The 111,912-nt window shown below is 70.4% G+C and carries 104 protein-coding genes and 15 pseudogenes (2 of these 119 only partly in view); 63 read left to right on the top strand and 56 right to left on the bottom strand.

Features of this window, described 5'->3' with window-relative positions:
- A protein-coding gene (locus N5875_RS37500; RefSeq protein ID WP_338498859.1) for an SDR family NAD(P)-dependent oxidoreductase crosses the window boundary here: on the bottom strand, positions 1-414 show its 5' portion. It extends 351 nt beyond the left edge of the window; only the first 414 of its 765 coding nucleotides appear in the window; its start codon is at positions 412-414; its stop codon lies off the left edge, out of view.
- 239 nt (positions 415-653) lie between these two features.
- Between N5875_RS37500 and N5875_RS37495 the strand changes: the two genes are divergently transcribed.
- On the top strand, positions 654-1,544 hold the full coding sequence (locus N5875_RS37495) for a helix-turn-helix transcriptional regulator (RefSeq protein WP_318212217.1): 891 nt from the start codon (positions 654-656) through the stop codon (positions 1,542-1,544).
- A gap of 822 nt (positions 1,545-2,366) precedes the next feature.
- Here N5875_RS37495 and N5875_RS37490 read toward each other — a convergent pair.
- Positions 2,367-2,582: a DUF6243 family protein gene (locus tag N5875_RS37490; protein ID WP_338498858.1), complete on the bottom strand. Its 216-nt coding sequence runs from the start codon at positions 2,580-2,582 to the stop codon at positions 2,367-2,369.
- A gap of 430 nt (positions 2,583-3,012) precedes the next feature.
- Here N5875_RS37490 and N5875_RS37485 point away from each other — a divergent pair.
- The 3 genes and pseudogenes from N5875_RS37485 to N5875_RS37475 all read left to right on the top strand — a co-directional run.
- Positions 3,013-3,126 (top strand): annotated as a pseudogene (locus N5875_RS37485) (IS5/IS1182 family transposase); the annotation flags it as partial.
- A gap of 394 nt (positions 3,127-3,520) precedes the next feature.
- The gene (locus tag N5875_RS37480) at positions 3,521-4,357 is read left to right on the top strand and encodes a hypothetical protein (protein WP_338498856.1); all 837 of its coding nucleotides are present in this window, start codon (positions 3,521-3,523) and stop codon (positions 4,355-4,357) included.
- A 23-nt stretch (positions 4,358-4,380) separates the two neighbouring features.
- A complete protein-coding gene (locus N5875_RS37475; protein WP_338498854.1) occupies positions 4,381-6,609 on the top strand; it encodes a M48 family metalloprotease in 2,229 nt (742 codons plus the stop codon).
- Between the two features lie 56 nt (positions 6,610-6,665).
- On the opposite strand, the gene N5875_RS37470 is transcribed toward N5875_RS37475, so the two are convergent.
- Complete coding sequence (locus N5875_RS37470; protein WP_338498851.1) at positions 6,666-7,586, bottom strand: LysR family transcriptional regulator; 921 nt, start codon at positions 7,584-7,586, stop codon at positions 6,666-6,668.
- Between the two features lie 106 nt (positions 7,587-7,692).
- Here N5875_RS37470 and N5875_RS37465 point away from each other — a divergent pair, with 106 nt between their 5' ends.
- Positions 7,693-8,049 (top strand): DoxX family protein, encoded by a 357-nt coding sequence (locus N5875_RS37465; protein ID WP_338498850.1) that lies wholly within the window; start codon positions 7,693-7,695, stop codon positions 8,047-8,049.
- A gap of 188 nt (positions 8,050-8,237) precedes the next feature.
- On the opposite strand, the gene N5875_RS37460 is transcribed toward N5875_RS37465, so the two are convergent.
- Positions 8,238-9,362 (bottom strand): RNB domain-containing ribonuclease, encoded by a 1,125-nt coding sequence (locus N5875_RS37460; protein WP_338498848.1) that lies wholly within the window; start codon positions 9,360-9,362, stop codon positions 8,238-8,240.
- 84 nt (positions 9,363-9,446) lie between these two features.
- Positions 9,447-10,004 carry a hypothetical protein gene (locus N5875_RS37455; RefSeq protein ID WP_338498846.1) on the bottom strand — a complete coding sequence of 186 codons (558 nt, stop codon included), beginning with the start codon at positions 10,002-10,004 and terminating at the stop codon, positions 9,447-9,449.
- A gap of 219 nt (positions 10,005-10,223) precedes the next feature.
- On the opposite strand from N5875_RS37455, the gene istA reads away from it, so the two are divergent.
- Positions 10,224-11,828, top strand: a complete 1,605-nt coding sequence (istA, locus tag N5875_RS37450; protein ID WP_338498845.1) for an IS21 family transposase — start codon at positions 10,224-10,226, stop codon at positions 11,826-11,828.
- A complete protein-coding gene (gene istB, locus N5875_RS37445) occupies positions 11,825-12,589 on the top strand; it encodes an IS21-like element helper ATPase IstB (RefSeq protein WP_338498843.1) in 765 nt (254 codons plus the stop codon). Before istA ends, istB begins: the two co-directional genes overlap by 4 nt.
- Positions 12,590-12,657: 68 nt before the next feature.
- On the opposite strand, the pseudogene N5875_RS37440 reads toward istB, so the two are convergent.
- Positions 12,658-12,993: pseudogene (locus N5875_RS37440) on the bottom strand (RNB domain-containing ribonuclease); the annotation flags it as partial.
- A 436-nt stretch (positions 12,994-13,429) separates the two neighbouring features.
- Positions 13,430-14,767, bottom strand: a complete 1,338-nt coding sequence (locus tag N5875_RS37435; RefSeq protein ID WP_338498841.1) for a PLP-dependent aminotransferase family protein — start codon at positions 14,765-14,767, stop codon at positions 13,430-13,432.
- Positions 14,768-14,855: 88 nt separating this feature from the next.
- Here N5875_RS37435 and N5875_RS37430 point away from each other — a divergent pair, with 88 nt between their 5' ends.
- Positions 14,856-15,479 (top strand): DJ-1/PfpI family protein, encoded by a 624-nt coding sequence (locus tag N5875_RS37430; RefSeq protein WP_338498840.1) that lies wholly within the window; start codon positions 14,856-14,858, stop codon positions 15,477-15,479.
- 523 nt (positions 15,480-16,002) lie between these two features.
- Here the strand turns inward: N5875_RS37430 and N5875_RS37425 are convergent.
- On the bottom strand, positions 16,003-16,638 hold the full coding sequence (locus N5875_RS37425) for an RICIN domain-containing protein (protein ID WP_338498838.1): 636 nt from the start codon (positions 16,636-16,638) through the stop codon (positions 16,003-16,005).
- Between the two features lie 371 nt (positions 16,639-17,009).
- Positions 17,010-17,480: an RICIN domain-containing protein gene (locus N5875_RS37420; RefSeq protein ID WP_318212207.1), complete on the bottom strand. Its 471-nt coding sequence runs from the start codon at positions 17,478-17,480 to the stop codon at positions 17,010-17,012.
- A gap of 570 nt (positions 17,481-18,050) precedes the next feature.
- Between N5875_RS37420 and N5875_RS37415 the strand changes: the two genes are divergently transcribed.
- From N5875_RS37415 to N5875_RS37405, 3 genes and pseudogenes are all read left to right on the top strand, one after another.
- On the top strand, positions 18,051-19,781 hold the full coding sequence (locus N5875_RS37415) for an RICIN domain-containing protein (protein WP_338498835.1): 1,731 nt from the start codon (positions 18,051-18,053) through the stop codon (positions 19,779-19,781).
- A gap of 115 nt (positions 19,782-19,896) precedes the next feature.
- Positions 19,897-20,691 (top strand): hypothetical protein, encoded by a 795-nt coding sequence (locus N5875_RS37410; RefSeq protein ID WP_338498834.1) that lies wholly within the window; start codon positions 19,897-19,899, stop codon positions 20,689-20,691.
- 48 nt (positions 20,692-20,739) lie between these two features.
- A pseudogene (locus N5875_RS37405) lies at positions 20,740-21,316 on the top strand (transposase); the annotation flags it as partial.
- A 42-nt stretch (positions 21,317-21,358) separates the two neighbouring features.
- Here N5875_RS37405 and N5875_RS37400 read toward each other — a convergent pair.
- From N5875_RS37400 to N5875_RS37390, 3 genes are all read right to left on the bottom strand, one after another.
- Positions 21,359-21,856, bottom strand: coding sequence for a hypothetical protein (locus tag N5875_RS37400; protein WP_338499399.1), 498 nt, complete (start codon positions 21,854-21,856; stop codon positions 21,359-21,361).
- 561 nt (positions 21,857-22,417) lie between these two features.
- A complete protein-coding gene (locus tag N5875_RS37395) occupies positions 22,418-22,981 on the bottom strand; it encodes an AAA family ATPase (protein ID WP_318212203.1) in 564 nt (187 codons plus the stop codon).
- On the bottom strand, positions 22,978-23,793 hold the full coding sequence (locus N5875_RS37390; RefSeq protein ID WP_338498832.1) for a DUF6042 family protein: 816 nt from the start codon (positions 23,791-23,793) through the stop codon (positions 22,978-22,980). The genes N5875_RS37395 and N5875_RS37390 overlap by 4 nt, the downstream gene beginning before the upstream one ends.
- 859 nt (positions 23,794-24,652) lie before the next feature.
- On the opposite strand from N5875_RS37390, the gene N5875_RS37385 reads away from it, so the two are divergent.
- Positions 24,653-24,964 (top strand): hypothetical protein, encoded by a 312-nt coding sequence (locus tag N5875_RS37385; RefSeq protein ID WP_338498830.1) that lies wholly within the window; start codon positions 24,653-24,655, stop codon positions 24,962-24,964.
- Here N5875_RS37385 and N5875_RS37380 read toward each other — a convergent pair.
- Positions 24,894-25,166, bottom strand: a pseudogene (locus tag N5875_RS37380) (transposase); the annotation flags it as partial. The gene N5875_RS37385 and the pseudogene N5875_RS37380 overlap by 71 nt on opposite strands.
- Before the next feature lie 305 nt (positions 25,167-25,471).
- Here N5875_RS37380 and N5875_RS37375 point away from each other — a divergent pair.
- Positions 25,472-26,362: an SMI1/KNR4 family protein gene (locus N5875_RS37375; RefSeq protein ID WP_338498828.1), complete on the top strand. Its 891-nt coding sequence runs from the start codon at positions 25,472-25,474 to the stop codon at positions 26,360-26,362.
- Between the two features lie 449 nt (positions 26,363-26,811).
- Positions 26,812-26,931: pseudogene (locus N5875_RS37370) on the top strand (IS5/IS1182 family transposase); the annotation flags it as partial.
- A gap of 62 nt (positions 26,932-26,993) precedes the next feature.
- Here N5875_RS37370 and N5875_RS37365 read toward each other — a convergent pair.
- Positions 26,994-27,587: a TetR/AcrR family transcriptional regulator gene (locus N5875_RS37365; RefSeq protein WP_338498827.1), complete on the bottom strand. Its 594-nt coding sequence runs from the start codon at positions 27,585-27,587 to the stop codon at positions 26,994-26,996.
- Positions 27,588-27,685: 98 nt separating this feature from the next.
- Here N5875_RS37365 and N5875_RS37360 point away from each other — a divergent pair, with 98 nt between their 5' ends.
- On the top strand, positions 27,686-28,294 hold the full coding sequence (locus tag N5875_RS37360) for a DUF2867 domain-containing protein (protein ID WP_338498825.1): 609 nt from the start codon (positions 27,686-27,688) through the stop codon (positions 28,292-28,294).
- A 250-nt stretch (positions 28,295-28,544) separates the two neighbouring features.
- On the opposite strand, the gene N5875_RS37355 is transcribed toward N5875_RS37360, so the two are convergent.
- Together N5875_RS37355 and N5875_RS37350 are read right to left on the bottom strand one after the other, a co-directional pair.
- Positions 28,545-28,991 carry a hypothetical protein gene (locus N5875_RS37355; protein ID WP_318212198.1) on the bottom strand — a complete coding sequence of 149 codons (447 nt, stop codon included), beginning with the start codon at positions 28,989-28,991 and terminating at the stop codon, positions 28,545-28,547.
- Between the two features lie 274 nt (positions 28,992-29,265).
- Positions 29,266-30,837 carry a TerD family protein gene (locus N5875_RS37350; protein ID WP_338498822.1) on the bottom strand — a complete coding sequence of 524 codons (1,572 nt, stop codon included), beginning with the start codon at positions 30,835-30,837 and terminating at the stop codon, positions 29,266-29,268.
- A gap of 313 nt (positions 30,838-31,150) precedes the next feature.
- Here N5875_RS37350 and N5875_RS37345 point away from each other — a divergent pair, with 313 nt between their 5' ends.
- Together N5875_RS37345 and N5875_RS37340 are read left to right on the top strand one after the other, a co-directional pair.
- Positions 31,151-31,546, top strand: coding sequence for a hypothetical protein (locus N5875_RS37345; RefSeq protein ID WP_338498818.1), 396 nt, complete (start codon positions 31,151-31,153; stop codon positions 31,544-31,546).
- A 160-nt stretch (positions 31,547-31,706) separates the two neighbouring features.
- Positions 31,707-32,015, top strand: coding sequence for a hypothetical protein (locus N5875_RS37340; protein WP_318212195.1), 309 nt, complete (start codon positions 31,707-31,709; stop codon positions 32,013-32,015).
- A gap of 347 nt (positions 32,016-32,362) precedes the next feature.
- On the opposite strand, the gene N5875_RS37335 is transcribed toward N5875_RS37340, so the two are convergent.
- Both N5875_RS37335 and N5875_RS37330 read right to left on the bottom strand, forming a co-directional pair.
- Positions 32,363-32,866, bottom strand: a complete 504-nt coding sequence (locus N5875_RS37335) for a hypothetical protein (RefSeq protein ID WP_318212194.1) — start codon at positions 32,864-32,866, stop codon at positions 32,363-32,365.
- A gap of 292 nt (positions 32,867-33,158) precedes the next feature.
- Positions 33,159-33,785 carry a hypothetical protein gene (locus N5875_RS37330; RefSeq protein WP_318212193.1) on the bottom strand — a complete coding sequence of 209 codons (627 nt, stop codon included), beginning with the start codon at positions 33,783-33,785 and terminating at the stop codon, positions 33,159-33,161.
- A gap of 127 nt (positions 33,786-33,912) precedes the next feature.
- Between N5875_RS37330 and N5875_RS37325 the strand changes: the two are divergent.
- The 8 genes and pseudogenes from N5875_RS37325 to N5875_RS37290 form a co-directional block, all read left to right on the top strand.
- A pseudogene (locus tag N5875_RS37325) lies at positions 33,913-34,221 on the top strand (IS5/IS1182 family transposase); the annotation flags it as partial.
- Between the two features lie 266 nt (positions 34,222-34,487).
- Positions 34,488-35,060, top strand: a complete 573-nt coding sequence (locus tag N5875_RS37320) for a GNAT family N-acetyltransferase (protein WP_338498815.1) — start codon at positions 34,488-34,490, stop codon at positions 35,058-35,060.
- 614 nt (positions 35,061-35,674) lie between these two features.
- Positions 35,675-36,211 carry a helix-turn-helix domain-containing protein gene (locus N5875_RS37315; RefSeq protein WP_318212192.1) on the top strand — a complete coding sequence of 179 codons (537 nt, stop codon included), beginning with the start codon at positions 35,675-35,677 and terminating at the stop codon, positions 36,209-36,211.
- Entirely contained in the window at positions 36,208-37,539 is a 1,332-nt protein-coding gene (locus N5875_RS37310; protein WP_338498813.1) for an MFS transporter, read from the top strand. The genes N5875_RS37315 and N5875_RS37310 overlap by 4 nt, the downstream gene beginning before the upstream one ends.
- Before the next feature lie 423 nt (positions 37,540-37,962).
- Positions 37,963-38,502 (top strand): hypothetical protein, encoded by a 540-nt coding sequence (locus N5875_RS37305; RefSeq protein ID WP_338498811.1) that lies wholly within the window; start codon positions 37,963-37,965, stop codon positions 38,500-38,502.
- Between the two features lie 716 nt (positions 38,503-39,218).
- Positions 39,219-39,506: pseudogene (locus tag N5875_RS37300) on the top strand (transposase); the annotation flags it as partial.
- Between the two features lie 319 nt (positions 39,507-39,825).
- Complete coding sequence (locus N5875_RS37295; protein ID WP_043224315.1) at positions 39,826-40,671, top strand: hypothetical protein; 846 nt, start codon at positions 39,826-39,828, stop codon at positions 40,669-40,671.
- A gap of 392 nt (positions 40,672-41,063) precedes the next feature.
- A complete protein-coding gene (locus N5875_RS37290; RefSeq protein ID WP_338499382.1) occupies positions 41,064-41,858 on the top strand; it encodes an IS5 family transposase in 795 nt (264 codons plus the stop codon).
- Positions 41,859-42,315: 457 nt separating this feature from the next.
- Here N5875_RS37290 and N5875_RS37285 read toward each other — a convergent pair whose 3' ends face one another.
- Positions 42,316-42,861 carry a GrpB family protein gene (locus N5875_RS37285; protein WP_338498808.1) on the bottom strand — a complete coding sequence of 182 codons (546 nt, stop codon included), beginning with the start codon at positions 42,859-42,861 and terminating at the stop codon, positions 42,316-42,318.
- Between the two features lie 39 nt (positions 42,862-42,900).
- Between N5875_RS37285 and N5875_RS37280 the strand changes: the two are divergent.
- Together N5875_RS37280 and N5875_RS37275 are read left to right on the top strand one after the other, a co-directional pair.
- Positions 42,901-43,005 (top strand): annotated as a pseudogene (locus N5875_RS37280) (IS5/IS1182 family transposase); the annotation flags it as partial.
- A gap of 84 nt (positions 43,006-43,089) precedes the next feature.
- Positions 43,090-43,434, top strand: a complete 345-nt coding sequence (locus N5875_RS37275) for a hypothetical protein (protein WP_338498807.1) — start codon at positions 43,090-43,092, stop codon at positions 43,432-43,434.
- Positions 43,435-43,747: 313 nt separating this feature from the next.
- On the opposite strand, the gene N5875_RS37270 is transcribed toward N5875_RS37275, so the two are convergent.
- Positions 43,748-44,902: an oxygenase MpaB family protein gene (locus N5875_RS37270; RefSeq protein ID WP_338498805.1), complete on the bottom strand. Its 1,155-nt coding sequence runs from the start codon at positions 44,900-44,902 to the stop codon at positions 43,748-43,750.
- Between the two features lie 317 nt (positions 44,903-45,219).
- Here N5875_RS37270 and N5875_RS37265 point away from each other — a divergent pair, with 317 nt between their 5' ends.
- Both N5875_RS37265 and N5875_RS37260 read left to right on the top strand, forming a co-directional pair.
- Positions 45,220-45,456 carry a hypothetical protein gene (locus tag N5875_RS37265; protein ID WP_318212187.1) on the top strand — a complete coding sequence of 79 codons (237 nt, stop codon included), beginning with the start codon at positions 45,220-45,222 and terminating at the stop codon, positions 45,454-45,456.
- Between the two features lie 95 nt (positions 45,457-45,551).
- Positions 45,552-45,714 (top strand): annotated as a pseudogene (locus N5875_RS37260) (cytochrome P450); the annotation flags it as partial.
- Here the strand turns inward: N5875_RS37260 and N5875_RS37255 are convergent.
- Together N5875_RS37255 and N5875_RS37250 are read right to left on the bottom strand one after the other, a co-directional pair.
- Positions 45,672-47,087, bottom strand: coding sequence for a hypothetical protein (locus N5875_RS37255; protein WP_338498803.1), 1,416 nt, complete (start codon positions 47,085-47,087; stop codon positions 45,672-45,674). The pseudogene N5875_RS37260 and the gene N5875_RS37255 overlap by 43 nt on opposite strands.
- Positions 47,088-47,225: 138 nt before the next feature.
- On the bottom strand, positions 47,226-47,990 hold the full coding sequence (locus tag N5875_RS37250; protein ID WP_338498802.1) for a class I SAM-dependent methyltransferase: 765 nt from the start codon (positions 47,988-47,990) through the stop codon (positions 47,226-47,228).
- 254 nt (positions 47,991-48,244) lie between these two features.
- Here N5875_RS37250 and N5875_RS37245 point away from each other — a divergent pair, with 254 nt between their 5' ends.
- From N5875_RS37245 to N5875_RS37220, 6 genes are read left to right on the top strand one after another with little or no spacing between them, the layout of a single operon-like run.
- A complete protein-coding gene (locus N5875_RS37245; RefSeq protein ID WP_338498801.1) occupies positions 48,245-49,957 on the top strand; it encodes an ATP-binding protein in 1,713 nt (570 codons plus the stop codon).
- Positions 49,957-50,358 (top strand): roadblock/LC7 domain-containing protein, encoded by a 402-nt coding sequence (locus N5875_RS37240; RefSeq protein ID WP_318211854.1) that lies wholly within the window; start codon positions 49,957-49,959, stop codon positions 50,356-50,358. The genes N5875_RS37245 and N5875_RS37240 overlap by 1 nt, the downstream gene beginning before the upstream one ends.
- The gene (locus tag N5875_RS37235) at positions 50,355-50,708 is read left to right on the top strand and encodes a DUF742 domain-containing protein (RefSeq protein WP_318211853.1); all 354 of its coding nucleotides are present in this window, start codon (positions 50,355-50,357) and stop codon (positions 50,706-50,708) included. Before N5875_RS37240 ends, N5875_RS37235 begins: the two co-directional genes overlap by 4 nt.
- A complete protein-coding gene (locus tag N5875_RS37230; protein WP_318211852.1) occupies positions 50,689-51,318 on the top strand; it encodes an ATP/GTP-binding protein in 630 nt (209 codons plus the stop codon). The genes N5875_RS37235 and N5875_RS37230 overlap by 20 nt, the downstream gene beginning before the upstream one ends.
- The gene (locus N5875_RS37225; RefSeq protein WP_318211851.1) at positions 51,315-52,544 is read left to right on the top strand and encodes a cytochrome P450; all 1,230 of its coding nucleotides are present in this window, start codon (positions 51,315-51,317) and stop codon (positions 52,542-52,544) included. Before N5875_RS37230 ends, N5875_RS37225 begins: the two co-directional genes overlap by 4 nt.
- Positions 52,541-53,785, top strand: a complete 1,245-nt coding sequence (locus N5875_RS37220) for a cytochrome P450 (protein ID WP_338498797.1) — start codon at positions 52,541-52,543, stop codon at positions 53,783-53,785. Before N5875_RS37225 ends, N5875_RS37220 begins: the two co-directional genes overlap by 4 nt.
- Positions 53,786-53,917: 132 nt before the next feature.
- Here the strand turns inward: N5875_RS37220 and N5875_RS37215 are convergent, their stop codons facing one another.
- The 4 genes from N5875_RS37215 to N5875_RS37200 form a co-directional block, all read right to left on the bottom strand.
- Positions 53,918-55,417, bottom strand: coding sequence for a DHA2 family efflux MFS transporter permease subunit (locus N5875_RS37215; protein WP_338498795.1), 1,500 nt, complete (start codon positions 55,415-55,417; stop codon positions 53,918-53,920).
- Between the two features lie 389 nt (positions 55,418-55,806).
- On the bottom strand, positions 55,807-56,451 hold the full coding sequence (locus N5875_RS37210) for a dihydrofolate reductase family protein (protein ID WP_338498794.1): 645 nt from the start codon (positions 56,449-56,451) through the stop codon (positions 55,807-55,809).
- Between the two features lie 361 nt (positions 56,452-56,812).
- On the bottom strand, positions 56,813-57,613 hold the full coding sequence (locus N5875_RS37205) for a class I SAM-dependent methyltransferase (RefSeq protein ID WP_338498792.1): 801 nt from the start codon (positions 57,611-57,613) through the stop codon (positions 56,813-56,815).
- A gap of 84 nt (positions 57,614-57,697) precedes the next feature.
- Positions 57,698-58,132, bottom strand: coding sequence for a MarR family transcriptional regulator (locus N5875_RS37200; protein ID WP_318211846.1), 435 nt, complete (start codon positions 58,130-58,132; stop codon positions 57,698-57,700).
- A 118-nt stretch (positions 58,133-58,250) separates the two neighbouring features.
- Here N5875_RS37200 and N5875_RS37195 point away from each other — a divergent pair, with 118 nt between their 5' ends.
- Positions 58,251-59,378 (top strand): NADH:flavin oxidoreductase, encoded by a 1,128-nt coding sequence (locus N5875_RS37195; RefSeq protein WP_338498788.1) that lies wholly within the window; start codon positions 58,251-58,253, stop codon positions 59,376-59,378.
- A 198-nt stretch (positions 59,379-59,576) separates the two neighbouring features.
- Here the strand turns inward: N5875_RS37195 and N5875_RS37190 are convergent, their stop codons facing one another.
- Entirely contained in the window at positions 59,577-60,551 is a 975-nt protein-coding gene (locus N5875_RS37190; RefSeq protein ID WP_318211844.1) for a helix-turn-helix domain-containing protein, read from the bottom strand.
- Between the two features lie 198 nt (positions 60,552-60,749).
- Here N5875_RS37190 and N5875_RS37185 point away from each other — a divergent pair, with 198 nt between their 5' ends.
- Positions 60,750-61,355, top strand: a complete 606-nt coding sequence (locus tag N5875_RS37185; protein ID WP_318211843.1) for a hypothetical protein — start codon at positions 60,750-60,752, stop codon at positions 61,353-61,355.
- A gap of 101 nt (positions 61,356-61,456) precedes the next feature.
- On the opposite strand, the gene N5875_RS37180 is transcribed toward N5875_RS37185, so the two are convergent.
- The 5 genes from N5875_RS37180 to N5875_RS37160 all read right to left on the bottom strand — a co-directional run bounded on the left by N5875_RS37180 (position 61,457) and on the right by N5875_RS37160 (position 64,535).
- Positions 61,457-62,179, bottom strand: a complete 723-nt coding sequence (locus N5875_RS37180; protein WP_338498785.1) for an alpha-ketoglutarate-dependent dioxygenase AlkB — start codon at positions 62,177-62,179, stop codon at positions 61,457-61,459.
- Positions 62,180-62,213: 34 nt separating this feature from the next.
- The gene (locus N5875_RS37175; RefSeq protein WP_338498783.1) at positions 62,214-63,443 is read right to left on the bottom strand and encodes a hypothetical protein; all 1,230 of its coding nucleotides are present in this window, start codon (positions 63,441-63,443) and stop codon (positions 62,214-62,216) included.
- A gap of 84 nt (positions 63,444-63,527) precedes the next feature.
- The gene (locus N5875_RS37170; RefSeq protein ID WP_318211840.1) at positions 63,528-63,854 is read right to left on the bottom strand and encodes a DUF1048 domain-containing protein; all 327 of its coding nucleotides are present in this window, start codon (positions 63,852-63,854) and stop codon (positions 63,528-63,530) included.
- A gap of 1 nt (position 63,855) precedes the next feature.
- On the bottom strand, positions 63,856-64,212 hold the full coding sequence (locus N5875_RS37165) for a DUF1048 domain-containing protein (protein ID WP_318211839.1): 357 nt from the start codon (positions 64,210-64,212) through the stop codon (positions 63,856-63,858).
- Positions 64,209-64,535: a PadR family transcriptional regulator gene (locus N5875_RS37160; protein ID WP_318211838.1), complete on the bottom strand. Its 327-nt coding sequence runs from the start codon at positions 64,533-64,535 to the stop codon at positions 64,209-64,211. The genes N5875_RS37165 and N5875_RS37160 overlap by 4 nt, the downstream gene beginning before the upstream one ends.
- Positions 64,536-64,708: 173 nt before the next feature.
- Between N5875_RS37160 and N5875_RS37155 the strand changes: the two genes are divergently transcribed.
- The 3 genes from N5875_RS37155 to N5875_RS37145 all read left to right on the top strand — a co-directional run bounded on the left by N5875_RS37155 (position 64,709) and on the right by N5875_RS37145 (position 67,072).
- Positions 64,709-65,464 (top strand): ATP-grasp domain-containing protein, encoded by a 756-nt coding sequence (locus N5875_RS37155; protein WP_338499381.1) that lies wholly within the window; start codon positions 64,709-64,711, stop codon positions 65,462-65,464.
- Positions 65,465-65,695: 231 nt separating this feature from the next.
- Positions 65,696-66,259, top strand: coding sequence for a hypothetical protein (locus N5875_RS37150; protein ID WP_338498777.1), 564 nt, complete (start codon positions 65,696-65,698; stop codon positions 66,257-66,259).
- 96 nt (positions 66,260-66,355) lie between these two features.
- On the top strand, positions 66,356-67,072 hold the full coding sequence (locus tag N5875_RS37145) for a PE-PGRS family protein (protein ID WP_338498775.1): 717 nt from the start codon (positions 66,356-66,358) through the stop codon (positions 67,070-67,072).
- Positions 67,073-67,102: 30 nt separating this feature from the next.
- On the opposite strand, the gene N5875_RS37140 is transcribed toward N5875_RS37145, so the two are convergent.
- Positions 67,103-68,131, bottom strand: a complete 1,029-nt coding sequence (locus N5875_RS37140; RefSeq protein ID WP_338498773.1) for an aminoglycoside phosphotransferase family protein — start codon at positions 68,129-68,131, stop codon at positions 67,103-67,105.
- Between the two features lie 208 nt (positions 68,132-68,339).
- Here N5875_RS37140 and lanL point away from each other — a divergent pair, with 208 nt between their 5' ends.
- From lanL to N5875_RS37120, 4 genes are all read left to right on the top strand, one after another.
- Positions 68,340-71,051 (top strand): class IV lanthionine synthetase LanL, encoded by a 2,712-nt coding sequence (gene lanL / locus N5875_RS37135; RefSeq protein WP_338498771.1) that lies wholly within the window; start codon positions 68,340-68,342, stop codon positions 71,049-71,051.
- A 44-nt stretch (positions 71,052-71,095) separates the two neighbouring features.
- Positions 71,096-71,251 carry a VenA family class IV lanthipeptide gene (locus N5875_RS37130; RefSeq protein WP_318211833.1) on the top strand — a complete coding sequence of 52 codons (156 nt, stop codon included), beginning with the start codon at positions 71,096-71,098 and terminating at the stop codon, positions 71,249-71,251.
- Between the two features lie 130 nt (positions 71,252-71,381).
- Positions 71,382-72,389 (top strand): ATP-binding cassette domain-containing protein, encoded by a 1,008-nt coding sequence (locus tag N5875_RS37125; RefSeq protein WP_338498769.1) that lies wholly within the window; start codon positions 71,382-71,384, stop codon positions 72,387-72,389.
- On the top strand, positions 72,386-73,357 hold the full coding sequence (locus N5875_RS37120; RefSeq protein ID WP_338498766.1) for an ABC transporter permease: 972 nt from the start codon (positions 72,386-72,388) through the stop codon (positions 73,355-73,357). Before N5875_RS37125 ends, N5875_RS37120 begins: the two co-directional genes overlap by 4 nt.
- A gap of 7 nt (positions 73,358-73,364) precedes the next feature.
- Here N5875_RS37120 and N5875_RS37115 read toward each other — a convergent pair whose 3' ends face one another.
- The 3 genes from N5875_RS37115 to N5875_RS37105 all read right to left on the bottom strand — a co-directional run bounded on the left by N5875_RS37115 (position 73,365) and on the right by N5875_RS37105 (position 77,599).
- Positions 73,365-74,219: a DMT family transporter gene (locus N5875_RS37115; RefSeq protein WP_338498765.1), complete on the bottom strand. Its 855-nt coding sequence runs from the start codon at positions 74,217-74,219 to the stop codon at positions 73,365-73,367.
- Positions 74,220-74,442: 223 nt separating this feature from the next.
- Positions 74,443-75,180: an alpha/beta hydrolase gene (locus N5875_RS37110; RefSeq protein WP_338499379.1), complete on the bottom strand. Its 738-nt coding sequence runs from the start codon at positions 75,178-75,180 to the stop codon at positions 74,443-74,445.
- 193 nt (positions 75,181-75,373) lie between these two features.
- Positions 75,374-77,599 (bottom strand): LamG-like jellyroll fold domain-containing protein, encoded by a 2,226-nt coding sequence (locus N5875_RS37105; RefSeq protein WP_338498764.1) that lies wholly within the window; start codon positions 77,597-77,599, stop codon positions 75,374-75,376.
- A 199-nt stretch (positions 77,600-77,798) separates the two neighbouring features.
- Here N5875_RS37105 and N5875_RS37100 point away from each other — a divergent pair, with 199 nt between their 5' ends.
- Positions 77,799-78,962 carry an esterase-like activity of phytase family protein gene (locus N5875_RS37100; protein WP_318211826.1) on the top strand — a complete coding sequence of 388 codons (1,164 nt, stop codon included), beginning with the start codon at positions 77,799-77,801 and terminating at the stop codon, positions 78,960-78,962.
- 202 nt (positions 78,963-79,164) lie between these two features.
- On the opposite strand, the gene N5875_RS37095 is transcribed toward N5875_RS37100, so the two are convergent.
- Positions 79,165-80,220, bottom strand: a complete 1,056-nt coding sequence (locus tag N5875_RS37095) for a PP2C family protein-serine/threonine phosphatase (RefSeq protein WP_318211866.1) — start codon at positions 80,218-80,220, stop codon at positions 79,165-79,167.
- Positions 80,221-80,529: 309 nt separating this feature from the next.
- Entirely contained in the window at positions 80,530-80,910 is a 381-nt protein-coding gene (locus tag N5875_RS37090; protein WP_338498762.1) for a hypothetical protein, read from the bottom strand.
- 294 nt (positions 80,911-81,204) lie between these two features.
- Between N5875_RS37090 and N5875_RS37085 the strand changes: the two genes are divergently transcribed.
- Positions 81,205-81,825 (top strand): LysE family translocator, encoded by a 621-nt coding sequence (locus N5875_RS37085; protein WP_338498760.1) that lies wholly within the window; start codon positions 81,205-81,207, stop codon positions 81,823-81,825.
- A 351-nt stretch (positions 81,826-82,176) separates the two neighbouring features.
- Complete coding sequence (locus tag N5875_RS37080) at positions 82,177-82,725, top strand: universal stress protein (RefSeq protein WP_338498758.1); 549 nt, start codon at positions 82,177-82,179, stop codon at positions 82,723-82,725.
- Between the two features lie 190 nt (positions 82,726-82,915).
- On the opposite strand, the gene N5875_RS37075 is transcribed toward N5875_RS37080, so the two are convergent.
- From N5875_RS37075 to N5875_RS37060, 4 genes are all read right to left on the bottom strand, one after another.
- Positions 82,916-83,089, bottom strand: a complete 174-nt coding sequence (locus tag N5875_RS37075) for a CsbD family protein (protein WP_338499377.1) — start codon at positions 83,087-83,089, stop codon at positions 82,916-82,918.
- 150 nt (positions 83,090-83,239) lie between these two features.
- Positions 83,240-83,380 carry a hypothetical protein gene (locus N5875_RS37070; RefSeq protein WP_338498756.1) on the bottom strand — a complete coding sequence of 47 codons (141 nt, stop codon included), beginning with the start codon at positions 83,378-83,380 and terminating at the stop codon, positions 83,240-83,242.
- A gap of 75 nt (positions 83,381-83,455) precedes the next feature.
- Positions 83,456-84,193, bottom strand: coding sequence for a VOC family protein (locus N5875_RS37065; protein WP_318211865.1), 738 nt, complete (start codon positions 84,191-84,193; stop codon positions 83,456-83,458).
- A 192-nt stretch (positions 84,194-84,385) separates the two neighbouring features.
- Positions 84,386-84,943 (bottom strand): isochorismatase family cysteine hydrolase, encoded by a 558-nt coding sequence (locus N5875_RS37060; protein WP_318211821.1) that lies wholly within the window; start codon positions 84,941-84,943, stop codon positions 84,386-84,388.
- A 333-nt stretch (positions 84,944-85,276) separates the two neighbouring features.
- Between N5875_RS37060 and N5875_RS37055 the strand changes: the two are divergent.
- The 4 genes and pseudogenes from N5875_RS37055 to N5875_RS37040 form a co-directional block, all read left to right on the top strand.
- Positions 85,277-85,646 (top strand): annotated as a pseudogene (locus N5875_RS37055) (thiamine pyrophosphate-dependent enzyme); the annotation flags it as partial.
- Between the two features lie 145 nt (positions 85,647-85,791).
- A complete protein-coding gene (locus N5875_RS37050; RefSeq protein ID WP_338498753.1) occupies positions 85,792-86,748 on the top strand; it encodes a TIGR03557 family F420-dependent LLM class oxidoreductase in 957 nt (318 codons plus the stop codon).
- Between the two features lie 137 nt (positions 86,749-86,885).
- A pseudogene (locus N5875_RS37045) lies at positions 86,886-87,011 on the top strand (DUF6480 family protein); the annotation flags it as partial.
- 99 nt (positions 87,012-87,110) lie between these two features.
- On the top strand, positions 87,111-87,668 hold the full coding sequence (locus N5875_RS37040) for a DUF5709 domain-containing protein (RefSeq protein WP_338499376.1): 558 nt from the start codon (positions 87,111-87,113) through the stop codon (positions 87,666-87,668).
- Between the two features lie 80 nt (positions 87,669-87,748).
- On the opposite strand, the gene N5875_RS37035 is transcribed toward N5875_RS37040, so the two are convergent.
- From N5875_RS37035 to N5875_RS37025, 3 genes are read right to left on the bottom strand one after another with little or no spacing between them, the layout of a single operon-like run.
- Entirely contained in the window at positions 87,749-88,771 is a 1,023-nt protein-coding gene (locus N5875_RS37035) for an iron-containing redox enzyme family protein (RefSeq protein ID WP_318211818.1), read from the bottom strand.
- Positions 88,771-89,016 carry a CDGSH iron-sulfur domain-containing protein gene (locus N5875_RS37030; protein ID WP_318211817.1) on the bottom strand — a complete coding sequence of 82 codons (246 nt, stop codon included), beginning with the start codon at positions 89,014-89,016 and terminating at the stop codon, positions 88,771-88,773. Before N5875_RS37030 ends, N5875_RS37035 begins: the two co-directional genes overlap by 1 nt.
- Positions 89,000-89,686 (bottom strand): HemK2/MTQ2 family protein methyltransferase, encoded by a 687-nt coding sequence (locus N5875_RS37025; protein ID WP_318211816.1) that lies wholly within the window; start codon positions 89,684-89,686, stop codon positions 89,000-89,002. The genes N5875_RS37030 and N5875_RS37025 overlap by 17 nt, the downstream gene beginning before the upstream one ends.
- 332 nt (positions 89,687-90,018) lie before the next feature.
- Here N5875_RS37025 and N5875_RS37020 point away from each other — a divergent pair, with 332 nt between their 5' ends.
- Both N5875_RS37020 and N5875_RS37015 read left to right on the top strand, forming a co-directional pair.
- On the top strand, positions 90,019-90,342 hold the full coding sequence (locus N5875_RS37020) for a plasmid stabilization protein (RefSeq protein ID WP_318211815.1): 324 nt from the start codon (positions 90,019-90,021) through the stop codon (positions 90,340-90,342).
- Positions 90,343-90,379: 37 nt separating this feature from the next.
- Positions 90,380-92,161, top strand: a complete 1,782-nt coding sequence (locus N5875_RS37015; RefSeq protein WP_338498750.1) for a PP2C family protein-serine/threonine phosphatase — start codon at positions 90,380-90,382, stop codon at positions 92,159-92,161.
- A gap of 40 nt (positions 92,162-92,201) precedes the next feature.
- Here the strand turns inward: N5875_RS37015 and N5875_RS37010 are convergent.
- A pseudogene (locus N5875_RS37010) lies at positions 92,202-92,429 on the bottom strand (NADPH-dependent oxidoreductase); the annotation flags it as partial.
- Positions 92,430-92,566: 137 nt separating this feature from the next.
- Between N5875_RS37010 and N5875_RS37005 the strand changes: the two are divergent.
- Entirely contained in the window at positions 92,567-93,757 is a 1,191-nt protein-coding gene (locus tag N5875_RS37005) for a zinc-dependent alcohol dehydrogenase (RefSeq protein WP_318211812.1), read from the top strand.
- A 54-nt stretch (positions 93,758-93,811) separates the two neighbouring features.
- Here the strand turns inward: N5875_RS37005 and N5875_RS37000 are convergent, their stop codons facing one another.
- Genes N5875_RS37000 through N5875_RS36990 form a run of 3 tightly spaced genes read right to left on the bottom strand, consistent with a single transcriptional unit; the run spans position 93,812 to position 96,077 of the window.
- Positions 93,812-94,378 carry a type 1 glutamine amidotransferase domain-containing protein gene (locus tag N5875_RS37000; RefSeq protein WP_318211811.1) on the bottom strand — a complete coding sequence of 189 codons (567 nt, stop codon included), beginning with the start codon at positions 94,376-94,378 and terminating at the stop codon, positions 93,812-93,814.
- A gap of 29 nt (positions 94,379-94,407) precedes the next feature.
- Positions 94,408-95,400, bottom strand: coding sequence for a Ku protein (locus N5875_RS36995; RefSeq protein ID WP_318211810.1), 993 nt, complete (start codon positions 95,398-95,400; stop codon positions 94,408-94,410).
- 14 nt (positions 95,401-95,414) lie between these two features.
- Positions 95,415-96,077 carry an MFS transporter gene (locus N5875_RS36990; protein WP_338498748.1) on the bottom strand — a complete coding sequence of 221 codons (663 nt, stop codon included), beginning with the start codon at positions 96,075-96,077 and terminating at the stop codon, positions 95,415-95,417.
- A 247-nt stretch (positions 96,078-96,324) separates the two neighbouring features.
- On the opposite strand from N5875_RS36990, the gene N5875_RS36985 reads away from it, so the two are divergent.
- From N5875_RS36985 to N5875_RS36975, 3 genes and pseudogenes are all read left to right on the top strand, one after another.
- Positions 96,325-96,582: a hypothetical protein gene (locus N5875_RS36985; protein ID WP_318211808.1), complete on the top strand. Its 258-nt coding sequence runs from the start codon at positions 96,325-96,327 to the stop codon at positions 96,580-96,582.
- 5 nt (positions 96,583-96,587) lie between these two features.
- A complete protein-coding gene (locus N5875_RS36980) occupies positions 96,588-97,088 on the top strand; it encodes a hypothetical protein (RefSeq protein ID WP_318211807.1) in 501 nt (166 codons plus the stop codon).
- 92 nt (positions 97,089-97,180) lie between these two features.
- Positions 97,181-97,639 (top strand): annotated as a pseudogene (locus N5875_RS36975) (SRPBCC family protein); the annotation flags it as partial.
- A 402-nt stretch (positions 97,640-98,041) separates the two neighbouring features.
- Here N5875_RS36975 and N5875_RS36970 read toward each other — a convergent pair.
- Positions 98,042-98,443: a MerR family transcriptional regulator gene (locus N5875_RS36970; protein WP_318211806.1), complete on the bottom strand. Its 402-nt coding sequence runs from the start codon at positions 98,441-98,443 to the stop codon at positions 98,042-98,044.
- A gap of 64 nt (positions 98,444-98,507) precedes the next feature.
- Between N5875_RS36970 and N5875_RS36965 the strand changes: the two genes are divergently transcribed.
- Both N5875_RS36965 and N5875_RS36960 read left to right on the top strand, forming a co-directional pair.
- Entirely contained in the window at positions 98,508-99,659 is a 1,152-nt protein-coding gene (locus N5875_RS36965; RefSeq protein WP_338498744.1) for an alkene reductase, read from the top strand.
- Between the two features lie 89 nt (positions 99,660-99,748).
- Positions 99,749-100,345: a histidine phosphatase family protein gene (locus N5875_RS36960; RefSeq protein ID WP_338498742.1), complete on the top strand. Its 597-nt coding sequence runs from the start codon at positions 99,749-99,751 to the stop codon at positions 100,343-100,345.
- A gap of 41 nt (positions 100,346-100,386) precedes the next feature.
- Here the strand turns inward: N5875_RS36960 and N5875_RS36955 are convergent, their stop codons facing one another.
- Positions 100,387-101,613: an MFS transporter gene (locus N5875_RS36955; RefSeq protein ID WP_318211803.1), complete on the bottom strand. Its 1,227-nt coding sequence runs from the start codon at positions 101,611-101,613 to the stop codon at positions 100,387-100,389.
- 38 nt (positions 101,614-101,651) lie between these two features.
- Here N5875_RS36955 and N5875_RS36950 point away from each other — a divergent pair, with 38 nt between their 5' ends.
- Positions 101,652-102,248, top strand: a complete 597-nt coding sequence (locus N5875_RS36950) for a CGNR zinc finger domain-containing protein (protein ID WP_318211802.1) — start codon at positions 101,652-101,654, stop codon at positions 102,246-102,248.
- A gap of 34 nt (positions 102,249-102,282) precedes the next feature.
- On the opposite strand, the gene N5875_RS36945 is transcribed toward N5875_RS36950, so the two are convergent.
- Both N5875_RS36945 and N5875_RS36940 read right to left on the bottom strand, forming a co-directional pair.
- Positions 102,283-103,338, bottom strand: a complete 1,056-nt coding sequence (locus N5875_RS36945; RefSeq protein WP_318211801.1) for a polyprenyl synthetase family protein — start codon at positions 103,336-103,338, stop codon at positions 102,283-102,285.
- A 68-nt stretch (positions 103,339-103,406) separates the two neighbouring features.
- Positions 103,407-104,573 carry a tetratricopeptide repeat protein gene (locus tag N5875_RS36940; RefSeq protein WP_338498739.1) on the bottom strand — a complete coding sequence of 389 codons (1,167 nt, stop codon included), beginning with the start codon at positions 104,571-104,573 and terminating at the stop codon, positions 103,407-103,409.
- 529 nt (positions 104,574-105,102) lie between these two features.
- Between N5875_RS36940 and N5875_RS36935 the strand changes: the two genes are divergently transcribed.
- Together N5875_RS36935 and N5875_RS36930 are read left to right on the top strand one after the other, a co-directional pair.
- Positions 105,103-107,133 carry an ABC transporter ATP-binding protein gene (locus N5875_RS36935; protein WP_338498738.1) on the top strand — a complete coding sequence of 677 codons (2,031 nt, stop codon included), beginning with the start codon at positions 105,103-105,105 and terminating at the stop codon, positions 107,131-107,133.
- Between the two features lie 482 nt (positions 107,134-107,615).
- On the top strand, positions 107,616-109,253 hold the full coding sequence (locus N5875_RS36930) for a hypothetical protein (protein ID WP_338498737.1): 1,638 nt from the start codon (positions 107,616-107,618) through the stop codon (positions 109,251-109,253).
- Between the two features lie 615 nt (positions 109,254-109,868).
- Here the strand turns inward: N5875_RS36930 and N5875_RS36925 are convergent.
- Both N5875_RS36925 and N5875_RS36920 read right to left on the bottom strand, forming a co-directional pair.
- A pseudogene (locus N5875_RS36925) lies at positions 109,869-110,312 on the bottom strand (IS5 family transposase); the annotation flags it as partial.
- A 92-nt stretch (positions 110,313-110,404) separates the two neighbouring features.
- Positions 110,405-111,106, bottom strand: a complete 702-nt coding sequence (locus N5875_RS36920; RefSeq protein ID WP_318211796.1) for a hypothetical protein — start codon at positions 111,104-111,106, stop codon at positions 110,405-110,407.
- Positions 111,107-111,228: 122 nt separating this feature from the next.
- Here N5875_RS36920 and N5875_RS36915 point away from each other — a divergent pair.
- A pseudogene (locus tag N5875_RS36915) lies at positions 111,229-111,644 on the top strand (IS5 family transposase); the annotation flags it as partial.
- Between the two features lie 172 nt (positions 111,645-111,816).
- Here the strand turns inward: N5875_RS36915 and N5875_RS36910 are convergent.
- A protein-coding gene (locus N5875_RS36910) for a maleylpyruvate isomerase family mycothiol-dependent enzyme (protein WP_338498734.1) crosses the window boundary here: on the bottom strand, positions 111,817-111,912 show its end. Its footprint extends 588 nt past the window's final position; 96 of the gene's 684 nt are visible here — the last part of the coding sequence; its start codon lies beyond the right edge, outside the window; it ends in the stop codon at positions 111,817-111,819.

The following is a 111,912-nucleotide window of genomic DNA, read 5'->3' as shown; positions in this document are numbered from 1 at the left end:
CGGGTCCTGTTCTGCCGCCTTCAGCAGGTGCGGCAGGGTGGCGCGGGTGGCGTAGAGCAGGCCCTGGACGTTGACGGCGATCATGCGGTCCCACTCATGGGCGTCCGCGCCGACGACGGGGCCCAGGAGCATCAGACCGGCATTGTTGACCAGGGTGTCCAGCCGTCCGTACCGCTCGATGACCTGCTGTACGGCGTCCTCGGCCTGGAGGCGGTCGGTGATGTCCGCTGCCACTACCAGCGCGGTGCCGCCCGCCTGCTCGATCTCGGCGGCAAGGGTCTCCAGGCGGTCCTTGCGGCGGGCCACGAGCGCCACCGAGGCCCCGTCCTCGGCGAGCCGTCGGGCTGTGGCGGCACCGATACCGCTGCTGGCGCCGGTGACGAGCGCGACGGTGCCGGTCAGTTTCGAAGCCATCGAGGTGTCCTCTTCTCCAGACGTACGGCGTAAAACCAGGGACAGCGGCAGCGACGATCTCCTACGTGCCGTTACGGCGCGTACTTCTCGAATGATCAGTGCCGTGCACCGGGCCCGCTGTCCAGGCAACCACCCGTCGACCCCGCCCGGGCCCGCGTACGGGGTACGGCTCTTCCGGGGGTCTGCCAGTACCCCCTTCCAGCACGCTGACCTGCCAGGTACCGCCGTACGGTGGACCCATGGACCGCAGCAGCGAGATCCGCGAGTTCCTGCGCACCCGCCGGGCCCGGATCACCCCCGAACAGGCCGGCCTCACCCCGCACGGCGGGCCCCGCCGCGTGCCGGGGCTGCGCCGCGAGGAAGTCGCCCAGCTCGCCGGAGTCAGCGTCGACTACTACATCCGCCTGGAGCGGGGCCGTACCCAGGGCGTCTCCGAAACCGTCCTGGAGGCCGTCGCCCGCGCCCTGCACCTGGACGACGCCGAACGCGCCCACCTCTTCGACCTCGCCCAGCCCACCGCCACCACCCGGGCCCGCCGCAAGCGCCCCCTCGCTCCCCAACGAGTCCACCCGGTCCTCTACCGGACCCTGGACTCCCTCAGCGTCCCCGCCGTGGTGCAGGGACGGCGCACGGACGTCCTGGCCTCCAACAAGCTCGCCCACGCCCTCTACACCGACTTCGAGGCCCGGCCCCGCCGCGAGCGCAACTTCGCCCGCTTCGTCTTCCTCGACGAGGCCGCCCGCGCGCTGTACGCCGACTGGGACCGGGTCGCCGGCGACTGCCTGGCCATGCTGCGCCTGTACGCCGGACGCCACCCCGACGACCCGCAGCTCACCGAGCTGATCGGAGAGCTGTCCCTGCACAGCGACGCCTTCCGCCGCATGTGGGCCGACCACAACGTCGTCGCCCACACCACCGGCACCAAACGCCTCCACCACCCGCTCGTCGGCGACCTCACCCTCGACTACCTGGTCCTGGCCGTCGAAGGCGACCCCGAACAGACCCTCACCATCTACACCCCCGAACCCGCCTCCCCCTCCGCCGAAGCCCTCGCCCTCCTCGCCAGCTGGACCGGCACCTCCGCTTCCCGACCGCAGGCTCCCGAAGAGACACACAACCCGGCCGGCTGACCCGAGAGCTCCCGCCACGCAACGGCACCGAACCCCAGCGGGACATCGGCCCGGCGAGGTTCCGCATGATCGTTCTCACTGATAACCGCCGCTGGACCGATGTTCCCCGAGGCCGTAGTCAGCGAACTCACCTCGACGCTCTCGCACCAGCAGGAGGATTCGAACAGTCACCAGTCTTCCTGCCTCCCGAAGTAGTGAACATCTGCTGCTCGTTCTCGTGAACGAAGCCAACCATCCCCGCGCAAGCGGGCAAGTAGGACGGGATGGCCTCATGGGTGCGCTTGGCGTAGGGAGCTTGGCGCAGGGAGCTTGGCGCAGGGACCGTCTCCGCAGATATGGGAACGGCGAAGTACTGATGGATGAGCTGGAGGCGGCCGACCGCGCGCCGCCGACGGCCGCCTGGTGCCGGCAGCGGACGCCCCGCCGTGGCTGCGACCGGATGCGGCGACCTGCTCGGACCGCTCGTAGTACCGCACCTGCGGCCGCGGTGGTGCGAGGCACCAGGTGATCCCCGGTTGGCTTGGCTGTGCTCCTGCGTCGTCGCGCTGGAGGCTGGCCGCGTGTCGTGGAGTGCGGTTCTGGACGTGGTGCCGCTGGAGCCCGGCGCCGAGCCGGCACCTGGCGCCTGGCGCCTGGCGCCTGCCAAGCCGAGCAGGCCGTGACGGCCACCTCCACCTGCCGCTATGGCACCGCCGCGCGGAGACGTGTGACCGGTTTCACCCGCGACTAACCCGCCGTGCAGTCTGGTTCGATCAAGACGGGCGCTGCCGGTCCTCGCGGCCACCTTCCGCAGCACTCACACGGTGGCCGGGCGGCAAGGCGTCAGTTCTGTGCGGTGTCGTCGCCCGCCTGCGCGGCGTCCTCAGTTGCGTGCGTCTTCTCGCGCATCTTGCGCACCAGCTCCGCCTTCTTGTCGGCCGCATTCCGGCGGTCGAGGTTTCGGTGCGGACCGTTGTTCTGCCGTTCCGCGCGGGACAGCTTCTTGCGCTGGCCGCCGCCCTGGCCCACGGGGTTGTTGATGTTCTTGCTGTCGGTCACGGGTTCTCCCGGTGATGATGTGAAGTGGTCTGCGGATTCATATGTGAGGGGACAGGCGGCGACGTCGAGGGACGTCAGCAGGAGCCCGTCACGCTCTCACTCGTAAATCGGCGTATGGAAGAACATGACAAGGACATTACCCGGGTCCGAAGCCCCCGCGCGCCAAGGGTTCGCCGCCCCGGCGCCGGCGGCCGGGCTTCGGCCGGCCCCCGGGGCTCAGCCCCCTTCAGGGAATCTCGGCACCTCCCGTACCCGCCGGTGGTCGCCACCCGTCCGGGCCAGGTCCACGTGGCGTTGCAGGGGCACCGCGGGCATGGTCAGGGGTCGCGAGCACATGTGCGGCCCAGTGGGTCAGGGCCAGCGAGCCGGACGACCATGCCCTCTGACGGGCGCCCCGGCAGACCGACCGGCCAGGACCACTCCCTATGTGGTCCTGGCCGGCAAGGCGTACTCGTCCCGCGTGATCCGCACCCGTCTCCCCCGGCGCGGATTCGGAGTGGTGATCCCGCAGCCCGCCGACCAGCCCGCGAACCGCAGACGCCGCAGCAGCCGCGCGCCGCCGCTCAGCGGCGTGTGGCTGTACCGGAGCACCGGCGACTGGCGCAAACCGTTCCAGGACCGCCAGGCCACGGCGGAGCTGACGGCGCCGACGAGCGCCGCGCTGCCCGCCACCTGAGGCGGGGGCGGGCCGGCGGGGACACGGGGGGCGCTCGCACGTCGGCGTGCCCCGCTCATGCGGTGCACGAACCGCTCGTTCAGAGCTCTCAGTTCACCCGCCCACGACCGGACATCAGACCGTTGCAGTACGAGCTGTCAGTCTGAGCCATGGGGGCGGCGGGTTCTGGACGTTTCGCCGGAATTCGGTCGGCTGGCAGCCGGGCGGGAGGTACCCTGCGCGCACCGGAGCGTACTGCGATGCAGCGGGGGCGGCGATCAACATGGCGAGCGGGACGGGGACTTACGACCGGGAACTGGCGACGCGGCTGGCGCGGCGGGCGGTGGCGGAAGCCGCGCCCGACGAGCTTGCGCAGTTCGAGCTGACGGCACGGGCTTTCCACAGCGCCCCGGAACACCGGCGGTTCGGTGGCGGGCCTCGAGCCGGCGAACCGCTCGGCCTGGGGCTGGAGACCGCGGCGGCGATGCTGGGCACGGTTGCGTTGGCGGCGGCCGTGCAGGTCCTCGCCCACTTGGCCCAGCAGGCCGCGGGCCACGTGGTGGACACCGCACGGCACGGACTGCTGCGGCGCCTGCGCCGTCGCGGGGAGCCAGAACAGCAACCTGTCGCCGCCCTGCCGTCTCCGGAGCCCCTGACCTCGGCGCAGCTTGCGGATCTGCGCCGGGTCGCGCGGGAGACGGCCCTGCGGCTGCGAGTGCCGGAGGACGCGGCCCGGGCCATCGCGGACGGCATCGTTGCGGAGCTCGCCATCGTCACCGCCACCCCTACCGCCACCGCCGTCACCGCCACGCCCACCGCCACCACCGCCACCACGGAACCGGGCGCGGGGGCGGACTCCGGTCCGGAACCGGTGGCCATTGCGCAGCCGCTCTCCGACACCGGCCCTGCCGGGCCGCGGGCGTCCGTCGGCCCCGACGCGACCACCATGGCTACCGGCAGACCTGACGCGGACACAGACACCGGCTCCACCCTCGCTGCGGCCGCCGCTGGGCCCACCCCCGGGTCCGGCGCGGCCATCGGATACGGGGGCGCCGCGGTGGACGCCAACGAGCCTGACGGGCCCGGGGCCGCACCCGCTGGAGCGGGTGCCGGAGGGTGAGGGGGGCGAGTACCGGGCCGGGGGTGCCTCGCGCACCTGTGTCGGCCGGGGCGTTCGTCCTGCCCTCGGGGACCACTGTCCAGTTCATCCTGCTCATCGCGGCCGTTGTCACTCTGACGGTCTGGACAGTCGCCGCGTTCGCGGCGGCCGCTGTGAACGCTGTGGACGTGGCCGGCACCCAGTCCTTCCTGGAGTGCCTGAAACGGACCAGCGAGGAGGCCGCCCGCCGCCGGGCGGAGGGCGTGGCCGTCCCGCTCCCCGACGGGTCGCCGGAGGCCTGCCCGGACCCCCGTCCCCTCGCCGGGATACTCATTCCGGGGGCATCCACCGCGGGCTTGGGACTCGCCATGGCCGTCGGCTACGTGGCCCTGCCCCGCTGGCGCGTCGTCCACCGCGGCTACCAGCCGCTGACCGGGATGCCGGAGCTGGCGGCCGCCGTCACCGGGTTGCTGTCCGGCACCGGAGTGCGGGCGCGGGTGACGTTCCTGGCGGATCCGTTGGACCCCACCATCTCCGCCCTGGCCTTCGGTCGGGCGGGACGACGGCAGGTAGTGCTCAGCGGCGGCCTGATCGCTTTGTACGACCGGGATCGTGCGGCCTTCCGGGCGGTGGTGCTTCACGAGCTGGCCCACATCCGCAACCGTGACATCGACATCGGCTTCCTGACCCTGATCGCGTGGAGAACCTTCGGGCCGCCCATGCTCATGGTCACCGCCGTGGCGGTCCTCCTCGCCCCGGCGATGTTCGGGCCGGAACAGATCGCCTCGATCGTCGTCTTCGCCGTCCTGTTGGGCCTGATGGGGCTCCTGGTCACGCTGCTCAGCAGCGCCGTTCTGCGCAGCCGCGAGCTGTACGCCGATGCCCGCGTCTGCGAGTGGGAGGGCTCGACAGAAGGGTTGCGCCACCTGTTCACGACGTACGCCGCCCCGGGCGGATCATTGCGGCCGACCGGTAGGCGGGGCCGCTTGGCGGAGCTGCGCAGGGTGCACCCCACGACGGGGCAGCGGCTCCTGGCCCTTGGGGAGGGGCGGCCACAGCCGCCGCCCGGGTTCTGGGACATGGCCGCCGTCGGCGCGGCCGTGGCCTTCCTCTTCTACCTGTTCGAGCTCGGCCCTGGTGGCGGCGCCTTCCGGAACACCTCGTCGCCGACCGACTGGGGTGAGTTGACGGGACCGGCCTCGGCGGCCCTGATGCTGCTCGTCGCGGTGGGCACGGTCGTGTGGCGGGCCGCCGCCTGGGACGGCATGCCGCAGGCACGGACCGCGGGGCTGGGCCTCGGCCTGGGCGTGTGTGTGTCCAACCTCCTGGCCACGTACGTCGTGTGGCTCGGTTTCGGGATCGGCGGTGCGGGGCTCTCGTACGTCCTGTCCTACACCGCCGTGATGTGTCTGGCAGGCTGGGGGCTGGTGCGCTGGCTTGCGACGGTGGCGGTGTCGTGGCAGCCGGTCCTGGAGGCCGGCGGCCGGCCGCGGCTCATACTGGCCGCTGTCCTGGCGGGGTCGGCGGCCGGGCTGTTCGGCTCGATCGAGTTCCTTCTGAGGCTGCCCGGGCTCTTGATCTACGGCTCGGCATTCGTCGCCCCCGAGATGCCTGGGGCCGTGCTGTTCTTCTGGGGGTCCGGTCAGCTGCTCTCGGACCGGCTGACCACACTGCTGCTCCCGCTCTTGCTGACCGGGGCGCTCGTGCCGGTGACCGGGCACGCGCTGGCCCGCCGGCTGGGCAGGCGAAGGCCATCGGCGGGCTTCGGCCCGGCTCTTCCGACCGCAGGGCACATGGTCCGGCTGGGCATCCCCGCCGGGGCGGTAGCCGCCGTCGCGACCGCCGTCGTGATGCTGGGCCCGGGCCCGGCCGCGTGGTGGGTCGCCCTGGTGGTGTTCGGTCTCGCACAGGTGTGGGCCGCGCTGTGGGCAACCCGCGACCACGCGCCGCTGCGGCTGGCGCGGGGGTTGGTGGCGGTTCTGGGCTGCGGGGCGGTGGCGCCGTTGACGTTGGCCACGGCTGTGCAGGCCCTGTCCTGCTCGGCCGGGAGTGGCCTGTGCTCCCCGTTCCCCGAAATCGCCCATGCGCGCCTCGCCGTGCTGGCCATGGCGCTGACCTCCGGTCCGGCGTGGCTGGCGTTCGCCGCCCTGGTCACCTCGGCGGCCGCCGTGCGACGGCGGCGCGGCCGCGGCGTCCGGCGACCCGGGCCGGCCCTCGGTGTCCCGCCGAAGCCGGCCTCAAGGTCCGCTGCACGACCGCCGCGAACCTGGTGAACGAGCCTGCCGAAGCCGCTGACGAGATCATTCGGGTGTGCGCATCGTCGACCCCGTCATGGCGCGTCGGCCGATCCGTCCTGGTCGGGCGGCCGGTGGTCCAGGCAGCAGCGGACGAAGTCCTGGACGACGGGGTCGGTGTCGGCGGCGGGCGGCCAGGCGACGCCGACGCTGGTCGGGGCGACGCCGGTGACGGGACGGTAGACGATGCCGGGGCGCGGGTAGAAACGGGCGGCGGACGCGGGGGCGAGAGCGATGCCGTAGCCGTTGGCGATGGCGGTGAGCCAGTCGTCCGGGTTCTCGGTGACGGCTCCGATGCGGACGGGCCGGCCCTCTCGGGCGTCGACGGCCAGCCAGTAGTCGCGCCACGGGCCGGTCTCGGGCGGGGCGGCGACGAAGGGTTCGTCCCACAGTTCGGGGAAGGGGATCTCGGCACGGCCGGCCAGGGGGTGGTCGTCGGGCAGGACGGCCCACCGGTCCTCGGTCAGCAGCGTTTCGGTCCGCAGGCCGTCCTGGCCGGGGAAGGGGAGCCGGAGCAGCGCGGCGTCGACGTCCCCGGCGGCGAGTCCGGCGGTGGGGTCCGACCATGGCGCCTGGCGCATGTCCACGCGCCAGCCGGGCCTGCGGGCGGCGAACGCGGCGGTGATCCGCGGGGTGAGTTCGTTGGCGGCGCTGGCGAGGAAGCCGACGCGCAGGACGCGGGCGGCGCGCGAGGCCGCGCCACGGGTCTCGCGGCGCACCCGGTCCCAGTCGGTGAGCAGGCCGGGGACGCCGGCGGCGAGGGCGCGGCCGGGCTCGGTGAGGGTCATGCCGGCCCGGGAGCGGGTGAAGAGCCGGACGTCGAGGAGGGTTTCCAGCTGCCGGATCTGTTTGGTGAGCGCCGGCTGGGAGACGAACAGCCGCTGCGCGGCGCGGGTGAGGTTGCCTTCCTGGGCGACGGCGGCGAAGTAGCGGAGCAAGCGGGTGTCCACATCCATGCCGTCAGGTTATGGATGCAGGTATTGGACCCGCAACGGCGGGCGCGGGGAGGGTGTGAGCAGGGCCGAACGCCCTCTCGTCGGGCTCTTCGCCATGGAGGTTTCCGTGTTCGCCGTGTACGTGCTCCTCGCCGTGCTCACCGCCGCCGTCCTCGCGTACGGGGCGGGCCTGGACTTCGTCCGGCACCCGTCGATCGCCGCGATCGCGGACCGGCTGGGCGTGCCGCGGACGTGGATGGTGCCGTTGGGGGCGTGTCTGGCGGCCGGTTCGGCGGGGCTGCTGGCGGGGATCGCCGTCCCGTGGATCGGGACGGCGGCCGGGGTGGGGCTGGTGCTGTACTTCGTCGGGGCGATCGGTGCGCATCTACGGGTCGGTGACCTCCGAATCGGCGGGGCGCTCGTCTTCCTGGCGCTGTCGGTCGCCGTGCTCGTCCTGGGCATCGCGGTGCACGGGGTGGACTGAGCGCAGACTCCCCCGTACGGACCCGGCTCCTCCGACCTCGCGCCACCTGTCCAGCGGTGCGCGCGAAGCAGAGCCCGCCGTCGGTCGGCGCACACCGGTCGCCGGCCGCCCGGGGCACGTGCAGACGAGCGTCCCTGGGCCACCGCGGGGGCGGGATCCCGCCGCCGCGAAGGCGGGGCGAAGGGCCGCTACACCGTGTTGAAGAGGATCTTGTTCTTGCCGGAGAAGAGGGGGTCGGCCCGCGTGAGTTTGGCCTGGATGCTCTCACCCAGGTGGAGCCTGGCGCCGGACGTGATCCTGCCCATCACGGCGGGTTCCGTCAGGTGCACCATGCCCTCCTTCGGATTGTCGTCCTCCGCGTCGGTGTTGATGACCAAGCCGGCGAAGACCTCGCCCACCCGGTTCTTCAGCACCGCGGCCTCCGCCAGGTCCACCGCTCGCCGGTCCGCCACCTTCCCCTTCCCCCGCGCCATGTCGCACGGCAGGCAGTCCAGGGCCTCGACCACCCAGCTCGGCGGGACCCGGCCGGCGCAGGCGGCCACGCACAGTTCACCGGTGTACCGGTCGATCAGGCGCCGCAAGGGGGCCGTGCAGTAGGTGTACGGGGCCGCGATCGCCGCATGACCCGTGTGATCCGGGATCTGGCGATCGCGGAAGGTGGTGTACTCCGCCTTGAGCAGCATGGCGGTGGCCTCGCTGAGGAACGCCATGTGCTTGTGGTCAGCCGGATCGAGGGAGTTGACCAGCGCGGCGTAGGAGACGCCGGGCTTCCAGTCGATGCCCAGGAACTTTGCGATGCCGTGCACGCGCCGGACCACGCGCTCGTCGGTCTGCTCCTTCTGGGTCCGCAGGATCCCGGTACCGCTGTCCAGCATGATCCGGGCCGCGGCCATTCCGGTCATGAGGGAGATCTGCTCGTTCCAGCCCTCCACGGGCAGCGCCTTCACGTAGCTCAGCCGGAAGGATCCGTCCTTCAGGGTGACCTCCTGGTCCGGCAGGTTCACCGCAACCCCGCCGCGCGCGGCCTCGACGGCCTCCCGCAGCTTGCCGATCTCGCGCAGCAGGGCGACGGGCTCCTCGGCCGTGCCCGCGTCGATGTCCTGCTGAACCCCGTGATAGTCGAGCTTGGCCTGGCTACGGACCTTGGCCCGGCTCACGGTCGAGTCGGTCACGTTGCCGTCGGCGTCGAGGTCGTGCTGCCACAGCAGCGCAGGCACGATCTGGCCCGGAAGCAGACTGGCCGGCCCCTCGGAGATCGAGGGCGGGTGCAGGGGCACCTTGAGGTCGGTGTCGACGGTCAGCGTTTTCCCCATCGGTGACCGCTTTCGCGTCAGGTAATTCCCCACCCGCGCGGTCACGTGTCCCCAAGGGGGCGCTGATCTCGCGGCATCTGAGGGTCAGCTGAGAGTGCGGGGCCCACGTGCGACGAGCGGGCGGGTGTCGTCCTCGGGCAGGACAGCGATGAAGCGCCAGGTGCGGTCCTCGATGCGGGCAAGGCCGATGCTCGTGGTGGTGTTGAAGGCCTCGATGGCGGCCTCGGCCCCCTCGGTCAGCGAGTCGAGGCCTGCGTAGTGTCTGGCCAGCTGAGAGGCGGGACCGCGGAGCCACAGGCCCACTTTCGCCCCTTTGCGCAAGGCGGCGAGGAGGTCGTCACGGATCTGTCCCGGGTCGGCGTCCTGGAGCCTGTCGTGAAGTCGCTCTTGAGCGCACGGCTTTGTCGGAGCCGCTTCGGCTTGCTGGCGGCAGTCCGGACATGCCTGCGGTTCTGCTGGTTCGAAGAGATGCATATAGCGGGTGACCTGGTGCTCCGGAATGCCGCAGAGCGTCCCGCTCTCGGCCATCGCGTGCTCGACGCCGGGAACGCTTGTCAGCTCGCCGGCGCCGAAGGTGGCTGCCTCCCGTGCGGTCGCGAAGGACCATCCACCATCTGGGTCATGAGTCACGCGGGCGAGCATGCCACAGCCATCTGCCCTGGTCAGCCCTGTTTTACGGCGAGGACGTTCCCGCATCGAGTGGTTTGAACACTGATGAGGCCTCCGCCCGAATCGTTCAGGATCCCCTTGGGCATGTCCGTGCCGGGTTGAGGGTCCTGACCATCGCGGAGTCGTCACCGTCCCTCGACCGGAAGGCCGAGAGATCGGCGGACATTCCGGATGGCAAGGAGAACGCTCAAGGTGGTCGACATCGTCGAGATCTACGTCCATTGGTATGCGGGACGGTCGAAGAACCAGCTCGCGGCCTCGCTGGGGGTGGACCGCAAGACGGTCAGGAAGTATCTGGCGCCGGCGGAGGAGGCCGGGATCATCCCGGGCGGGCCGCCGATGAGCGAGGCGGACTGGGCCAAGCTGCTCAAGGTCTGGTTCCCGGAACTGGCGAGCCGCCGGTTGAACCAGGTGACCTGGGCGGAGATCGAGCCGCACCGTGAGTACGTCAAGGGCCTGCTGGAGACCACGACGGTCACCACGATCCACCAGCGCCTGCGGGATGAGGGGAAGTTGACGGTCTCGCTCTCGACGTTCCGCCGGTGGGTGACCGAGAACCTGCCCGATGAGTCGGCCCGGTCCCGGGTGACGGTGCTTCGGGACGACGTGGAGCCAGGCTCGGAGGCCCAGATCGACTACGGCTTCCTTGGCCAATGGATCAACCCGACCACCGGGAAACGGCACCGGATCTGGGCGTTCGTGATGGTGCTGCCCAGCTCACGGCACATGTTCGTGCGGCCGGTCATTCACATGGACCAGCACGCCTGGACCCAGGCCCACATCGAAGCGTTTCGCTTCTTCGGGGGCGTCCCGCGCCGGCTCGTGCCGGACAACCTGCGCACGGCGGTGGACCGGCCGGACCTCTACGACCCGAAGATCAACAAGTCGTACGCCGAGCTCGCGACCTATTACGGCACGCTGGTCGACCCGGCCCGCGCGGCGAAGCCGAAGGACAAGCCCAGGGTCGAACGGCCGATGCCCTACGTTCGAGACTCGTTCTGGAGCGGGCGGCAGTTCACCTCGGTCGAGCAGATGCAGGCCGAGGGCCTGACCTGGGCAGCGGGGACGGCTGGCCGCAGGCAGTGCCGGCCGCTGGGAGGGGCCTCGCCGCTGGCGGTGTTCGAGGCGGTCGAGTCGGTGGCCCTGCTTCCGCTGCCGGACAAGCCGTTCGTGCTGGCCCGCTGGTCGGCGGCGACCGTGGGCCCGGACATCCACATCAAGGTCGGCCGCACCCTCTACTCGGTGCCCTGGAAACTGATCGGCCGCAAGGTCGACGTCCGCTCCACCGCCTCCATGGTCCAGGTCTTCCACGACGGCGAGCTCGTCAAGACCCACGCCGCGATTGACCAGGGGAAACGCACTGACCCAGCCGACTACCCGCCGGAGAAGATCGCGTTCCAGATGAAGACACCGATGTGGTGCCGCTGCCAGGCGTCCGAGATCGGCGACGCCTGCCGCGAAGTGATCGACCAGCTGCTGGAGGTCAACGCTCTCTACCGGCTCCGCGCGGCCCAGGGAATCCTCGGCCTGCGGAAGAAGTACGGCGACCAGCGCCTGGAGGCTGCCTGCACCAAGGCGATCGCGGTCGGCGACCCGTCCTACCGCACTATCAAGGGCATCCTGATCGCCGGCACCGAGACCGATCCCGAGCCGGAGACCGGCGACGCCGGCGCCGCGGCCTTCCTGCACGGCCCCGAAGGCTTGTTCGCCACCAGCATCCCCTCCCAGATCTCGGACGAACTTCACGACGACCCTGGTCACGATGACACCGACGCCACCGAGGAGGCCACTCGATGAGCGTGCTGGACACCGCCCTGCGCGAATCACTCAAAACGCTCCGGCTGTCGGGGATGCTGGAGACCTTGGATGCCCGCCTGGCCCAGGCCCACGGCGGCGAGCTCGGGCACCTGGACTTCCTCCAGGTCCTCTGCCAGGACGAGATCACCCGCCGCGAGACCGTCGCCTTTCAACGACGCCTGGCCAGGGCGAAGTTCGAGCAGCAGGTCACCCTGGAGGAGTTCGATTTCACCGCTTCATCGAAGCTACCCGCTGCCCAGATCCGCGACCTGGCCGCATTGCGTTGGCTCCACGCCGGCGAGTCGGTGATCCTTTTCGGTCCGGTCGGGGTCGGTAAGACACACGTCGCCCAGGCCCTTGGGCACCTCGCCGTCCGCCAGGGCGCCAACGTTCGGTTCGCGAAGACCAGCCGGATCCTGGCCGAGCTCGCCGGCGGCCACGCGGACCGCACCTGGGACAAGCGCATGCGGGAGCTGATCCGCCCCGACGTCCTGATCCTCGACGACTTCGCCATGCGCCAGCTGACCGCGGCTCAGGCCGACGACCTCTACGAGCTCGTCTCCGAACGTCAGGGACGCTCCCTGATCATCACCAGCAACCGGGCCCCCAGCGACTGGTATCCCCTCTTCCCCAACCCCGTCGTCGCAGAGTCGCTCCTGGACCGGCTCATCAACACCAGCCACCAAGTCATCATGAACGGACCCAGCTACCGCCCGAACAAGCGCCCGAGGAACCCCGTCGACAAGCCGACAGCCAACTGATCACGGCACCCAGGGGTTGGGGAATTGCGTGACCACAACCCCTGGGGAATTACGTGACCGTCCACAAGGTCGGGGAAGTACAGCGTCTCGATCCGGTCGTGAGCCTCGGCGTCCAGCGGGCTACCCGCCCTGACGAAAGCGGCCACGTCGGCGATGGCATAGTGCACGCGGTACCCGCCGCCAGACCGCCGCTCCAGAAACATCGCCTGGTCGAGATCCTTCGACGTCGGCGGGTCGATCGTGAACAACGGCAGATGAGTGGCGTCCTTGTCGGGCAGCCGGACCGCGGCCTTGGCAGCCTCCGCCGCTTCAAGTACGTGCACGGGAAAGTCCGTGGAGGCCTTCAGCTCCGCCCGGAGCTGCTGCAATCCCTTGAGCAGAGCATCCAGGGCGTCACGGGACATATGCATCTGACCACGTCGCATGACCCGAGGGTAGAACGGCGACCACGAACAGCTCAGTAGGCAGGTCCGGGCGGGCGAGGGACAGTTCGTGACGATGTACCACGTCACCATGTTCCACCAGACAAGATCATCCAAAGGCGCGGCCTTGCGGACCTTGCGGACCTTGCGACCCTGCGGGCCAGGCCCACGACACCGTGCCCTCCTCGGTCTCGGACTCTTCGCGGCCGGCGTCGTACGCTCCCGCTTCGGCGAGTACGTCTTCGGAGGCTGGTACGACACCGGCGGCACCCCCACCGGGGGGAGATACACGACGCGTCCGTTCGGACACCCGTCGCGCGTCGACCTCAACAAACCCCCACCCGTTCACCGACCCTGAGTTCGCCTCTGTGGTCATCGGCGTGCCCGGATCGGGATGGCGGCACGGGTCGGGAGGGGGTCAGGTGCAGGCGTCCTGCAGGACGACCTGTCGCACCGTGCGCAGCGTCGACCGGAGACGGTCCAGATCGGTCGAGCCCAGAGCGAGGCGGAGCGCCTGTGGTGTGTGCGTCGAGGTGGTGTACGGCTCCGCTGTGGATACCGAGATGTGCTGACGTGCGAGGGCGGCGGTCAGGCGGTCGGCGCGTGCGTCGTCGGGCAGCGGCAGCCATGTGAAGTAGGACGAGGGGTGGCTGACGAGGGGTAGGCCTGCCAGCTCTTGTCCGGCGAGTGCTTGGCGGGCCTTGGCGTCGGCTCGCTTCTGTACTTCCAAGTGCTCCACCGTGCCGTCGTCGAGCCAGCGGCAGGCGATGGCGGTGGTGAGGGCCGGGGTGTTCCAGGTGGTCGCCCGGATCGCGCGTTCGAGCGACGGCAGCCTGGCGGGCGGGGCGACGACGAAGCCGACCCGAAGGCCGGTGGCGATGCTCTTGGAGAGTCCCGAGACGTAGACCGTGATGTCCGGCGCGGTTGCGGCCAGCGGCGGTGGCGGGTCCTCGACCAGGTAGGCGTACGAGGCGTCCTCGATGATCAGGGGACCGTACCGTCGAGCGATCTTGACCAGGCGGGTGCGGTCGGCTGCCGGCATCACCCAGCCCAGAGGGTTGTGCAGGGTGGGCATGGTGTAGATCGCGCGCACGGGGCGGGTCGCGCACAGCTTCTCCAGGGCATCGAGATTCGGCCCGTCGGCGGTTGCGGGTATGGGCTCCAGGTCGAGGTGAAAGGCATGCGCGAGCACCTTGAAACCCGGGTAGGTGAGGGCGTCGACCGCGACGACGTCGCCGGCGTTGAGCGTGGCCATGACGGTGATGGCCAGGCCGTGCTGAGCACCGCCTGCGATGAGGATCTGATCCGCGTCCGTGGTGATTCCTCGACGCCTCAGGTGCCGCGCGATCGATGCTCTGTCCTGGGGACGCCCTCGATGTGGTTGGTAGCGCAGCAGCGAGTCGAGATCGCCGGAGGTGGCCACCTCTCGCAAGGCCTGCCGTAGCAGATCGGCCTGGCCCGGCAGCGATGGATAGTTGAAGCTGAGGTCGACCGCATCCGTGGCGACGACCTGCTGATCGATGCCATGACCAGCGGGAACCGCGATGTCACGCACGAAGGTGCCGCGGCCCTGTTCCCGGCTCACCAGGCCCATCGCTTCCAGCTCCGCGTACACCCGAGTCGCCGTCACCAGGGCGATACCCTCGCGGGCTGCGAGAGCGCGGTGCGTCGGCAATCGCGCACCTGAGGCCAGTCGCCCCGACCGGATGTCGGATGCGAGCGCGTCGACCAGTCGTTTGTAGCGCGGGGCTGCCATGTACCGCATTGTATCCATGACAATTCTTTGACTGTCCTGTTCACGGGTCCTTACCGTCAAGACTCACCCAGCCGGAAGGACATCCGCCGTGCACATCGCCATCCTCACCTTCGAGGGCTACAACGAGCTCGACTCCCTGATCGCGCTCGGTGTGCTCAACCGCATCAAGTCCGACGGCTGGCGCGTCACCATCGCCACCCCGAGCCCCAAGGTGACGTCGATGAACGGGGTCGCCATCGAGCAGATGTCCACGTTGGAGGAGGCGTGCACCGCTGACGCCGTCATCGTCGGCAGTGGCATCGCCACCCGCGAGGTCGTCGAGGACCCGGCGATCATGAGGGTCCTGCGCGGTCTGGACCCCTCGCGCCAACTCATCGCGGCACAGTGCTCCGGCGCGCTCGTGCTCGCCAAGCTCGGCCTGCTCAACGACATCCCCGCCTGCACCGACCTGACCACCAAGCCCTGGGTCGTCGCCGCCGGCGTCGAGGTACTCAACCAGCCGTTCTACGCCAAGGACAACATCGCCACCGCCGGCGGCTGCCTCGCCTCTCAGTACCTCGCGGCTTGGATCATCGCCCGTCTCGAGGGCAACGAAGCCGCCGAGGGCGCGCTGCACTACGTCGCCCCGGTCGGCGAGAAGGAGGAATACGTCGAGCGCGCCTGGCGCAACATCACTCCCTACCTGCCTGCTCCCTCACAAGTGCTCGCCTAGCACAATGACTTCACATGTCGCCAGCAGATGAGTGGGAGTGGGCCTTCGAGAGCGAGGGCGGCTTCGTGGATGTCGCCGAGTATCTCCCAACGGATCCGCAGCGGCGGAACCAGTACAGCAAGGCACGCAGTCCCCGGGCGAATCCCGCGTCGCCTCAGGCGAGATCGGATGACGCGGGCGGAGCAGGCCAGGTCCGCGCACGACCAACGGCCGGGTTCGAGACCTGCCAGGCCCGATGCCTGGGGCGCGGAGGCCGGCCACGACGGCCTCGAAGGCGGTTGCATCGCCGGCACGCGCCGGCCGGCTGTGGACGTACGGAAGCACCGGCGCCGCGCCTGCACCCTTCGCCGCGCGCCGGAACGAGCTGAACGGCGTCGGAAACGTCGACAGGACATCGACTCCTTGGCGGGAGTAGGGCCTTTGGCCGAGGGCCATATGCCCCTCGGTCAAGGGGTATCCCTCGGGCCTCTTCTCTCCCTCGCTGCTCCAAGCCCGCGGTGGTGTACGGGCTGGGCTCGGCCAGTCAGTCGATGGACAGGTGCCAGCGGTGGTCCGGGTGGTCGCCGCCGTCGGTCTTGCACGGCCACTGGATGACCTTGGCCCCAGCGGTGTGACTGTTGCCATCCACCCCCAGGCACTGGTCGCTCTTGAGGTTGCGCAGCTGATAGTCGCCGGCCCCGGTCTGGTCGGTGACCTTCCAGAAGTGGTCGAGCCAGGTGCCGCACTCCCACTGGATGGCCTGCACGCCTGCCTGCATGCTGCCGCCGGGGATTGCGACGCACTGGGACGTGTTATTGACGCTCGGATTCTGACTGACGATGCGGTAGACGCGCTGGCCCTGGTAAGTCCAGGCCTCGAGGGTCCACCAGTGGTCGACCCAAGGCCCGCAGTCGAACTGCACCAGCCCGACGCCCGGCTGCCTGTCGGCGCCGGGAACGGACAGGCAGAACTTCCCCTGGGTCCCGGTGTTGCGCAGATGGACCCAGAGCGCCGCCGCCTGACGGTCGGTCTCCGCGCTGGGTACTTCCTTCAACAACTGGGGTGTGGAGGCCGGAGTGGGCCCGGCGGCGGGGGCTGCCTGGGCCGGAAGGCTGGGAGCCGCAGTCAGGGTGAGGACTGCCGTGCCGAGAACGGCCGAACGTACGCGCATGGGCGTCATGACTCCTCCTGGGTCCGAGTGGCGCCGCCGGCCACGTCCGATGAGGGCCTGGCTCGGCGTCCGCCGTCGATGCCGATTCCGAATTCTTCCCAGAGCGACTCTTCGCCCCAGCTGACTCGCAGAGGGAAACCGCTGAGAAATATGAGGGCGAGAGCGGGCGTGAGCCCAACCTGCCGGCGATCACGTGCGATCTCCGGCCGCCTATCGGCTCCACGTTCCGCCGGTCATTCCGAACAGCCGGGTGATGGTTCCGTCGAGGCGACCGAGAGCGCCCGCGGCAACGGCGAGCAGGTCACCAGCCCCGCCGTCGGACGGCGGCCGGTCCCACGACCAACTGGGGGCCGGCCACCGTTCAGGCACGCGGATCGCGGTCAGTTCGCGTGGACGCCCCACCACTTCTGGAAGTTCATCCCGTTGCAGGGGAACGCCCGCAGCCCTTCCGCCCAGCTGTCGTCGATACACCGGCCGGTTTCCCGGTTCTTGAAGGTCGTCCCGCCGGAACCGTTGGTGACCGACCACTGTTGGAAGTTCATCCCGTTGCAGGGGAACGCCCGCAGCCCCTCCGCCCAGCTGTCGTCGACGCACCTGCCGGTTTCCTTGTTCCGCAGCTCGTGGTAGTACGTGCCGTCGGAGAACCGGAACTGCTGAAAGTCCATCCCGTTACAGGGGAATGCCCGCAGCCCCTCCGCCCAGCTGTCGTCCATGCAGCGGCGAGTCTCGTTGTTCTGCCCGTCGAAGTGGAAGATGTCCGCGCGGGCCTGCGCGGGTGTGGCGACTGTCAGTGCGGCGGTTACGGCGGTCGCGGCGACGACGGCCCAACGCCGTACAGCGGGTATCTGCATGACCCCTCCAGATGGATGAGGAACGACGACCGAGGGATTCGTCCCGGACGACAGGCGCGTGCGGCCCGGTCTCTTCAGGGCACGTGCGCGCTCTACCGGGTGTGAATCTCTGGATGGTGCCGAACCTTCGGAATTTCGTTGGACATGGTTGAACAGCCGGCTGCCGCACTTTCGACGGTGCGTGGCCTCCTTGGAGCCAGTGCCGCTTCAGAGGAGTCCTGGGTCGGTGCGGCCGGCGGGGGAAACCGCCGTGGTGGCCGGAGTGGTACGTGGGGTGCGCGTTTTCGAGACAACCGGGCCCCGCACCATGGACGGGCCCAGGTGCAACGTGTTCTCTAACGCCTGACCCGGCGTGTGATCAGACGTCTACTGTGCGTGCACAATCGGGAAAAGCGGCGTCGAACGCCATCGACGCACTGTGCTCACCGGAAGGTGGTGCACCCGGTGGGGCACGGCCTTCACATTGCCGGGCCGGGACGCCGACCGGGCAGCCCCGGCGATGAAATCGCAGGTCAGTGAGTGGTCAGACAGCGGACAATGCGAATTGTCCGCGGACAATAGGGGGAGACGGTGCCGGCAGGTCGTCCGCAGGGCGCTTGGAAGGGTGGGACGCAGGCAGCCAACGAGCTTGCGCGGTTCCTGCGCGAGATCACCGAGGGCTTGACGGTGCGGGAGCTGGCGGAGCGCTACGGAGGCGGAAAGACAGCTTGGGGCCAGTACCGCTCTGGCGAGCGGATCATTCCGCTCGGCCGTCTCAACAGCATTGTCCGTGACCGAGTACGCGACGGGCGCGGGCGTGAGGCGATGCTGCAGCGGGCCCGCCGATTGCACGACACCGCTCTGACAGCCGAAATACGCAAGGCACCCGCGCCCGGCCTGGACGAGGCTTTGCGGCGGGCTGAGGCGGACCTCGCCGAGTCCGGCCGTCTTGTTCAGAGCCTGCTCGCCATCATCACCATGCTGCAGGAAACGATCTCACGCCCCAAGGCCGCGCCCACCGGGCCGACGATGGGACAGCACGTCGCGCCGGGCCCCGAGCCGGTGGTCGGGCACCTGGACGAGGCAGTCGAACAACTCGGGACGGCCCTGGCACTCCAGACCACGGCTCGCCGGGTCCACTCCGACGCGCGGGCGCAGTCCTTGACAGCCCTGCCCCTCGCCGACCGGAGCGGGCACGCGGCGACGGCCGACGGCGAACTGACCCTCGGCCTGGCCCAGGTCAGCAGCGCGCTGGAGCATCGCCGGCAGGACGTCCGGCGCCTGTGGCAGGAGATTCAGCAGGGGAACGGCGGTGGCCGAGCTGTTGCGGAAGAGGTCGTCCTTGAGCGGACGGACACCTCGTCGGCAGCAGCGGTCACCCTCGCCAGGCCGTCCAGCGTCCCCGCCATTGCGGCCGGCGGGCATGGGAAGGCGCTTTCGCCCGTCGCGTCCGCGCGGTCGTCCTGGCGCGGACGTCACGGCAGGGTCTCGTTCGTCGTGCTCGTCACGGCCTGCGCCCTCAGCGTCATCACGGCAGCCACCGCCGCCGCGATCGTTCTCAGCCGACCCACTGTCCCCACGCCGCCCATGTACGCCGCGCCGCCCACAGGGCCTTCGCCTGCGGCTGTGGTTCCCACTGGCACGACGGTGGTGCCCACTCGCTCCGAAACTGCCGCACCGCCGGCGGCGACACCCTCCCCCACTACGCGTCGGAGCAATACACCTCAGCCGACCAAGCCCGAGACGGTGTCGCCCTCCGTGGCTGCCGGCCGTCCGCAGCCCTTCGCCCCCTCGCCGCCCGGCCCGTCATCCAGCAGCCCGCCGCCCTCGGCACCTTCACCGAGCAGCCCTCCGCCGGCCACCTCCCGGCCGCCGCAGCTCCCGGCCGGCTTCTTCCGCTTGTCCAACGCCGCCAGCGGGATGTGCCTGTCCGGCCCCGATGACAGCCCGGTTCCCTCGGACGGCATCGTGCAGCGCGCCTGCGGCGCTGACGCCGAGCAGTTCTGGCAGCTCATCACCGAGGGGACGGGCCCTGACGGAACCGCGTACTCGATCCGTAACCGCAACGGCGGCCTGTGCCTGTCCGTCGACAACGCGCTCACCACGAACGGCGCCCTCGTCACCGAGTTTCTGTGCGGGGAAGGGGACGGTCTCTTCCCCGACCAGTTCTGGACCCTCCGATACAACGCCCCCCACCGTGCCTGGCAGTTGGTTAACCGCAACAGCGGCAAATGCGTCCTGGTGAGCACAGGCGGCGGAGAGAGAGAACAGGCGCGGCAAGGTGCGTGCAGCGACGATGCCCGGATGCTCTGGAGGCCCTGAACCGGCGACGACCACGTCGTCCTGCCGGAGTCGCGCAACCGGGCAGGGGCGGCGGGGGCGAAGCCACCTCGATGGCTGAGCCGCATTGTCAGAGCGGTGCGCTTCACTGTTGGCCATGGAGTTCACGCAGACGGCCGTCAACGACCTGCTGGCCCGACTCGGCCCGGGGAACAGCTACATGTACCTGCCCGGGGACCTGGATCCGCAGGACCTGACCGACCTACTCGCAGACAGGTACGGCGCCCCGCGCACCCTCGTCCTCGACGGCTTCACCGATCCGACGGTCGACGCTTCCAGGGGCGCGGCTCTGCTCGCCCCCTTTGAGGACCGCGCCGTGACGCTAAGGGCGTGGGCGTACGGGGATCAGTGGGTCGGCACGGGGACGGCGCGGGACGCCGAGGGGGCCGAGCGGCCGGTGTTGGCCGTCGCTCACAGGAAGGTGCCGGAACCCCTGGCGGTCATTCCAGAGGAGGACGAGGACGTCGACTGGATGGAGCGGCTCAGACGGATCACCGGCTGGACACAGCCCGACCAGCGGCCGGACGTGGACTGGGCGGAGACGGAATCCCGCCTGGGCACCGCGCTGCCGAGCGACTACAAGCGCATGGTCGAGACGTTCGGCAAGGGCGCCTTCGACGGATTCCTGGACCTGAATCAGGAGCCGTGGACGGATCTCAGTGGGGATGGTCTGCTCATCTGGGCGGGCACTGAGCACGAGAACCTGTACTGCTGGAGGGCCGACGGCGACGACCCCGACCGCTGGCCTGTCGTGATCCGGTCCTTCGACGGTGAGGACGTCGCCTTTGATTGCCAAGCCGCGGAGTTCGTCTGCCGCATCCTCATCGATCCGCACCACCCCTTCACGATGGCCCGCTTTTTCGACACTCACTGGTTCATGAACTACGGGTAGAGCGGCGGACCGAACCCTGCCGCCGGCCGGGAAGCGCCTCATCACGGCATGCAGCATCTGCTGTGCCGGGCCTCCTGGGACGCCGACGCGGTACGTGACGACGTCCGCGATTACGTGGTGGATCAGCTGCACGATGACCAAGCAGTTCTCGTAGTCGACGAGACCGCGACCTGAAGAACGGCGCCCACACCGTCGGTGTCCAGCGCCAGTACACCGGCACCCGCCGGGAGGATCGAAAACGCCCAAGTCGCGGTCTGTCTTGTCTACGCGGGACTGCGCGGGGACGCGGCGGTAGACCGGGAGTTGTACATCCCGCGCTCGTGGATCCGCCGCAACCGCACCACCGGTGAACTCGCCTACTACCGCTGCTTCTCGCCCGCCCTGATGCCCCTGGCCACGCTGGTCCGCGGTGCTGGATCACGGTGGCGGGTGCAAGAGACCTTCCAATCCGGAATGGGCGTGGCCGGACTGGACCAGCACCAGGTCCGTCACTTCACCTCATGGACTCGCTCGCTGGTTCACCCTGGCCATGCTGGCCCACGCCTTCCTCGCCGTGGTTCGCGCCGACCTGGCGGCGCCACCATCAGGCCCGAGCCCAGGCAGCCATTACCGCAGACAAGCCGCGGATCAACCCCGGACAGGCGCCGAACGGCGGCGTGAAGCCGGTTCAACCGCCTTGGGCACTGCTCAGCCTGTCGACCTGCTTCTTGACAAGGCCGACAGGAAACTGTGCTTTCCGGCCGACGTTCAGCTCCTGGAAGCTCACCGTAAGGTTGCCGGTCCGGACAAAGACGTGATGTTCGTCCCGCAGTCCACCTCCGTCCGGCAATGGCATGGTCAGGTGAAAGCTGAGGGCTGCGTCGCCCACATCGGGAGCCTGCTCCACCGTGATCTCGGCGTTGAATTTCCCGACCCATCCGACGCCGGTGAAGGGCGTGCAGGTCTTGAGCGATTCCTGGAGTTGCCGAAATGCGTCCTGCGCCTTCGCTCCCTCGTACGAAGCGAGCGTGGAGTCGCCTCCCATGATGTTTTCCTTCCAGTTGAAGATCTGGAAGACATGGGCAGAGGCGGTCTCGGAACCGAGCACGTCGAGGGCCCTCTGGCAGGAGGCATCGGAGACCGGCGGGAAGGTCTTCTGCCCACTCCTCACCACAGGATCCTGCACAGGGACACTGTGCTCTTGCGGCACTTCACTGCCCTTCAAGGCGAGAGCCTTCAGTTGCCCTGCAGTCAGCGGGGGCAGCGTTGTTGAGTGTGTAGCTGTCGCTGAAGAGGTCGTGGCTCGGTTCGCCTCCGTAGCTGAACAGCCGGAGATGGCGAGGCCTCCAGCGGCCATCGCCGTAAGTGCCGACATCCACCGCTTTGCGAGCGCAGTCATATGGGTTGCCCCCCCTGGGCCGTTCGTACGAGACAGCAGACGCAGACGCTAGCGCAGCGACCGAGAGAGACCAGAGAGGGGCTCCCGGGACGGGGATCGTCCACTGTCCAGGCGCTCGACGATACGGGCGAGTTCGCACGCGGATATCGGAGGCAAGGCACGCATGGCTGCACCCAAGAGGTCGCACCACTCGCCCGGTCGTCGATCGTCGATCGTCGCCCGCGCTCAACCGAGACCCTCCGGCGCGCTGAGCGACCGGTCGGAAGGACGCCTACGACGCGACGGACTCCGTACGGGGACCGACATGGATCGACGAACGAGGGGCCGCTGGAGGGGCGGAGCTGCTCGTCAGCGGTCGATCGGGAGCACTCGGTCCAGGCCGCTCTCGCGCAGGATCTGCCGGATGGTGTCGTCCAGGGTGCCGGCTGCGTCGATGATGGTCTCCAGGTCGTCGGGCAGCAGGTCCTTCTCCCGGTACCAGCCGCTCAGGTGCTCCTCGGTGACGTGCTTGAGGTACTCGGCATCGGGTTTCGTCGCGTGTCTCAACACCGTCTCCGTGTAGGGCACGTGGAGGTAGTAGCAGCGCGAGACACCGCGGTGGGCGCGCACCAGGTCCTGGAGCATCGTGCCGTAGCGGTCGGCGTACAGGATGCCCTCCACGACAACGTGGAAGCCGTTGTCCAGGGCGTAGCGAGCGGTCAGGTCGATCAGGCCGATGCTGGCGCCGCCGGGCCGGTCGTGTTCGCGCAGCACGATGCGGCGCAGGTAGTCCTGGCCGACGATCGCGAGGTTGCGGCCGAACTTCTCGCGCAGACCGGCCGCGACGGACGACTTCCCTGAAGCGCTGTTGCCACGGACCACGATCAGTCGCGTGTCCTGCGTTCCCACCGCGCCAGGCGCGCTCTCGGTCATGCGTCGTCGTCCCCCTTGATGCTCAGGTGCATGCGGGTTTCGTTGAAGTGGTCCCAGTCCATGACCAGACGGAAACGCTGATGCGTCTCCAGCCTTTCCACGTCGGCCTGTTCCTGGCCGCGCTGCACCTGAGCGTCGCCGGCATCCACGAGCTCTGCGAGGGCGAGGCGGACGTCGTCGGCGTCGTGGGCGGTGGCGATCGACAGGCGGTCGAGGGAGGTGAGAACCTCCCCCGGTTCGCCCAGCTCGTCGACCAGGTACGTGATGAGCCCGTTGACGAACGGGGCGGCTCGCGTCGTCCAGCGGATCCAGTCGAGCCGCCTGGCGAGTTCGTCGTCCAGGGGCAGCAGGTCACCGGGCAGCGGCAGCACGGCGGGCATCGACCATCGGGTGCCGTTCGGCGTCTCCTCACGGCGCGTCAGTCCCCAGGTCAGGTAGAGCTCGGAGAGGTCCCGCACGGTCGTGGGCACGGGGAAGCCGGCAGCCGTGAGCATGGCGCCGAACTTCTCCCATCGGTCCGCCTCACACGCTTCGCGTCCCTCCGGTGCCTCGTTGTAGTCCCATTCCTCGTCGGGCCACGAGAACGTGAGCGGGCCGTCGAGGTTGCCGCCGATCATGCGCCAGTGGCCGTCGAAGAACTCCTGCAGGAGGTCGTCCAGGGAGCCGGTGAAGCCGGGCTGGCTCGCAGTGCTGATCAGCATCGTCAGCGGGAAGCCCTGGCGGGGCAGGACGTGTTCCCAGCCCGAAGCCCACCAGTCGTTGTGCATCGCCATGTCCCGGCGCGGTCCGGGCACAGACGGGTTCTCAGTCATCGCAACTCTTTCTCGAAGGAGGGCGTACGCATCGTGGTGAGGGAGGTGCAGCACAGGTCGATGCCGCCGTAGTCGTACATGAATGCCGGCGCAGGTCGACGCGGAATCGGTCGTCTTCGTAGCTGGGGCCGTCGGCTCGGCGGCAGGCTGTAAGCGGCTGAGAATCCCCGGCTTCATGCCGCCAGGTGTACAGCAGATTCCCGGCGGTACTCCCCCTGCTCCGGTTCAACCACCAATGAAACGCGTGGCGTCTAGGTCGCGGGATCGCTGGATCGGGTGACTCCGCCGTGGCCGGGAACGCCATTGCATCCCCGGGCCCGTCGCAGGACGTACGGCGCTGCTCCATGAGCGTCACCGACCGCGTACCGCAGACGCCGGCCGACTGCTGCCACATTCCCGCACGTCGGGTGCGGTCTTCCACCCTGATCGTCGAGGGCCACTCCTGCCTGCTGGCGGCCTTCGGGGAGCACAACGGGTGCCGGGCCCGGCACCCGCAGCCCCGACCGTCGTCGCCCCCGTGCTGCCGTCTCGACCCCCGTACGAGGAAGACTCCTCGCGGCCACAAACGCCACCGGCCACGTCCGCGTTACCGGCGCCGCACGGGGCTCGGGTGAACTACCGGACCGGGGAGAGACGGGGCACGGCCACCACGCCTTGGCATCCAATTTGGCAGCAACGGCTCGATCCGCGCCCACTGGGCACCAGTCAACGACACACATCAACCAACGATCAGATGACCCGAAGGAAACGCCCTAGTTCTGCGACCGGGAAGATCGGGTGTGTGACGATCGGGTTGTGAGAGCCCGCAAGGGCTGCGGTTGGACCAGGGTGTCCGTAGAGACAAGGAGGTGCGCCGCGAGTGGCCACTGGGGGAACAGCGCGGCTGCTGATCAGCAACGGTGGTGAGGCGGCGCTGGAGGTGACCGTGGAGCCCTGGGCGAATACGCACCAGCTTCTCCCGGAGCAGACGTGGGTCGTGGTCACCCACTCGCCTGCAGCGGATGGTTCATGGTCCGGGACGCTGCGTGGGGACGAGCCATTCCAGGTCGTTCATCGGCCCGAATCGGTGACGGTGTGGGCCAACGGCAACTGCTTCCACCTCAGCGACGCGGAGGGGAACGCGATCGACTCGGCTGACTGGCATTGCCCTGCTCAGGGCTCTGCCGCCTGACTTGGCCGGCCCAGGAGTCGCGCCAGTTCGCGGTCGATTCACGGGTGAGCCGCCTGCTTCCGAGGTCGACCATGGCCACCTGGATCACGGCTTCGGAGCGGTGCGAGTGGGGCTCGTAGTCGCGGGCGAGGCGACGGCGGTGCATCAGCCGGCCGAAGGTCCGCTCGACGACCCAGCGTCGCGGAATCACCTTGAAGCCCTTCCGGGCCGATGTTCCCGGAGGGTGTACGGGATGCGGCCGGCTCAGCCAGTGGCGCCACAGCCGCTACGTGCGGCACATCGCCGGCGCCCCCAGTGCCGTGCAGGTCAGCGACCGCTTCTTTCGCTGACAGGGCCTCTCACGCCGCGTCCAGGACATCGCCTGCGCCCACCGTGGTTGCCTGCCTGCAGCACTGCCTGATCGCCCACCTCCGCCGCCGCTATGCGGACCGTCCGACAACCCCCGAGATGATCTCCGGCCAGGAAAATCCAGCCAGACCTCCTTGGGGTGATGCATACGCTGCCCTCATGGCTGATTCGAAGACAACCGCGACCGACTGCGACCGGCTGGTCGAGCTTGTGGTGCCGCCTGCCGAACCCGTGGATGCTCACGGAGACTGGACCGCTGCGGAGATATCGATCGGCACTCGGCTTCCCGGCGATTACAAACGGCTTGTCGAGACCTACGGGTGGGGAGAGTTCTGCGATTTCCTCTACCTTCGGACACCTTTCGGTAAGAGCAGGCACAACGGCATCGAGTGGCAAAGCGCCAGCCTCACGGGATCGCCTGAACGGGACCGCGATCGCTACCCGTATCCGCTGCACCCGGCTCTCGGCGCACTGCTCGTCTGGGGCACCACGATGGATGCCGACCGCCTGTGCTGGCTTACCAGTGGGTCCCCTGATGACTGGCCTGTCGTGGTGTGGAGCAACGAAGGCTGGTACGAGACCCATCCCATGAGAGCGGCAGCATTCATCGAAGGCTGGGCCGGCGGGCAGGTCAGCTCCCGTCTACTCATGGACATGGAACCGGGCCTGGTGCCATGGTTCAACACCTTCCGTCCCCGCATCCACAGATGCATGCGCCTGTCCGAAGGCCCCACTGCCCACCCGGAGCGTCTACGGCGGCTTCGCGAGGCACTGGCTCCCACCACCGACCGGGGATCGTGGCGCTCCGCGTCCGAGGAGACAGGACAGGACCACTTCGCGACCGTCGACACCGACTGGTTGCTCACCTACGACGTCTCCCACCCCCACCAGATACGGATCGATTTCCCGCCTGAAGACAGCGAACAGGTCCGGCAGCGGCTCTTCGCCGCTGCGCAGCTCATGGAGTGTGAAGTTCTCCAGATCACGACCGCGGCCGGAGAATTCCTACGGGCGTGGGACACCGCCACGGACGAGGACGAGGACGAATAGTCAGGGCAGTGGAGGGGCGATTTTGGCCGCTTCGACAACACCGGCCACCTGAGGGAGCGTTGGCGAAGTCTGCAGCTGTGTCGTTGTCGACGGGGCTGATGTCCCAGGTACCCATGCTGATGTCCCAGGTGCCCATGCTGATCTCCTAGCGTCCGGTCGCCGGGATCCTCGCATCGGGCAACAGAAACGTGATCACGGGGCGAGCAGGACGCGTTTACGTGGAAGTCGGGAGCCTGCCGTCCGAACATCTGGCGCTTGAGTATCGCGATCCGGTTGACGTGGCCTTCGACGACTCCGGAGTTCCACGACAGGGTGAGGCCGGCGATGACGGCGTCGCCGTCTCGGTCGATGCCGCCAGCGAGAGTGTGGAGGCTGGGCAGATCGTCCTGGCGGACGGCGTCGAGCCAGTCAGGCAGGCGCTCGCCTCGCGGTTGGTGAGCATGACCGCGAAGGAGCGGACGTGCCGGGTGGTCCAGCGTGCCTTGGTCTGGCTGCACCCGTTCAAGCGACGCCGAATCCGCTACGAACGGCGACCCGACCTCCATCAGGGCCTGCTCGAACTCGCCTGCAGGGCCCGCGCCCGTTCTCCTGTAAGGGAGGAAGCTGCGACTCTCCGTGGAGCTTCACCGGCTCACGAATCAGCGGACACACGCTCGGGGAGGTTGGGCTTGGCCAGCAACCGCTCCCTGACCGCGGCGAGGACCTCCGTGCGGGTGCGCGGGCCGTCGTCGGCCGCGATGAGGTGATCACCGATGCGGAGGGAGAAGGTGATCAGGCAGCGGGCCTCGACATCGGCCTCGTCGGGGCAGAAGGCCCCGTAGAGCTCGCGCAGATAGTCCATGCGCCGGTTGTCAACGCGGCGGAGGCGACCCGCGACGCCTTCGTCGCGACGGGCCCAGTCTCGGATGGCGAGCTCGACACCCGCACTGGTCACGGGTGTCTCGGACGCCCCCACGATGTCGAAGAGCCGCCCGAGCCGATCACGGGCGTCGCCCCCATCACTCTCGACCCCCTCGATGACGTCCTCGGTGACCCCGCGCTCCCAAGCGTCGAGCATCTCGTCGAGGAGCGCCGCGCGATTGCGGAAGTAGCCGTAGAAACCGCCCTTGCTCACACCGAGGGCCTGGGCGAGGACCTCGACCCGGACGGCCTCGGGTCCGCCGGCGGCCAGCGTCCGCAGCCCCTCCTCGATCCACTTGCCGCGCGGCGTACGGATCGTGCCCATTCGGCACCTCCCCTCATGTCGCTTCGACTCGAGTATACGGCGGCGTACAGAAGGGGCTATGCTCGATATATACGCCACCGTATAGACAGGGGTCTGTCATGAACGCTCTGCGCCTTCCCTCGACCGACTACACGTCCCACCCCTGGCGGATCCACGAGATCGCCGGCGACTTCCGGCTCGAGGACCTGTGGGCGCTGCCGACGCCGGGCGGCCCGGACGACCTGCATCACCTGGTCGAGCAGATGGCGGGCGGCACGGAGGGTCCGGACGGCGGCAACCCGGTGGGCCGCTTCCTCTTCGCGGTGCGCTGGAAGCTCGGGGCGCTGCTCGGCTGGGACAAACCGGACTCGGGCGTCGGCGAACGGGTGGCAACGCTGCGCGACCGGCTTCCCGAAGACCTGCGTGAGGGGCCGCGGGGGCCCGACCTCGACTCGGCCCCCTTCACCTCGGTCTTCCAGACGCACGACGAGTGGGCCAGCGAGTACGCCAACAAGACCATGCACGGGGTGATGCACATCGGCTGGGTCCCCGACGGGAACGGCGGCTACCGCGGACAGATGGCCGTCCTGGTCAAGCCCAATGGCCGCCTCGGCTCCCTGTACATGCTCGGCATCAAGCCGTTCCGGTACCTAGGGGTGTACCCGGCCCTGATGCGGTCGATCGGCCGAGAGTGGCAGGGGAACGCCGCACGCCGAACGACCTGCTGAAAGGGCGCCTGCGCGTGGCAACCGGCAGCAACGAGAAGATCCGTCTCCCGCCGGTCCTCGCTCGTGCTTCCCCCCTGGCTTCCTCAGGGAGCTGAGCCAACTGGCCGGGGTGGTCTGCGGCCTGCTGGCGTAGCGCGGCAGTGCTGGCCGGTGCGGGCCGGTGGAGCGGGTCGGCTGCTGATCTTCCCGTACCGACGCGACCGTGGGCTGAGTGATCTGCTTGAACTGCTCAGTCCTGCTCGGAGCCGTCCTACCGGTGGTTGTGAACACGCCCTGGGACGCCGTCGTCGGCCGGCCCTGCAGACGAAGCCAAGATGGCATCGGCCGCCTCCAGGTGACGGGTGACCCGGCCGAAGGAGACCAGGCCGCTGCCGGCGCCGGCGGACTCCGTTCGGGCGGGGAGGAGTTCCTCGCGTGCACGGCGTAGGACCGGCAGGTGCCCCACGGTCTCGGCGGCACGGGCGAGTACGCACCACAGGGCCTCCTGGAGGAGGTCGTGCGGGGGCCGGGGCACCACGGTCAGTGCCTGGCGGGCCTGTTCGGTGGCGCCCGAGGCGGCGAGCAACAGAGGGTCGAGCCACGGCCGGTAGGGGCCGGCATCGAGGTAGGCGAAGTCTTCGAGGTCGAGCGGGACGTCATCCCTCATGACGGGGACCAGGGCCACCAGAGCGGCTGCTCCCTGGGTGAGGCCGGGCATGCCGGAGAGATCCGGGCACTCTCCGACCGCTGAGCGACGCCCGCCGGCACCGCTTCTTCCTCACGCCGAGCGGACGGCGGGAGGCAGGGGCGTACGAGGACGGCGGCCGTCGCGGGTGACGGCGTATCTGGCCGCCATCATCAGGACGGCCTCGTCCACGCCCCCCGCTCCATGGCCGCACGTTGGCCCCCGCCTCTGCCTCCGCTCCGCTTCCGCCCGCACCCCAGCCCCAGCCCCCGCCCCCCGCCCCCGACCCGACTGAACGCAGTTGGATCTAGGACCTGCCGAAACGGCGCCAGAAGCCGGAGCGCTTCTCCTGAGATGGGACCTCCCTGGGGGGACAGACTTCAAGCGACCAGTCGCCCGCTCCTTCGACGACCGCCACGAGCAGCGGCCCCTCCGGCAGCACTCGCGCGCCTTTGGGACTCCGGTCGGAATCGCTGGCCAGCGAGGTGGGGTACGTGGCGGGGGTATTGGGGCGACGGGGCTTGTACCCCTGGACACTCAGGGACCCGGTTGCCTCCGTCGGACGCAGACGGGAGACCAGCTCGCCGGCGGGCCCGGTGTGAAGCAGCACCTCGGGCCCCCGACCAGTGGCCGCCTCGCCGAGCACGCGCACCGCGCTCACGGGCCGGATCACGATCGTCCACTCGTCGTGGTCGTCGCAGCCCACGCGGAAGCGCAGCGGGTAGAGGTTGTCGCACCACATCACCCGCCGCTCGAACCGGTGGGACGTGGCCGTGTTGCCGAGGTCACGGGCCTGTCTGCCGTCCCAGTCGATGGAGTCCAGGTCGAAGAAACCCTTGCCGGTCCGGGCGAAATCGACCAGGACATAGCCGGGCGGTGGGGTCGTGTCCATGGCGAACTTGGCGCTGCCCCGCCCGCTGTACACGATGTCGTCGAACTCCCCGCCCAGGGGCGCGACGGCGGCGACCGCCTCGGGAGACGGGGTCGGCGAGGGGACCACTGGGATCGCTCCCGGCCGCCGGGACGGGGCCTGGGGCGAGCTCTCGGACGGGGGCTGGGGCGGGGACTGGCCTCCGGTCTGGGCACGGGACTGGGCCGGGGGCGAACCCGGGCCGTGCACCCCGACCTCACCCTTCGTCGGTCCCGAGCCGCCTCGCTCCCCCTGACACTCGGTCGAACCCGAACCCGAACCCGAACCCGAGCCCGAACCCTGCCCTCGCTCCGTATCAGCAGCCGGTCCCGGGGACTTGCCGACGGCACCGAGCGGAAGCTCTGCGGGCACCGGCCCGCCCGGGGCAGCGGACTTGCCCACCGCCCCTCGCGGAAGCTCCACCGGCACCGGCCCACCCGGGACGGGTACCGGGACCGGTGCCGGCGCTGGTGCTGGTGCTGGTGCTGGCACCGAGATGCCGAAGTCCTCCGCCAGCGCGCTGAATCCCGCGTCGTAGCCCTCGCCCACCGCGCGGAACTTCCAGCCATCATCGCGCCGGTAGTACTCGCCGAGGACGAGCGCCGTCTCAGTGGTGGCGTCGTCGACCTCGTACAAGGCAAGTTGCTCCCCGGTCGCGGTACTCAGCGTCCGCACCGACAGGCCGGGCACCTGCCCGAGCATGCCGTTCTGGCCGACGGCGACGATCACGATGCGTCGGACGTCCACTCCGACACGCTCGGTGTCGACGTCCAGCCGGTCCACCAACCGGCCATCCACGACGCCGGCCCGCTCGAGGACCAGGTGCCTGACGGCCTTGCCGGTGGCGTCCAGGAGCAGCGCGGAGGCCGCCACCTCCGGCACCCCACCGCCGGCCGCCTGCCGGTCGACCTCGATGCGCCAACCCTGCCCGGGGACTGGCAGGTTCTCCCCCTTGATGATCTGCGTCACCGCGTCATGCTTGCACCCCGCCCCTGGGCAGGTCCACGGCGGGATGCGGCAGGGCGAGGGCGCCGAGGTCGACGAAGGTGATCACGAGAAGGGCGTACCCCGCCGAAGACGGCGTCGGAGTCGGGGCCGGGTTGCGCCCCGCCCGACAGCAGGGGTCACCGGCCTGGAGGAGTTCACCCCCTACACCTCCTACCGGCAGCCGAATCGACCAGCCGGCGTCTGATGGGGACTGCCCAGCCGCACATCGTCATCGTGGGCCGATACCCGAGAGACGAACACACCGACAGCGGCACGGCTGCTGCATGATCGAGCGGTGCTGATCGAACTGCTGAAGGTCACAGAGTGTCCCGGGAGTCTCTGGCTTGCGGAGGCCCGGGCCCCGTTCGGTCACGCCGCGGTCCGATGGTACGGGGATCGTGCCGCGGAGCCCGGCGAGTACCACGTCGAGTGGACGATCGATGAGGACATCATCTGGGGGCAGAACGCCACAGCTGCAGGCGGCGTCGGTCCAGGGCTCCGGACCGGTGGGCAATGCGTGGTCCTGCGGGGACAGTTGGGCCTTACCGAGGACGGTGCCGCCCTGCTGGACTTCGATGGCACGCACATCCTGCTGGACCTTGCCGATCCGCCTCCCGGAGAGGTCGCCGGTGGATGGGTCGAGCTCTTCATCCAGCGCGAGAAGGCCGGTCTCCACCCCTACGTACTCTGACCAGGGATCAGGTTGTGTTCGTCTCCCGCAGCGACGACAAGACGACAAGCGGCTTCGTCGATACGACTGATGCGCCTACCGCCCCCGTACCGGTCTGAAGGGGAGAGCATCCCCCTCGGTTCACCTCGGAGACCTGTAGCGGTAAGCGGTGGGAGATACGATGCGCGCCGTGGACATACCCGACTGGTTCGTGTGGATCGCTCTTGGCCTCTTCGTCCTTCAGGCTCTCGGGCTTGTTCCCGTCGTCCGTCGGATGCGGGAAGCCGATCCGACGGTGCGCTCCAAGGCGCGTCTGGACCTGCTGGATACCGTCGGTGCGCTGCTCATGGTCAGCAGCTTGATGCTGTCCCTGGTGGTGGCCGAGTCCTGGGTCTGGCTCGGCCTTACCGGGTTCGCAGTCATCGTCGCCGTCTACGCCGTGAAGGGTGTACGACTGCTCCGCACGCGCCGCCACCGCCCGACTGCCTGATCCGGGTAACCCTGAGTGCCTGCGACCTGCCGACCGCGTTCCCGGGCCCGCACGGGGTCGGCAGGCGAATCGGGCAGAGACCTTGTGCGCCCTCCCCGATGAAGTACGAAGCTCCTCCGCGCCGCAGTGGAGTGCGTGGTGATGGGCGCGTCGATGTCGATGGCGTAGGAGCCGGGCCCGAGGTGGTGGTCTACGTGAGAACGCCATGGTTCGTCGCCCCACACGACAGGGACCGGACCGTTATGGCCGGTCACCACCAACTACCAGGCCACTCGGGCTACATCACTGAGAGCGATGTGATGTCTACCCCTCGCTGCCACTCCCCCGCAGGTGATCAGCCATATGCCCTACTGCCAGAGGTCCGTGCCGTCGCGTCCACTTGGGTCCGTTGTCAGTAGGTCCTCGTGAAGGCCCGAGAGGGGACGACCGGTGGAAAGACCGTCCTCGCCAGACTCCATGACCACCCAGCCGACATCCACACCCGACACGTTCACGTCCCCGCCGCAATCGAGCTCGTCCACCGCGGCGAAGACGGCTTCGTACGCAACGGCCCGAGCCAGGAGCACCAGATCGGCCTTGTCCGCCCCCGCATCCAGCAGGCGCCGAGCCGCCGCCACTTGTTCCAAGGCCCCGGGGTCTGCCCAGCCGTCGATCGCACCACGCCACAGGGAACGGAGCAGCACGACGCGTGCCAGCTGCGGCTGGTTCTCTTCGATCTCCAGCCTCGCCGAACCGGGCGCATCAGCCGCACCGAGAGCCTCGAATTGCGTCCGCATCGACTCCGCCGTGGCTCGCGTCGACGGAGTAAGTCCCGACAGCCACGACTGCCATTTCGCCTCGACACCATCCATCGCACCAGGATGCCCCACCAGCCACCCCGCACCGACAAAATCATCAGTTGACGTCATCACGGCCAGAGCCGGTTTCGAAGAACGCCATCAGCGGCGCGTCGGTCCAAAGCATTGAGCGGCGCTGGAGCCGTTGTTGCTGAGGCCGCCAGGGCGGGTCGGGCAAATGTCGGGTCTCGGCGGCAGTTGGCCGGCGACCTCGTTGACCGCGACAAAGACAGCGTCCTGTGGCAGTACCTCCGCAGGGACTACGGTACCGGCGGGCCGCCGGGCCCCGGCCGACGGTCAGGGAATCTCACGCGGGTGCCTGCCGGTCAGGCAGCGAGTGCGCCAGGAGGTACTCGGTCGCTCCGGCGATGGCCTCGGCATACGTGCGATGAACGGGCTCGGACTCCGCTTCCTGACGGTCTCCGCCGGTGGCGGTGTACCACCACGCGTCGGCGTCGGCGTCATGGTGCACCACAGCAGCACCACCCGCGTACTGGAGCGGAATGGACTCGCTGGTGGTTTTCCTGACAACGGCGTGGGGCCACTTGAGACGGGCGGACTGACGCTTGATGCCGCCCCAGGCAGCACCGAGCTGGGCGTAGTTCGCTCCGCTGCGACCGGCGACGGTCGCGGCGCTCTCCGCCAGCCGTTCGACCGACTGCTTGGCTTCGTGCAGAGCGCGCAGCAGTGCCAGCTGCACATCGGGCGCTGCCATGAGAACGGGGTCGACGGACTTGTCCGCGGCGCGGTAGGCCTGTACGCGGGTCGAGATCCGTTCGGCCAGGTCGCGGGCGGCTTCGTGGATGCGCTCGTCCATGGTGAACGTGTCGCTCTGGGCGGGTTCGCTCCAGGGAGGCTCCACCAGGACCGAGGCGGCGGTCCAGAAGTTCTCGTCATTCCTGTCGGGTGTCGGAACTGCACTCACATCACTCATGCGACAAGTCTAGCTGTCGAACGAGGTAAGCGACAGGAATATCTGTCATTCACCGATGGTGCATCCACCTCCGGACACACCCCCGGCCGATCGAGCCCGTCTCACAGCCGACCGAGGCGGTCTAGCGGTGTGGATCGTGGACGGCACCTGATCCCGGTGCGCGCGACCGCAAGGTCGGCGCCTCGTCACGCAACTACCGGTTCTCAGCGATCGCGCAGGTCATCATCGATGCTGACACCAAGCTGGTCATCACCGCGGCCCGGCCGGTGCCCGGCAACACCGCGGACGCGAGGGCCTGGCGAGGCTCCGACCTTGCCGGCCGATGCGCGGGCGGCGTCACCGCGCTCACCCACGGCGCGCACATCCACACTGGGCTCATCGTCTGCACCGCGCACGCCCCGGGCGGGCCCTGCCGCCCGGCGAGGAAGAAGACCACGAACGCGAAGGGTGCCGGGCCGCCTTCGCCGCACACGCTTCCGCCCTGCGCGCGTCACTGGAGGACGGAACCCGCCGTACAGTCGTCGACTCTCCACCAGCCCCCCCGTCCGCCGTCCGCCGTCCGCCGTCCGCCGCGAGAAGCGCACCGCATCCGCACCGCTCACCACCGCGGCATCCACCCAGTCCGCCAGCACTGGCCGGCAGGGTTTGGCCGGACTTGATCCTGAGCGGCGCCCACCATGTACGCCGTGGCATCGTGGAGCCATGACCATCGCAGTTCGCCCAGCTTCAGTCTTCGAGGATGTCCGCGCCCTGGTGGGCCCGAAGTCACCTGGGGCCAACGTCTGTTGGTGCCTGAGCTACCGGATCCCCTCCAAGCTCAACAACGAGCTCCGTGGGCCGGCCCGCGGTGAGTACGTGGCCGAACTGTGTCGGTCGGCAACCCCTCCGGGGGTGCTCGCCTACGACGGTGACGAGCCGGTCGGATGGGCCGCCGTGGCACCGCGCTCGGCCACCTCCTTCGCGCGCAGCCGTAAGATCCCGCACGTCGACGACCTGCCGGTCTGGTCGCTGTGGTGCATCCGCGTACGCCCTGGTCATCGCAAGAAGGGGATTTCGCACGCCCTCATTGCCGGTGCGGTCGAGTTCGCCCGCACCCACGGCGCACCGGCGATCGAGGCGTACCCGCTCGACAGCGGTGACGCGAAGGTCGACATGACGATGGCGTACGCCGGGATCCGGAAGAACTTCGAACGCGCCGGGTTCACTCACGCCGCCGACACCACGTCCGTGCTGGCCGGTCACCCCCGGGTCCTGATGCGACTCGACCTGCGCTGACAGATCCGCTCCGGGGCCCGCACTGGGGCCCGCCCTGGGCCCACCCTGGGCCCGCCCTGGGGCCCGCACTGGGGCCTCGACGGCCAGCGGGACAGTAGTCCGTTACGGCCAGCAGGACAGTAGTCAGTTATCGAAGACGGTCAGCGGTCACAGGACCGGAGCACCGGTCTTGTGGTGGTGCCAGATGGCCCAGCCACCGCGACAGTGCGCTGCGCGACACGGACAGCGGCGCCCTCTAAACCCAGCGGCCCGTCGCGCCCGGTCGCGGCCGTCGACCTTGGTCTCACCCATGGTCGGCTCCGGATCGCCAGAGGCCCGGCGGCCGGCCAAGCCCTCGCCTTCGACGCCACAAGGTCGGTCTGACAATCCGGCCGGCCTTCCCCGCCTCCGTCGCGAGCGGCTTCCGGTAGTGAGTCCCTGCAGGTCATCACGTGCGGGCGACGGGGCCCCCTCGGCGCCGGGCAGGTGCCGCCGACAGCAGGGGACGAGACGGTCGAGCCAAGGGGAAGCGTGTGGGGGCTTGAACGGAAGCTCTCGCGCGCCGGACAGCAGATTCCGGTAGTCCACGCGAAATCCCCTTGCCTAATGGTCAAGAAACGTTGACCATTGCTCGCATGCCTACCGATGATCTTCCCGAGACGTTTCACGTCACCACGGACGAGCAACTGCGCGCCGTCTCCAATCTCACCCGCCACCGGATCATGGCCGTGCTCCGCTTCGAGCCCGCGACGATCACGCAGATCGCCGAGCGCATGGGCCTCGCGAAGGGGAGTTCCAGCTATCACGTGCGACTCCTTGAGCGGGCCGGGTTGGTGAAGGTGGTGCGGACGAGGAAGGTGCGGGGTGTCACCGAGCGGTACTACGCGATGGCCGCGCGGTCGATCGCGCTGCCGGATCCGGGCGAGGGAGGGCCGGATGTGCTGATGCGCCATGCGGTGGCGGATCTGGAGGCGTCGCCGGTGGATGAGCGGCACGTACGGATGGCACATCTGCGGCTCACCGAGGAGCAGTTCGCGGAGCTGGGGGCGCGGCTGCAGGCGCTGGCGGACGAGTACCGGGAGCTGTCCGATCCGTCGCTGCCGGACGCGTCACTCGTCTTCGCACTGTTCCACCCGTCATCGCGCCCGCAGGCCGAGGGGGATGTCAAGTGACCTCAGATGTTGGGAAGTTGCCTGCCGGGTTCGGGCGGCTGTGGACTGCGCAGACGGTGTCCTCGCTCGGTGACGGGGTGTCGCATGCCGCGCTGCCACTGATTGCGTTGACGTTGACGCGGGACCCGATGGCACTCGCTGTCGTCACGGCCGCCGGAACGCTGCCGTGGCTGCTCTTCGGGGTGCTCGGCGGCGCACTGGTGGACCGCTGGGACCGTCGGCGCACGATGTGGGTCGTGGACGCGGCGCGTGCGGTGCTGCTCGCGATACCGGCTGCGGCGGCCGCGCTCGACGCACTGAGCATTCCGCTGCTCACGGCCGTCGCCTTCCTGCTCGGCCTCGGCGGACTCTTCTTCGACACGGCAGCCACGGCCTATCTGCCGGATCTACTCGGCCGCGACCCCGCACTCCTGGAGCGCGCCAACTCACGCTTGCGAGGCGCTCAGACCGCCATGTCCGGCTTCGCGGGGCCGCCTGCGGGCAGTGCGCTCCTCGGGCTCGGGCGGGCGGTTCCGCTGGTCGCCGACGCGGTGTCGTTCTTGCTCTCCGCCCTGCTCGTACGGTCACTACCCGCCATGCCCCGACCCGTTCCGGAGGTCCGCGAGCCGCTGCTTCGGCAGGCGCGTGCCGGGGCCTCGTACGTCTTCCGGGACCGGTTGCTCCTCGGGCTCGCGCTCCGCCCGGCGGTCGGTAACGTCGCCTTCCTCGCTGTGGAGACCGTCCTCGCTCTCTTCGCGCACGACCGCCTCGGCATCGACACCTACGGCTTCGGCCTGCTCCTCACGGCGGAGGCCACGGGCGGCCTGCTCGGTGCCGGCATCGCCTCCCGCCTTGGCCGACGACTCGGCACCGGCACCGCACTGACCTGCACAGCCGCCGTCGAAGGGCTTGCCATTCTGGGCCTTGCCGCTGCCCCGAACCCGTACGTGGCTGGGCTGGCGCTCGCCGTCTGCGGGGCCGGCATGGGCGCCACGATGGTGCTCGGGCCCTCCCTCCGGCAGGCGATCGTCCCGGCCCACCTCATGGGCCGGGTCGCCTCCACCTCCCGCATGCTGGCCATGTGCGCCGCCCCCATCGGCGCCTTTCTCGGCGGCTGGCTGGCCACCACCTACGACATCCGCACCCCGCTCTACGCCGCCGCCGTCCTCCTCCTGGCGATGACGGCCGTCACGGCATCCATGACCAGCAACCGCCGGGTCGAAGCGGCGCTGCGTGCCGCTGCCCAGGCCGACGGTCCGGAACACCGGGCATGCGAAGAACCCAAGGATTTCAAGGAACCCAAGGAAGCCAAGGAGCCCGCCCACGAGAGTGCACCCGACGTGTTGTGACGCCTGCCGTAGAGGAGCGGACACCTGAGGAAGCGTCACCAGCTGTTCGGCACGTGGCCGAGGTCTTGCCTGCAGCGAACTTCGACTGCGGGGAGATGCGCACCGGTCCGGCCAGGGAGGGCATGTGGTGCGGTGTCGACGTCACGACGACGGACGACGCCACACCGGAGCGGCAGCTCCCGCACGGGCCGCGTGTGGGTGAGGGAGAACCGGTGCGCTGTGGCGCGCGTCGTGTGGTGTGGCGTAGTCGCGCGATGCAAGGAGGGGCGGGGAACCGTGCGGAGTCTGATGACCCCAGTGGCGGTGGGATGCGTTGTCCTGGCGTTGGCATCCTGTGCAGGTCCGGAGGAGCCGGCGAGGTCGCCACTGCCGACGGCCGAGCGCGGGAGCCTGCTCGGGACGGCGGGTTCGGAGCCCTCGGCGGTGGAATCGCCGAGCACGGACGAAGCCGTCGCCCAGGCGACAGGCAAGATGCTCACCGCCGCCACGGGCACCAATTCCCCTGCCGAGCCCGGTCTGTTGGTCGCCGCCGAGGGGAGCAATGGGGCGCTCTTCGTCTGGGAGACGGCGGACGACCGGCTCTGTCACGGTGCCGCGACGACGCAGGGGATGACGTCCGTCGCGTGCGCTTCCCGTCCGGACACGCCCCCTGTGGCGGAGACTCCGCGGCTCGTGCCGTTGGTCCGCATGATGGCGACGGGATGGAACGTGGTCTTCGGCGCGGAGCACGAGACGGTGGAGTCGGTCACCTGCAACGGTGAGCCGGTCCGTGTGCGGGACGTCGGCGTGATGGCGGACGGGCGCCGTACGATCCACGCCATCGAGTTCCCCGACATCACGGTGGGCGCGGTGAGCGTGAAGGTGCGGAGGGGAACGCGAGTGGTCACGGAATCCCTCGAACTGGACCTGTCCTGGAAGGCGGGTGGCCAGGACCTGGCGTCGTGCGCCCCCGCCAAACCCTAGCCAGGCTGCCGTCTTCGGGCCACGTCGGCCCCCGTCGAAGACGGCAGGACTGTGGACGGTTGCCGTGTCAGCGTCTCGGGCGTGGCCTGGAGCGTGGGAAGCGTCGGGGCCGCTTCGCCGAGTGGCTCGCCCAGCAGATCGGACAGGAGGACATGGGCCCGCCGTTCATGTGAACCGTCGCCCCCACACAGGTGGGGCGGGGGCGGAATGTCCTTGCGGGCCCGGTCCGCCGACAAGACGCGCATGCTACCCGGGCTCACCGATGGCGCAGGCACGACAACGGCACCGGTCCGGGTGCCGATTGAGCGGCCCTCTCAGCGGGTACTCGCACGCGATCACTGGGGGCTCCGCCAACACGCGTGCATCATCATCGGGTAGGGACACCCCCGGTCATTCTGAAACGATCAGTCCTCGTCGTCGACGTGGCGAAGGACCGCATCCTTCGGTATCCACGGGAACCTGATGCCTGGAAACCTTGCCTGCCAGGCTCCGTACGGGTCGAAGGCGAGGACTGCCTCAATGAACGGCTGGGGCGGCAGGTAGTCGTGGTCGACGACGTAGTGGCCGATGAGACTCGGAGCGGCGTAGACAGTGCCAGGGCTTCCGGGAACGCGGATCTCACCGGTTCCAGCGCTTGCGCGTAGGTCTCCCGGGCGGGGTGCGTACCAGGGGTGGAAGTCAGGGAGAGGAGGGCCCTGATCCCGCTGGTGAAGGGCATACCCCCGGTCCGTTCGCGCCGCGGCCGGACGTCGGCGCAAGCGCGGCAAGCTTCACGCCGACAAAGGCTACGACTACCGCCACCTGCGGCGATGGGTCTCCGGCCGAGGCATCCGACACCGCATCGCCCGCAAAGGCACCGAGAGTTCCCAGCGACTCGGACGACACCGATGGACCATCGAGCGAACCATGTCCTGGCTCGCCGGCTGCCGACGACTCCATCGACGCTACGAGCGCAAGGCCGAGCCCTCCTGGCCTTCACCAGCATCGCCTGCACCCTGATCTGCTACCGCAGACTCAACTCACCGAACAAGGTGAACTCTGCCGTAAGAAGCCGTATCTCAATCGATCTTGGAACGTGCAAGTCGAACAGAGTTCCTGGTCGGGTGATCTTCCAAGCGCACGTGTGCGGCAACGCGGCCGATCATCCGGCCCGGGTGCGCCGCTATCCGTCGGACATGACGGACGCGGAGTGGGCGGCTGGTGTACGAGCAGACTGGTTCGGGTGCCCGGGCGGACCGAGCGGGAACGACGGGGACGGGGACTGTCGGAGGCCTCACGTAGGTTGAGCACCGTCGCAGTCGAACGGAATGAACGAGGAACACAGTGAAGGCATACGACCTGGGGTTCGGAGAGTCCGTGGACGCGCTGTCGGTCCGGCCCGGCAAGCCCGTCGAGATCGATCTGCCCGGGGCCCGCGTCGCCGGGTGGTGCGGCGGTCGTGCGCCCGGCATCGGAACGGCCTCCTGGCCCCGGAGCCCTGTCACGGGACTGCCGATGACCCATGTCATCACCCTCGAACTGCCGGAGGATTACCGGCGCAAGGGCCAGGACCTGGTAGCCGTCTCCTTCTTCCACGCCGACGACCACGTCGCCGACGACATCGAGGGCGTGGACGAGCTGCTGGCGGGCACCGTGCCCACCCCGGAGCAGGCCGCCGATCCGTTCCTCGCCGCGGTGGCCGCGACGGCCGCAGCCCGCCACCCCCGGCAGCAGGACCTGGAGGACGTGATCGGCGGCGCGCACGCGCTCATCTGGCTCACCGCCGCGGAGTTCGCCGCGCCCCGCATGGATCCCCCGGCCGACATCCGGCCGGACGGCCTCGGCGACAAGTACAGCCGCGGCCAGAACGCCTGGGACGACAGCGCCCCCGAAATCACGGTCTGGATCGGGGAGCGCACCGGCGACCCGAACACCGGCATCGCCCCGGCGGAGGACGGCGAGGGCGGCTATGTGGAGGCCTGGTCCTCGGACGACAAGGATCTCGATGCGTTCTGGTCGTCCGTCGAGGGCATCTCGCACCTCGGCGGAACGGTGATGCCCTGCCAGACGTTGCCGGAGGGGCTGACGCCGTACGTCTTCGAGCTGGAGGACGGCGTCGGCGGGGTCAACTTCGGCGGTGGCAACGCCCAGATCGACCTGGAGTCGGGCGTCTTCGACTGGGCGCAGTAGCGGGCAGCGCGCCCGCGCGGAGCCGAGCAGTACGCGACCAGCGGCGGTGCCGAGGGCGTACGGGCGTCGGCGCACACCCCGTGGCGTCCGTCGGCCCCGGCGCGTACGTCCACGACCAGGGCCGGCTGGTCCTCCTCGTGGAGCCGCCGCACCGCCCGGTCGAACAGAGTTCCTGGTCGGGTGGTCTTCCGGCCGTGCGTGCATGAAGGCAGGGCTTTCTGGTAGCTCGGGGGTGCGATCCCATCCGAGCGGTTCCGGAGACCCTGTTGTCGTTGTTGTACGTGCCCGAGCCCCTTCACTTCAACTTGCCCGCCGTGTCGTGCGATTGCCTCGCGCACGTGTACGGCAACGTGGCCGACCATCCGGACCGGGTGCGCCGCTATCCGTCGGACATGACGGACGCGGAGTGGGCGGCTGTCCGGCCGTTGCTGCCGGTGCCGACCTGGCTTCAGGGCAGGGGCGGGCGGCCTGAGGGCTACTGCCACCGCCAGCTGCTGGACGCGATCCGCTACCTGGTCGCGGGCGGGATCTCGTGGCGGGCGATGCCCGCGGATTTCCCCGCCTGGGGCCGGGTCTATGCCTTCTTCCGCCGCTGGCGTGAGCACGGGCTGATCACCGAGTTCCACGACCGGCTGCGCGGGAGGGTGCGTGAACGCGAGGGCCGTGAGGCCTCCCCCACGGCGGGGATCATCGACGCGCAGTCGGTGCGGGCCGCCGCGACGGTGCCGGCCGCCTCACGTGGCTACGACGGCGGGAAGAAGGTGCCCGGGCGCAAACGGCACATCGTGACCGACACGCTCGGCCTGCTCCTGGTCGTCGCGGTGACCGCCGCGAACATCGGCGACCGGGACGCCGCAACGGGCCTGCTGAGGCGGCTGCGGCGCCTGCACCGCGACATCACCCTGGTCTGGGCTGACGGCGGCTACACCGGTGGCCTGGTCGACTGGGCACGGGAGAAACTCGCCCTGACCGTGGAGATCGTCAGACGCACCGATGACATGACGGGCTTCGTGGTGCTGCCCAGGCGGTGGGTGGCAGAGCGCACGTTCGCGTGGCTGATGCATTCACGTCGGCTGGCCCGGGACTACGAGACGTTGCCGGCCAGCAGCGAGGCGATGATCCATTGGTCGATGGTCACGCGGATGAGCCGGCGTCTGGCACGGCCACGGGCCGCCGGCCGGCACTGAATGCCCCGGACGCCTCGAGCAGGAGCCACCCGCGCTCGGCCAGCCGCCGGGCTTTCGAGCGCACCCCCTCGACCTTCGCCGACGATGTCTCCAAGCCCAGCCGAGCCGTGATCTCCCTGGCCTTCAGCGGCTGCTGGCCCGCGGACTGCCGCTCCTCCAGCACGCCCAGAATCCCCTGGTAGTCCGGCGCTAGCACCGTCACCGGCGGCTTCCTCCCGCAGTCCCTCCACCCGCACTCGGGCCGCTGTCTCCCGCTCCTCCAGCATTCCCAGCACCGACGCCATCGCGCACCCCTCGATCACGAAGCCAAAACAAGACGCCGCATGCATCCCTCACGCTGAGCTAGACCATGCCTGACCAGCGAAAATCAAGCGATCGCGCTCGGTTGAGATACGGCTTCTAAGAGTTGTCTCGTCACTCCGACGGCCTTGGCTTCGACTGTGATCGGAAGGCTTGGTCAGGCGTCACTGGGACCGGGAGCCCAGCCGGTGTGCTGGGCCCAGGCGTCAGCGCGTCGGATGATGTCCCATACGAAGGCATCTTTTGCTTGGGCGTAACCGGGACGGTCGTTGCGGAATTTGGCTGCGCAGTGCTTCTTGGCTGCCGCGTACTCGTTCGCAGCAGCCGTGTGGCACCGAAGGTAGTCGCGAAACAGTAGTGGGAACTGCTCTGAGAAGCTGCCCAGTTGCCGCACGTGCACGTGGGTCCGGCGCTGACCTGGAGGTTCCCGGAAGTACCGTTTGGTCTGTTCAGGATTATCCGCCCGGTACACGAGCCCTATCTCTGTCAGCGGGCCCAGGAATGCATCTGTGGCTTCCAGCGATGCCACTGAGATCTGGATGTCAATCACCGGCTTGGCCGCCAGCCCTGGCACCGAGGTGGACCCGATGTGGTCGATTCGAGCCGCAGCATCACCGAGGGCGACACGTAGGCACGTGCCCCACCTGGCAAACATGGCTGGCCACGCAGGGTCGTAAGGCATGATCTCGACTGGCTCTCCCATACTGCGAGTGTTGCAGGGCTTGCCGCAATCGTGATGTGCGGCTGCCGCCGCCGGCACCGCCGCCACGAGCGCAAGGCCGAGCTCTTCCAGGCCTTCGTCGGGATCACAGCCGCTCTCATCTGCTGTAGCAGGCTGGTGGCCTGACGGGCAGCGCCCGGAAATGGGACGATCCCCCGCGTGATCGGATGGATGCGCCACACGCCGCGCTGGGCGGTCATATTGGTCTGCGTGATAGCAGCCTTGCTGCTCTTCGTCGGCGCTTCCGCGCATGTAGCCGACCTTCTCAGCCACGGTCTGCACCCCTACGGCTGGGCACCGAGCTGGCTCAACCTCTACTGGTCGTCGCTGGCGCTCTTCGACACGCTCGCCGCTGTGTTCCTGATCAGGGGCAAACGCCGAGGAACCGACCTGGCCTGCGCCATCATGGCGACCGACCTCGCCGCCAACTGGTACGCGGTCTACGGCATCCAGCACAGCAGCTTCGCCGCTCAGCCTGGCCTTCAACGAATGACCGTCTTCGCCGCACTCGTCCTGGGAACGGCACCGTTCATCCGACGGCACCTCACCGAATAAGATGACGTCTTGACGTCGATGCCGGCCCCAGCCGGTGCCGCGCAGCCCTCTGCCCGTCACCATCGTGCTGTTCGACGGGGTGACGGGGCTGATGATCCACATCAACGCTGGCCGCACGACCGTTCCCCGCACCTGCCAAGAGCGCCGGATATCACCCGATAGGCGCAAGCGCCGAGGCTCCGCGGCACGCGGCCCCTGGAGCAGATACGCGGCTTGGCCGCTCGGACGTCACGTGAGTCCCACCAACCGCCACATCCGTGGCCCTCGGGCCGACTCGGCCCGTGCGCTCGGCCGGCCCCGCCGGATCCGATGGTCAGCGGTTGTCGCCGAGTTCCTGGTGCATCTGAGGCTGGTCGTCCTGGCCCTGGGTGAGCGCCGCCTTCTCCATGTCCCGGAACGCGGTCGAGGCGACGCCGATGATGTCCTTGTAGGGGTTGACTCCCGTGACCTTCTCCGCGCCACCGCCCAGCAGGCCGCCGCCGAGCGAGCTGACCATCCTGTGGCCGGTCGCAAGGGGCTTGGCTCCCGTGGCCAGGACGCTGTTGGCCAGGCCTGCCATATCGGCGTACTTGTCGCCGAGGGCGGTGCGGACCATGGCGATGAACGCGTCATGGGAGGGCCCGGGGAAGAACTTCTTGTAGTAGTCCGTGGCCTGCTTGGTCATGAAGACCCCGTCGTCGGTCCTCTTCCACTCCTTGTCCCGCTCCTGATCCCACAACCGGTCCACCTCGTCGGCGTCCTTGGGCAGCACCCACTTCTCCGGAGTCCCGAGGAAGTGGTTGACGTAGTGCCAGGCACACATGAAGCCGTGGGCGTCGTCCTTGGAGACGTCCAGGCCCAGGTTGCGCATGGCCTGCAGGATCTGTACGGAGAAGACGCAGGCGGCCCCGGTGGTGTACTTCTGCGAGACCGGCTCACCCCACTTGGCGTAATCCCATTCGCCGGACTTCTTGTGGAGCTGGCGGACGGAGGCGTGGACCAGTCGGACCTTGGTGACGTTCGCCTTCAGCGTGCCGTCTGTCAGCGCGTCCTTCTTGTCCATGTCGACGAACAGGCGCGAGGACTGCGACAGCCTGCGGCCCGGCCCCTCGACGCCGCCCAGGCGGCCGGTGGACCGCAGGGTGAATGCGCCTGTCGGGGACAGGTACGTGCCGATCAGACCGACCGTGCCCTGGAGCATGGCCACCTCGCCGCGGTGGCGGTCGAAGAACTTCTCCGCAGCCTTCACGTCCGCGCCCGTCCAGCCCGGCGGGTCGGCCTCGGCGCTGTCGAGGAAGGCGCCCAGCTTGGGCGGGAGCTGGGAACGGTCCTGGCCGGGCTTGAGGGTGGCGATCGTACGAAACAAGGCGTTGACCCCGTCGATCTCCTTGTTGTCGATCAGTTCGGAGACCAGTTCGTCGGCTTCCGGATCACCCACCTTGCTCGCGGCCTCGAGCTCCTGGGCAACGTACTGGGCTGTCAGCGGCACGGTACAACCTTCCTCGTGCAGGGGTACGGGCTGCTCGCCGGCCGGCAATGCGGCCATACGCCGGGCAGTCACCCCGGGCCGACGGGCACACAGCATGCTTCCGAGCCCGACCAGCAGCCATCTACCCCGACCGGCCAACGGATCGTTTCCGCCTCACCCGAATGGCACAGCCGGCCGTCGTCGGCCGTCGCCGTCCGCGAATCCATCGCGGGAATCCTGGACGAACAGGTCCTGGCGCGGTTCTTGAGTGGATCAAGATCATCGACGTTCCGCGCTACCTCACCGGAGGCCGCCCCCAACTGGAGGATGCGAGCCACATGACCGTCACCCGGGCCGGCATCGCCCTGCCCTTCGCGCTCTCCGTGATCAGCCCCGGACGCAACCGTGAGATCCTCCAGGGCGCGTTCTCCTGGGTCGCGGTCAGGCTCGACCAGCCCGGTGAACGCAAGGACCAGGTCTGGTTCGACCTACGAGCTGACCTGGACCGGGCCGAGACGGAACTCCGCAAACGGATCTACCTCGTCGGCCAGGCTCCAGCACCCGGCACCACCTGAATCCCGGCCCGTCCGGACCTGCGGTCGGCATAGAGCGGCCCCTCACCGGGTCGCTCCTCACCGGAGGGCGGGCGTGCCTCGCAATCCCGCAGCGCGTCCGCTACTACCTCGGCGCGCCGCTCGCCCGCCGCGAACTGAGCTCCGTCTTCGGCGAGTTGCTGAGGCAGGTCAGCGCCGGGTCTGAGACTCGCGGCCGAGCCGGTGCGGAAGCCGGGTCACGTGATCCGGGGCTTCGAGAGACTGCTCGTCGAGGTCTGAGCCGGCGCCTGCGGCGGGGCAAGCCTGGCGAGGAGCGCGGCGCTCGCGGCCCCGCTCGACGGTCGGTACAGCTCCGCCGGCCACAGCGCGCGCTCGCCGACCCGCGCCACGACGACCGCCAGCCCTTCGGGGGAGAAGTCGCGCCAGCCGCGCAGCTCGACGGTTCCGGTGGGCTCCGGCGGCAGCCCGCGCCGCGGGTCCTTGGCGGTGCCGGGCGGCAGCAGTGACAGCAGCCCCTCGGGGAGGGCGTGACCCCCGCCGTGGTCGGGGAAGAGGACCAGGACCGGCACGCCGTTCTGCGGGTCGTGGAGCAGGACGTACCGCCGCAGTACGAGTACGGGGGAACGCGCCGCACGGGCCATCGACCGGACCGCGGGCAGGCCGCCGGTCACCAGCTGGTAGCCGGCGACGGCGAGCGCGGCGACTCCTACGATCGCCAGGACGAACAGCTTCATCAGGCTGCCGCCGTCGAGCCGGAGGAGCACCGCGGCGAGCGTGGCCGCGCACAGGGCCAGCGCCCCCAGGAGCCGGCCGACCCCGGCGACCCGCCGCAGGCTCCGCACTCTCCACCACGCGACCTCGCGGACATCCGCCTCGGGCCGCCGGGCGCGCGTGCGCGCCTGCGACTGCGGCTGCGGCTGCGGCTGCATTCGTGTCTGCGACTGCGTCACCGCCTGCCGCGCGGCATGGGCAGCGAGCCGCTCGTACGTCGGGGCGCCGGAGACATCGGACTCGGGCGGCTTGACCAGACTCACGCGAGGGGCCGGGACCGGACCCCGGACGTGCCGGTCCGGCTCCGGTCGCTCCTGTGGCTGCGCGAGGGCCGCCCGGCCGAGAATGCCCGTGCGCTCGGCCTGCTCCACGATCCGCCGCCGCGCCCGCCGGTGCCGCACCGGCCTGGCCCAGAGCAGCGCCCCGCCGCCGGGCGGGGCCAGCACCCCGCCCCTGGCCGGGTCCCCGCACCACCACATCACCCCGTCGGGGCCCGGCCGCAGCGGCTCGTACCGCTGCCGCATCGCGGCCACCTCCAGCGGCCACAGCTCGTCCCCGGCCGGGGAACGCAGCACGACGGCCTCGGTGGTCCGCAGGCTGCGCACGGACAGCGCGGGGAGCGCCGACCAGGTCCCGGAGCCGAGTACGCGCCTCATCCGCCGCGCCAGCGCCCAGGACGCGGCACCGGCGGCGAGCGTGAGCACGCCCACGGCGACGAGCGCGCCGACCAGGTCGCCCGTCCACGGCTCCCCGGGCGACACCAGCGCGACGCCCGCGGCCAGCGCGCACACGAGGCCCCCGCCCACCATCACCCCGCCCGCTCTTCGCCCGTACCGGTCCAGCGCCTGCGCCGTCCCCGGCAGCTCCAGCGCACGCGCCATCACGATCCCCCGTTGCCGAATCCCACCCGTCCCGCCGTGACGGTAGACGTACGCCGTACCCCGTACCAACTCACCGGGGACCGGAACAAGATGGCCCAAGAAGACACCGCCCCGCCGTGCGAAGCGACGAAGTACCGGTCACGAGCGGGAGAACACGGCCACGTCGTAGCGTTCGAGGACGGGCCGGGGCGTGTCCAGCGCCTCGTTCCCGGCCGCGGTCTCCAGGCGGACGAGGCCCCGACGGAACTCCTCGTCGGTGAGGTGGGTGAACTTCGACTGCGGCCGGCCGACGAGTCTGGCGTGGTACTCCATCAGGTTCGCCGCCACCGGCTGAGCGAAGGAGGTGACCTCCTCCAAGGTGAGTCCGGCGGAGACGAAGTCGGCGACGACTTCCTCTTCCCCCGGGAAACGCCGCTCGTCGATCGCCCGAAGCCGCGGCCAGTAGTCGTAGACCACCGCGTCCAGCCGTTCACGGAACGTGGTGCGGATGATGGCTCTCCCGCCGGCACGCAGTACGCGGACCAGTTCGCGGGCCGCTCGCGCGCGGTCGGGGATGTGATGGATCACGCGGGACATCAAGGCCAGGTCGAAGGCGCCCGTAGCCGCCGGCAGGGCCTCCGCCTCCCCCGACAGGTACCGCACCGCGGGATGCGGGTGATGCCGTCGGGCCTCGGCGAGCATCGCCTCGGACGCGTCGACGCCCACCACCCCACTGCCCTCGATCCATCGAGCCATCGCGGCCGAGAAGATGCCCGTTCCCGAGCCGATCTCGACGATGGACGGGGACGGCCGCCGCGCGTGGGAAGCGATCAGCTCGACCCAGGCCCGCAGCGACCCCTCGGGCAGCTCGTTGCCACGCTCATAGGCGCCGGCCAGTCGCTCATCGTCGTAGACCCGGCTCATGGACCGATCCTCGCCCAAGGATCAGACCCGAACAAGAACGTGAGGGAGATTCAGGAAGCGCTTGCCGCACGGTACTTCCTGCGGGGCGAGCACGTTCGGACCTTCAAGGGCGCAGCATCGGAAGAATATTCCCCTCGATGAATGCCGATCCGATCACAAGAGTTCCGAACTGATCAACAACGCCTCTATAGTGCCGTCGTTGCGACTTCCTTCCCGTTCCTTCCCCCGTGTGCCCGCTCCCGAGAGTCTGGTTGATGTCGGCGTCACCCACCCCCTTCCGTCCTGCCCTGACCGCCTCGCTGCTGACCGCCGCCGCGGGCGGTGCGCTCGCCGCGGCCGCCGCCGCGGCGGCACCGGGCGGAGTCCGCGCCCCGCTCGGCTGGTTCGCCGCCTGCGGCGTCCTGCTGCTCTCGGCCGCGGCCTTCGCCGTGACCTGGTACGGGCGGACTTCGCGCGTACTCGCCCGGCGGGCGGAGACCCTCGCCGCCGAAGTCGCTTCCAAGGACGCGTACGTCGCCCGGTTCACGGCCGCCGCCGAGCGCGAGACGGCCACCCTCAGGGACCGTCAGGAGACGGAGACCGCTGCCGCCCGGGCGGCCCACGCGGCCCGGGCCGAGGAACTCACCCGGTCGCACGCGGCCGAGATCGCCGAACTGGTTCGGGAACACGCCGCCGAGATCGCAGGCCTCGAAACCCGGCTGCGCCGTGCCGAGTCCGGCCGGTCCGCCGCCATGGCCGCCGCGGCCAACGCCGCCGGCCGCATGCAGGCCCTCGCGACGAGCATGCTCGCCGACCTCCGGGAGATGGAGCACCGGCACGCCGACGAGGACGTCCTGACCGACCTGCTCCACCTCGACCACCGCACCGCGCAGGCGGGCCGGCTCGCCGACTCCGTCGCCGTGCTCAGCGGGGCCAGGTCCGGCCGGCGCTGGGCCCGCCCCATCGTCATGGAGTCGATCCTCCGCGGCGCCATGGGCCGGATCAGCGGCTACCAGCGGGTGCGGCTACACTCCAGCAGCGACGCGGCCGTCGCCGGGCACGCGGCCGAGGGCGTCATGCACGCCCTGGCCGAACTCATGGACAACGCGGCGAACTTCTCGCCGCCCACCGCCGAGGTGCATGTCTACGTCGAGGAGGTCCCGGCCGGCGTCATCATCGCCATCGAGGACAGCGGCCTCGTGATGAGCGATGTGCAGCAGCGCCGCGCGGAGGCCGCCGTCGGCTCCGCACCGCAGGACCTGGCCGGCCTCTCCGGCACCCGACTCGGCCTCGCGGTCGTCGGCCGGCTGGCACGCAAGCACGGCCTCACCGTGTCGTTCCGCCCCTCCGCGCGCGGCGGCACCGGCGCCCTGCTGATGCTGCCGCAGGAGCTGATCAGCCACGCGCCCGAGGAGCCGGCGACCATGCCCGCCGACACGCTGCCGCCGGTCTCGGGCCGCGGCGTGTCCGCGCCCACTGCGACCGGCGACGCGACCGGCTCCCCGGCCGCGTCCGCCGAGCCCGAGCCCGAGACCGTGCACGACAGCGCCGTGCACGACAGCGCGGCCGAGTCCACCGGCGAGCACCCGCGGTTCGGCGAGAGCGGCCTGCCCCAGCGCCGCCGCGGCCGGGCCATGGCCGCCGCCCACCCCGAGGGGCCGCAAGCCGCCGGGAAGACGCCCGCCGAAGGGCCGCGCACCGGCGCGGCCGCCGGTGCGGCGAACCGGTTCGGCACGTTCCGCCGCGCGGTCCGCGGCACCCCCGCCCGGCCGGACGGCGAACCTGAGGGCGGCCCCGCGCCGGAGACCGCGACCGCGTCGACCCCCGCCCTCGCCACGTCCGCCGGCGACGCCGCCGCCCCCGCCACCTCCGCCGGCGACGACCGTCCCGACTCCCCCTCCGTACCCACCGATCCGGCCGGCCCGGCGTCCACACCGCGGACGCCGTCGCCGACCTCGAACCCCCCGTACCCGGAAGGCACCTCGTAATGACCGGCTCCACCACCGACGAGAAGCTCAGCTGGCTCCTCGAGGGCCTGCTGGAACGCACCCCGGGCACCCGGCACGCCCTGGTGCTCTCCCGTGACGGCCTCAAGCTCTGCCGCACCCCCGAGCTCTCCGTCGACCAGGCCGACCAGCTCGCCGCGATCGCCGCCGGAATCCAGAGCCTGTCGCACGGTGCCTCCATGGAGTTCGGCGACGGCACCGGCGGGGTCCGCTCCGCGATCGCCGAGTTCTACGGCGGCATCCTGTTCATCGTGGAGGCCGGCGAGGGCGCCCACCTCGCGGTCGTCGCCGACGAGGACGCCGACGCCGGCCTCGTGGGCCACAACATGTCGGAGCTGGTGGAGCAGTTGGGCGAGCACCTGGTCGCGAGGCCCCGGGGATGAGCCGCGGCAGGCCGGGCCGGGACGACTCCCCCGACCGGCTCTACACCCTGACCGGCGGGCGCACCCGCGCCGGGTCCGACGCCTTCGACCTGGTGACCCTGGTGGTCTCCGAGAGCGACCCGGTCCCCGGGATGCAGTCGGAGCACGCCGCGATCCTGCGCATGTGCCTGCTTCCCACGGCGGTGGTGGAGATCGCGGCCGGGCTCGGCCTGCCGGTGTCGATCACCCGGATCCTCCTGGCCGACCTGCACGACACCGGCCGGATCAGCGCCCGGCATCCCCGTGCGTCGTACCGCCTTCCCGATCACGACATCCTGGAGCAGGTGCTCGTTGGACTCCGTAACCTCTGAACAGCGCCAGACCCTGCGCAGCACCGCCGACAACGGACTGAAGATCGTCGTCGTCGGCGGTTTCGGAGTCGGCAAGACCACTCTCGTCCGCTCGGTCAGCGAGATCCGTCCCCTGAACACCGAGGAGACGATGACCCAGGCGGGCGAGGGAGTCGACGACACCGCCGGGGTCGCCGCCAAGTCGGCCACCACGGTGGCCTTCGACTTCGGCCGGATCTCGCTCGACGCCCACAACGTCCTGTACCTGTTCGGAGCGCCCGGCCAGGAGCGGTTCTGGTTCCTGTGGGACCGGCTGTTCTCCGGGACGCTCGGCGCTGTGGTGCTCGTCGACACCCGCCGGCTCGCCGACTCCTGGTACGCCATCGACCGCCTGGAGCACCACGGGACGCCGTTCGTCGTCGCCTGCAACGACTTCGGCGGTCCCGCCCACTCCCCCGCCCAGATCCGCGGGGCCCTCGACCTCGCCGACGAGGTTCCGCTGGTCTTCTGCGACGCCCGGTCGCGCGAGTCCAGCAAGCAGGTCCTCATCTCGCTCGTCGAGCACCTGCGGACCGTCGTCGCCCCGGCCACGCCGCCGGTCCCGCAGCCGATCCCGGAGCCCACCCCGTGACCCTCCCCGAGCACCCGCCCGTCCCCTTGAGCGGGCCGCGCTTCCAGACCGACCCCAACGAGCTGTACCGGCAGATCCGGCGCGAGCACGGGGCCGTCGCCCCCGTCGTGCTGGACGGCGACGTGCCGGCCTGGCTGGTACTGGGCTACCGCGAGCTCCACCAGGTCACCAGCGACCCGGTCCTCTTCTCCCGCGACTCCGAGCTGTGGAACCAGTGGGACGTCATTCCGGCGGACTGGCCGCTGCTGCCGATGATCGGCCGCAAGCAGCCGTCCATCCTCTACACCGTCGGCGAGCGGCACCGCGAGCGCGCGAACGTCATCTCCACGGCCCTGGAGGGGATCGACCCGTTCGTGCTGAAGGAGCGGGCCGAGCGCTTCGCCGACGAGCTGATCGACGCGCTGTGCGGCAAGGGGGCCTGCGACATCATCGCCGAGTACGCGATGCTGCTGCCGGTACGCGTCCTCGCCAGCGTCTACGGCTTCTCCGACGAGCAGGGGCCGGGGCTCGTCACCGCCCTGAACGACATGATCAACGGCCAGGAGGGTGCGCTGGAGGGCCAGCGCCACCTGGCGGAGTCCATGTTCGCCCTGCTCGCCGCGAAGGCGGCGGAGCCGGGCGACGACGTGGCCTCCCGGATGCTGGGGAACACCGCCGGCTTCACGGTCGAGGAGGTCGCCCAGGACCTCATGGTGATGATGGCCGCCGGCCATCAGCCCACCGCCGACTGGATCGGCAACTCGCTGCGGCTGATGCTCACCGACGACCGCTTCGCCGCCTCGCTGTCCGGTGGCCGGCACAGCGTCGGCGAGGCGATGAACGAGGTGCTGTGGGAGGACACCCCCACCCAGAACGTCGCCGGCCGCTGGGCCTCGCGCGACACCCACCTCGGCGGGCGCCGGATCGGCCGTGGCGACCTGCTGCTGCTGGGCCTGGCCGCCGCCAACTCCGACCCGCACGTGCGCGCCGACGCGGGCCGGTTCACCGGCGGCAACAACGCCCATCTCTCCTTCGGTCACGGCGAGCACCGCTGCCCCTTCCCCGCGCAGGAGGTCGCCGAGACCATCGCCCGCACGGGGATCGAGGTGCTGCTCGACCGGCTGCCGGACGTCGACCTCGCGGTCGCCGAGGCCACGCTCGCCCGCCGCCCCTCGCCGTGGCTGCGCGGACTCACCGCGCTCCCCGTGACCTACACCCCGACCCCCGCCCTTGGAGCCCTCGGATGACCTGCCCGCACGCCCACGCCGCCGCGTCCGCCGCCGACGCCATCACCCTGGACCCGTTCGTCGCCGACCTCGACGGCGAGAGCGCGCGGCTGCGGGCCGCGGGCCCGCTGGCCCGTGTCGTCCTGCCCGGCGGGGTGGCCTGCTGGGCCGTCACGCACCACGCCGAGGCGCGGCGGCTGCTGACCGATGCCCGGCTGGTCAAGGACATCGACGTCTGGGGTGCCTGGCAGCGCGGTGAGATACCCATGGACTGGCCGCTGATCGGCCTCGCCAACCCCGGCCGGTCGATGCTGACGGTCGACGGCGAAGAACACCGGCGGCTGCGGACGCTGGTCGCGCAGGCGCTGACCGCTCGCCGGGTGGAGCGGCTGCGCGAGGGCATCGAGGCCCTGACGACGGGCATGCTGGACCGGCTGGCGGAGCGTCCGGCGGGTGAGGTCGTCGACCTGAAGGCGGAGTTCGCCTACCCGCTGCCGATGAACGTGGTCAGCGACCTCATGGGCGTCGACCCGGTCGACCACCCGCGGATGAAGGCCCTGTTCGAGAAGTTCTTCTCGACGCAGACGCCGCCCGAGGAGGTGCCGCAGATGATGGCGGACCTGGGCACGCTGTTCGCGGGGATCGTGGCGGGCAAGGTCGAGAAGCCCGGCGACGACCTGACGAGTGCGCTGATCGAGGCGTCGGAGGGCGGCGACCGGCTCACCACGGAGGAGATCACCAACACCCTCCAGCTGATGGTGGCGGCCGGGCACGAGACGACGATCAGCCTCATCGTGAACGCCGTCGTGGCCCTGGAGACCCACCCCGAGCAGCGTGCCCTGGTCCTCTCCGGGGAGGTGCCGTGGACGAACGTGATCGAGGAGACCCTGCGCTGGTCGACGCCGACCTCGCACGTGCTGATCCGCTTCGCCACCGAGGACATCGAGGTGGGTGACCGGGTCCTGCCCAAGGGCGAGGCCCTGATCGTGTCGTTCGGCGCGATCGGCCGGGACGAGGAGCAGCACGGCCCGACGGCGGGCTCGTTCGACGTGACCCGTACGCCGAACCGGCACATCTCCTTCGGTCACGGCCCGCACGTCTGCCCGGGGGCCGCCCTCTCCCGCCTGGAGGCGTCGGTGGCGCTGCCCGCCCTGTACGCGCGTTTCCCGGGCCTGCGTCTCGCCGTCGCGCCCGAGAAGCTGCGGAACAAGCCGGTCGTCACGCAGAACGACCTGTTCGACCTCCCGGTCGTGCTGGCCTGACGGCTGCGTCCCGGGGAGGGAGCCCGGCAGCGCGGCTTCCTCCCCGGGGCGGGGGCCCTCCCGTTCCTCCGGTGCCGGGCGCACCCCCGGTGGGCCGGAGTGCGTACGCGTACGCGCTCCGGCCCTCACCCGTCAGGTCGGGCTGTGGGCGACCTTGTTCGTCGCGGTGCCGTCCTCGTCCGGTGCCTCCGGCTCGGCAGGCTGCTCCGGAACGGGTGGAGTGCGGACCAGGAGCGCGACCAGCACGGCCAGGGTGCCGATCACGGCGCCGATGCCGAATCCCCAGCGGATGCCCGTGGCCAGCGCGCCGGTGGGGTCGGCGCCCTCGGCGGCCGCCGAGGCGGCCTGTCCCGACATGATGCTGATGACCAGGGCGGTGCCGGCGGCGGCCGCGACCTGCTGGAGCGAGCCCAGGATGGCGGAGCCGTGGGGGTAGAGCTGCGGGGGCAGCACGGCCAGGCCCGAGGTGAAGACGGGGGTGAAGACGAACGCCATGCCGGCGCTCAGGGCCACGTGAAGGGCGAGCACCAGCCACGGCGAGGTCTCTTCGCCCGTGAAGGCGAACAGCGCGAGGCACAGCGCTGTGAGCGCGGCTCCGGGTACGACCAGGCGAGGCGCGCCGATGCGGTCGTAGAGCTTGCCGACCTGCGGTCCGAGCAGGCCCATGGTCAGACCACCGGGAATGAGCAGGAGCCCGGTCTGCAGCGAGGTCAGGTCGCACACCTCCTGCAGATAGATCGGCAGCAGGATGAACGCGCCCATCAGGGCCATGAAGGACAGGCACATCAGGCCGAGCGCCACGGAGAAGTGACGGTAGGTCAGCGCGCGCAGGTCCAGCAGTGGGGTGGACGAGCGCTGGAGGACCAGCTGTCGCCAGACGAACAGTCCCACCAGTACGGCACCGGCCAGGGTGGTGACCGCCGGGTGCACGGGGGCTTGGGACGCGTTCTCAGCACCGAGACCGCTCAGTCCGTAGACCAGGGCGCCGAAGCCCGCCGCCGCCAGGGGGACGGACGGCCAGTCGATGGGTCCGGCCTGCGGCTCGCCGATGTCGACCAGCTTGAGCCGGCCGAACACGGCCATGGCTCCGGCGATCGGCAGCACCGCCAGGAACAGCAGGCGCCAACTCCCCAGCTCCAGCAGCACACCGGAGACCGCCGGGCCGAGGGCGGGTGCGACGGAGATGACGAGGGTGATGTTGCCCATGACACGGCCCCGGTCGCGCGGGGGCACCAGGGTCATGAGCGTCGTCATGAGCAGCGGCATCATCACGGCGGTGCCGCTCGCCTGGATGACGCGGGCGGCCAGCAGGACGGGGAAGACGGGCGCGGCCGCGGCCAGAGCCGTTCCGGCGAGGAACAGGGCCATGGCGAGGCCGAAGGCGGTCCTGGTCGTCACGCGCTGGAGGAACCACCCCGTCACGGGGATGACGACGGCCATGGTCAGCATGAAGGCCGTGGACAACCACCCCGCGGCTGCCGCGGTGACGTCGAACTCGCGCATGAGGCGCGGGATCGCGTTGACCATGATCGTCTCGTTGAGGAGGACGACGAACGTGGACAGCACGAGAATCCGCAGCACGGCGGTGACGCGGGCGGGCGAGAGGGTGGGCGTTGCGTGCGGTGCGAGCATGGCGCCTTCCGTGAGGTGAGTCCTCCGCAGGTGGCAGGTCACATCAACAGACCACGGCACGGGGCAGAACTCATCGGTGTCCCCCGATCCTGTCGGCGCGGCGGCCCGGGCTCAAGCGATTTTCGTCGGCCCGGGACGGCCGATGAATCCGTCGCTGCCCTCTCCGGCGGGATGCCGCCAGGTCCCCTCCGGCCCGCTCCACCACCAGAGGTGCGCCTGTCGCCACCTCTCACGACCCATGCCGCCACCTCTCACGACCCATGCCGCCACTGCTTCGCGCGCCGCCCGCTCTCGTCCGTGCCTCCCCTGCCACGGGCCCCTGGGTGCCCTACCGGCCGAGCCGGAGACGGAGCGCCGCGTGAAGGCGCCGGCCCTGAGCCGGCAGAGTCTCAGCCCTCGCTTTCGAGACCGCGACCGGGCAGGCTCATGTCCCCCGTCACGGGAGTGCCGTCGGCGATCCCGTAGCGCAGGAAAACGGTCCCCTGAGGGCCTGCCACCGGGGGCGAGAGGAGCGTGACGTTGGTGGGCACCGCGCCGTCGTCGAACACCTTCTTCCCGACGCCGAGCACGACCGGGTGCACCCAGAGGTCGATGCGGTCGAAGAGCTTCTCGCGCAGCAGGGTCTGCACGAGGTTCAGACTCCCGACCACCTTCACGTCCTCGTGCCGGTCCCGGATCTCACGCACCGCGTCGGCGAGGTCCGGCCCGAGCTGCGTGGACCCGGCCCACGACAGGTCGGGCCTGCCGCGGGAGGCCACGTACTTCGGGACGCTGTTGAACAGCGTGGCGATCTCGCCGTCCTCGCCGCCGTTCTGATGAGGCCAGTAGGCGGCGAAGATGTCGTACGTCCGCCGGCCGAGGAGGAGGGCGTCCGTGCCCTCGTACGCGGCACCGATCTGCGCCCCGGCGACCTCGTCCAGCAAGGGCGCCTGCCAGCCGCCGAACGGGAATCCCGCCGGGTCCTCGTCAGGACCGCCGGGCGCCTGCCCGACGAGGTCGAGGGTCGCGAACATCTCGATGGTGATGAGGCCCATGGCTTACTCCCGATGAGTCGGTTCTCTCCGTCAAGAGATAGCCCCTGCGGGCGGTCGCCGACCCACCGACGCGACGGCACCCGGCTCCCCCGGCCGGGGGTTGGGCCGTCCGGCCGAAGGCCGGGGTCGGCGAGGGAGACGGGCCGGAACTCCGCCGAGAGCCCGCGACGTCCTTCACGGTCGCCCCTCACGAGGTGAGCGAGGCCGACCTCTCCGCCCGCGTCCGCGAGGCACTGGCCGACCTCCCCGGCCCGGGCCGCCGGGACCCCCTGGGACGGTGATTCCCGGGCTTCCTGGCGCTCGGGCGCCGCATGGTGAATCTGAACCACGTCGTCTTCTGCTTCCTGGTGTTCAGAACCGTTCAGACCGCGCCACGGAAGACGAACGCCGTCATCGGTGCGGTCACCAGGCCCTGGCCCAGGCGGGCGGTCATCTCCTCGATGACGGTGGCCCGGGCAGCGGGCCCGTCTCCGCGCTCCTCGACGGCCGCGCGTAGCGGCGTCCCGGCGAGGAACCCGATGGCGACGTCGGCGGCCGATGCCGCCCGGCCCTCCAGCGTCAGCTCCCGCTTCTCCTCGACGGAGAACCCGGCGGCCGCCAGGTCGGCGGCAACGACGGCGGGATCGGCGTAGCCGTGCGGAACCGTCGGCAGGAACCGCGGCGGGTCGGCCGGATAGGCCCGCTCCAGCCCGGCCTGCAGCGCGGCTCCGAAGGCGTGCGTGGCGAGCGGTCCCCAGGTGTTGAAGAGGAATCGGCCGCTCGGGGCCAGAACCCGGTGGACCTCGGCGAACGCCCCGACCCGATCGGGGAAGAACATCACGCCGAACTGGCAGACGACCAGATCGAAGCATCCGTCCGAGAAGGGCAGTCGTTGCGCGTCGGCCTGCCGCCACACCGCGCCCGGGGCCCGGGCCGACCCGAAGGCGACCATGGCCTCGTTCAGGTCGGTGGCCGTCACCTCGGCCGAGGGTGCCGACGCGAGGAGTTCCGACGTCAAGATGCCGGTCCCCGCCGCCAGTTCGACGATGCGACCGGGCTGGAGTGCCGCCGCCCGGGCGGCCAGGTCCTCGGCGAAGGGCCGGAAGACCGTCGGCACGAGGTACCGCTCGTAGACCGCCGGCATGGATTCGGACCACCGCCGGTCTGCATCACTTCCCGTCATCCTCGCGACGGTAGCGCCGTCTCGTGACGCCCCCCGCCCCGACGCGCCCTCGCCCACGGCGGAGCACACATCGGGCCGGACCGGTCAGGCGTCGGGCGGGGAGAGGAAGACGCGTTCCAGCAGGGTGTACAGGGAGTCCCGGTCCTGGCCGCTCAGGCTCTCCAGGCCCTCCTGCGTCGTACGCATCTTCGCGCGGATCGCGTCGGCGACGCGCTCCCCCTCGGCCGTGAGGATGACGTTCTTGACGCGCCGGTCGGAGGCATCGGCTTCGCGGCGCACCAGGCCGCGCTTCTCCAGCCGGTCGATGATCCCGGTCATGTTGGAGGCATCACAGGTCATGGTCTCGGCAAGGGCACGCATCGCGGCGGGACCCCGGCGCAGCGCGGTCAGGGCCCTGCCCTGGCTCGCCGTGAGGTTCTCACTCGCCGCCGCGACGGTGAAGTCGCCGTAGTAGACGCCGAGCGACACGGAGAGCAGTTCCATGAGCTGGGCCGTGTCGGCGCGGGGAGCTTCTGTCATGAGGGTCACTCTACTCGGAGATACTTGACTACCTCAAACATCGACCTCTACCGTTCTCTCGTTGCATGAAGTTCTCAAGCATCAAGGTTGTCAAGTAGTTGCCATGAGGAGTGTCCCTGTGACCGTCACCGCGTCCCCCACCTCCCGCGCGGCCGAGATCCTGTCCCGGCCCGTCACGCTGAACGGCCTGACCGTCCCGAACCGCATCGCGATGGCGCCGATGACGCGCATGTTCTCCCCCGGCGGAGTCCCTGGCGAGGACGTGCGGTCCTACTACGCCCGCCGCGCCGCCGCAGGCGTGGGCCTGATCGTCACCGAGGGGACGTACGTCGGCCACGATTCGGCCGGCCAGAGCGACCGTGTGCCGCGGTTCCACGGCGAGGAGCAGCTGGCCGGATGGGCGAAGGTCGCCGAGGCCGTGCACGCGGCGGGCGGCACGATCGTGCCACAGCTGTGGCACATCGGCATGGTGCGCAAGCAGGGGCAGGCGCCTTACGCCGACGCCCCGGCGATGGGCCCCTCCGGCATCCGCCCCGATGGCACCGAGGGCACGGGCAAGGCCATGACCCAGAGCGATGTGGACGACGTCATCGGCGCCTTCGCCGAGGCCGCCGCGGCCGCCGAGCGCATCGGTTTCGACGGCGTCGAGCTGCACGGCGCCCACGGCTACCTCCTCGACCAGTTCCTGTGGGCGGGGACGAACCGCCGTACGGACGCCTACGGCGGCGACCCCGTGGCCCGTACGAAGTTCGCGGCCGAGATCGTGGCCGCGGTCCGCGGGACCGTCTCGCCCGACTTCCCGGTGATCTTCCGCTTCTCGCAGTGGAAGCAGGACGCCTACGACGCGCGGCTCGCCGAGACCCCGCAGGAACTGGAGGCGATCCTGGCCCCGCTCGCCGCGGCCGGCGTCGACGCCTTCCACGCCTCCACCCGCCGCCATTGGATTGCCGAGTTCGAAGGCTCGGACCTGAACCTGGCGGGCTGGACCAAGAAGCTCACCGGCAGGCCCACCATCACCGTCGGCTCGGTCGGCCTCGACGGCGACTTCATCAACGCCTTCGCGGGCGAAGGCGCCCCGGTCCAGGGCATCGACGACCTCCTCGACCGCCTGGAACGCGAGGAGTTCGACATGGTCGCCGTCGGTCGCGCGCTGCTCCAGGACCCGGAGTGGGCGGCAAAGGTCCTGGCGGGACGGACCGACGAGCTCAAGCCGTACGACGCGGCCGCGGTGAACACGCTGAGCTAGGCGTGGATCGAAAGTCCGCCTGTCGCGCCCACCAGCACGCGGCCGGACTCGGGGTGACCTGCAGAAGGAACCGCCGGGTGGCGCCTTCGCCGAGCCCGGGGATCACGGGCTCGGCCGAGGAGTCCACGTACGCGCTCTGGCCTCTGGGTATCCGAAGGGCCCGGCACCGGAACACATCCGGTGCCGGGCCCTTCGTCGTCACCCGGGCAGGACCTGTCTGCGGAAGTCGCTCGGCGGCATCCCGTACGCGCGGCGGAAGGCCCTGCTGTAGTCCGCCTGGTGGCGGAATCCCCACCGCTCGGCGATCTCGCCGATGCGGCGGTGACCGAGGCCCGGGTTCGCGAGGTCGGCACGGCTGCGTTCGAGGCGGAGCCGGCGGATCGTGGCACCCACCGTCTCCGGCTCGTCGCGGAACAGCACATGGAGCAGCCGAACGGAGATGTGGTGGTGCGCCGCGACGGCGTCGGGGCCGAGGCCGGGATCAGCGAGGTTGGCCTCGATGAACGCGCGGACCCGCGCGAGGAGGACCTGGTGCCGGGTCTCGTGGGCCGTCGGGCCCGGGCTGTCGGTCCGGGCCGCGAGGAACGTCACGGAGAGCGCGAGCGCGACAGCGCCCAACCGGCGCAGCTCCTCCGGCTCGCACCGTCCGGCTTCGGCGCGCAGTCCGGTGAGGTACGAGGCGAGCAGCGCTCCCGACCCGGTGCGGGCGGGAAGGGCGGTGCCCAGCAGCTGGTCGACGCGGTCCTGCGGCAGCGGCAGGGTGGCCCTGGGGAGACGCAGCAGACTGACGTGCGAAAGCCGGCCGTCGTCCTGGAACTCGCAGCTCAGCGGGTGGGAGGTGTCGAAGAGCCCCAGGTCGCCCGCGGTGAGCAGGGTGTTGTTGCGGCGCTGCTCGATGCCGATCGGGCCGCCGTGGACGAGGACGAGGAAGTACTGCTCGGGGTCCGCGCGCCGGATGTGGGCGGCGGCCCGCTGGGCGGTCATCGGCGAGAAGGCGAAGTCGGAGACTTCGGTGTCGGTCAGCCGGATCGCCGTGGCGGTGCCGCGGAAGCGGTCGGCGTACGGGCTGGCGATGGCCACGGGCATGACGGCGTCGCCGACCATCTGGGACCACCACTCGAAGCCGTCGTGTGCGCCGACGCTCGTGGTGGAGACCGTCGTGATCCCGTTCACGCTCCCCCCTTCGTGATGTGGGCATGTCCATAGTTGGGGCTGGCCGGGCCGCGGGCATAGGGCGAAGTCGGTCAACCGGCCCCGCAGTCGTGCACTCGGTGCGAAAGGAACGTGCGCAGGACGCCAACGACGGGAGGGGCCCGCGCACCCCACAGTGATGATCCGACGCACGACCACGGACGAAACAGAGGTGACCCGATGACGAAGCCGAAGCAGGGATCCTTACCGACCGGCAGGTGGGCGAAGGCCCTCGCCGCCCTCATGCTGGCGCTCCTGGCCCTCGTGGCCACCCCCGCCTCCGCCGGAGCGGCCGACGCCGCGCGGGGCGCCCGCACCGACTTCACGGCCCAGGCCAGAAGCGCGGGGCTGAACGGCACCGAGGCGAAGGGCCTCCAGGCCCGGGTCGACGGCTACCTGGCGAAGATGCCCGGAACGCAGGTCAGCGCCAACAAGATCGCTCTGGCGGGCGGCGGTGAGCTGCTGCTCACGCTCCCCGGCGAGCGGAACGCCCGCGACCTCACCGCCCCGAACGCGGAGCTCGGCGCGGCCGCCGGCTGCCCGTACACCTATGTGTGCGCCTACCCGTACGAGAACTTCGCAGGCGACGAACTGCGCCTGTACACCTGCAACTACCTCAACTACATCCCCTGGACCGGGACCGGCTCCTGGATCAACAACCAGCGCTCCACCCTGTACGCCAAGTTCTACGACCAGAACGGCAACCTCGGCTGGACCTCGCCGGGCGGCTACAGCGAGGACCGCCACGCCCCCTGGGGCTGGGTGTGGTGGCTGAGCCCCTGCTGACGGCGGAGGCGTAGAACGACGCGGCGCGCCCGGGGGACGCGCCGCGTCCGGCCGTCGGCGCGCGATCCACCCCCGCCCTCAGCCTCACCCCTCCGTGACGGTCAGACGGGTGGCAACAGATCGCTCTCGCTGATGGTGTATGTCAGCACCGGGTAGACGAAGTCCGTTTCGTTGTTCTCACGGCGGCGGAGCCCGTAGAACTCGCGCCCCTGTTCAGTGTCGGCCGACGTGAGGCGGGCACCCTTCGGGAGGTAGGCCTGTCCGTCGCGAAACCGAACGAAGGTCTTCGAGGTTCGGAACGTTACGCCCAGCCACTCGTTTTCCGCCGCCCCGGGCGCGTCCAGCACGATTTTGTGCCTGAGCCGGCGATTCGATTCGACGGAAAACACGACGACACCGTTGTGGACCAGGGGGATCTCGAACTCGTCGCCACCGGCCTCTTTTGATTCGAAGATCAGCTTCCTCGGCGGGCCCGCTTCGGGTCGTTGGTAGCAGGAGAAAACGGCGATGGCCGAGTCGTCGGCCAGATCGAGCGCCTGGTCGGAATGACTGCCCATGGTTCTGTACGCGTTCGTGTAGCGCTCGATGAGGGCGTTGTTGAAGCCGACCGGAAGCGCCGCACGCTCTTGAATCCTTAGCGCCAGCCGTTCGTGCACCGACCGGAAGCGCTGTGCCGGATTGCTGTATCGAGTGGTGGTACGTACGAGAGGCACACCCTCCGCCTCGTCGACCTTGGCCAGGACGGCGCCTCGCCGGCCTCTTCCTACGTCCTCCAGCCGAGCCGACGCGGACAGCTCCGCGAAGAGATTCTCTTCGGTCGCCACAGCGCACAAGAGGATCTCGTCCGAGATCCTTGTCCTAGGCTCGGGGGGCAATGTAATCTCCCGTGTTCATGCTGAAGAGGAATTCGTCGCCGTAGTCGATGAAGGACGAGGTCCTGTTCTCCTCGGCGTACAGCCTGCGCAGCTCGTCCATGCCGACCGGCGTGGGTGGCCCCAGCTTCACGAGATCTCCGGCCTTCTTGAGGAACGTGTCGCCGTTCTTGTGAACGGCTTCGGCGCTCGAACACCGCACCACGTATCCCAGGCGGGTCGGGAGCAGCTCGGCGCCCAAAGCCGAGGGTCGGATCTCGTGCGTGTACAGGCGGTTGGTGGAGAGCGGCACGAAGAACACCGAGCCGGGATAGAGAGTCACGGTGAACTGCTGCGGGAGCACTCCCCCGTCACGTTCTCCCGCCGGCTCCTTCAGGCGAAAGTGGAGCTTGGTGAGCCCACTGACACCCTTCACCCCGTAGTCGAACGCGTCTTCCGCCAGGGGCTGCAGCTCGTCGAGCCCGTCATAGAAGGTGCAGAAGGCCATGATGCCGTTGACGGGCATGTCCTTGGTCTTGTCGGCGTGGGCCGAGATCTTGGCCTTGGACTGCTTGCGCTCCGCCGTGGCGAGGGTGTTGTGGTAGATCTGGGCGAGCACGTGATTGAGCTGTGCCTGGTTCCGGAAGACGACCCCGGCCTCGCGATTCAGGGCCTCGACAATCTGTGTGTCGGTCGGGCGAAAGCTCTCGGTCGGCCCCGAGAGATTCGTGGAGCACCGGAGCAGGCGGAAATGCAGTTCGTCACCGTTTCGCGTGACGGGCGTCAGATAGATTCCGCTGCGATGAGCTGTTCCCGGCTTGGTGGACTCCGTCAGGGACTGGAACTCGTGCTCCGCGCGGATCCGTCCGAAGTGATCGGCACCGAGGTCGAAGAACCGGCGGTAGTACACCCCGACCCCGTGTACGCGGGTGGGGACTCGGCCGAGATCGACGAGGGCCCAAGGCTTGTCGACGGCCTCATGGTAACCGTATGAGCGGTCGCGGACGACGAAAACCCGTGAAGCCGCATCCAGTTGGCGGCTGCTGATCCCGGATATGTCACCACACAGGTAGACGGTCTTCTGCGTGAGGTCGGGCGCCCCTGAAGCAAGGCACTCCGGCGTGATGACGGACCCGAAGAAGTCTCTGATCACGGAATCGTCGTGCAACGTCGAAGGCGCGACCAATATGTTGCTCGCGTCCTCGATGCAGGCTTCTGTCAACTCTGTTGCGCGCATCAAGCGGTACCTGCCGTTCGCAGAACGTGGTGGATTACTCGTGCGAGTGGATGTCACGGTCGAGCCGACCCGGGTCGGCGGGTGTCACTTCTCGGTCGCGCCGGGTTCCCCACTGATGGATTCCTGGTAGACGTCCGCGTAGGTGCGTGAGTCCTTGACCAGATCGTCGCAGAAAGCAGCGACGTCCGGGCCGATGAACTCCAGGACCCCCCTACCACCGGCGACGCCCTCCTCGAAGAAGTCGACGATCCCGGGGAGCAGGGGCCCGTCAGGCAGGTCGACCGGTCCGACCTTGAACAGGTACTTCTGCATCTCCTTGTAGACGATCTGGTAGTCCGGCGGGAGCGCCTTGACCCGAGCCGCGTGCGCCCGCCACTGCTTCTTGCCCTCGATGATGTCCTGGATGCCCACGTCAGCCTCCCAGCCGGCTCAGTTTCCTCGCGACGTTCCTGTTCAACCGCTCGCGCCACCGGTCGCGATAGGTTCGAGCCCCTTCTCCACCGACCAGCGCGGCGCAGAAGCCTCGGATGTCGTCACCGAGCACCTCGTGGACGCTCTGCCCGTCCGCCGCTGTTTCTTCGAGCAGCCCCAAGGCGGCGTCGAGGATCGGCATCAGGTTGCGGCCGGTGAAATCCCCGTGGGGAAAGAGGTCGCACTTGATCTGTTCCCACGCCGTCCGGTAGTCGTCCGGCAGGGCCTCGGCCCGTGCTTCGAACACCCGCCATTCCCTCGTGAGATCGCTGCCTGTGACGGTCTCCCAGAAGTTCATCTCCCGCCCTCCTTGAGCCTGTCGATGCGCGATGAGACGTACTGCCACTTCACCCAGAACCTCGCGAGTTCCTCGCGTCCGGCGTCGTTGAGCACGTAGAACTTGCGCGGCGGACCGACCCCCGACGGCCGTTTCGTCACCTGGACGAGCCCGTTCCTCTCCAGTCGCAGCAGGATGGTGTACACCGTCCCCTCGACGACGTCGGCGAATCCGAGCTCGTTCAACTGACGGGTGATGGCGTACCCGTAGGTTTCCTCGCCGCCGATGATCTCGAGCACGCACCCTTCGAGCGTGCCCTTGAGCATCTCCGTCAGTCCGTCCATCGCGACTCCTCCTCGACACCCTCGGTACTATGTACTACCGAGTACCACTATACGGTATCACCGAGTAGCGGAGGGGTGTGTACGCCTCACACACACTCCCCTGTGTGACAGGGACGGGACGGGGGCTAGCGTGGCGTCCTCGTACGTCATGGAGGAGGGGTTCGGTGCTCGTCATGCCCGGTCGGCGCACGTCGACGATGGAACTGTTGGCCGCTGAGGCGACGGGTCGGGGGATGGTGGTCCAGTCGGCGGAGGAGGTCGGCGCGGTGGCGGGACCGGCGTACTGGTACGGCGGTCCGGTGGCGGGCGCGCGGTTGGCCGGACGCCTGGGGTTCGCGTTGCTGGAACCGGCGGACGATTGGCTCGCCGAGCTGCCGGAGGAGTTCGCCGGGCGGGAGGTCCGCGCGGCGACGCTCGCGGATGCGTGGGCGATCGAGCGCCCGACGTTCGTCAAGCCGCCGCGGGACAAGTCCTTCCCGGCGGACGTCTACGCCGACGGCTCCCGGCTGCCCGCCGATCTGGACCCGGCGACGCCGGTGCTGCTCTCCGATGTGGTGACGTTCGCCGCCGAGTACCGACTGTTCCTGCTCGACGGGCGGATCGCCGCGGGCAGTCGGTATGCGGTGTTCGGCCGGCTGGACCCACTCCCCCTCGACGAGCACGGGGCCATCGCCGCGGAGATCACCGAGTTCACCGACCGCCTGGTCGCCGAGGTCGGGCCCGCCCTGCCGAGCGCGGTCGTCGTGGACATCGGACAACTGGTCGACCCGTACCGACCGGGCCATCGGTGGGCCGTGGTGGAGGCCAACATGGCCTGGTTCTCCCACGCGTACGCTGCCGACCCGGCACGGGTGCTGGACGTGGTGCTGCGGGCGGCGGGGCCACGCGAGCGGGTACGGCCGGGGGATCTGCCCTTCGTACGGCACTGAGCGCCGCAGGAGTGACGCGCACCGCTGTCCGGCTCGGGTCACCAGGGGCACCGGGACTCCCGGCGGGCTCGTGCGGCGCACGTTTGCTCGTGAGGCGTGGTGGAAGGGTTGAAACCGACGACCGGTCGGCAGCGTCGCCGTCTGGGCGGCCGGACCTCCTCGACGCCATGAATCGAACGGAGCCCACCGTTGCGCTTGTACGCCCAGACACCCGCACGTCGGAATCGCCAGGTGCTCGTGGACCTCATCGCCGTGGCCCTGATCGCCGCCGCGGTGTGGGCAGCGCTCGTCGTCCGCGAGACGATCATGCTGCTGGCCGCGCCGGGCCGCAAGGTCGAGAGTTCCGGCGACAGTCTGGCCGAGGGGCTCGGCAACGCGGGAGACGCGGCGTCGGGCGTACCGCTCATCGGCGGCGTCCTCAAGAAGCCGCTCCAAGCCGCGGCCGACGCCGGCTCCGGCTTCGCCGACGCGGGAGTGTCGCTCCAGGAGACCGTCAGCCAGGTCGCCGACGTGATCACGACGGCGCTCATCGTCATTCCGGTGTTCGTCGTCCTGCTGCTGTGGCTCCCGCCGCGCCTGCTCTGGATGCGACGCAGCAGCACCCTGCGCCGCCTCGCCGAGGCTCCCGGAGGCGCCGACCTGCTCGCCTTGCGCGCCCTCACCGGCCCTCCTGGGGCACTCGCCACGTTGCCGGTCCCACCGGGCGGATGGGCCGACGCGTGGCGTCAGGGGGACGAACAGGCCATCACCGACCTCAACACGATCGCCCTCAAGCACATCGGGCTCCGGCCTTGAGCAGTCGCTGTCTTCAGGGCAGCAGGAGGCGTCGATCAGAGCCGATCAGAGTCTGTTGCCACTCCGCCCGCCACAGCGGTAGGCCATCATGGTGACGTGGACAGCACAGACCCGTCCGGAGCACCAGTCGTACCCGGTACCGCGCCCGAGGGCCTGGGCGTGGCCGTCGACACCCTTGCCCGGTTCATTCACCGCGCGCCACTCACCGAGGCCATCGCGGCACTTGAGCACAGCCTCGACGGTGCCGACGCGGCGCAGGCCGTCCTCACCGCCGACAGCGGCGGAGTGGACGCCGGTCTCCTCGCCTCCGCGCTCACCGTGCGGGAGAGTCTCGGCAGGATCAACGACCTCATCCACGCCTCGGGGATCCTGCTCGCCCTGCCGCACGTTCTGGAGGACGACGAGACGATCTCACGGCGCCCGTCCCTCGGTGCCGGCAACGACCCCAGCCGCCCGTACGACCTGGAGACGAACCGGCGCGTAGCGGAGTTCAAGCTGGCCCGCTGGCGTGGTGCCGACGCGATGCGCAAGCGCCAGGTCTTCAAGGACCTCACCATGCTGGCCGCCGACCGGTCCGGACGGTGCGCCGATCTCTTCGTCATCGGCCCCGAACCCGCCCGCTTCCTGCGTACGAGTGCCGCCACCGCAGCGTGGGCACTGGACCGATCGCCCGGCGCGCTGCGCACCTTCGAATCGGCCTTCGGCTCACCCACCATGCCGATACGCGAGTTCACCGCCACCCATGCCGCACACGTCCGCATCACCGACCTCTGCGACATCCTTCCCGACTCCGTCACCCGCCTGCTGCGTTGAGCCCCCGCGTGCACAGGTCCACTGCGGTGGTCACGGACGCTTCGCCGGAACGGGCTGGAGCACCGGCCAGCGAGCAACCATCCGTTGACGCAGAGCCGTGCTGAGGCTGCTGATGCCGCTGAGCGAGGTGTGGCCAGCCGACATCCGTGCGACGACGCCGAGCCGGTGGACAAGTCGTTGCCGGGCGGTCGCCGTGCCCCACTTCCAGTCCTGGTACGGAATCCGGGCCAGGTGATCGACGCTTTCGCGCCGTGCCCGCTCAACCAGCGCGTCGCCGCGGATCAGCCAGCCGACACACGCGTCAGCGAGCCCGTCTCGGGCTTCGGAACCCGTCAGGGCGCGCCACTCGTTGCGGTACGCGCTCTCCGCCCGTAGCAGCAGCGGCTCCGATGCCGACGTGACACACCAACAGGTCGGAAACCCGATGCGCAGGTAGGCGAGCTCCATCAATCCGCTGCCCAGTGACGCCTGCTCGAAGTCGATGAATCTGATCCCCGTGGGGGTGTGGAGATCGTTTCCGGGGCAGGGGTCTCCATGGAGAAGGGCGTCGCCGGGCGCCTGGTCGAGCCGGTCCACGAGGTCCTTGAGTTCGCCGGGCACGCCCGCGGCGACACGTACCTCCAGAGCCTCTGCCAGCCGCAGGAAGGACTCGGTGTCGGCCTGGTTCGGGCCCTGCCACCGGGGAAGCACCCCCGCGTCCTCCGGGCGGCCGGTGGCATGTACGCGTGCCAAGGCGGCCGCGTACTCGACGATCCAGTCGTCGGCCGGGCGTCGGTGTTCCAGATGCTCGAGCACCAGGACCCGCTTGCCGGGATCGGTGGCCAGTAACGCGGGAACCACGGGCGTCTCAGCTCGGGCGGCGAGCTTCAGGGCGGTCACCTCACGGGCGTATCGCTCGTCGGCATCGGGACCGTCGACGATCTGCTTCACCACCGCCGTCGCCTCTGGCAACGCAACGCGCCACACGCGCGAACGAGGGCTGCTGCCCAGTCTGCGAGGGCGCCTGGGCGATCCCAGCTCGGCCCTGAGTTCGTCCCCGAACGGCAGTCGCGACCACATGCGCCCATCCTTCCACGCCGCCGAACGAGCGTGCGGCCGCTGTGCGCGACCAGGCCCGTGAGCCTGTTTCTGCGCTGGGCGCATGCATGGGCCGCGCCATCGCGCTGTGCGCTCGCCGGATCAAGTGAATGCGGGCGGGTGCGTGTTGGTCCGGTCATGCCATCGGGCACCTTCCGGTCAGCGGACCTCACCGTCGAGAAGGACACGCATGACGAGCCAGGTCACCGAAGTCGAACTGGAAGGCCTTCTCCGCAAGGCGCTGCACTCCACGGGCCAGGGCGAGCGTTGGGCGGCCGACGCGGACGAGATGTGGTGCCGTGTCGCGCCCGGGTCCGGAACGCGGCGCGAGCAAGGGTGGAAGCTGCATCTCTCGGCGACCGTCGCCTCCGCGGCGGCTGTCCTCGAGAAGGCCCTGGAGGTGCTGCTTCGGGAGGAGTCGGCGTTCAAGTTCGCCCGGTCGCTGGACCAGGTGAGTGCGCTCAACTCCCGTGCCACGCCCCGGGGAAGCTCGGGCAAGTTCATCACCGTCTATCCGCGTTCCGACGACGAAGCGGCCCGGCTCGCCCAGGAGCTGCACAGGGCCACGGCGGGGCTGACCGGCCCTCGGATCCTGTCCGACCAGCCGTACGCCCCGCACTCGCTGGTGCACTATCGATACGGCTCGTTCGTCGGCCGGAGGCGGCTGTCGGACGACGGTCTGCTGGTGTGGTTCATCGTGGACCCTGACGGCAATCCCGTGGAGGACAAGCGCACCGGCCAGTATTCCCCGCCCCCTTGGGCGGTCTCCCCTTTCCCCGCCACGGTGCCCGTCGTGCCGCGCGCGGCGGACACAGCGGAGGGGCCGGTTGCTCCGGTACTGCTCGGTGGTCGTTTCGCGGTACGGGAGGCGATCCGGCACACGAACAAGGGCGGCGTCTACCGGGGCAGCGACGTCCGTACGGGTGCCCTCGTGGTGATCAAGGAGGCCAGGCCTCACGTGGAGGCCGACGCCTCCGGGTGCGACGTCCGCGACTGGCTGCGCGCCGAGGCCAGGACGTTGGAAAAGCTCAAGGGCACGGGGCTGGTTCCTGAACCGCTGGCGTTGATCGAGCACGGCGGGCACCTCTTCCTGGCCCAGGACGAAGTGCCGGGCATCACCCTGCGTACGTGGGTGGCCGAGCACTTCCGCGATGTCGGAGCGGAACGCTACCGCGCCGACGCGCTGGCGCAGGTCGGACGCCTGGTGGACCTGGTCGCGGCGGCACACGCCCGAGGCTGCGTCCTGCGGGACTTCACACCCGGCAACGTCATGGTCCGCCCGGACGGTGAGCTGCGCCTCATCGACCTCGAACTCGCTGTCCTGGAAGACGAGGCCGCACTGCCGACCCGCGTGGGAACTCCTGGCTTCAGCGCCCCCGAACGTCTGGCCGACGCAATGGTCAGCCCGACGGGCGACTACTACAGCCTCGGCGCCACCGCGTGCTTCGTGCTGGCCGGGAAGGTGCCGAACCTGCTGCCCGAGGAGCCTGCCACCAGGGCCCCGGAGCAGCGGCTCGCCGCATGGCTCACCGCCTGCACAGGGCCGCTTCGACTGCCGGACGGCCTCACGGAGATGATCCTCGGGTTGATGAAGGACGACCCCGCCGAGCGGTGGGACCCGACCCGGGCGCGCGAGGCTCTCCGGAGGGCGGATCCGGTACGGCCACGGGACCACGCCGCCCCACGCACGGCGCGGAGCGACAGCCGCCATGACGACCGGAACAACTGCCGGACTCCGAGCGGGCCGCACGACGCTCTGGCCGGGATCGTGGACCATCTCATCCATTCGATGACTCCGGCGGACGAGCGCCGACTGTGGCCCGTGTCCACCATGGCCGGCGAGGCCGACCCCTGCACCGTGCAGCAGGGCGCGGCCGGTGTCCTGGCCGTGCTGACGCGCTACTGGGAACTCACGGGTGACGACCGCCTGCCCGAGCTGATCTCCACCGCCGGCCACTGGATCGCGGGCCGCACCGATGTCCGCTCCACACGCCCCGGCCTGCACTTCGGCGGACGCGGAACCGCCTGGGCGCTGTACGACGCCGGGCGCGCCGTGGACGACCAGAGACTCGTGGACCACGCGTTGGCTCTGGCACTGGCTCCGCAACAGGCGGCACCCCACCACGACATCACCCACGGCAGCGCGGGCAGCGGGCTGGCCGCGGTCCACCTGTGGCACCGCACCGGTGATCCGCGCTTCGCCGAACTGGCCGTCGACGCGGCCGACCGGCTCGCCGCCGCGGCGCGGCGTGATCCGTCCGGAGTGGGCTGGCCGGTTCCCGCGGAAGCCGTCTCCTCCGAGGGCGGCAAACGCTACCTCGGCTTCGCCCACGGAACGGCCGGCATCGGCTGCTTCCTCCTCGCCGCCGCGTCCGTCTCACAGCGCCCGGAGCACCTGGACCTCGCGGTGGAGGCCGGCGAGCATCTGCTGGCCGGAGCCGTACGCACCGGCGAAGCGGCCCAATGGCCCGCACAGGCAGGGGACCTGCCCACGGCCCCGTACTGGTGCCACGGCGCGGCGGGCATCGGCACCTTCCTCGTCCGGCTGTGGCAGGCCACCGGGGACGACAGGTTCGGCGACCTCGCCCGCCGCAGTACGCACGCCGTCACCGAGCGCGCCTCCCGCGCCGCCCTTTCCCAGTGCCACGGCCTGGCGGGCAACGGTGACTTCCTCCTCGACATGGCCGCCGCCACGGGTGACCCCGTCTACCGCACGATGGCCGAGGACCTGGCCCGTCTCATCCTCAGCGAGAGGGCCCACCGCCATGCCCAGGTGGTCTTCCCCAACGAGTACGGGGACGTCTCGACCAGCTGGAGCGACGGATCCGCCGGAATCCTGGCCTTCCTCCTGCGGACCCGTCACGCCGACCCCCGGCACTGGATGGTCCGGCTGCCGGTCTGAGCGGCAGGAAGTCTGCCGCAAGTCTCAGAACGAAGGAGAGAACCATGGAGAACAACGACCTCGAACTGCTGGCCCGGCTCCACGCCCTTCCGGAGACCGACCCCGTCGGCGTCGACGGAGCGCCGTTCGCCGCGACGTGTGAGTGCGTCGGTCTGCTGACCCTCCTCAACACGGTCTGCATCGGCATCAGCTGCGCGTAGGCAAGACACCGTCATCCGGCCGGCGACCACCCGGGAAGCCGCCGGCCGGATGTGCTGCCGGAACCAGCCGCCTCCTGCCGCGCGCCCCAGTGGCCGCGGAGGGCGTAACCGGAGATGAGGACCTCACCCCATGCAGCTACCCGCCGGTGACGAGGACCCGACCACGTACGCCATCAGCATGCGCGGTCTGGTCAAGAGCTACCCGGGCCCGCAGGGCACCACCGTCCACGCCGTACGCGGCGTGGACCTGGACGTGCCGCAACGCGCAACCTTCGCCTTCCTCGGGCCCAACGGCGCGGGGAAGTCCACCACCATCGCCGTGCTGTGTGCCCTGGCCCGCCCCACCGCCGGCCACGCCACCGTCGCCGGCGCCGACGTGCTCAGCCGGCCCCAGGAGGTACGGCGACGCGTCGGCGTGCTCTCCCAGCACAGCGCTCTGGATGCGGAACTGACAGCCGAACAGAACCTCCACATCCACGCACGCCTCTACGGACTCTCCCGCCGCCACGCCCGCTCACGCGCCGCGGAGGTACTCGAGACGGCCGGGCTGACGGACCGGCGGCGCTCCCCGGTACGCACCCTGTCAGGCGGCATGCGGCGCCGCCTGGAGATCGCCCGCGCCCTGCTGCACTCCCCGCGTGTGCTGTTCCTGGACGAGCCGACCACCGGACTCGACCCGCACGCCCGCGCCCAGGTCTGGGAGCACCTGCGTACGCTGCGCGACCGGGACGGCAGCACGCTCTTCGTCACCACCCACTACCTGGAGGAGGCGGAGAAGTGTGATCGCATCGCCATCATCGACCGCGGCCGTGTGGTGGCGCAGGGCACGCCCCTCGCGCTGAAGGCCGCGATCGGAGACGACCTGGTCGTACTGCGTACCGGCGACGACACGGGAGCGGAACGGGTCGTACGGGGCATCGTGCCGCCGGACCGCACCATCACCGCGGACGCCGGTGGGGTCTGTCTGCGGATGCCGGACGGCAGCACGTGGATTCCGCGCCTCTGCGCGGCACTGCAATGCCACGGCATCGCCGTACACGCCGCTTCCGCAGCTCCGCCCACGCTCGACGACGTCTTCTTCCATCACACCGGCCGCAGCCTCGACGCAACCACGTCAGAGAGCGGCGGCAGCCGATGACCGAACTCACGGTGAAGGCCCCGGGCACCTCTGGCGCCTCTGGCCCCTCTGGCGCCTCTGGCCCCTCTGGCGCCTCTGGCCCCTCTGGCGTCTCCCGCAACTCCGGCAGCTCCGGCCTCGACGGCAACGCCTGCAACTCCGGCACCGACCGCACCGGACGCGCGGCCCGTCTCCGGCGCGAACTGCGCGCGATCCACGCCCTGGTCCACCGCGACCTCCTGCGCCTCGCGGGCCAGCGCACCCACACCGCGCTGATGCTGCTTCACCCGATGCTCTACCTCCTCATCCTGGGAGGCGGACTGGCCGCCCTCATCCCCCGCTCCTCCCTGGGCACCGGCTACCAGACCTACCTCTTCCCCGGCATGCTGATGATGACCGTGCAGACTCCGGCCATCATGGTGGGCATCCGTCTGATCACCGACCGGCAGAGCGGCTACCTTCGGGAGCTCCTCATGGCCCCCGTCAGCCGTGCCACGCTCCTCCTGGGGCACTGCGCCGGCGGCACCATGACCGCCACGGCGCAGGGCGCCGTACTGCTCAGCCTCGCGGGCACGGTGGGCCTGCCCTACGACCCGCTCCTTCTGGTCCTGCTCCTGGCCGGCATGATCCTGGCGTCGTTCACGATCACCGCTCTGGCCCTGGCCCTGGCCGTATCCCTCCGCAGGGCGGAAACGTTCCACATCCTCCTCGGCCTGATCATGATGCCGCTGCTGTTCCTCTCCGGCGGCTTCTTCCCCCTGCACGCCCTGCCGGGCTGGGCCCACGCCCTCGCCCGCGCCAACCCGCTCGCCTACGCGGTGGACCTGCTCCGCCGCTGCGTCACCCACCGCGTACCCGACCAGCAAGCCATCGCCGGCATCGAATGGGCAGGCCGGCAGCCGCCTCTCCCTCTCGAAGCCGGCCTCCTCCTCGCCACTGGCATCGCCGCCCTGCTCTGGGCCGCACGACGCTTCAACCGGCCGGAGTGACACACCGTCAGGACGCGCCGACGTCGCTACGCGCCAGCGTGAACACCCCGAGGACGATCAGTGCGATCCCCGCGAGCTGGGGCAGCAGCCACCAGCCCGCCCGTACGTGCTCCTCGTACAGCAGGACGCCGAGGCTCAGGCTCACGGTGGCGTCACCGAGGGTCAGGGCGGGCTGCGAGGCGACGAGCGGACCGCCCTGCATGGCGTGTTCGAGCAGCAGGAGGGCCGCGATCCCCGCAGCGCAGAAGGCGTAGGTCTGCCAGGCCGTCAGGAAGGCGCCGATGCCGCCGTCGCCGAGGATGTGCATGGACGTCTTCATGAGGGCGGCGGTGAGCGCGTAACAGATCGCCGTCGCGGCGCCGAAACAGCCGGCCCTCGCGCGCCCGGGCGGTCTGCGCGATCCGATGGCGGCGAGGGCCACCACGGCGACGGCGCAGGTCACCAGGACCGGCACCCAACGGTCCAGTTCCACATGGGTGCGGTTGCCGGTGGGCGAGGCGGCCACGAGCGCCACCCCGAGTCCGGCCACGACCCCCGCCACCGCGGCCCAGAGCCGGCCGGGCAGTCGTTCGCGCGACAGCAGGGAGGCGATCAGCAGGGCGAGGGGAAGTTCCAGTACGAAAAGCGGCTGTACGAGGGCCAGCGGCCCGGTCGCGAGGGCCGCCGCCTGTCCGACCCCGGCGGCGATGACGGCGACGATGCCGGCCAGCCAAAGAGGGCGGTGCAGCAGGTCGATGATCAGTCCGGGCCGGAAGGAGTCGGACTGCGGGACGGTGAGCGCCGCACGCCGCTGGAGCACCGTGGCCAGCGCGTTGCTGAACGCGGCGAGCAGCGAGAAGAGGACCGGCAGGACGACGCCCATGGACCGATCCTCACCGGGGCGGCAGCCGTCCGAGGGGCGACACCGGCGGGTACCCGTACGGAGGACCCGGTCGGTCCAATGCCGCTCCCGAACGGCAGTCCGATCACCGCCGTCAGCGCCGTAGCCACCACCGGCGTGGGATGCCTACGGAGCCGCGATCGGGGAACTCTGCGGTGGCCGTGGCCGAAGAGGTACTGCGCGGTGCGGGCGATGCCTGCGAGAGTCAGCTGCGGCAATGGGTCGGTTCACGCGGGGGAGCCGCCGCGGAGGTGGCTATCCGGACCAGGAGCGTGTCCAGTTGCCGGGGCATGGAGAGGAACGGCGAGTGGCCGCTGGGCAGCCGGTGGACGGAACCGGCGCGCGTCGCGAGCTCGTGTTGCCGGGACGGTTCGAGCGCCCGGTCGCGTTCGCAGACGACGTGGCTGGAGGGCACGGTGCGCCAACCCGCGCTGGTCACCCGCTCCGTGAAGGACAGGACGGTCTGCGGGCGCAGCCGGGCCACGGCGCGTTCGGCGTCGGCGTCGGGCACGTCGTCGAAGAGGATCCGTCGGGCGTCCTCGTACGGCGGAGCGTGACCCGTGCCGTCGTCCGGTACGGGCGACCCGAGGAAGGTGAACATGCTCTCCCCCGCGTCCAGTTGGAAAGCGGCGAGATACACGGCCCGTACCACGTTCGGAGCGTCCGCGATGGCCTCCGTGGCGGGGACGCCGCCGTAGGAGTGGGCGATCACCGCGACCGGGCCGTCGATGCGCCGGAGGCTGTCCCGGATGGCCTCCGCGTCGTCCAGCAGCCCCATGGGGCGGGCGGGGTCGTGTGGGCCGGCCTGGGGTTGGGTTCTCGTGCTGGGTGCCGAGATCGTGGAACGGGTTGCAGCAGCCGGGGCTGCTGCCGCCGGGGCACAGCGCCTGGATGACGCCGGGCCGGACACCGAGCTGGTCGGCCGCACGCTGGCGCGCGTCATCCCCGCGGCTACGGCGCGCAGGGCCCAAGCGGCGTTCTCGTCGGTCAGCGATCGCTGTTCGCGTGGCACGGACAGCACGGTACGGCCCGGGTCTGACAAGGGGCCTGCTCCGGTTCACCGGCCGCCTGCCGGGGGCTACGGAGCAGGGGTGCCCCGGTCGGTGGCCGACCGGGGCACGAGAGCTGCCGGTGGTTCAGGCTGCGGGAGCCCTGAAGTGGCAGTTGGCGGAGACAGGCGTGTCGTTGGTCGTCTGGTCGGCCGTGCGTACCCGCCAGCCGTAGCTGTGCCCGGGGGTGAGGGCCGGCACGGTGAGAGAGACCGTGCCCTGTCCCTTGACCGTCGTGAGGCTTCTCGATCCCGGCGTGCCGAGCGTCAGGATCTGTGTCGAGGAGGTGTTGTCCCAGAGGGAGAACTCGGCCCAGACGTCCTTGGAGGGGTCGGGGTGCCGGACCTTCGCCGTGAGCGTGGGCGTGAGGCTGCCGGTCGTGCCGAAGTCGTTGCCGAACTCGTCGAGCGACACATGGCAGCCCTGGGAGAGCTCCCCCTCGGGACCCTGCAGCGCTGTCTTCTTGCCGGTCGGCGCGGTCATGCTTCCGGCGTAGGAGGCCACCTGGTCGTCCCGCATGGGGTAGGCGAAGGCCTCGACCCGCTGGACATGTCCCTTGAAGTGGGCGTTGTGAGCGCCGTTGACCAGGTCTCGGCCGACGACGAAGGACTTGGACGCGCTCCACCGGGCGGTGTGGGCACTCGTGGCCTTCTTGGAACCGTTGACGAAGAGGCTGATCGTTCCTGCGGCTGCGTCGTACACACCCGTGAGCCTGGTCCATTCGCCCTTGACGGCTCCGGGGGCGACGGCCTGATCGACGCTCCAGCCGTCGGCGTCCGCCCTGGGCATCCCGAACCGCCAGGAGGAGTCGGTCGCGTTGTACCAGAGGATCATCCCGCTGATCCGCTCCCCGTCCTGGGAGAGTACGGCCGAGGTAGCGGTCGTCAGGGGGTCCACCTTGATCCAGGCCGAGACCGTGAAGCTCTGGGCGGTGTTGACCGCGGGACCGCTCTGGGTGACGGTGTCGTCGCTCCCGTCCAGCAGCAGGGCTCCTCCGTGCTCCGCCGGAGCCCAGTCCGCTCCCCCGGTGCGCACACCGGTGTGGCCGCCGGATCCGCCGGACGTCGCGTCGGCGCTGCCGTCGAGCTTCCAGGACAGTGTCGGACCCCCCTGCGTGTATCCGTAGACGGGAGTGTGGTCCGAGTACGCCTCATCGCCGGCGACGCAGTTCTTGGCGGCCATCGTGCACTGCGGCTGGGCCGTGAGTCTGTAGTTCGTCCTGTCGCCGTACTCGGTCGCCGAGTCGCACCCGGTGAAGCCGCCGGTCGAGAACAGGTAGTCGATCTTGGACTCCGTGTCGTCGTACGACTCGTACCCGCCCGCGTCGGGGCCGTTGGGGTCGGCGAGCGTCTCGTTCGTCCGGTTGAACTTCGTGGTCTCGTTCGCGGCATCGCCCGGCAGATACGACCGCTGGTCGCACTCCGCCATGAGGCTGTACAGGGTCTGGATCCTGTCCCGGTTGCCGGTGTTGAAGTCACCGCCCAGAACCACCGACGGGAATTTCTTCACCACGTCCGCGGTGGTCGCTATCTGCTGGTCGTACAGTTCCTTGGCTTTGCCCTGGTCGAGCCGTCCCTCCTGCTCGTCCTTGTCGAAGTTGGAGATGTGCGTGGTGCAGAGGTGACTCTCCCAGCCGGCCACCTCGACACAGAGCACGGATCCGCTGTTCATCGACAGTCCGGCGTCGACAGGCGTGTGGAAGGCCTTCTCCGTCTTCCAGGTGATCTGTCCCTTGACCGCGATGGCGATGCTCAGAGTCCCCGTCAGGGCCGGACCACGGCAGTCCGAACCCTCCTGGTCGATGAGCTCGACCTCCGAACGCTCGGGCTCCTCGTACGGTTCGTCCGGCCGCGTGACGCCCGCCGAGGCGAAGGTCCAGTCATCGGGGAGCAGAGCCGCGAGTTCGTCGAGGTGGCTGGATCCGGCCGTATCGCCCGCCGTCGTACCGGCGCAGACCTCCTGCAGCATGACCGCGTTCAGATTGCGCTCGTTGATGAGCTTGGCGACGCCTTTCATCTTCTTCTCGGGACCGAGGTATTCGTAGATCGGATTCCCGGCGGGGTCCTTCTGCCCGGTGTTGGTCTTGCCGTTGCGCCATGGGCAGTAGCCGGGGGCGGAGGCGTACTCGCCGCCGGCCTCACCGCACATGTTCCAGGTCGCCGCGCGAACCGAGTCCCGGGTGTAGGCGTTCCCCGCCGCGTCACCGGGCGTCGTCGTGACAGCCGCCGCAGGCACGGCATGCGCGCCGAGGAGGGCGACCGCCACCAGGGCGGGTGCGACCCTGCGCAGCCACGTGGCCGCAGATCTTCTCATATCAACTCACTATCGAACATATGGGTGTCCGCACCCCCGTCCCCCCTCGGGACGCCCCTGGACTCTGCCAAACGAGGCCCGGCGTGATCAATCCCAGCCCTCCCGTCACACCTATGGTCCGACTGTCGGCCCGGTGGGCGTGAGGAACACTCGCCTGGGTGACTGCGGGGTGGGCGGGGGCCGGGTCATGATCATCGGTATGAGTGCCTCTGTGATCCGCCGCGCCTGCGTCGCGGCCCTGCTCGTCACCTCCGCCGTCGCCCCCGCCGTGGCCGCCGCACCCCAACCCGGCGCGTACGGACCGGAGTCGAAGCGTGCGGTGCAGGCCCGTCTGCTCGGCGAGAAGACCGTCCCGCACAAGCTCGACTTCCAGGGGACCACGGTCGGCGGCCTGTCCGGCATCGACCGCGACAGGTGCACCGGTGAGTACGTCCTCATCAGCGACGACCGTTCCTTCCTCCAGCCCGCGCGCTTCTACACCGCGAAGCTCGACATCGACGCCGCCGGCGTGCACGCGGTCGACTTCACCGCGACCCACCCCCTCCTCCAGCCGGACGGCTCGGTCTACCCGTCGCCCGCGCTCGGCGACGGCAAGGCGATCGATCCGGAGGAGATCCGCGTCGACCCGCGCGACTGCCGCTACTGGTGGGGGCAGGAGGGCGACCGGCCCGCCGTCGCCGGCCCGCCCGTGATCCAGCCGTCCATCGAGATCTCCGACCCCGACGGCGCCCACCACGGCCGTCTGCGGCTCCCGGAGAACTACACGATCACCCCGGAGCGCGGGCCGCGCCGGAACCAGGCCGTCGAGGCACTCACCTTCGGCGCCCGCGGCACCGTGGTGACCAGCGCGGTCGAGGGCCCGCTTCTTCAGGACGGCCCGGTGCCGGACCTGACGCACGGCGCGCTCGTCCGCGTCACGCGGCAGACCCGCGGCGGCCGGGTGCTCGGACAGTTCGCGTACCCCATCGAGAAGATCTTCGCCGAGTCCGACCCGACCAGCCCGTGGGGCCCCGACACCGGCGTGCCCTCTCTCCTCGCCTTCCCCGACGACCCCGAGCGCTACCTCGTGCTCGAACGCACCTGGGTCGCCGGCTCCGGGTACAAGATCCGCCTGTACGACACCACCACGCGGGGCGCCACCGACGTACGGGCCGTGGATTCCCTGGCCGGACAGCCCGTCGTGCCCATGCGGAAGAGGCTCGTCGCCGACTTCCACACGCTCGGCCTGTCCACCGTCGACAACACCGAAGGCATGACCTGGGGCCCCACCCTGCCGTCCGGCGAGCGATCCCTGATCCTCGTCAGCGACGACAACTTCGACAAGGACGCGGTCACGCAGTTCGTCGCACTCGCGCTGCGCTGAGCCCTGAGCCACCTCGCCGGGAAAGACGGCAGTTCTCCGGGCGGCCGCCTTACGGGCGACCTCCCGGAGGATCAGGCCGGGCGCGGGAGATACGCCAGGCCATGCGCGCCCGGCTCCCCGAACGTGGCGATTGCCGGCCGGGCCGGGCGAGCCGGCGTCTCCGGGCCGACGATGCCTCCGGCGTGACGGGCCGGTGACTCGCTCACGGGGACTGGGTGGCTCGGTGCTCACCCAGGTGTACGGCGAGGGCGGCGATGTCGTCGTCGAGACGTCCTTGGGTATAGCGGAGCAGGTCGCGGTGAAGTGCCGTGAGCAGTTCACGGGGCGGGGTCCGCGGTTGTCGGCGCATCCAGGCTGTCAGCGGAAAGAACTCGCCGTTACGTGCGCGGGCCTCGGCGATCCCATCGGTGTACAGGAGCAGCAGGTCACCGGGGGCGAAGTCACAGGTGTCGACGCTGTAGTGGTCCCCCAGCAGATCGGCCAGGCTCAGCAGTGGTGAGGGGGTCGCGGACTCGATGACACGGACTGTCTTGCGGTTCAGGAGCAGCGGAGGCGGGTGTCCGCAGTTGAGGATGCCGATCCGCCCGCCGTCGAGCGGGATCTCGACGAGAAGCGCGGTGGCGAAGCGCTCCGTCACCCCGTCCGGGGGAAAGGCGCCGTTGTACCGGGTGCAGCTGGCGTCGAGCCTGCGGGCCACGTGGACCAGATCTGTCTCGCTGTACGCGGCCTCGCGGAAGGCGTTGACGATGGCCGCGGCCGCTCCCACCGCCGGCAGGCCTTTGCCGCGTACGTCACCGATGAGCAGTCTGACGCCGTACGGCGTGTCGACCACCTCGTAGAAGTCCCCGCCGATGCGGGCCTCAGCCGCGGCCGCGAGGTACAACGACTCGATCTCGACGTTCCTGAAGTGGCGCGGCATCGGGCCGAGCACGACCTGCTGCGCCGCGTCGGCGACGAGCCGTACCTGAAGGAGGGTGCGCTCCCGCTGCAGTCGCACATGGCTTCCGTACGCGGCCGCGACGGTGACCGCGATGATCCCCGCGCCCGTCCACCATGTTCCCAGGTCGGGGAAGACGAGGCTCAGGCCGATCATCAGCACCAGGCAGATCGTGCCGAGCAGGACCGTGGGCAGGACCGGCCACATGGCGGCGGCCAGGGCCGGTGCGGCAGGCAGGAGGCGGCTGAAAGCCATCTCGGGTGGAGTGGTGTAGGCAAGCCCGGCGATCACGACGGTCAGGATGACCGGCGACAGCCGCACAAGCACCCCCGGGCCGTAGCGCCGGCGAAGCCATAGCGGTCCAAACGTGATCACATCGGACAGAATATCCGCACAGTAGGTGCATAGCGCTTCAGGTGACGTGCACGGCGGCCCGCGAGCGACCGCCCGCGGGGCCCCGGAAACGGGCGGTCACCGGGGATTCTCGTCCCCGAGGGCCGCAGCGAAGAATTCGACTGGGCTGCGGCCCTGTCAGCACGCGGGCCGCCGAGTCCGCCCGCCTGCCGCGGGTGGGAGCAGGCCGTGACGGCTCCCCGCAGAGTCCGCCGTCACGCAGCGCGGGTGGATCGTTCAGGCGCCCTCGTCGAAGCGGCCCGCCTCCACCTGGAGGGCGAGGCTCTGCAGCACCTCGGCGGAGGAGACGTCGGTCCGCCCCTCGTCGTGCGCCATGGCGAGACTGGTGAAGGCCAGGGTGAACCCGGAGACCATGGTGTACAGGGCGGGACCGAGGGCTGTGGCGAGGAGGCGGGCGACCTCCTGGGGAGCGGCGTCGGCCGGCACGCTGATGTGGGGCAGCATCTCGTTCAGCATCTCCGTGACCACGCGCGGGTCGATCTCGGCCGCGGACTCGAACGCGTCCTCGTCCTGACTCTCGTCCTCCACGGCCCGGCGGATCTCCTGAGCCTCCGTCAGGATGCCGATCACTCGCTTCAGAACCTCAGCTCGCTCCATCCCACGGAGCCTAGCCCCACGTGGGCGGGACGGGGCGGCGCAGCGAGCAGTTCGTCGACACCGCCTCAGGCCCTGCGCGCCTCACGCCGTCCGGTCGGTGAAGTAGGTGTCCTGCTGCTCGGCGAAGGCCCGGAGCTCCTCAGGGCCGCGCTCCGCGTACTCCTCGAGCCGTTCGAAGGAGAAGGACTCGGAGAGGGTGCTGTGGATGGGTACGGGAAGGCGCCGACCGGCGCTCGGTGCAGATCCGTCCCACCGAGATCAAGCGCCTGCGGTCCTCGGTGCGAGACTGAGCCCATGTTCGTTCAGTTGCTCACGGCCACCGGTGTGCTCGCTGTCCTGACCGTGGTTCCCGGGCCGGACATGGCGGTGGTGACGAAGCGTGCCATCGCGTCCGGCTGGCGGGACGGTCTGCGCACGGTCGGGGGCATCACGGCGGGGCTGCTCACATGGGGCTCGCTCACCGTGGTAGGTCTGGCCGCCGTCCTGGCGGCGTCCGCCACGGCGTACACGCTCGTCAAGCTCGCCGGTGCCGTCTACCTCGGTTTCCTGGGTGTCCAGGCGCTGCGGCAGAGTCGGCGCGGTCGTTCGACGGCCCCGGAGGCGAGTTCGCCGGTCCCGTCCGGGAATCCGTGGCGTACCGGACTGGTCAGCAACATCTTCAATCCGAAGATCGCCGTCTTCTACACGGGCCTCCTGCCCACGCTCGCTCCGTCCGGCCTCACGCCGCACCTCGGGATGACCGTGCTCGTCCTCGTCCACGCGGCCCTCACCCTCGTCTGGCTCGGCAGCTACGTGCTGGTGCTGGCCAAGGCCCGCGCCTTCTTCGAGAAGCCTGGCGTACGACGGGCCATGGACCGCATCACGGGCGTCGTCCTGATCGGATTCGGGATCAAGGTCGCAACCTCCCAGCCCTGAATCGCCGCCAAGGCCCGGCCTTCCTCCCACACCCCGGCGCCGACAGCACACTCATCCGCTGCCCGCCGCTGGGCTCGATCACGTACCCCAGCCGAGGAGGGCCGTACCGGCGCGGTGGCCGGAGAGACCTCTCCGGCCGACTGCCGCGGATGCGCGGCTGCCCTGTGACGACGAGGCAACCGCCGCACCGTCTGAACCCGGCGGCCCACGCCGCGCGCCGGGCCGCGGCGCGGGGCCGCCGTGCGACCGGACGGCGGCCGTCGTGCGCTGCGCCCCGGGCTCGCATGAATTGCAGCGCCATGGCGACGGGGCGACGCTGAGAACCCACAGCTTGAAGAGGAGCGGTCGTCCATGGGCACACTCGTCGTTGTCGGGGTGGACGGCTCGTCGATGAGTCTCACCGCTGTGGAAGCGGCCGCCGCGGCGGCCGTCCTGCGCGGTGCGCAGCTGCGTGTGGTGCACGCCCAAGTGCCGATCAAGCCCAGATACGTGGTGCCGGACCCGGCTGCCAGGGCACTGGTCCACGAAGCCGCGATCCACGCACGTCGCACGGCTCCCGAGGTCACCGTGACCACGGCGGTGGTGACCGGTGACGTGGTGCACGTGCTGGAGGTCGAGTCGCAGGCCGCGGACCTGATCGTCGTCGGTTCCAGGGGCATGGGCGGCCTCAAGGGCCTGCTGCTCGGATCGACGCCGCTCTCCTTGGCCGCCCGCAGTCACTGCCCGGTGATGACCGTCCGCGAAGTCCACCGGCCATCCGCCGGCGGGGGGCCTGTCGTCCTGGGAATCGACCCCCGTCGTCACCGTTCGCAGGTCGACATGAAGCCTGCCGCACACGTCGCCCCGGCCCTCCGTCGGCCGGTGGGAGGAGAGGCCGCAGCGGGCCGAGGTCGAGGTTGAGGTCCTGCAGTGTTGGCAGGTCGGCGCCGACGCGGGCGCTGACCGCCGACCGGCGGACGAAGGTGGAAGCGGCCCCACGGGCCGCTTCCACCTTCTGTCGGCAGACTTCCGTCTCGGCGACTTTCTGTCGCGCCGGACCGCGCTCTCGACAGCGCTCTCGACCGCGCTTTCGCCGGCGGTGGCCGACGGGTCAGTGCTTGAAAGTGTCCTTGACCTTCTCCGCCGCCTGCTTCGCGTCGCCTTCGATCTGGTCGGCGCGGCCCTTCATCTCCAGGCGCTCATTCCCGACGGCCTTGCCCGTGGTCTCCTTCACCTTGCCCTTGGCGGTCTTCGCCACATTCTTGGCTTTCTTGCCTCCGGCCATTTTCGTCACCTTCTCGCACCGCTGTTTCCACGCCTCCCAGCGAGACGCGTGGTTGCGCCTGCCCGCAACGTAGGTGTTCATGCATGCATGAGAACAAGCATGCTCAGAGCGGGTCAGCGCTTGAAGAAATCCTTTGCCTTCTCCTTGCGCTCACGGCCTTTCCCACGGATCCCCAAAGCGGCCCCCTTGGCCTCCGTGCTTCTTTCCCCGCATATGAGCCGTCTTCTGAACGGCCTTGCCGATGAACTGCTCGGCCTTGGCCTTGGCCTTGGCCTTTTCCTTGGCGCTCATGACGGTCCCTCCTCATACGCTCACCCGCACGCCTACCCTCGGCACCGAGGAGAAACCGGGCCGGGGGCGGCGGCTTCAGGGGAACGTGATCCGGGGTGCGACCACGGTGAAGCGCGCCCCGTCCGGGTCGACGAGGTCGACCCACCGGCTCGTCGGGGACGTACCGACGGGGGCGACGACCGCGCCCCCCAGCGCCTCGGCGGCAGCGATCGTCTCCTCCAGGTCCGTTACGGGGAAGTGGACGTGCCAGCGCGGGCGGATCTCGGGGTCCGGCTCCTGGCCGGCAGTACCGCCGCTGATGCGCGCGACGGTGTCGTGGCCGTGCCGCAGGACGACGTGGTCGTGTTCGAAGGACGCCACGCAGCAGCCGGATTCCTGTCCGGCCCAGTCGAGAACCTCCCCGTAGAAGATCGAGGCGGCGAAAGCGTCGCGTGTGTGCAGTTCCAGCCAGGCCGGGGCCCTGCCACGGCCCACCGACCAGTCCGGGACGACGGCGCCCTCCCAGAACCCGAAGACCGCTCCGGCGGGATCGGCGGCGAGCCCGGCGCGGCCGGTGCCGAAGGCGAGGGGCCCCACGGCCATGGTCGCGCCGCGTTCACAGATCCGGGCGGCGGTGAGGTCGGCGTCCGCGACGGCGAAGTACGTCGTCCACGCCACCGGGAGGTCGAGGCGTTCCGCGAGGGCACCGATCCCCGCGACCGGCGTGCCCTCGTGGAGAGCGACCGCGAAGCCTTCCCCGAGCCCGCTGGCCCGGAAGTCCCACCCGAGGACACCGGCGTAGAAGCGTTGTGCGGCAGCCAGGTCCCGGGTCATCAGACTGACCCAGCACGGGGCGCCCGCGATCTCGTGGCTCGCCGTCGACACAGCCGTCACTCTCGGATCACATATGCGGGGCGGGGACACTTCCACCGTAAACCCGACAAAGGCGTCGGGCCGGGAGACGGGCCGCGGTCGGCCGGGAGACGGGCCGGGATGGGCCAAGAGGGGGAGGGGCCGGCGCCCGACTCACTCCGGCAGTCGCGCGTCGAAGGTGATCTCGGCCGCCGGGCAGATGGTCGCGGACATGTTGGTACGCATCATCCGCAGGGCCGCCTCGGCCAGCTCGGCGTCGATGTGCGCGACCGCGTCGGCCGCCACGACCACGTCGAAGTGCCGGATGTGGGCGTCGAGGGCCGAATACAGCACGCACTGCTCGGTGACCTGCCCGCACAGCACCAGACGCTCGACCTTCAACTGACCCAGCAGATAGGCCAACGGGGTCTCGAAGAAGATCGAGTGCCGCGCCTTGACCACGAAGAGCGAGTTCTCGTCGGGCGCGACGGGCTCCACCAGATCACGGTGCCGGCCGTCCAGGGCGGTTCTCAGGATCTCTCCGTGATGGGAGCGCCACTCACCGAAATTGTCGTTGACGTAGAGGACGGGCGCGTCGTCGGCACGCGCACGTCGCAGCAACGTCTCGATCCCGGGGAGCACCTCGCGGACGGACACCACCAGAGCCTCGGCGTCCTCGTGTGCGTAGGTGTTGAGCATGTCGATCACGATGAGTGCTGCCGTACGAGGCATGGATGCCGCCGCCTCTCGTCACGTCCCGTCGTCTACCGCGCACGCGCTGCCCCGCACGGTCGGGGACCGGCTGTCGATCCCCACGCTACCGGCGGCGGACGCCGTGGCGATTCGCGCCGCCTTGAGCGGTCAGGCGCGGGCACGGGACGCACGGGCGACGCGCTGCCGCTCGTGACGTTCCGTGGCCGGCAAGCGGATCCGTCGGGGTGCTCGCGCCTCGTGCGCCCCACCGCACAAGAGCCCCCGACCGCACACCAGGCGACGAGAAGGAGCATCATGCCGATCAAGATCTCCGACTTCATCCTCCAGCGTCTGCGCGAGTGGGACGTGGAGCATGTCCTGCGCGGGGCCATGCGAGGATCGCTCTCGGGGACGCCGGCGAGCATGGGTCCCGGGGTGCCGTACGCGATCGGGGCGAAGTTCGCCCATCCCGACCGCCCGGCGGTGGCCCTCGTCGGCGACGGCGCCATGCAGATGAACGGCATGGCCGAACTCATCACCGCGGCCAAGTACCACCAGGACCGGCAGGACCCTCGGCTGGTCGTCGCCGTGGTCAACAACCTAGACCTCAACCAGGTCACCTGGGAGATGCGGTCGTTGTCCGGAGCCCCCCCAGTTCCTGCCCTCGCAGTCGCTGCCCGACGTCCCCCACGCGGACGTCGCGCGCTCCATCGGTCTGGACGGCGTACGCGTGGAGAGCCCGGACGCGGCCGCGGCCACAACGGCGAAGCCTGATCGCGCGGGAGCCCGCATGTCGGCCGGGCGCGGGAGCGTCCGGCCTTGGTGGGCATTCACACGGCCTGTCCGGGTAGCCGGATCAAGGGGGCCGATGTGAAGGGAATGCGCGCATGACGTCCTTCGGCTACTTCCTGTCCTGCGAGGAGTTCACCCCGGACCAGCTGCTGCGCCAGGCACATCTGGCGCAGGACGCGGGATTCACGCACCTGGCGATCTCCGACCACTTCCACCCGTGGACCGACACCCAGGGCAACAGCCCCTTCGTGTGGTCGGTGATCGGTGCCCTGTCCCAGACGGTGGACCTGCCCGTCACCACGCTCGTGACCTGTCCCACCGTTCGGATGCACCCCGCGGTGACCGCCCAGGCGGCGGCGACCTCGAGTGTGCTGCTGAAGGGTCGGTTCGCTCTGGGGGTGGGCACCGGTGAGGCTCTCAACGAGCACGTTCTCGGTGACCGATGGCCCGCGTTCGACGAGCGGGCGGACATGCTGGAAGAAGCGGTGGAGGTCATGCGGAAGATGTTCCCGGGCCGCGAGATCAGCCATCGAGGACGTCACTACACGGTCGAGAACGCCCGCCTCTACACCGTTCCCGAGTCGCCGCCGGCGATCCTGGTCTCGGGTTTCGGCAGCAAAGCCGCCGCGCTCGCGGGCCGCATCGGGGACGGCTTCGTCACCATGGGACCCGACGAGGACGCCATCGCGTCGTTCCGTGAGGCAGGTGGGGCCGGCAAGCCCGTCGTCGGCGGCCTGAAGGTCTGCTGGGACCAGGACCGCGAGGCTGCCGTCGACACGGCACACCGCATGTGGCCGACCGAGCACCTGCCCGGCGAACTGAACCAGATCCTTCCCACGCCCGCCCACTTCGAGCAGGCCACGGAGCTCGTCACCCGACAGCAGGTGGCCGACTCCGTACCGTGCGGCCCGGACGTCGAGGAACACGTCGACGCCGTCCGCGCGTACGTGGAGGCGGGATTCGACGAGGTGTACGTCGGCCAGATGGGGCAGGGGCAGGAGGAGTTCTTCACCGCCTACCGCGAGAAGGTCCTCCCCGCCCTGCTCGGCTGAGCGGCGCTCCGCGCCTGCCTCGACAGCGGCGGCGGGACATGGGCCCGAACCGATCCCTCGGCCCCCTCCCCCTCGGCTCTTCGCCCCTTCTGCAACTTTCCGGGAGATGAACGTCATGACCGGACCCACCACCGGCGGAGTCCGGTACGAGCACCGGCACCGGCACCGGCCCGTACCGGCCACCGCGGCGGGGGTGGGCGACGGGCCCGATGGTGATCATCTGGTCGCTGGTCATCCTGTGCGCCCTGTTCTTCCTCGTGTACGCGATCGTTCTCGCCACGGACCGACCCGGCCGCCGCCCGACCCCCGCCCACACCCCCACCCGCACCCGCACCCACACCCGCCCCACCTCAGCGAAAGGAATGGCCATGGCCCGCAACGAGTCCGACCCGACGATCGGCAGCGACGACCCGCGCCCGGACGAAGCCCGGGGTGACGACGTGTACCAGCCCACCCATTCCGACGCGGCCAACCGTCCCTCCGATGACCTCGACCCCGACAACGCGCTGACCACGGATCCCCTCGAAGACATGTCGGTCCCCGGCTACTCCCCGCCCGAGCGCCCCCGGGGCGTCACCCGGCACGGCACCACGCAACGGGAACAGCAGGAGGGCGAAACGCTCGACGAGCGTCTCGCGCAGGAGGTCCCCGACTCCCCGGGACAGCCGCCGCCCGACGACGACGGCATCGGAGACCTCCCCGGCGGCGCCGGAGAGCCTGTCGACCACGAGGCGGGGGCCACCCGGGCCGGACGCCTGGCACCGGTCGACACACCGCGCGGTCACCACGATCGCGCCGTCGCCCGGGACGTCGGTCTGGACGACGGCTCCGCGCCGGCCGAGGAGGCCGCGATGCACGTCGACACGGCGGTGGACGCGAGCGGGGAGCGGTCGGCGTCACCCGAGAGCGAGCCCGAGTAACGGCACCGCACACCGGACCTCACGGCACACCGGACCTCAGGCACCACCGGACCTCAGGCACCTGCGCCAGGCGGACGCACCTACGCCAGCGGGCGGCGCAACGCGCTGCCTCCCCGGTCCCACGCGTCGCGGATGTGGTCGGCCAGCCGGTCCTCCAGGAAGACGGTGGCGGCGGAGCCGAAGGCGATGTCGGCCTCCAGGCCGGGTTCGTCGGCCAGCAGGCCGCCGACCACGTCGTGGCGCACGACCTGTTCGTGGACCGCGTCCGCCTCCACGTGCTCGGCGTAGAAGTGTTCCGCGGCGGGCCCCGCCCCGCACCGGCGCATCGCCCCGGCCAGGCGCCTGGACCCGGGCGACGAGGTGATCTCGACGCACGCGAAATGGCCGACGAGGGCGCCGCGCAGGGCGCGGTGGAGCCCGAAGAGGGACATCAGGTTCACCGTCGCGAGGAGCGGCGCGGGCGCGTGGTCCACGTACCGGCCGTAGGTGGGGTCGAGGCCGAGGTCGGCCATGAGGTCCGCGAAGAGCCTGGCGTGGACGCGGTCGGCGCGGCCGGCGCCGAACTCGTCGTACTCGATGGCGGCCATGGAGGCCTTCGCCCGTCCGCTGAGACGGGGGATCACCCAGACGTGCGGGTCGGCTTCCTTGAGGTGGTACAGGGAGCGCAGGGCCGCGTACTCGCGCAGCTGCCACAGCTTCCCGTCGGTTTCGAGGTGGTGGCTGAGGCTGCCGGACAGGTCCACGGGCTCCACCAGGAGCGGTGCGAAGGCCTCCTCGACCGTCCGCGGCGCCCCGGGCAGCTCGCCGCGCAGGGCGTCGAGGAAGCGGGCTTCCATCTCCCGGCGCAGCCGCAGCAGGTCGGGGTCCCATTCCTGTGCGTCGTCGACTCCCTCGAAGCCTTTGTAGTGCAGTTCGTACAGCAGATAGAGGGCGAGTTGGAGGTCCTCGCCCCACACGTCGGCGCTCGACACGGCCTCGGGCTCGTACTGCGGCGTGCCGCCCGACCGCAGGGCTTCCGTCACGGCCCGGGACAGCTCTCCCCGTCCCTCGGCGAGGCGGGGAGCGGGCGCGGCGGCGAGGGGCGTCGGGCTGGGAGGGGGCATCACGGCTTCCTGTCCTCGGTCGGCGGGGTGGCTCGCGCGCGGCGGCGGTGGCTGGTGTCGCACCAGGGGTAGGTACGGCTGCGACGGCAGGTGCAGAGGGCGACGGCGAAGCGGTCGGACCGGGCGATCGTCCCGTCGTCCAGGACGATCTCGACGGGCCCCTCCACGAGGACCGGCCCCTGGGGGTCCAGGGAGACCCGGCGAGCGGGCGCCCGGCCCGGGGTGTCGTCAGGCGTTCCGGGCACGGATGACCACCAGCTCTTCCCATTGCTCGGCTTCGCTCGCCAGGCCTTGCCGCTCCAGCCAGGCCCGTCGGGAACGCAGCACCGGTCCCCAGGGGACGGAGGCTCGCGCCGTGACGTCGACGGTCAAACCCGCGCGGGTCAGCCGGCCCACGGTCGCCTCGGCTCCGCACATGCCCGAGTGCACCATCAGCAGCACACCGCCCGGACGCAGCAGAACGGGCACGGACGCGCAGATCCGGTCGATCACCAGGCGTCCGTCGGGGCCCGCGTCCCAGGCCCTCTCCGCGCCCCGCGAGGGCTGCCGGGCACCGGGGGCCGGGACGTAGGGAGGGTTCGTCACGACCAGGTCGAACCGCCGCCCCTTCGTGCGGGTCGCGAAGTCGCCGTGCAGGACGCGCAGGGGCAGTCGGCGGACCAGGGCGTTCACTCGTGCTGTCGCCACCGCGGGCCAGGAGACGTCGACCGCTGTCACCGCGGCGCCCCTGCGTGCGGCGTGCAGGGCCAGCGCCCCGGTGCCGGTGCCGATCTCCAGGACGTCCGTGCGGGGTCCGAGCTCTTCGTGGGCGAGTGCCTCGGCGAGCAGGCGTGTGTCCTCCTGTGGCCGGTAGACGCTCGGGAGCGCGACCAGGCCGCCGGGGAGCGTCCCGGTGGGAGGGACCGTGAGGGCCATCGCGTACCTCCGGATTCGGGTGCGGCCGCGCGGGCCGCTTCCATGGGCTACGGGTTGCGACTGCCCCGAGCCGATCACCTCATTCGGGGGAGGGCGGGTTCGACCCGGCGCTGGACGTGTGACCCACGCGCATCTCACCCGTTCACATCACTCCCGCGCGCATCTCACCCGTTCGAGCATCTCCACCTGCCGAGGGGCGAGGCCGATGACAGGGTCGAGTGATTGATGTCCGTCCGAGCGGGCAGCGGCAGGGCGGAGTACGACCGTGTGTCCGTGCGCGCACGCGCACGCGTCCACCGTCACACATCCGGCGGAGACGAAAGGGAGTCGTCATGCCTCGTGGATCGAGCCCGAAGCGGGAACGACAGTACGAACACATCAAGGAGAGCGCGGAGGACCGTGGAGAGAGCACCAAGCGTGCCAAGGAGATCGCCGCACGGACGGTGAACAAGGAGCGGGCGCGTTCCGGCGAGTCGAAGACCGCGAGCAAGTCCTCCACCCAGGACAAGTCGTCGTCGAAGCGGGGCGGGCAGCGTTCTTCGAGCGGTTCGGAAGGCCCCACGTACGACCAGCTGTACGAGGAGGCGAAGCGGCGCAACATCCACGGACGCTCGTCGATGAACAAGTCCGAACTGAAGAAGTCACTCGGTCACTGAGACGAGCGGCGTGTCATGAAGTTCGCGGAGGCGAACGATGACCTTTCCCCTGCCCGACAGTGTCGACGCCCTCAAGGGCATGATCGGCCGAGAGATCACCGCCCTGCGTGCGGCGGTGCGCCGGAACGCGGAGCGCCCGCTCGACGGATCGGGCGGTACGGAGCTGGCGTCGCCGTTGCAGTCCCTGGCCGTGCTCCCGCCGTCCGCGGAGACGGATGGGGCCTCACCGTGCTTGTGCGGCACCCACGAGCCGGGCGGCAGCGGCGTCTGCTCGGTCCTCGCGGCGATCCCGGCCTCAGCCGTACTGCTCGAACCGGTCCAGGACGACACGGGCGCCGTCCTGGACTTCCGCATCGTGGCCGGCAACCGCGTGCGGTCGGCGGAATGGCTGGAGGCCCCGGACCACCAGGTCGGCCAACGGTTCCTGGAGGCGCGGCCGGGCGCGGCGCACTCGGGGCTGCTGGCCGCCCTGGTGGACGTGGTGGACACCGGAAAGCCCTTGGACCGGCTGGTCGTGGACTACACGGAGCAGCGGCTGGGCCGGATCCACCGGGCGCCGCTGCTGTACTCCGCCGCCCGGTGCGGTGAACAGATCCTGGCGACGTGGCAACCCGTACAGAGCCAGGCTGAGCTGCTGACCATCGACGCGCAGTTCGTGGCCTCGATGGGCTGGGGACACTGGGATCTGCTCTCCGGGAAGGTCACCTGGTCGGAGGGGCTCAGTCGCATCTTCCACGCCGATGTGCGCATGCCGTGGACCCTGGAGCAGTTGTGCGACGCGCTGCTGCCGGACGATCTGACGGCGCTCGCGGAGTTCCTCAGCTCGGTGCTTGCGGGCGAGGAGCCCGCCTGGACGCGGATCCGTTTCCTTGTGCTCGGCGAGCTCCGGACGCTCGACCTGCTGGGGCGGCCGGTCACCGGGACGGACGGCAGGGCGTGGGCGCTGAACCTGGTGGCCCGCGACCTCACCCCGCAGATCCGCAGCCGACGGCGGCTGGCCGAGACGGAGCGGGAGTCGGATCAGCTGCGACGGCAGACGGAGGCGGAGCGGAGGATCGCGGACACGTTGCGCGAGGCGATCCTGCCCACGCACTCCGAGGCGTTGGCCGCGGTCGGCCTGACGGTTGCCGCCTCCTACCGGCCGGCCGAGCCCGACGCCGCTGTGGGCGGTGACTGGTACAAGTGCCGGCTGCTGCCGGACGGCCGGGTGCTCGTCGCCATCGGCGACGCGTCGGGACACGGCCTGGACGCCGTCGCACGGATGGCCCAGCAGCGGCACGCGCTGGCGGGGCTGGCGCAGACGGGCGCCTCCGCCGGCGAGATCACGACCTGGCTGAACGAGCTGGTGTGCAGCGATCCGGCGGATCAGACGGCCACCGTGGTGGTCGGTCACCTCGACGAGGACAAGGTCCTGCACTGGGCCGACGCCGGGCATCCCGCACCACTTCTGCTGCGCGAAGGCCGTGCCGAGCCGCTGGGGACCGAGCAGCGCGGGCCGCTCCTCGGAGCCCTGCCGGGTTATGCGTACGAGACCGCGTCGACGCGGCTGCGACCGGGCGATCTGCTGGTGCTCTACACCGACGGCATGGTCGAGCGCCGCGGTGAGGACGTGACCCAGGGGATCGACCGGCTGGCCCAGGCGGTGGCGTCCGCTGCTCCGCCGGAACCGCAAGGGGTGCAAGGGGTGCAGGGGGTGCAAGCGGTGCAAGGGGTGCAGGGGGTGCAGGGGGTGCAGGGGCTCATCGATGCGTTGCTGGCCGATCCCGACGTCGCGGGCCACGAGGACGACGCGTGTGTCCTGGGGATTCGGGTGGACTGAGCGCAGCACCGACGCCGGCGTCCCCGCCCTCGGCCCGGGGTCAGGGCGAGGCAGGGTAGGGAGCGGTCTTGAGGCGTCGGGCGAGGTGGGCGGTGTTGGCCGCCAGGGTCGCGGTCGCGTCCGCGGTGGCCTCCGGGGTCTTGTCGAGGTCCTGGTAGTCCGTCGTGTGCATGGCCTCGCCGACCCAGTAGGTGACGGCGTTCGGGGCGAGGGAGAAGCCGACGTCGTCGAGACCCTGGAAGAGGTCGGCGCTCACCTTGTGCGCCCCCCGCTCCGCGTTCCTGTCTCGCCCCGCGGTGTTCTCCGACCGTGGGGGCGCCGTAGGGGACAAGCGCATAGGTCCCGGTGGGTCGGGCAGTCGCGAGGTGTCGAGCCTGCCGAACCGTCGAGCGTGAGGAGAGGACCATGAGGGCGTTGACCTGGCACGGGCAGCGCGATGTGCGCGTGGACACCGTGCCCGATCCGGTGATCGTCGATCCGACGGATGTGGTCGTACGCGTCACCTCGTCCGGCATCTGCGGCTCCGACCTGCATCTGTACGAGCTGTTCGGCCCGTTCATGGACGCCGGTGACATCCTCGGGCACGAGGCCATGGGGATCGTGGAGGAGGTCGGGCCCGACGTTCGTACGCTCGTGCCGGGCGACCGGGTGGTGGTGCCGTTCAACGTCTCGTGCGGCACGTGCTGGATGTGCGGCCAGGGGCTGCAGTCGCAGTGCGAGACCACGCAGGTGACGGAGTACGGCATGGGGGCGTCGCTGTTCGGCTACACCAAGCTCTACGGTCAGGTTCCCGGCGGCCAGGCCGAGTTCCTCCGGGTGCCCTTCGGTGACACCCTGCCGGTCAAGGTGCCCGACGACGCCCCCGACCAGCGGTACCTCTACCTCTCCGACGTCCTGCCGACCGCCTGGCAGGCCGTCGCCTACGCCGGGGTTCCGCCCGGGGGGAGCGTGACGGTGCTGGGGCTCGGGCCCATCGGTGACATGGCCGCCCGGGTGGCCCTTCACCGGGGCGCGGGCGAGGTCCTCGGCGTGGATCTCGTTCCCGAGAGGCTCGCGCGGGCCCGGGAGCGCGGTGTTCGCGCGCTCGACCTCGCCGAGCTGGGCGACGGGCTCGGGGACCGGATCCGGGACCTCACGGACGGCCGTGGCACGGATGCCGTCATCGAGGCCGTCGGCATGGAGGCTCACGGCGCGCCCCTCACCAAGGCCGCGCAACGGGTCACGGGACTGCTGCCCGACGCCCTCGGCAAGAGGTTGATGACCAGGGCCGGCGTGGACAGCATGTCCGCGTTCGACGCGGCGGTGGACGCGGTGCGCCGCGGCGGCACCATCAGTCTGGTCGGGGTCTATGGCGGCGCCGTCGATCCCGTGCCCCTGCGCAGCCTCTTCGACAAGCAGATCCAGCTCCGGATGGGCCAGGCCAACGTCCGGCGCTGGGTGGACGACATTCTCCCGCTGCTCGACGACGCCGACCCGTTGGGGGTCGACGATTTCGCGACCCACGTCCTCCCCCTGGAGGAGGCACCTCAGGCCTACGAGACCTTCCAGGCCAAGCGGGACGGCATGGTCAAGGTCGTGCTGACCCCGGGCCGTTGACGAGCCGTCGGCCGTTGACGAGCCGTCCGACCGGGCCGCGACAGGCCGGAATCGTCAGCCGCGGTGTCCGCCGGTCTCGAGGACGTCGACGATCGCCGAAGCGAAGGCGTCGAGGTCCCCGGGCCGACGGGAGGTGATGAGGGGATGGCGCCCGGAGGTGTCCACGACGACCTCCCGGTCCAGCCATGTGGCGCCCGCGTTCTCGAGGTCGGAGCGGAGCGACGGGTACGACGTGAGTTCGCGGTCACCGGTCAGCCCGCTGTCCACGAGGATCCAGGGCCCGTGGCAGATGGCGGCGATCGGTTTGCCTGCCTCGGCGAAGGCCGCGAGCAGACGGCGTGCGTCCGTGTCGGTCCGCAACCGGTCGGCGTTCACGGTGCCGCCGGGCACGACCACCGCGGCGAACTCGTCCGCCGTCGCCTTCGCGAGGGTCGTGTCCTGCGGGACGAGAGCGCCTGGCTTGCGGTCCGAGACGAGGGTCTGGACCGCCTCGTCCTTCTTCGCCGCGATGGTGACGCGGGCGCCGGCGTCGCGCAGGGCGGCAGCCGGCTTCATCAACTCGTCCTGCTCCGTGCCGTAGTTCGTCGTGAGGAAGAGTACGTTCTTGCCGTCGAGTGACACGATGTCTCCCTGCTGTGAAGGGCTCCGCTTCAGGCCGCGAGGGCCTCGATGAGTTCGTCGCGTGTCATGGTGGAGCGACCCCGCACCTTGGCCTCGGCCGCCCTGTCGTACAGCTCGGCCTTGGTCAGCTCCTGGAGGTCGCCGGGCCGCCGCTCCGCGCCGCCGCCCTTCGGTGACCGCGCCCCGGCCGGCTTGCCGGAAGCGCGGCGGCCGCGGCGGCCGGGACCGCCCCGGCCCTTCCCGGCGCCGTCGGCGTTCTCGACGCTGGCACGGAGGACCTCCATGAGGTCGACGACGTTCGTGGACTCGGCGGCCGGTTCGGCCTTCTCCACGGTCTCCCCCGCCCGCTTCGCCTCGATCAGCGCGGCGACCTTCTCCTGGAAGGTGTCGTGGTAGTCCTCGGGGTCCCAGCCGATCGCCAGGGCCTCGATGAGCTGCTCGGCCATCTGCCGCTCCTTGGGCGAGACCTTGGTGCGGCCGGGGAGGTCGTCGAGCTGCTCGTGGGGATCGCGTATCTCGTCCGCCCAGTGGAGCGTGTGGCAGGTCAGGAGCCCGTCCTCGGCCTTCACCGCGACCAGGTACTCCCGCTGCCGCATCACGAACGTCGCGATGCCGGCCCGGTTCGCATCCGACAGGACCCGGGCGAGGAGGTGGTAGATCTTCCCGTAGTCCTTGCCGCGCGGACCGAGGTAGTACGTCCTGTCGAAGAAGATCGGGGCGATTTCGTCGAGCTCGACGAATCCGGTGATCTCCAGCGCCTTGGACCGTCCGGGAGCGACGTCCGCCAGCTCCTCGGGCTCCACGAGTACGTACTCGCCCCCGGTGTCGAATCCCTTGACGATGTCGTCGAGGGCGACCTCCTCACCTGTCCGTTCGTTCACCCTCTTGTTCCGGACGCGGTCCGAGGTGCCGCGCTGCAACTGATGGAAGTGGAAGGTGTGACTGTCCGTGGCCGTGTAGAGCCCGACCGGAAGACTCACCAGTCCGAACGTCAAGGCCCCTGACCACACCGGCCGCACCATGACCACCACCCGCCTCACCGCGCTCCCCCGGCTTTTATAGGGTCAAGGATTTCGTGGCACAGCCTCCGCCGCAATGGCACCAGGTCGGCATGATCTGCCCATCGGTTGATCGGAATGTGCATGGCCGGTCGGTGACCACTGATGCGACGCGGCCAGGGCTGGGGCCTGACGTCGAGCCCCAGTCGTCGTGCGTCCTGCTCCGGGCGGATGGCCGTGAGGGCGCAGGTGCCGGCCATGAGCATCACCGCGCCGGCGACGAGGAAGGCGGTGGTGCAGCCGGCGGCCGGGGTGTCGGCCGTGTCGATGAGGTGGCCGGTCAGGAACGGTGCCACGAGGCCCGGGAGGGTGCCGATGCCGGCGACGATGCCGAAGACGGCTCCACGCTGGGCGGGAGGGACGACCTCTGCGGTCGTCATGTAGTGGAGGGGGATGGTGACCGCGACCATGCCGAAGGCCAGGGCGATCAGCCAGGTGACCAGGGGTGCCGCGATCAGCGTGCCCAGGGCCGCGCCGCCGATCTGGAGTGCCGAGGGCAGGGCGCGGCGCTCCGGTGGGAACCACTTGTAGAGGGCGTGCATCGACATGGAGGCCGCCGGGCCCTCGGCGGCACCGAGCAGAATGCGGCCGGCCATCAGGGTCGGGACCGAGGCCACCACGAGGCGGCGGGGTCTGAGCACATGTGGAGGAGGCTGAGCAGGGGGAAGCAAAGAACCGCGCCCCCGACGATTGCCGGGTCGAGAAGCGGGCAGCCGCCCGTGCGAAGAAGGTCCACGAACGTTCGCACGAGGGTGACCGGCCATGACCAGACGGCGACGCCGACGCCGCGTCATGATGACGCCGTGCCCCCCGACCGCGCCTCCGCCCTACCGGGCGCAGGAGGGCGGGGCTCGTGCCGTCCGGGAAGTCACGTCCGGGTCCGACACCGTGCTCCTGACACTGACCGGCGCGATCGGCCTGACGACCGTCTCCTGCCTGCACGAACTGCTCTCCGCGCACTTCTCCCACCCCGACCTGCTGCTCGTCGGACCGGTCCCCCGCCAGTTGCACCACCCGTTCCTGCGGACGGGCACCCTGCGCCTGTTCACCGTCGTCCCGGACCGCGCGCCTCGGGTTCGCCCGACGCGCCGTGGTCGCCGGCCCTGCCGGGCCCGGCAGGGCCTTGCAGCCACCTCAGGGAGATGAACCCCATGCAGCCCGCCACCCGCGCGTCCCCCGCCTCCCTCCCTCCCCCGTCCCACGGGGAAGCGAGCAGACCCGCCACGGAGGCCGTCGAGCTGATGGAGCTGTCTCTCGTCTCCGACGACCTGGGTACGTTCACGGTGCCCCTCGACGGGCCGGGTACCGAGGTCCCGTACGAACTGCCGGAGGGCACCGTGGTCAGCACCGCCCTCACCTTCCGGCTGGGGGCGGACACCGACGGCCTCGTCTTCGAAACCATCAGGATCAGAGCGGGTGAGGCCCCGGTGACCCGACGGATCGCTCTCGGCAGCTTCCGTACCGGAGGCCCGTACGAGATCCGGCTGCCGCCGGAACGCCTGCCCCTCGGGCGGACCCACTGCGGCACCTACGAAGTCACGGCGCGCCTGAGTGACGCCGACGGGCTGGAACACGCCCGTGTGAGGCACCTGTTCACGATCGTCCGCCGACTTCCCGACGGAGTTGCCGAAGCCGACGACCCGACCGAGTGATCGAAGCCGACGTCCCGACGATTGGGCCGGGATTCGCCGGGTACGCGCGGAGCGAGCCCGAATTGTCCGCGACACAGGCAGGAGGCATCGCCATGAGCATGGTGAAGCAGACGATCGACGTGGACGTTCCCCTGCGGAACGCCTACAACCAGTGGACGCAGTTCGAGGAGTTCCCGCGCTTCATGGAGGGCGTCGAGGACGTCACGCAGGTCGACGACCGGCACTGCCACTGGCGGACCAAGATCGCAGGCGTCCGACGCGAGTTCGACACGGAGATCGTCGATCAGCTTGCCGACGAGCGCATCTCGTGGCGCACGGTCGGCGGCGAGGTGCAGCAGAAGGGCGTCGTCACCTTCCAAGAGCTCGACGAGGGTCACACCCGGGTGAGTCTCGCCATGGACATGGAACCCGAGGGCATGGCCGAGAAGGCGGCTGACGCACTCGGCATCCTGGACAGGCGGGTCAAGGGAGACCTCAAGCGGTTCAAGGGCTTCATCGAGGACCACGGTCACGAAACCGGTGCCTGGCGCGGTCGCGTCCAGCCCTCGGACGCCACCGAAGGTCCGACCGGGTCCGGCTCGCCGACGCCGACCGACGCGCCGGTCCGGGAGGCCCCCGGAGAGATGGGGGCGCCCAGTCCGACGAGCACGCCCTCGCGAGCGCAGGAGCCCTGGCCGATGCCGCCCGCCACCGACGACCCGCGCCTGTGAACCCGGGGCTGAGCTGACCCACGCGCTGACCGTCGCGCTGGCCGTCGCGCTGGCCGTCGCGCTGACCATCCCGCTTTCGACCCCCGCGCGCCGGGCCGCGGCCCCGCCACCCGACGCGTTCACGTAGTGGCGGCTGCCGCGGAGAGCCAATCCGGCTCTCCGCGGCAGCCGCTGAAGGACGCGCCGGGGTCGGTGCGCAGCTCGGGCCGCAGGACACTCAGCCACCGGCCGTCACGGTGGCCGTCACCCGACGGCGCTCGGGGCTTCCGCGCGGAGACCGGTCGGGAAGGCGGTGGAGGCTGCGGAGATGACCTCGTCGAGAACGTCCCGGGAGCGGACCAGGTCCGCGATCGTGCGGTCGATGCGCTCGCGTTCCGCGTGCAGCTCCTCGACCAGCCTCGGTGTCGCGATCTCGCTCGGCGCGCCGTCCGTGTCCCTCATGCAGGGCAGCAGCCTGCCGATCTTCTTGCTGGTGAGCCCCGCCGCGTACAGCGCCTGGATGCGGATCACACGGTCGACGGCCCATTCGCCGAAGTCGCGCTGCCCGCCGGGCGTCCGCTCGGACGTCAGCAGGCCCTGCGCCTCGTAGTAGCGCAGCGACCTCTCGCTCACGCCGCTGCGCCGCGCGAGTTCACCGATCCGCATCCCCACCCCGATCGCCGGTCACGGCCTTGCCCCTGACACCAGTGTCAACTCCTACCGTACGGGCATGACGAACGCACCGGTTGAAGCCCGCCTCTTCGACTCCGCCCTCCTCGGCCCGCTGGAACTGCCCAACCGTCTGGTCATGGCGCCGATGACCCGCAACCGCGCCGCGGCCGACGGCGTCCCGCTGCCCGTCATGGCCACCTACTACTCCCAGCGCGCCTCCGCCGGCCTGATCATCGCCGAAGCCTCCACGCCGAACGCCGTCGGCCAGACCTACCCGAACATCACCGCCATCCACAACGAGGCCCACGTCGCCGGATGGCGGCAGGTCACCGACGCCGTGCGCGCCGCCGGCGGCCGGATGTTCCTGCAACTGCAGCACGGCGGCCGCGTGGGCCACCCCGACAACAGCGGACTCACGCCCGTCGCGCCCTCGCCGATCGCCCTCCCCGAGCCGATCCACACGACGAGCGGAAGTCAAACGGCGGTCGTCCCGCGCGAGATGACCGTCGACGACATCCGCTCCACCGTCGCCGACTTCGCCGCCGCGGCCCGCAGGGCCGTCGACGCGGGCTTCGCCGGAGTCGAGGTGCATGCCGCCAACGGCTACCTGCTGCACCAGTTCCTCGCCAAGGGCTCCAACCACCGCACCGACGCCTACGGCGGCCCGGTCGCCCACCGCATCCGCTTCGTCGTCGAGGTGGTCCAGGCCGTCGTCGACGCCATCGGCCCCGACCGGGTGGGGGTGCGGCTCGCACCCGGCCTCACCGTCAACGGCATCGAGGAGGGCGACACCGAGGACATCTACCCCGCCCTCGTCGCCGCCCTGAACGACATCGGTCCCGCGTACCTGCACCTCGTGTTCGCCGACCCGGACCAGCCGCTCTTCCACGACATCCGGAAGGCCTGGCCACGAACCCTGATCGCCAACCCGGTACTCGGCTGGGGCCGGCCGCTGCCCGCCGACGGAGGCCGACACGCCGCCGAACGCCTCCTCGCCGCCGGAGCCGACCTCATCTCCCTGGGCCGCCCCTTCCTGGCCAACCCCGACCTCGTCGAACGCCTGCGGACCGGCGCCGCCATCAACCCCGTCCGCGAGGAAGGCCTGATGTACACGGGCGGTGAGAACGGTTACACCGACTACCCCGCCCTCCCGCGCATCTCGGCGACCATCGCCACGCCCCGTGCCCTCCCCGTGGCGACGCACCCGTAGGTCCGTGTCCGTGTCCGTGTCCGTGTCCGTGTCCGTGTCCGTGTCCGTGTCCGTGTCCGTTCGGCGACCTACCCCGTAGGGTCGAGGATGTGTCGCCCTCCACCGAGACTCCAGAGCACGTCGGCCCCGCCGTCGGCCGACCGCGCCGGTTGTTCGTCCTGAGGCACTCCAAGAGCGCCTGGCCGGAGGGCGTCGCCGACCATGACCGTCCCCTCGGCCCGCGCGGGCTGCGCGACGCCCCCGCCGCCGGGCGGTTCCTCACGGAGACCGGCGGACTGCCCGACCTCGTCCTGTGCTCCCCGGCCCGGCGCGCCCGCCAGACCTGGGAGCTGGCCGCCGCGGAGCTGAACAGCCCCGTGCCGACCTGCCACGACCCGCGACTGTACGGGGCGGACGACGCGGAGCTGCTCGACGTCCTCCACGACGTACCCGACGAGGTCGCGACCTTGGTCCTGGTCGGGCACAACCCCGGCCTTGAGGACCTCGTCCTGCTGCTCGCAGCCGGGGAAGACGGGGCGAACGGGTCGACCGGCGCGGACGGAAGCGCCCTGGAGCGCGTACGGACCAAGTTCCCGACCTCCGCGATCGCCGTCCTGACCTGGTACGGCACCTGGGCCGGCCTGCGTCCTGGCGAGGCGCTCCTGACGGACCTGGCGATTCCTCGCGGGCCCCGCGGCTCGTCCTGAGCCATCGGCTTCCGCGCGCAGCCGTGCGTCTGCCCGCCCGATCAGTTCGACATCGCGCGGTCCTCGGCCGGGTCGACGGTCGTGGCCGGAATCGCGAGGCAGGCCAGCGCCGCGGCGACCGCCACGCTCGCCGCGAGCAGGAGAGCGACGGGCAGGGACCGTACGGCGACGGGGCCGGCGACGGCCGCGCCCACGGCGAAAGCGGTGATCTTCAGGCTGGCGCCGGTGGTGAAGATCTGGCTGCGGAGGTGGTCCGGGGCCTCCCGATGGCGGACCGCGAACAAGGCGGTCAGCTGGGGTCCTTCACCGATCCCCAGCATCACGACGGCCAGGACGAGCATGACGGGACGGCCGGACGCGGCCAGGGCCAACGCGGCAGCCTGGACGAGGGCACTGGCCCAGATGACGGTGTCGGGGGCGATGGCACGCGGAAACCGGGCGAGCAGGGCGGTGGCCACCAGGGCGGAGACCGCCGTGCAGGAGAGCAGCACCGCACCGCGGCCCGCTCCGCCGAGGACGCGCTCGCCCAGCATCGGGATGCACGCCAGCAGCATTCCCTGGGCGACGCAGGAGACGACGGAGGTGAGGGTCGCCCGGGCCAGGGGCGGCCTTCGGACGATGACGCGTATTCCGGCGGACAGGTCGACTCGTATTCCGGCGGCGAGGTCACCGAGCACCGAGCTCCTCCTGACGCCCCGCGCCGTGCCCTGGCGGGCAGGCAGCAGCCATGCCGCGGGCAGGGCGGCGGCGATGAGCGCCGCGGAGCACACCACGGCCGTCGGGGATCCGAGCGCCTCCGCCACGACGCCCGCGAGAGCCGGGCCGGCCAGACTCGCCCCGCTGAACGTCATGGCGTCGAGCGCGTTGGCCCGGGGCAGGCGCTCGATCGGCACGACGCGCGGCAGTTGGGCCGTCCACCCTCCCGAGAGGGCCGGTCCCAGCAGTCCCGTCAACACCGCGGTCAGGAGGGTCACGGGGAACGGCAACCGCCCGAGACCCAGGAGAATCGTCGCCAGCCCGGCCGCGTACAGGAACAGCGCCCCGGCAAGCAGGCGTCCCGGGCGTCCCGCCCTGTCGAGGAGCGCTCCGAGCACGGGCCCTCCCACCGCGGCGGAGATCGTGATCGCCGCGAGCAGGGACGACGCGTCGGTGGTCGATCCTGCCAGGGCGAATCCCGTCAGCATCAAGGCCGGTCCGGACATCTCGTCCCCTGCCCGAGCCGCCATCGCCCCGGCGAGACAGTGGGCGAGCGAGTAACGCTTTCTCATCACCCGGACGTTACGCAGGTAACTCAAAACGCAGCAAGATGCGTTACATTCGGCGGGTGCCTCCCCACAGCGACGACTGGTCCAGCCGCCACTCCGTACTGACGACGGCTCAGCGGACCGCCGCCCTTCTCAACGTTCTCGCCGACGAATCTCCTGATCCGACCGAAGTGGCCGATGTGCTACGGGCCTACGGCGAGACGGACCCCATCGACCTCACCGCCCGCGAAGTCGCCGCGATGCGCACCGCCGCCGCGCTGCTGCGGCAGGTCTTCGCCGCCGAGCACGCCGATGCGGCCGCAGCAGTCCTCAACCGCCTCCTGCGGGACCACACCGGGCCGCTCCGTCTGACGTCACACGGCGGCAGCACCCCCTGGCACCCCCACCTGGACACCGACGACGACGCCCCGTGGGACGAGTGGCTCCTCGCCTCCTCCTGTATGGCCCTGACCGTCCTCGTCTGGGACCGCCGGCGCCCACCCGGCAGGATCTGCGCCTCCCCCGGCTGCCGGAACGTCTTCATCGCCCAGGGCAGCGGTCCGGAACGCCGCTACTGCTCCCGCCGATGCGCGACTCGCGAACGCGTGGCGGCCCATCGACGCTCCCGCGCCGCCGTACCGCCGAGCGACCTCACGTGACGACCCGGCCGCTCGGATCCCAGGGCCGCCCGCGTCACCACGTTCGGTCGAGCAAGTGGCTGAACAACATGTCCAGTTGCTGTGCGGCGGGGTGTGTCAGCGACGCCTCGCGCAGGATGTGGTGAGCGGCGTCCAGGTGTCGGCGCGCTTCCTCGCGCGTCCCGGTCCGCCCGCCGGCGTCCGCCACGAGCGCCGCGGCGTGTTCGGCGGTCTCGCCGTCGATCCGCTCGGCGGAGTCGAGCAGCGCCGCGAGTTCGCGCGCGGCCTTGCCTCCGTCGGCCAGTGCGATGAGGACCGGAAAGGTCTTCTTGCCCTGCCGGAGGTCGGCGTGGACGGGCTTGCCGGTCACTCTCGGGTCTCCCCAGATACCGAGGATGTCGTCCACCGCCTGAAACGCGAGGCCGAGATGGCGTCCGGCCCGGTCGAGCGTGGTCACGGTCGTGTCGGGGGCGCCGCCGAGGGTCGCGCCGAGCGCGAGCGCGCAGCCCAGCAGGGCGCCCGTCTTGTGTTCGGCCATGGACCGGTACTGGTCCGGCCCGACCGCGCCGGGTCCGCGCCAAGGGCGCTCCTCGAAGCGCAGATCCTCCGCCTGGCCGGACACCAGCGCGTTCAGGGTGCGGCAGAGGTGCCGTACCGCGGCCGCCGTGTGAGGGCCGGGGGCCTCGGCCAGGCATGTCACGGCCTGGGCGAGGAGCGCGTCGCCGGTGAGGACGCCCGGCCCGGTCCCGTAGGCCTTCCAGACCGCCGGGCGCTGCCGGCGCAGGGCGTCGGCGTCCATGATGTCGTCGTGAAGCAGGGAGAAGGTGTGCACGAGTTCGACGGCGACGGCGCCCGGGACGGCGTGGGCCCCGTCCGCCCCGACGGCTTCGGCGCCGAGCACGGCGAGCGCCTGCCGCACCCCCTTGCCCTCGGATCCGCCGGGGTCCGGGCTTCCGGTCGTATCGGCCCAGCCCAGCGCGTACGCCGCCATCTCACCGGTCCAGGGGTGCAGGCGGCGCACCGCCTCCACCAGCGCGGGCCGGACCAGTTCCCGGCACCGCTCCAGGACGACGGTCGCCGAGACCTCGTGAGAGCCTGAGGTGATCCTCATGGTCACGTCCTCGGCGCCCGGCGGGCCGGCCGGCGAGCAGACCACCCCGGCAGACATCGGGAGGGCGCTCACCGCAGCCCCTCCACGTCGGCCCGCTGCAGGGTCTCAGCCCCGACCGCCGGCAGCACCGGATCAGCTGTTCCCCTCCCGGGTCCGTCTCCGGTGTGGTCCGGCAATGGGCCGACTCCCAGCTCGGCCGCGGCCTTGTCCACCATGTCCCGGGCGTGCCGCAGCCCGATGCGGTCCAGCGTCGTGCGGAGTTCGGTCAGTTCCGCGGCGGTGTGCGCGGCGTCGCGGCCCAGGCGGGCGTCGGCCTTGACCAGTCCCAGCCTCGACAGTGCCGTCCCCCGCGGCTCCTCCATCTCACGGAACTCCCCCAGCGCCTGGGCGTACATCTCACGGGCCTCCTCGTGACGACCCGCCCGGTACAGCACGTTGCCGCGCATCTTGTGGTTGTAGGCGAGCGCGCCGGCCAGCCGGATCTCCCGGCATGCCTCCTCCGCCTGCGACAACAGGGACAGGGCCCGCTCCACGTCCCCGTCCCGTACGGACACCACGTCGGCGATGCCCCGCAGGGCCCATGCCCACCCGCGTCGGTCTTCCGCGCGCGACGCCGTCTCGGCCGCCTCCTCGAAGAGGGCCAGGGCCCTGTCGTAGGAGCCTGTGTTGCGGTGCATCTGCGCTATGCCCTCCAACGCCCAGACCGTGTGCCGGGCCTCGCCGCGGCGGCGGGCCTCGGCCAGCAGCTGTTCGTGCAGCCTCCCGACCGCCTCGTAGTCGCCCTGGATGCGCCCGGTCTCGGCGAGCCCCGCCAGCGAGTAGCCCCGCACGACGACGTCCCCGCCCCGCTCACCCGCCTCGGCCGCCAGCCCCAGCAGCCGGTACGCAAGCCTGAGCGCTCCGCGCTGGCGGGCCAGGGTGCCGCCGCTCCACAACGCCCACGCCATGGCCCCCTCGTGACCGGCCGAACGCGCCGCCCGATAGCTCGCCTTCCACGCCCGGTCGGCCTCCTCGATCCGCCCGAGCCTGCGGCATGCCTCCGCCACGGCCAGCCCGCAGCGCGCCACCTCCCGCCGGTCCCCGGCCTCCTCCGCCGCCCGGAGCTCCCGGACGCCCCGGGAGAGCACCTCGGGCAGGGAGGCGTTCACCGACAGCGACCCCAGCGCCCCCTGATACTCCGGCGCCGACGCCATCGCCGGCCTCTCCGTCACCGTCACCGTCACCTGACCTGCCATCAGAACCTCCTCGGGTCGACTCGACGATCAAGCCGACGCGAGGATCAAGACGGCTGCACCGGGCCCAGGTTCCCCCTCGGTCGCAATGTCCGTCTCCGTACGGGCACCTGGTCATCCTCAAGTACTACGCGGTGGCCGACGCTCCTCAGCGAGACGTACGTCGGGGGCGGTTCCGAAGCCTGCACGGCCACGACCGCGACCGCGTCGGCGTTTCGGCCACCGACGCGTCCACGCACGGGCCAAGCCCGGCAAGGGTCGGTGTACCGGGAACGAACGAACTTTCGCCTGGAGTCGGGGTTCACAGCGCGTCCAAAAGTCATGTGTTCGAGAGGGCGGGGGTCGTCGTTGAGCCCGGCGACCCCTTACCGCACCCCTTCCCGGAGGCTGACATGTACCCCCTGCCGCATCCCAGGACCGCTCTTCCTCCCGCTGCTGGACCTGCGCTTTCCCGTCTCTCCGCCGTGACGGTACGGCCCCGACGTACCGCCTGCGTCTCCTGCGCGGCACGGCCGGATGCGAGGTGGTGGGGATGACCGACAGCAAGGTCACCGCCCCTGTCTCGGTGGACGGCCCCTCGCCCTCCGAGCAGCTGCTGTTCGGCGGCGAGCTCACCTACGACTACGGCTGGGGCAGCCACGACGGCGCCTGGCTCAAGCTCGGGCTGCGGCAGATGGGCGGCGCGCTGCCGCGGCAGGTCGCGGTGGCGATCCGGCTGGCTCGCGAGGCCGACCAGCGGGCGTTCGTCACGGTCGCCGTCTGTGAGATCGCTCGCGGCATCGCACAGGCCGTCTCCCTGATCGCGGTCAACTCCCTCCTCGTCGAGCTGCTGGCCTCGGGCGACATCGCCGGAAGGCTCCGCGCCGCGCTGCCGTCGCTCACCCTGGTCGCCGTGCTGGCGGTGATCGGCTCGGCATGCAAGTCGGCCTCGGCCGCTGCCACCGGGATTCTGGAACCGAAGGCCCAGAGGGTGGCGACCGAGCGCTATCTCGGGCTGGTGGCCAGGGTGGAGCTGGAGGCGATCGAGGACGACGCCTTCCACAAGCTGATGGACTCCGCGCAGTGGGGCGCCGACGCGGCCCGGCGGATGGTCGGCTACTGCACCGCCGTGGTCACCTCGACGATCTCCCTGATCGCCGCCGCCGGTGTTCTCGCGGTGCTGCACTGGACGCTCCTGCCGCTGCTGGCGTTCATGGCGCTCCCCAGCGCGTGGGGTTCACTCACCATGGCCAGGCACCGGTACGTCAGCTGGCACCGCTTCGTCCAGCACGTCCGGGCCGCCAAACTGATCAGCCAGCTCCTGATCAACCAGCAGGCGGCGGCCGAGATCCGCGTCCACGACGTGGCTCCGTTCCTCCTCACCCACTTCCGCGAGATGGCACAGACCAGCGAACGCGAGCAGACCCGGCTCGCCTGGACCGGCGCGCGCACCCATGTGCTGGCCGACTCGGCCCGGGGGCTCGCCACCGTCGCCACGTACGGGGTACTCGGGCTGCTGCTGTGGAACGGGCGCATGGACCTCGCGGTGGCCGGCACGGCGGTGCTGGCGATCCGCACCGGCTCGGCCAGCATCACCGACCTCGTCCTGCGTGTCACGGACGTGCAGGAGGAGGCGCTGTTCGTCGCCGATCTGGAGACCCTGTGCACGGAGGCCGTGCGGCGCGCCATCCCCACCGGTGGGCGCGATCTGCCCGAGGAGGTGGACGAGATCCGGTTCGAACGGGTCACCTTCACCTACCCGGGAAAGGACAAGCCGTCCCTGTCCGAGGTCGACCTGATCATCCCCCGCGGGAAGACCGTCGCCCTCGTCGGGAGCAACGGCGCCGGCAAGTCGACGCTGATCAGCCTCCTGAGCGGCGCCCGGCTCCCCGACAGCGGCAGAGTCCTGTGGGGCGGGGTGAGCACGGCGGAGGCCGACCGGGCGCAGGTCTTCGCGCGCGTGGCGATGGTCGCCCAGGACTTCTTCCGATGGCCGTTCACCGCCCGCGTCAACATCGGCATCGGACGCACGTCCGGTTCGATGGACGACGCGGCCATCGAACCGGCCGCCGCTTACTCGGGGGCCGACGAGGTCGTCACGGGACTCCCGCGTCGCTGGGACTCCCTCCTCGCCCGCGGTTACAAGGGCGGGCAGGAGATCTCCGGCGGCCAGTGGCAGAAGTTCGGCCTCGCCCGGGCCCGGCACCGCGACGGCGCCGTACTGATCGTCGACGAGCCCACCAGCGCCCTGGACGCGGCCGCCGAGCAGCGGGTCTTCGACCAGATCCACCAGCTGGCGGACAAGGGGCAGACCACCGTACTGATCACCCACCGCCTGGCCAGCGCCCGTCACGCCGACGTGATCTATGTGCTGGACGGCGGCCGGGTCGTCGAGCACGGCACCTTCGCCGAGCTCATGGACCCGGCCACCGGCACCGGGGCCTTCAGGGAGGCGTACGAGCTGCAGGCCCGCCAGTTCGTACAGCCTGCTGTGCCGGCGCAGCCCGTACGGGCCACGGAGACGCCGAGCGCTCCGGGCGCCCGGGCGGGCGGCGGGGACGGCGGAGCGGAGGCCACACCATGACCGTCGGCGGCGGCGCGGCTCCCGGGTCGGTGACGGTGACGGTGAGTCAAGTCGGCGACGCTGAGTCAGCAGGGCAACGCTGAGTCAGCGCGGTGACGGACAGTCAAAACTGTGACTGTGAGTCAGCATGGCCGCCCTGCGGCGCACCGCGCGCCCATCCTGTCGCGTGGTCGACCGGCGTGCACGTGTCTAAGCTGGTGGAGGGGACGCGGCCGCAGGCGATGGGAGCACGAGCCATGGGCGGCAGGCAGAACTTCGGCACCTTGGCGACGCGCACGACGGTCGCAAGCGGGGGACGCGCGGCGGACATCGTTCGCCCCTCCTCGCACTTCCGGATCGACGGTCCCGCGGAGGCCCCTTGACGTACCCCACTGTCATCCGCGCCGCCGAGGCCGACCGATGGGGGGTGTCCGTCGACGGAGCACGTCACCCAGGGGCGGGATGCCAGGGGGATGGGACCAGAGTGCGCAGAGGAGCACGTCATGGGCCGGAACGACGAACGCAGGCACAGGAACGACCCGGGCCCAGTGCCCGGCCTGCCGCTGAAGGTGGCCCCCGGGGTCGGTGAGCACAGGGGCGCCGACGGCGTCCTCCGCAGGTACCTGGACCCCGGTGCGACGCTCTTCCGCGCGCCGACCGCCCGCCGGGCCGTCAACACCTTCGTACGAGAGCGCGCGCAGGACCTCGGGACGGACGGTGCGGACCTCCGCGAGGTCGGCAAGGAGGAGAACGAGGCGACGCTCAACGTCCGCTACCAGCAGTTCCACCAGGACGTCCCGATCTTCGGGGCCACGCTCCAGGTGGTGGCCGACACCGGGCAGGCGGCGGTCGTGCAGGTCGAGAACACGACGGAGCTCGACGTCTCCGACGCCCCGGACGCGAGTGAGGCCATGGCTCCCGACGTCGTCGAGAAGGCCGCGCTCGCCCCCTTCGAGGAGGGGTACGAAACCGCTTCAGTGGTCCGCGACGACCTGGTCTATCTGCGTGACACGACCAGGCCCCCACTGCCGGAGGCGGACCGCCCCACCGCCTCGGTCGCGCTGTTGAAGAAGGGGAAGAGGCGCCCCGACGGCAAGCTGCACCTCGTCCACGACCTCGTCGTCGAGACCTCCGGCCCGTTCGAGCACTTCCGTGTCGTCGTCGACGCCGTCGGCGGGAAGCTCCTCTGGGTCGAGGTCGCCGGACGATACGCGACGGCGACGCTCAAGGTCTTCATCCCCGACCCCGTGACATCGTCGAACAGCGCCACGCTGAGTTCCCTGTCGAGCGACGCCGACCTGAAACCTCATGCCCACGAGGTCCAGGCGGAGATCAAGGAGGCCGACGACGCGGGGAAGTTCCACCTCGACGGCGACTGGTGCCGCTGCCTGGACTGGGACGACTCGGGGTTCCCCCAGCCGGAGCCGACCGAGCCCTCGTTCGTGTTCGACACCCACCCCAACGACAAGGCGTTTCTCAGCGCGAACGCCTACTACTGGGTGGACTCCTTCGCCCGCTACCTCCGCGGCCTGGGCAACACGACGCTCAACGCCAAGATGGTCCCGGTCGACGTCGACCCTCAGGGGGTCCCGACCGCCGACAAGAGCGAATGGATCGGCACGACGAACCCTCCGCGCATGCGCTTCGACATGAAGCTCGTGCCGGGGGCCGCCGACCTCGGCATCATCGTGCACGAGTACACGCACGGAGTCGTGCAGTGGCTCCGGGCCGGCGCGACGACGCCCCTGGAGTACGAGCACAGCATCTGCGACGTCATGGCGGGCGTCTACCGGGACCTCGAGTCGTTGAACGAATCCTTCCGTTACCAGCTCACCGCGATCGGCGCCCCGGCCCCCGACCTGCACGTCAGCCGTCCCCTCACGGACCACACCTTCGAGATAGCGGGCGGGGCAGCGGGGCTGGACGTCTGCTGGCAGATCACGGGCGTCCGCTGCGACAACTGGGCCCGCGCCAATCCGTTGATCGCCGACAAGAGCAAGTCGGCGGAGGAAAAGGGCCTCCTGGTGCACCCCGAGCTGATCGGCCGCCCGGCGGACCGGTGCCTCTCGGCACTCGTCACCCCCGGTGTCGCGTCGTCGGACGCCGTACCCGAGGACGCGGCGGACAGGACGCCTCCCTAGTGCTCTGACCGCATAGGCCGGCGGCCCGGCCGGGCGTGGCGAGTCGACGGGCTGGCTCCGCGGTCGACGGCTCGGATCTCTCGGCGCGAGAAGGAACCGCGTCGAGCTGCGGTCAGATCACTAGGCACTGTCCGGCGGATCATGTGATTACTAGGATCCAGGGGCGTCCGTTTCCCCGTTGGTCAGTGCCGGGGACTGGATGGATCCGGCAGTGATGAGCGATGCGGATCCGGCGCTTCCCGCATCGGACGGAGAACGGGGGGCCTGTGGGGAGTCGACGGCTGCACGGGGGTCTCGGGGCGGTGGTGGCGCTACTGCTCGCAGTATCCGCTGCCATGCTTCTGGGCAGGTCGTGGACCGCCTGTGACGTGGGGGTGAACAACGCGGCCAACGGTAGTTTCCTGGTGTGGCTGTTCATCCCGGGTCTCTGGACGGTCCTGCTGCTGGTCTGGGTTGCTGTGGGCGCCTGTCTGGGGAATCGTCCCCTTCTCCATGCCCTGGCTCTCGCGGTGACGCTGCTGGGTGTTGTCTGGTGCGTCATCTCGGTCTTCTGGGAGAGCGCCGCCACTCCTCCGTGCCCCAGCGGCGTGCCCCAGTGGTGGCCGAGCCTCATCCCTGCCCCGGGATTCTGAGAGGTCGGTCCCGGTATTTCACGGCGAGGTGGATCTTGCAGGTCAGCCCGCCCCGGGACCGTCCGACCCCCTCGTCGGGGCGGTGTGCCGGGGCGTCGTCCTTTTTTCGGAACCCGCGGGGTGGCCTTGCGGGCTCCGGCCGCGTGCTGGTGGGCCCTGCAGGAGGTCGAGTCGACACCGACCATGCCCCAGTCGATCCGGCCGGCCAGGTCGGCGTGGGCCTGGACCGCCTGCAGGATCCGGTCCCAGGTGCCGTCCGCCGACCAGCGGCGATGCCTCTCGTAGACGGATTTCCAGGAGCCGTATCGTTCCGGCAGGTCACGCCGAGGGACGCCGGTGCGGATCCGGAACATAATTCCGTTGAAGCGGTGCGGTGATCGTTCCACCGGCCTCCCCGCCTGCCGGAAGGTGGCAGATGCGGCTCCACAAGCGACCACTCGCGATGCGTTCAATCTCCCCGCCCCATGACTGCATCAACGAGCAACTGATCAGACAGCCACATGATCAGCCGGACAGTGCCTAGCCGACCGATCCAGGCGTCGAGAGGGCGGGACGGACCGCGAACCGTTCGGGCTGGGGGCCACGGCGCAGGGCCGCCACGCGGTAGCTGAACTCGCCGCTCGTGTCGCTGCCGGCGGCCGAGCGCACGGTGAAGCCGGCGGCGGACCGGTCCGTCACGTACAGGCCGCTCGGAGCCCCGTACTCCGTGAGGAAGACGTGGTAGGGGGCGTCCTCGGTGACCGCGACGAACTCCGGGTCGAGGGTGACCCGGGCGTGGCCGTCGACGAGTTCACCGAAACCGAGGTCCTCGAACCAGCTCTCCGGGGCCTCCACCGCGTACAGGATCCGATGCGTCCCGTCGTCCATGCGCAGTGCGAGGCTCTTGTTGCCTTCCACTTCGAAGCTGCCGGTGACGCGGACGTTGCCCTCGAAGAAGCCGGCGAGGCCGCTGTTCGAACTGCCCCACACACCGAAGGCCGTCGAACCGACGTGAGCTTCGCCCTTCACACCGACGCCGTTGTTGCTCGTCGAGGAGCCGAGCACCCCCGGCTTGGCCTCGCCCTTGCCCGTCCCGTGGACACCGCTCCCGGATTGTTCGCAGGCCGCCGCCAGTCCGGTCTCGCGGCCGCTGATCCGGGCACCTGTGGTGAAGGTGCCGGTTTTGGTCTCGAAGCCCACTGTGGCAGGCCCGACGGCCGTCCACTTGTCGCCGTTCGTCACGATCGACCTCCGTATCGCCGAGGGGTGTGCTCCACAGGGATCACGTATAACCCGGCCGCCTGGCCGACCCGACTCGACTCGCTCGGCTCGGCCTGATCGGCCTAACTGATCGTTTCCGAATGAGTAAGCACCACCTGATCGTCGACCGTCACGGAACCCCCGCTCGCCGTAAGCCTCACCGGCGGCAACCGGCACGACGTCACCCAGCTCCTGCCGCTGCTGGACGCAGTTCCGCCGATCCGAGGTCTGCGCGGACGTCCCCGCCGCAGGCCCCGGCGCCTGTATGCGGACCGGGGCTACGACTTCGACAAGTACCGCCGCCTACTGTGGAAGCGGGGCATCAAGCCGCTGATCGCCCGGCGCGGCATCACCCACGGTTCCGGACTGGGCAAGGTGCACTGGGTGGTCGAGCGCACCTTCGCCTGGCCAGTTCAAACGGCTCCGCATCCGCTACGAGCGACGCGCCGATCTCCATCAGGGTCTGCTCGAACTGGCCTGCAGCCTCATATCCCTGCGCCGCCTGCGAACCTCATCCTGAGACGATCAGCTACGCCCCGTAGAGCGCGAGGCCGCGGGTGAGCCTGCGCAAGTAGATCGACCGCGCCGAGCACTGTCCCGGCCGCCCCTCTCGACCTGCCCGCCTGGTGCCACATGACTGGCCACCACTACCTGGGCGCGGTCTCCGACCCAGACCGGTTTGTGCACGGAGATCAGCCCAGGGCGAGCCAGCGGATGCCGAGCCGTTCGACCTGTGCGGCCTCAGGCTCGGTCAGCGGCTCCCGGCCGGTGGCCTTGCGCAGGAAGTG

Source organism: Streptomyces sp. SJL17-4 (assembly GCF_036826855.1).
Taxonomy (GTDB): Bacteria; Actinomycetota; Actinomycetes; order Streptomycetales; family Streptomycetaceae; genus Streptomyces.
This window is presented reverse-complemented; position numbering and strand designations above follow the sequence as displayed.

Bases quoted from the DNA above. Each gene is read 5' to 3' on its own strand.
- N5875_RS37460 (WP_338498848.1), bottom strand. From the start codon at position 9,362: ATGGGGAAAACGCTGACCGTCGACACCGACCTCAAGGTGCCCCTGCAC.
- N5875_RS37435 (WP_338498841.1), bottom strand. From the start codon at position 14,767: ATGGCAGCCCCGCGCTACAAACGACTGGTCGACGCGCTCGCATCCGAC.
- N5875_RS37065 (WP_318211865.1), bottom strand. From the start codon at position 84,193: ATGACCCGGGACCTGGCTGCCGCACAACGCTTCTACGCCGGTGTCCTC.
- N5875_RS37015 (WP_338498750.1), top strand. From the start codon at position 90,380: ATGACCTTTCCCCTGCCCGACAGTGTCGACGCCCTCAAGGGCATGATC.
- N5875_RS37365 (WP_338498827.1), bottom strand. From the start codon at position 27,587: ATGGGCACGATCCGTACGCCGCGCGGCAAGTGGATCGAGGAGGGGCTG.
- N5875_RS37160 (WP_318211838.1), bottom strand. From the start codon at position 64,535: ATGGACGGACTGACGGAGATGCTCAAGGGCACGCTCGAAGGGTGCGTG.
- N5875_RS37100 (WP_318211826.1), top strand. From the start codon at position 77,799: ATGAGTGCCTCTGTGATCCGCCGCGCCTGCGTCGCGGCCCTGCTCGTC.
- N5875_RS37335 (WP_318212194.1), bottom strand. From the start codon at position 32,866: ATGGATGGTGTCGAGGCGAAATGGCAGTCGTGGCTGTCGGGACTTACT.
- N5875_RS37060 (WP_318211821.1), bottom strand. From the start codon at position 84,943: ATGCCTCGTACGGCAGCACTCATCGTGATCGACATGCTCAACACCTAC.
- N5875_RS37255 (WP_338498803.1), bottom strand. From the start codon at position 47,087: ATGGCGCGTGCGCTGGAGCTGCCGGGGACGGCGCAGGCGCTGGACCGG.
- N5875_RS37120 (WP_338498766.1), top strand. From the start codon at position 72,386: ATGACCGAACTCACGGTGAAGGCCCCGGGCACCTCTGGCGCCTCTGGC.
- N5875_RS37375 (WP_338498828.1), top strand. From the start codon at position 25,472: ATGGCTGATTCGAAGACAACCGCGACCGACTGCGACCGGCTGGTCGAG.
- N5875_RS37320 (WP_338498815.1), top strand. From the start codon at position 34,488: ATGACCATCGCAGTTCGCCCAGCTTCAGTCTTCGAGGATGTCCGCGCC.
- N5875_RS37480 (WP_338498856.1), top strand. From the start codon at position 3,521: ATGGCGAGCGGGACGGGGACTTACGACCGGGAACTGGCGACGCGGCTG.
- N5875_RS37495 (WP_318212217.1), top strand. From the start codon at position 654: ATGGACCGCAGCAGCGAGATCCGCGAGTTCCTGCGCACCCGCCGGGCC.
- N5875_RS37200 (WP_318211846.1), bottom strand. From the start codon at position 58,132: ATGACAGAAGCTCCCCGCGCCGACACGGCCCAGCTCATGGAACTGCTC.
- N5875_RS37185 (WP_318211843.1), top strand. From the start codon at position 60,750: ATGACGAAGCCGAAGCAGGGATCCTTACCGACCGGCAGGTGGGCGAAG.
- N5875_RS37265 (WP_318212187.1), top strand. From the start codon at position 45,220: ATGACCGTCACCCGGGCCGGCATCGCCCTGCCCTTCGCGCTCTCCGTG.
- N5875_RS37360 (WP_338498825.1), top strand. From the start codon at position 27,686: ATGAACGCTCTGCGCCTTCCCTCGACCGACTACACGTCCCACCCCTGG.
- N5875_RS36935 (WP_338498738.1), top strand. From the start codon at position 105,103: ATGACCGACAGCAAGGTCACCGCCCCTGTCTCGGTGGACGGCCCCTCG.
- N5875_RS37420 (WP_318212207.1), bottom strand. From the start codon at position 17,480: ATGCAGATACCCGCTGTACGGCGTTGGGCCGTCGTCGCCGCGACCGCC.
- N5875_RS36970 (WP_318211806.1), bottom strand. From the start codon at position 98,443: ATGCGGATCGGTGAACTCGCGCGGCGCAGCGGCGTGAGCGAGAGGTCG.
- N5875_RS37075 (WP_338499377.1), bottom strand. From the start codon at position 83,089: ATGGCCGGAGGCAAGAAAGCCAAGAATGTGGCGAAGACCGCCAAGGGC.
- N5875_RS36955 (WP_318211803.1), bottom strand. From the start codon at position 101,613: ATGAGAAAGCGTTACTCGCTCGCCCACTGTCTCGCCGGGGCGATGGCG.
- N5875_RS37080 (WP_338498758.1), top strand. From the start codon at position 82,177: ATGGGCACACTCGTCGTTGTCGGGGTGGACGGCTCGTCGATGAGTCTC.
- N5875_RS37165 (WP_318211839.1), bottom strand. From the start codon at position 64,212: ATGAACTTCTGGGAGACCGTCACAGGCAGCGATCTCACGAGGGAATGG.
- N5875_RS37390 (WP_338498832.1), bottom strand. From the start codon at position 23,793: ATGACTGAGAACCCGTCTGTGCCCGGACCGCGCCGGGACATGGCGATG.
- N5875_RS37205 (WP_338498792.1), bottom strand. From the start codon at position 57,613: ATGACGGGAAGTGATGCAGACCGGCGGTGGTCCGAATCCATGCCGGCG.
- N5875_RS37470 (WP_338498851.1), bottom strand. From the start codon at position 7,586: ATGGATGTGGACACCCGCTTGCTCCGCTACTTCGCCGCCGTCGCCCAG.
- N5875_RS37240 (WP_318211854.1), top strand. From the start codon at position 49,957: ATGACCGGCTCCACCACCGACGAGAAGCTCAGCTGGCTCCTCGAGGGC.
- N5875_RS37455 (WP_338498846.1), bottom strand. From the start codon at position 10,004: ATGCTCGCCCGCGTGACTCATGACCCAGATGGTGGATGGTCCTTCGCG.
- N5875_RS37330 (WP_318212193.1), bottom strand. From the start codon at position 33,785: ATGAGTGATGTGAGTGCAGTTCCGACACCCGACAGGAATGACGAGAAC.
- N5875_RS36950 (WP_318211802.1), top strand. From the start codon at position 101,652: ATGCGTTACATTCGGCGGGTGCCTCCCCACAGCGACGACTGGTCCAGC.
- N5875_RS37140 (WP_338498773.1), bottom strand. From the start codon at position 68,131: ATGTGGTCGCGACTGCCGTTCGGGGACGAACTCAGGGCCGAGCTGGGA.
- N5875_RS37250 (WP_338498802.1), bottom strand. From the start codon at position 47,990: ATGAGCCGGGTCTACGACGATGAGCGACTGGCCGGCGCCTATGAGCGT.
- N5875_RS37035 (WP_318211818.1), bottom strand. From the start codon at position 88,771: ATGCCCCCTCCCAGCCCGACGCCCCTCGCCGCCGCGCCCGCTCCCCGC.
- N5875_RS37215 (WP_338498795.1), bottom strand. From the start codon at position 55,417: ATGCTCGCACCGCACGCAACGCCCACCCTCTCGCCCGCCCGCGTCACC.
- N5875_RS37395 (WP_318212203.1), bottom strand. From the start codon at position 22,981: ATGACCGAGAGCGCGCCTGGCGCGGTGGGAACGCAGGACACGCGACTG.
- N5875_RS36965 (WP_338498744.1), top strand. From the start codon at position 98,508: ATGACGAACGCACCGGTTGAAGCCCGCCTCTTCGACTCCGCCCTCCTC.
- N5875_RS37020 (WP_318211815.1), top strand. From the start codon at position 90,019: ATGCCTCGTGGATCGAGCCCGAAGCGGGAACGACAGTACGAACACATC.
- N5875_RS37155 (WP_338499381.1), top strand. From the start codon at position 64,709: ATGCCCGGTCGGCGCACGTCGACGATGGAACTGTTGGCCGCTGAGGCG.
- N5875_RS37115 (WP_338498765.1), bottom strand. From the start codon at position 74,219: ATGGGCGTCGTCCTGCCGGTCCTCTTCTCGCTGCTCGCCGCGTTCAGC.
- N5875_RS37340 (WP_318212195.1), top strand. From the start codon at position 31,707: ATGCGCGCCGTGGACATACCCGACTGGTTCGTGTGGATCGCTCTTGGC.
- istB (WP_338498843.1), top strand. From the start codon at position 11,825: ATGAGCGTGCTGGACACCGCCCTGCGCGAATCACTCAAAACGCTCCGG.
- N5875_RS37050 (WP_338498753.1), top strand. From the start codon at position 85,792: ATGACGTCCTTCGGCTACTTCCTGTCCTGCGAGGAGTTCACCCCGGAC.
- lanL (WP_338498771.1), top strand. From the start codon at position 68,340: ATGACGAGCCAGGTCACCGAAGTCGAACTGGAAGGCCTTCTCCGCAAG.
- N5875_RS37410 (WP_338498834.1), top strand. From the start codon at position 19,897: ATGGAGTTCACGCAGACGGCCGTCAACGACCTGCTGGCCCGACTCGGC.
- N5875_RS37125 (WP_338498769.1), top strand. From the start codon at position 71,382: ATGCAGCTACCCGCCGGTGACGAGGACCCGACCACGTACGCCATCAGC.
- N5875_RS37110 (WP_338499379.1), bottom strand. From the start codon at position 75,180: ATGACGCGCGCCAGCGTGCGGCCGACCAGCTCGGTGTCCGGCCCGGCG.
- N5875_RS37040 (WP_338499376.1), top strand. From the start codon at position 87,111: ATGGCCATGGCCCGCAACGAGTCCGACCCGACGATCGGCAGCGACGAC.
- N5875_RS36980 (WP_318211807.1), top strand. From the start codon at position 96,588: ATGCAGCCCGCCACCCGCGCGTCCCCCGCCTCCCTCCCTCCCCCGTCC.
- N5875_RS37425 (WP_338498838.1), bottom strand. From the start codon at position 16,638: ATGACGCCCATGCGCGTACGTTCGGCCGTTCTCGGCACGGCAGTCCTC.
- N5875_RS36940 (WP_338498739.1), bottom strand. From the start codon at position 104,573: ATGGCAGGTCAGGTGACGGTGACGGTGACGGAGAGGCCGGCGATGGCG.
- N5875_RS37235 (WP_318211853.1), top strand. From the start codon at position 50,355: ATGAGCCGCGGCAGGCCGGGCCGGGACGACTCCCCCGACCGGCTCTAC.
- N5875_RS37210 (WP_338498794.1), bottom strand. From the start codon at position 56,451: ATGGGCCTCATCACCATCGAGATGTTCGCGACCCTCGACCTCGTCGGG.
- N5875_RS37005 (WP_318211812.1), top strand. From the start codon at position 92,567: ATGAGGGCGTTGACCTGGCACGGGCAGCGCGATGTGCGCGTGGACACC.
- N5875_RS37025 (WP_318211816.1), bottom strand. From the start codon at position 89,686: ATGGCCCTCACGGTCCCTCCCACCGGGACGCTCCCCGGCGGCCTGGTC.
- N5875_RS37220 (WP_338498797.1), top strand. From the start codon at position 52,541: ATGACCTGCCCGCACGCCCACGCCGCCGCGTCCGCCGCCGACGCCATC.
- N5875_RS36995 (WP_318211810.1), bottom strand. From the start codon at position 95,400: ATGGTGCGGCCGGTGTGGTCAGGGGCCTTGACGTTCGGACTGGTGAGT.
- N5875_RS36930 (WP_338498737.1), top strand. From the start codon at position 107,616: ATGGGCCGGAACGACGAACGCAGGCACAGGAACGACCCGGGCCCAGTG.
- N5875_RS37085 (WP_338498760.1), top strand. From the start codon at position 81,205: ATGTTCGTTCAGTTGCTCACGGCCACCGGTGTGCTCGCTGTCCTGACC.
- N5875_RS37070 (WP_338498756.1), bottom strand. From the start codon at position 83,380: ATGAGCGCCAAGGAAAAGGCCAAGGCCAAGGCCAAGGCCGAGCAGTTC.
- N5875_RS37105 (WP_338498764.1), bottom strand. From the start codon at position 77,599: ATGAGAAGATCTGCGGCCACGTGGCTGCGCAGGGTCGCACCCGCCCTG.
- N5875_RS37355 (WP_318212198.1), bottom strand. From the start codon at position 28,991: ATGCCCGGCCTCACCCAGGGAGCAGCCGCTCTGGTGGCCCTGGTCCCC.
- N5875_RS37130 (WP_318211833.1), top strand. From the start codon at position 71,096: ATGGAGAACAACGACCTCGAACTGCTGGCCCGGCTCCACGCCCTTCCG.
- N5875_RS36945 (WP_318211801.1), bottom strand. From the start codon at position 103,338: ATGAGGATCACCTCAGGCTCTCACGAGGTCTCGGCGACCGTCGTCCTG.
- N5875_RS37315 (WP_318212192.1), top strand. From the start codon at position 35,675: ATGCCTACCGATGATCTTCCCGAGACGTTTCACGTCACCACGGACGAG.
- N5875_RS37245 (WP_338498801.1), top strand. From the start codon at position 48,245: ATGTCGGCGTCACCCACCCCCTTCCGTCCTGCCCTGACCGCCTCGCTG.
- N5875_RS37285 (WP_338498808.1), bottom strand. From the start codon at position 42,861: ATGGGAGAGCCAGTCGAGATCATGCCTTACGACCCTGCGTGGCCAGCC.
- N5875_RS37175 (WP_338498783.1), bottom strand. From the start codon at position 63,443: ATGCGCGCAACAGAGTTGACAGAAGCCTGCATCGAGGACGCGAGCAAC.
- N5875_RS37090 (WP_338498762.1), bottom strand. From the start codon at position 80,910: ATGGAGCGAGCTGAGGTTCTGAAGCGAGTGATCGGCATCCTGACGGAG.
- N5875_RS37290 (WP_338499382.1), top strand. From the start codon at position 41,064: ATGACGGACGCGGAGTGGGCGGCTGTCCGGCCGTTGCTGCCGGTGCCG.